This window comes from Burkholderia sp. SIMBA_051 (assembly GCF_046534915.1).
Classification (GTDB): Bacteria; Pseudomonadota; Gammaproteobacteria; order Burkholderiales; family Burkholderiaceae; genus Burkholderia; species Burkholderia ambifaria.
Genome location: NZ_JAWRXS010000001.1, coordinates 1 through 115,343, shown reverse-complemented (window position 1 = coordinate 115,343; position 115,343 = coordinate 1). Strand labels below are relative to the sequence as shown.

Genomic DNA, 115,343 nt, shown 5'->3' with positions numbered 1-115,343 from the left:
ATGAAAATCCGCCGGACAGGCGGCCTGTCCGGCGGAAAAAGCGATCGGGCTTCGCGTCGTCGGTGACAACTCCGTGCACGGCCCTCCAGCCAGCCCGTCGCTGCTTTTTTGTGTTTCGTTGTTGTTGTTGTTATCAGGTCCCCCCGAGCGTGCCCGTCGTTCGTTTTTCGTCCTTCGTCGTTCGTTGGTTACGGTCGGGCGGGATCGAAGACGATTCCGTCGAATTCGAGCGACAGCGTGCCGCTGCGCAGCAGCGCGGCCGGCGTCGCGGTGCGCTCGGCGCCGAGCACGTCGCCCACGTAGTTCGCGCAGAACCCGCGATGCGCGAGCAGGCTGAAGCGGCTGCCGAGCAGCGCGTCGATCCGCTGTTCGGCCAGCGCGTGCACGTGGCGCTGCGCGTCGGCGCTCGGGGCCGCGACGCGGCGAGCCAGCGCGACGCGTCCACCGTCGGCGCGGGCGATGAAGCGCGACAGCGGTGTGAGCTTCGTCCGCGCAAACGCGGGCTCGGCGATCAACGGTTCGTCGCCCGACGTATCGACGACGATGCCGAAGCGATCGGCCCACGCGCCTGCGTTGCCTGCCGCGTCGCGCGACGCGCCGGCCGGGACGCGGATGAACACGAGATCCCCGACGTGCGCGCCGGCGGCCAGTGTGCGCACCGTGGCGAGCGGCAGCGTGCGGTCCGTGTCGCGAGCGTCGCGCGGCGCGGCGGGATGCGGTTCGAAGGCGGTGGTGTCGGTTCGGGTGCTCATCGCGGCTCCGTGGGGCAGTGACAGGACGGAGCGGATTATGCGGACAAGTATCCAAAAGTGCTTGTGTGGATGCTTGAGTAGCCTAATATCCGACCTTGAGCACCATTTTTCGATACCAACATGACCGAGACCGCCCAACTCATCGAAACGCTGAAGCGCCAGTTGAAGGCGCAGGGAATGACCTATCGCGACGTCGCGCGCGCGCTCGACGTGTCCGAGACGAGCGTGAAGCGGCTGTTCGCGAGCGGCCGCTTCACGCTGGAGCGCGTCGCGGAGATCGCGCAACTGCTCGGCTATACGCTCGCCGAACTCGTGCAGGAGGCGTCGGCATCCGCGCCGCGCTTGCGCGTGCTGACCGAGCAGCAGGAGGCGCTGCTCGTGTCGGACGAAAAACTGCTGCTCGTCGCCGTTTGCGCGGTCAACTACTGGACCGTGCAGGACATCGTGTCGGCCTATTGCCTGACGCAGGCCGAGTGCGTGAAATACCTGCTGATGCTCGACCGGATGAACGTGATCGCGTTGCTGCCGGGCGACCGGATTCGCGTGCGCGTCGCACGCGATTTCGACTGGCTGCCGGGCGGGCCGATCCGCCGTTATTTCCATGCACACGTGCTCGACGACTTTCTCGGCAGCCGTTTCGACGGCCCGGGCGAGACGATGACGTTCTCGCAAGGGATGCTGACCGACGCGGCCGCCGCGGAGCTCGAGCAGGAACTGCGGCGGCTCGGCGCCAAGGCGGCGGCGCTGCACGCGGAGTCATCGTCCGCGCCGCTCGGGCAGAAGCGCGGCACGGGCCTGCTGATCGCCAAGCGGATCTGGGAGCCGACCGGATTCCACGCGCTACGGCGCCATGCGTGACACCGCGCCGAATGCTTGGGCCTTTCCGGAAAGTTATGCAAAATGGCACAACGTCATCACTTGCATAACCGCCCGTTATGAATAACCGTATCGCCGACGGCCGCGTCAAATTCCGGCACCTGCAGTGTTTTCTCGCGGTCGCGCAGCTGGGCGGCGTGCAGAAGGCAGCCGAAAGCCTGTCGATCACGCAGCCAGCCGTGTCGAAGACGATCGCCGAACTGGAGTCGATCCTCGGCGTGAAGCTGTTCGAGCGCGGCCGGCACGGCGCGCAGCCGACCCGCGAAGCGCAGCTGTTCCTCCCGCATGCGAACGCGTGCGTGCTGGCGCTGCGACAGGGTGTCGGGCTGCTCGCGCGCGAGGGCGGGGCCGCCGCGGCGACGCTCGAGATCGGCATGCTGCCGACCGTTGCGGCATCGCTCGCGCCCGCGCTGATGAAGGCGCTGGCCGCACGCTGGCCGCGCATCGTCGTGCGGATCGCGACGGCCGCGAACGCCGAGTTGCTGGAGCGGCTGAAGGCGGGCGCGATCGAATGCGCGATCGGGCGCCTGTCGGAGCCGGAGCGAATGATCGGGCTCGCGTTCGAGCAGCTGTACAACGAGCCACTCGTCGCGGTCGTGCGCGCCGGGCATCCGCTGCTGGTCAGCGCCGCACCGGCTGCCGAACTCGCGCGCTATCCGGTCGTGCTGCCGCCGTTCGGCACGCTGATCCGCCAGTCGGCCGAGCAGCTGCTCGGCGCATGCGGTGCGCCGCCGCTGGATTCGTTCATCGAGGTGCTGTCGGTGTCGGTCGCCCGCGCGCTCACGCTCGAGAACGACGCGGTCTGGTTCGTGCCGCTCTATGCGGCCGAATACGACCTGTCGGCCGGTGCGCTCGCGCGCCTGCCGCTGCCGTCCGCGGGCACCGACGAGCCGGTCGGGCTCGTGCTGCGCACCGATGCGCAACCGTCGCCCGTCGCGCGGACGCTGATCGACGCCGTGCGCGAAATCGCGCGCGCCCGGTTCGGCGATACGCGAGCGCATCGCGCGCCGCCCGGCGCACGCAAGCCGGCTCGCCGCGCACGTTGAGGCGCCGCCCCGGGCCGCGCCACGCGGCGCTCGGCTGCCGTTCCTTCCCCCTCATTCGTTAGCCGTTCGGTCAGTAGCGGGCTTCGTCGTGCTTGGCATATCGTATCGTTTTTGATACGCTTGATGGCACGACGATGGCGAGACAGCAGATTCAGATCACGCTCGGCGTGCGGTTCTTCCGCACGGCGCGCGGCAACGAGCCGGTGCGCGAATGGCTCAAGGCGCTCGGGCAGCTCGAGCGCAGGATGATCGGCGAAGAGATCAAGACCGTTCAACTGGGCTGGCCGCTCGGCATGCCGCTGGTCCGGAAGATGTCGAAGGATCTGTGGGAAATCCGCGTGATATTGCCGAGGCGAAGCGCGCGCGTGCTGTTTACGGTCGTCGGCGACACGATGGTGCTGCTGCACGCGTTCTTCAAGCAGTCGCAGGCCACGCCGTCCGACGATCTCGACGTGACCGTCGCGCGGCTGAAAGCGCTCACGCACGCCATCTGAATTTCCCGGTTGCGACGGCACGTGCGAGCGCCGCTGTGCCGGCCGGCAACGCCATGCATTGGAGTATCCATGACGACCACGAACAACCCGCATATCGGCAGCGATTTCGACACCTTCCTCGACGAGGACGGCCATCTCGAAGCGGCCACCGCCACCGCGATCAAGCGCGTGATCGCGTGGCAGATCGGCCAGGAGATGAAGGCGCAGCACATCACGAAAACCGCGATGGCCGCACGGATGAAAACCAGCCGCGCCGCGCTCAACCGGCTGCTCGACGAAACCGACACGAGCCTCACGCTCGCGACGCTCGCGAGCGCGGCCACCGCACTCGGCAAGCGGCTCAGCTTCGAGCTGGTGCCGGCCTGACGGGCATCACGAACCGGTGCGTGGCCGGTTCGCGGTGGGCCGGCGCATCGTGGCGAACGAGCGCAGGTTTGTCCGTGCGCCCTGATCGGCACACGATCATGCGCGCGGCCCGGCCATCCGTAGATACAGCAACGCACCGCCCGCGAGCAGCAGCGGGCACAAGATATACCATCCCGTCGTCAGAAACAGCCCGGCGACGGCGACCAGCGAAATCCACGCGCAGCGGTACGCGATGCCGCCACGCGGCAGCAATTTCAGCGCCGCGGCCGCGCCGAGCCCGTACACCATCACGAAGCAACCGGACGTGACGAGCACGAGCGGTTTCGGCCCGACGTCCGAGAGCGTCGTTGCCGCGAGCGCAACGGCCGCCAGCAGGGCGATCACGCCGAGACTGCGGCGCGGCACGCCGCCGACCTGGCTGCCTTGCGCGAGCCACGCGGGCAGCGCGCCGTCGCGCCCGAGCGCTGCGCCCAGTTTGGCCGCACCCGCGAAATAGGCGTTCATCGTGCCGAGCGTGAGCAGCACTGCGGCCGTGGCCGCCAGCACCCGCGCGTGACCGCCGATGCCGCCCGCGATCAGTTCCGCGAGCGGCGCGCCCGATGCGCCGGCCGACGGCCCGAGCACCGTCACGCTCGCGGCCGCGACCGACAGATACAGGAACCCGACGACCACGACCGCGATGGCGGCCGAGCGCGGCATGTCGTGCGCGGGCCGGCGGAATTCGGCGGCGAGGTGCGTGATCGCTTCCCAGCCCGCGAAGCTCCATACGAGCAGCGCCGCCGCCTGGCCGACCGCCAGCCAGCCGTGCGGCGCGAACGGATGCAGGTTGGCAGTGCGCGCATGCGGCGCGGACGCGAGCACCGCGGCCAGCAGCAGCGTGACGAGCAGCGCCGACAACACGAGCTGCATGCGGCCCGACACCGTCACGCCGAACGCATTCGCGGCCGATACCGTGGCGATCAATGCGGCGGCCGTGACGATCACTGTGGCATGCCCGCCGCCCGTGACGGCCGCGACATACGCGCCGCCGAACATCGCGGCGGCCGGCGCGCCGGCCGGCACCGCGAAATAGAAACACCAGCCGACGATCGCCGCGGCCTTCGGTCCGAATGCGCGTCGCGCGTAGGTCGATACGCCGCCCGCGTCCGGATAGCGCGCACCGAGTGCGGCGAAGGTGGCCGCGAGCGGCCCCGACAGCACGACGAGCGCGGCCCACGCGAGCAGCGATGCCGGGCCCGCGACCTCGGCGGCGAGCGCGGGCAACGCAATGACGCCGGTGCCGAGCACCGCGCCGATATACAGTGCGGCGCCCTGGAAAATCGTCAGCGAGCCCGCGTGATGAACGGCGGGCGAATCGGCATGCGAAGGCATGAAAGGCAGTCTCCGGAAGGCTTGTTCTGGGCGCGGTCCGCGCGGTGAATCGTGGGATGCTACCCGAACGGGCGCGGCGATGCGGCGCGGCGTTCAGTAGTCCGCGACGTGCCGCGTGTCAGCCGATGTCAGTAGCGGCGGGCGAGACGCAGGCGCGCATCCTCGCGCGCGGCAGGCGTCAGCTCGGGCGCGTAGTGGAACGTGCCCGCCACGAGCGACGCGACGGGCACGCCGTCGCGGAACAGCACGCGATTGCCGGTCAGCGCGGGCACCTTGTCGCCGGGCAGCAGCGTGCCGGCAAGGTTCAGCGGATCGGCGCCCGTCACGCACACATATTGGCCGTCGCCCGGTCGGCGACGCAGTTCGCGCAGGATCGGGATCGCCTCCGGCAGCGCGAATTGCTCGCCCGCGAGCCCGGCGACGAAGCGTCCGCCGCGAATCTCGCCGCGCGCTTCGAGCCGCTGCAGCACGCGCACGAGCTCGCGCCAGCTCGGCAGCCAGTCGGCTTCGCGTTCGAGCAGCCGCCAGAACACGACACCGTAGCGGCGCAGCAGCGTCCAGACGATGTGTTCGAGCGCGTCGGGATCGGTCGCGGGCGCACCGCGCTTCGGTGCCGAGGTTGGCGCGTCGTCGTTCGGTGGCGAAACGCGTTGCACGAGCGCCCAGCGGCCCGCATCGTCCATCCCGCCGATCAGTGCGCCGCCGCGCCGCGTGCGCGGCGCGTACGTCGCGCTGCGCTTGACCGCCGGCTTCAGCAATGCGCGCAGTCCGGCGAAGCTGTCCGCATTCACGAGGCCGGCCGACACGAGTTCGCCGAGTGCCTGTTCGAGTTCGACGGGCAGCATGTGCAGTTCGTCGAGCAGTGCATCGAAGAACATCGCGCCATGGGCGGCGAGCGCGTCCCGCACCTGCGTCGCGCGCGCGGACAGCGCCGGTTGCGCGTCCGGGTCGCGCAGCGCCTGCCATGCGCCGAGGTGGCGGCGGGGCAGCAGCACGACCGGCGTCGTTTTCACGGGCGTGCCGGCCGCGCGGGCCGGCGCGCCGATGCGGGTCCACACGAGCTTGCCCGAGCGGCATAGATCGTCGATGCCGCCGGCCGTATAGTCGGTCAGCCGTGCGGGCAGGAGGGCGTCCTCCCATGCGCTCGCCGCGGCTTCGTAGCCTTCGAGCTGCTCGACGACGGCCGCGAGCGCGTCGCGGCCCGTTCCACGCGTATCGGGCGTCAGGCGCTGCCAGTGGAACAGGAAGCGCATGAAATCGGCGCGCTCGACGGGCTCGATCTCGCGGCGCAGTCGTTTCACCGTATAGCGATGAATGCGCGCGAGCAGATGGCGTTCGCACCATTCGTCGGTCGTCGCGCCCGGCGTGAAGCGGCCGCGCATCACGTAGCCTTCGCGCTCCAGTGCGGCGAGCGCCGTCGCGATCGTCGCCGGCGGCAGGCCGAGCGGCCGTGCGATGGCGTCGAGCGTCAGCGGCCCGAATCCGGTGAGCCGCGCGCGGATCACGTCGACGAGCGCGGCGTCGGCGTCCCATGGCTGCGCGCATGCGGCCGGCACCTTCAGCGCGGGTGCGACACGTGCGTCGGGATGCAGCGCGCGCAGGCAGACCAGCCGTTCGACCGGCACCCACAGCGCGGCGCCATCCGGTGTGACGAGTTTCGTCGCACGACGGCGTTCGGCCAATTCCGCGAGCCGCTCGGGCCAGCCGTCGTGCGCCTGCGCTTCGCTGTCGGCGACGCATGCGAGCGTGAGCAGCGCGTCGTGCATTTCGTCGGCATCGCGCACGAGCGGCCACGCTTCGTCGCGCACTGCATCGATCGCGTCGGCGTCGAGTGCGCCGAGATCGTCGGCCGACTCGGGGTCGCTCCAGCGGCGCGACTGCACGGCCTGCGTGCGGCGCTCTTCGAGCGGCGCATCGTCGAGGAACGCATAGGGCTTCGCGTTCAGGATCTCGGCCGCGAGCGGCGACGGCGCGGGCAGGTCGCGCGCGATCAGTTCGATCGCGCCGCTCTCGATCCGGCGCAGCAGCGCGAGCCAGCCGTCGGTATCCATCGCGTCGTGCAGGCAATCGTCGAGCGTCTGGTCGACGAGCGGGTGGTGCGGAATCTCGCGTTCGCCGACGATATTTTCCAGGCACGCGACCTGTTCGGGAAACACGGTCGCGAGCAGGTCGTCGCTCTTCATCCGCTGCAATTGCGGCGCAGTGCGCCGGCCGCCGGTGAAGCGCGGCAGCGCGAGCGAGGTCGTCGCGTTCCAGCGCCAGCGCACGCCGAACATCGGCGCGTCGAGCAGCGCCTGGATCAGCACGTGTTCGGCGCTCGCCGAGCGCAGATAGCGCCACACTTCGTCGAGCGCGAAGCTGTGCGCGAGCGACAGCGACAGAACGATCGCGTCGTCGGTCGCGGCGGCCTGCAGCTCGAAGTCGAACGTGCGGCAAAAGCGCTTGCGCAGCGCGAGTCCCCAGGCGCGGTTGATGCGGCTGCCGTAGGGCGAATGGATCACCAGCTGCGTGCCGCCCGACTCGTCGAAGAAGCGCTCCATCACGAGCGTGTCCTGCGTGGGCAGCGCGCCGAGCGCCGCGCGCGTGCGTGCGAGGTAGTCGACGATCTGGCGGGCCGCGTCGGGCGACAGGTGCAGATCGTCGGCGAGCCAGCGCAGCGCCGGCGCGAGGCGGCTTTCGGCCGGGACGATCGCGGTGCCGTCGGCATCGCTTCGCGAATCGGCGATGGCCGGGGTTTCCGCGGCTCGTTTGGCTTTTCCGCGCGTGGTCGTCTTGCCGGCCGCATCACCGGCCGCGCCGCTCGCACCGCGCTTGCGCCCACCGGCATCCGTGTTTCGATCGCCTTCGGCGAACAGCGCGTCGAGCCGCGCGCGCAGCCGGCCGACCGCGGCCGACAGTTCGTCGCTGCGCCCGGGCGCCTCGCCGAGCCAGAACGGAATGCTCGGCGACTGGCCTTGCGCATCCTCGACGCGCACGCGGCCCGTTTCCACGCGAATGATCCGGTACGACTGGTTGCCGAGCTGGAACACGTCGCCGGCCAGGCTCTCGACCGCGAAATCCTCGTTGACGGTGCCGACCTGGATGCCCTGCGGTTCGAGCAACACCGCGTAGTCGGCCATGTCGGGAATCGTGCCGCCCGAGGTCGTCGCGGTCATCATCGCGTTGCGGCGTCCGCGCACCGTGCCGCCGACCACGTCGCGATGCAGATACGCGCCGCGCACGCCGCGGCGGCTCGTGAAGCCTTCGGCGAGCATCTTCATGACCTCGTCGAAGCGTTCGCGCGACAGGCGCGCGTACGGCGCCGCGCGCGTGAAGCTCGCGTACAGCGCATCCTCCTGCCATTCCGCGCAGGCGACTTCGGCGACGATCTGCTGCGCGAGCACGTCGAGCGGCGCCTCGGGAATCCGCAATGCGTCGAGCTCGCCGCGCTGCACGCAGTCGAGCAGCGCCGCGCATTCGACCAGCTCGTCGCGCGACAACGGGAACAGGCGGCCCTTCGGCACGCCGCCGACCTGGTGCCCGGAGCGGCCGACGCGCTGCAGGAACGGTGCGATCCCGCGCGGCGAACCGACCTGACACACGAGGTCGACGTCGCCGATGTCGATGCCGAGTTCGAGCGACGCGGTCGCGACGAGCAGCTTCAGCTCGCCGCGCTTGAGCCGCTGTTCCGCGTCGAGGCGATGTTCCTTCGCGAGACTGCCGTGGTGCGCGGCGATCGCGTCCTTGCCGAGGCGCTCGGCGAGATGGCGCGCCATGCGCTCCGCGGTGCGCCGCGTGTTCACGAACACGAGCGTCGTGCGATGCGCGGCCGCGAGCGCGGCGATGCGGTCGTACACCTGGTCCCACACGTCGGTCGCCATCACCGGCCCGAGCGGCACGTTCGGCAGTTCGAGCGCGAGGTCGCGTTCACGCGTGTGACCGGTATCGACGATCGTGCAGTCGCGCGGCGCATCGGCCGGGCCGCCGACCAGGAAGCGCGCGACCGCGTCGATCGGTTTCTGAGTGGCCGATAAGCCGATGCGCGGCAACGCGCGGCCCGTCAACGCATCGAGGCGTTCGAGCGACAGCGCGAGATGGCTGCCGCGCTTGGACGACGCGAGCGCGTGGATCTCGTCGACGATCACCGAACGCACGCTCGACAGCATCTGCCGTCCCGACGTCGACGACAGCAGCACGTACAGCGACTCGGGCGTCGTCACGAGGATGTGCGGCGCGCGTTTGCGCAGCGCCGCGCGTTCGGCCTGCGGGGTGTCGCCGGTGCGCACGGCGGTGCGGATCGCAGGCACCGGCAGGCCGAGCTGCGCGAGCGATTCGGCGATACCGGCGAGCGGCGCGTCGAGGTTCACGTGGATGTCGTTCGACAGCGCTTTCAGCGGCGACACGTAGACGACGAGCGTCGCGTCGGGCAGTGCCCCGTCGTGCGCGAGCGCATCGCGCACGAGATCGTCGAGCGCGCACAGGAACGCGGTGAGCGTCTTGCCGGAGCCGGTCGGCGCGGCCACGAGCGTCGAGCGGCCGGCCTTGATGTGCGGCCACGCGAGCGCCTGCACGCCGGTCGGCGCGGCGAACGTGCGGCGGAACCATGCGGCGACGGCCGGGTGGAACACGTCGAGCGCGTGGGCGGGGCGGGTGGCGGTGACGTCCATCGGAGCGTTGAAATAGGGTGCGAGCGCACGGGCGGCCGCGCGCGAATCGTCAGTGTGCCAGACGTCGCAGATGGGCGCCGGGCAACGCGGGCGGCGAGAATGCGCGCGCCTCGTGGATGCAGATGAGGCGCGGGTGCCGGCGTTTCAATAGGCGTGCGTGCGCAACGCCACCCGTTCGGTCACGGGTGCCGGATCAGCGACAGGGAGCGGTGCTTGCGTTCGGCGTGCGCGGCGGGTTACGTGCGCGGCCTCGTCCGCGATTACACGCGATGCAGCCAGCCGAGCCAGTGCTCGAGGAACGGTGCGCGCGTCCACAGTGACTGCGCGAGCCACAGCGTGCCGCCCCATGCAGCGGCGACGATGATCAGGTCGCAGTGTCCGCTGTTCCACAGATTCAGCGAGTGACGCCGCCAGATCCACGGCACGCCGAGCGGATTCGGCCAGTCCGCGAGCAGGTGCATCACGCCGCCGCACGCGAAGCCGAACAGCGGCGCGGCCCACAGCGGATGCGGATGATGCGTGAGCCCGTGCCAGCCGAGCGCGAGCAGCGCGATCCAGCCGATGCCCCAGTGCGTGACGGTGCGGTGCGTGATCCACAGGCGGCGCTTGCGGGTCCACCATGCGACTTCGAGCCAGTCGGGCGCGGTGCCGCCCGCGACGCCGGCCGCGAACGCGGCGAGCAGGCCAGTGTGCCAGGGGCCGGTCGCGCCGGTTTGCGCGACGAGGACGGCGGCGGCGACGCCGGCCGCGAAGCCGGACGCGTGATGCGCATTGTGTGATGCCATAGGGAACGAGACGAACGAACGTGAAGCGGCGTGCGAGCGAAAGCCTGAACGCAGCGCGAAAGCGGGGCGCTATCTTCTCAGATCGGCCGGCACAGCGGGCAGCTCTGGCGCCGTTTTTTTGCATGTGCGGCATGAGGGGACCGCGGTTTGCAACTTTCGGATTTTTGCATTGCAACGAGGATCGGCCGCGCAGGAAATTTCGACCGATGAGCACGCCCGTTTTACCGGGTAAGTGACCTCGCTGCCCACAATTTGCACGCGTGGATCGCGCGTCGCGTGTTCGACCCTTTTTGTCCCCCTATACTACGAAGCCGCAGGTGTCCGCCGGCGAACCAGCGGATACGCGCGGATCGGGCGCCTTTCCCGCCTGAAAGAAGATCCACATGGGGGACATGCAATGACTACGCTGAATCGCTTCAAAACATCCGCCGTCGTGCTCGCGACGGTGGCCGGCGTCGGTTTCCTGCCGAACGCGCCTGCCTATGCGAAGGGTCCGCAGCCGGCGGTCCTGACGAGTTCGGCGGTCGCGGTGGCCGACAAGTACAGCGCGGATGCCGCGGAGCGGATCTTCAAGGAAGGCGGCAACGCGATCGACGCGGCCGTCGCGATCGCGTTCACGCTTGCCGTCACGTATCCGGAGGCCGGCAACATCGGCGGCGGCGGCTTCATGACGATCTACAAGGACGGCAAGCCGTACTTCATCGACTACCGCGAGCGCGCGCCGCTCGCCGCGACGAAGGACATGTACCTCGACAAGGAGGGCAACGTCGTCAAGGGCATGAGCCTGTACGGCCCGCGCGCGGCCGGCGTGCCGGGCACGGTCGCGGGCATGTGGGAAGCGCAGAAGCGCTTCGGCAAGCTGAAGTGGAAGCAGGTGCTCGCGCCGGCGATCCACTATGCGCGCGACGGCTTCATGGTCGACGAGCAACTGGCGCAGCGCGGCGTCGACGCGTCGAAGGAGTTCGGCGGCAAGACCAACTTCGACAAGTACTTCTCCGGATTGAAGGCAGGCACGAACTTCAAGCAGCCCGATCTCGCCGACGTGCTCACGCGGATCGCGAACGGCGGCGCGGAAGGTTTCTACAAGGGCAAGACGGCCGAGCTGATCGCGGCTTCGATGAAGACCGGCGACGGCAACGGGCTGATCACGACCGAGGATCTCGCGCAATACCGCGCGGTGTGGCGCCAGCCGGTGCAGGCGAAGTGGAACGGCTATGACGTGATCACCGCGCCGCCTCCGAGTTCGGGCGGCATCGGCCTCGTGCAGTTGCTGAAGATGAAGGCCGATCTCAAGAAGGACTTCGACGGCGTAACGCTCAACTCGCCGCAGTACATCCATCTGGTCGCGGAAATCGAGAAACGCGTGTTCGCCGACCGCGCGCAATACCTCGGCGATCCCGATTTCTACAAGGTGCCGATCGCGCAGCTCACCGCCGACTCGTACATCGCGAAGCGTGCGGCCGAGGTCAATCCGAAGGAGCCGTCGGACACGAAGAGCGTGCAGCCGGGGCTCGGCACGTCGATGCCGGAGAAGGCCGAAACGACGCACTTCTCGGTCGTCGACAAGTGGGGCAACGCGGTATCGAACACGTACACGATCAACGGCTATTTCGGTTCGGGCGTGATCGCCGACGGCACCGGCATCGTGCTGAACGACGAGATGGACGACTTCTCCGCGAAGCCGGGCGTCGCGAACATGTTCGGCGTGGTCGGCAGCGATGCGAACGCGATCGAGCCGAAGAAGCGTCCGCTGTCGTCGATGTCGCCGACGATCATGACGAAGGACGGCAAGGTATCGCTCGTGATCGGCACGCCGGGCGGCTCGCGGATCTTCACGTCGATCTTCCAGGTGATCAACAACATCTACGACTTCAAGATGCCGTTGAAGGAGGCGGTCGGCGCGATGCGTTTCCACCACCAGCTGCTGCCGCCGAACACGATCTTCTGGGAGCCGTACCATCCGATCGAAGGCGAGCTCGCGAAGCAGATCGAGGCGCGGGGCTACACGCTGAAGGGGCAGGACTTCAGCGGCGACATCCAGGTGATCAAGATCGACGGCCGGACGCCGGAGGCGATGGCCGATCCGCGCGGGCGCGGCGTCACGCGGATCATTCGCTGACGAGGCAGGCCGCAGGTGCGACCGCCGTGGCGGTCGTGCCCGCGGCAATCGATGCCGGGCCCGAGTGCCCGGCATTTTTCATGGTGCCGGCGGGCGGCGCCCGTTTGGATCGCGTGGCGAGCGCCGGCGCGTGTCGCCTGGCGGTCGACGCCGGCCGGTCGCCCTAACCGGTCGCCCCCTTTTTCATCAATTTGACGCGCGACGCTGGGATAATGGCGGAGTATGGCTGCGTCAATTGAAGCAAGGAGGCCCCATGGAAGATAACGATACCCGCACCGAGACCGACGACGTCACCGATATGGCATCGGGCGAGTCGCGTCGGCACCATTTCGAGGAAGACCTCGTCGACGCGTACGACGAAGAACTCGAAATGGAGCTTGACGACCGCCGTTTCGATAGCGGCGAGGATCTGCTGTTCTCGCCGGAGCGCCGCGAAGCGCGCAAGCAGTATTTCCGCGAGTTGTTCCGGCTGCAGGGCGAACTCGTGAAGCTGCAGGACTGGGTCGTGAGCACCGGGCATCGCCTCGTGGTGATTTTCGAGGGGCGCGACGCGGCAGGCAAGGGCGGCGCGATCAAGCGCATCACGCAGCGCCTGAACCCGCGCGTGTGCCGCGTGGCGGCGCTGCCCGCGCCGAACAACCGCGAGCGTACGCAATGGTATTTCCAGCGCTATGTCGCGCATCTGCCGGCCGGCGGCGAAATCGTGCTGTTCGATCGCAGCTGGTACAACCGCGCGGGCGTCGAGCGCGTGATGAATTTCTGTACCGATGACGAGTACGAGGAATTTTTCCGTTCCGTACCCGAATTCGAGAAGATGCTGGTGCGCAGCGGGATCCAGATCGTCAAGTACTGGTTCTCGATCACGGATCGCGAGCAGGAAGTGCGCTTCCAGAACCGGATCCAGGATCCGCTGAAGCAGTGGAAGCTGAGCCCGATGGACCTGGAGAGCCGCCGCCGCTGGGAAGCCTATACGGCCGCCAAGGAAGAAATGCTGCAGCGCACGCATATTCCCGAAGCCCCGTGGTGGGTCGTGCAGGCGGTCGACAAGAAGCGCGCGCGCCTGAACTGCATCAGCCATCTGCTGACCCAGGTGCCGTATCACGAGGTGCCGCGCCCGACGATCGATCTGCCGCAGCGCGAGCATCACGAGGACTACATTCGTCGTCCGGTGCCGGACAGCATGATCGTCCCGGACGTTTATTGAGCGGTGCAGGTCGGCTGGATCGATCGCCGGGACGCGCCGTGCAACGCGGCGCGTGTTATTCCCGGATCAGGAACGCGGCACGGTCGCGGCCGGCGATCCACGCGGGTTCGCGACCGCGGCCGCTCCACGTGGCGCCCGTCGCCGGATCGCGATATTTCGCGCCGATCGTGAACAGCTTCGCGCGATCGCTGTAGCCCTGCCCGAAGATTTCCCGCGCGGTCAGCGCATAGTCCTTCACGAGCTGGCGCACCTGCACCAGTGCCGCATCGCGTTCGCGGCGACGTGCCGTCTGGATGCGTCGATCGAGTTCCGCGAGTTGGGCTTGCAGTTCTTGCAGTTGCATGCGTCCGATATCCCCTGACTGAATTCTGATTGTCGGCGACGCGCGAGGTGCGGCGTGCCCCATGCCCGGCCAGCGTTTTCGCAACGCCGTACCGGGAATGCAGGGAGATTAAATTTGGGTGCGCGGTTTTTCTATGGGACTTATCTGAATTTTCGCGGGGATCGTCATGAAGCCGGTGCGCGGAGGCTGCGCGGCCGGCAGCGCGTCACAGGTCAGGGAAGCCCGAGCGCCCCTGCGTCAGGTCGAACAGCTCGGCTTTCGCCGTCGCTTCGGCCGTTTCCGGCAGCTTGATCACGAGCTTCACCGTCATCCCGTACGCACTGTCCGCCAGTTCATAACCCGCCTGCTCGATCCAGCGGCGCACGCGCGCTTCGTCCGGATAGCCGATTTCGATCGCGAACCGCGTGTGGCGAATGCGTTCGATGCGCTCGGCGTCGAGCAGCGCGGAGGCGATCGCGTCCGTATAGGCGCGCACCAGGCCGCCTGCGCCGAGCTTCACGCCGCCGTAATAGCGGACGACCGCGCCGAGCACGCCGTCGAGATCGTGATGGCGCAGCACCTCGAGGATCGGCCGGCCGGCAGTGCCCGAGGGCTCGCCGTCGTCCGACATGCCGGACTGGCCGCCGGCGAGCAGCGCCCAGCAGACGTGGGTGGCCGCGGGGTGCGCGTCACGCAGGCGCTGCAGCGCCTGCATCGCGGCGTCGCGGTCGTCGACGGGGATCGCGTGCGCGATGAAGCGGCTCTTGCGGATTTCGAGCTCGCGGGTGTATTCGGTGGCGAGCGAATAACTCATTGAACGGGGAAAAGGAGATTCGGAATCGCGCCCATTATGAGCCATTTGGGTGCAGGATCGGTACAAAGTACGTGGGACGACGGATTGTCGGGATAACCGACGATGCACAACTTTCCGGGAAATTAATAAATAGTTAAATATTGGAGAAGTCGCACGCTGTAACGTTGATCTTTTGTAACAGTCCTGTTACAGTTCCGCCGCACCGAGATGCCGGTCACTCGGCATGGAAAGCGGAGCGCAACGGCCCGATACGCGGCGGCGCTATATAAAAACACTCAAGAGAAGTCACCTCAACGAGAACAACAATGGCCGATTTGCATTGGACCATGCCAATCGCCAGATGGACGTCGATTTCGACCGCGGGGGTGCCGGGCGTCGAAGCCCTCGATCCGATGGTGCGTCGCCGCTTGAGCCGGCTGTCGCGTCTCGCGCTTCAGGCTGCGTATGACTGCGCCGGAGCGGAAAATCCGTTACGAATGGTATTCGCGTCGCGTCATGGCGAACTGACGCGCACCACCGGCATTCTCTCCGACATCGGCGCCGCAGAACCCGTCTCTCCGACGGCCTTCAGTCTCTCCGTTCTCAATGCGGTCACGGGCATATTCGGGATCGCAAGGCGCGACCGATCGCCCGCGACCGCGATCGCGGCCGGCCATGAAACCCTCGGCTACGCGCTGCTCGAAGCATTTTCCCAATACGATACGTCGCCGGCATCGCCGGTGTTGCTCGTCCATGCGCACGAGCCGGCCGACCCTGTATACGGCGATGTCGATGACGACCCGGAGAGCGTCGGGCTTGCCGTGCTACTTGACGCCGATGAGCCGGTCGGTTATCTGACCTGCGAAATGGCGGTCGACGGCGCGAGCGACACGCACGTTGCCGACGACGCGGCGAATACGCAAAGCGCGGCGGTGCTGCGCTGCCTGTCGGCGCGCACGACGGCGTCATGGCGTGGCGAACACGCATTCTGGCGATGGAGCTGGCATGATCGCGCGGCTTGACTACGGCTGGCGCCTGTTCGCGACCGGCATGAGCCTGGCATTTTTTGCGTTGTGCGGATCGGTGTTCTCGGTGCTGGCGATCGTCGTCGGCGCGCTGTGGCCGCATCGGCGCTCGCGCCAGCGTTGCGTGACGCTCGTGATCCACTATTTCTTTCGTGTGCTGGTCGCGCTGCTGCAGCGCATGGGCGTGATGAAGCTCGAGTTGAGCGGCGTCGAGCGTCTCGCCAACGGCGGCCCCGCAATCGTCGTCGCCAATCATCCGACCTGGCTCGACGTCATGGTGCTGCTGTCGCTGACGCCGAAGGCCTGCTGCGTCGTCAAGCGCGGCCACTGGGGCAACCCGTGTTTCTGGGGCGTCGTCCGCGCAGCCGAGTACGTGAGTAATGCCGATGCCGTCGGTCTCGTCGAGGCCGGGGCACGGCAACTGGCGGCGGGCTACACGATGATCGTCTTCCCGGAAGGCACGCGCAGCCCGGGCGGCAATCGTCTGCATGCGTTCTCGCGCGGCTTCGCGCATATGGCGCTGCAGTCGCGCAGCCGGATTCAGCCGGTGCTGATCGATTGCGATCCGCCGGTATTCACCAAGACCCTGCAGTGGTATCACGTGCCGTCTCGTGCGTTTCGCATGCGCATCGACGTGCTGGATCCGATGGATCCGAACCGGCTGGCGTCGGATGTGACGTCGCCGTCGATTGCCGCTCGCAGTATTGCCCGCGAGGTGGAAGTGCACATTACTCAAAGCCTGTTTCAGCATGGATACTTTAAAACTGCAAATTAAGCAGCTTCTGATCGAGATGCTCGATCTCAGCGACATGACGGTGGACGATATCGATGACGATGCGCCGCTGTTCTCGACCGACGGAATCGGCCTCGATTCCGTCGATGCGCTCGAAGTCGGCATCATGCTGCGCAAGAAGTTTCAATTGACGATCGCCGCGAACGACGAGCGCACGAAAGCGCATTTTCGGTCGATCAACACACTGGCGGCGTTCATTGCCGAGCAGCAGTCGCATCAGGCATCGCAAGAAGCCGTGCTGGAAAAGGGGAATCACTCGTGACCGACGCAGAAATCCTGGAGCGCATCCGCGCCATTTTTCACGAGAATTTCGCGATCGAGCCGGAGCGCGTGACACCTGAAACGCACCTGTTCGAAGAGCTCGACCTGGACAGCATCGACGCGGTGGATCTGGCCATCAAGCTTCAGGAAATGACGGGAAAGCGCATCAAGCCCGAGGAATTCAAGTCGGTGCGCACCGTCGGCGATGTCATCGCCGCGGTTCACGCGTTGCTCGCGCGCGCATGACGATGGCGATGACGGGCACGCGGGCGACGACCGGCACCGGCTTGCCACGGTGGGCAAGCGTGGCGGCCAGGGCGGTGCTGTTTGTCGCGTATCCGCTCGTCATCCTGTTCGCGTGGCAAAGCATGTCGCCGCGCTACGTCGGTTGCCTGCTCTTCGCATTGCTGTGGCTTCAGCGCACGGTCGGCAAGGGCACGCTCGCGAAGGCGCTGCGACGGCTCACGACGCTCGACTGGTGCGTGGCCGGTGCATTGACGGCGTTGTCCGTCGCGATTGCCGTGACGGACAGCGAACGTCTTCTTCATCTCTATCCTGCATGTGTGAGTGCCGGCTTGCTGGTCGCGTTCGGCGCGACGCTGCGGCGCGGTCCGACAATGATCGAAAAATTCGCACGATCGACCTATCCCGAGCCGAGTCCGGAAATCGTCCGCTACACGCGGCGCGTCACACAGGTGTGGTGCGCATTCTTCATCGTGAACGGCGGCTTTTCGGTCTACACGGCGTTGTACTGGAGCCGTGCATCATGGGCCCTTTACAACGGGTTCGTCGCGTACCTGCTGATCGGTGCGTTGCTTGCGGGCGAGTGGCTGTGGCGCAGCGTTGTCATTGCCGCCAGACGAAAGCGCACGGGTGTCGCATGATCGCGCTGCACGAGATGCTGTGTGCCGCGGCGGATAGCGAAACGACAGTCTGCCGCGACGGCGCCGACGCGCTGACGCTCGGCGATTGGCGTGCGCGCGTGGACGTCATCGCCCGGACGCTCGACGCGAGCGGCGCGCGACGGGTCGCGATCTGCACGGACGATCCGTACGACTTCGCGTGCGCGTTCTTCGCGGTCGCGGCGGTGCACGGCGAAATCGTGATTCCGGCCAGCAACGCGCCCGGCTATCTCGGCGATCTGGCCCATGCATACGACCTGGTGCTGGATGCGCCGGCATTGGCCGCGTGCGGGCACGACACGGAGCGCGAATCTGCCATCTCCGTCCGCCCGATCGACGCGACCGCCGCGGTGACGCTTTATACGTCCGGCAGCAGCGGCATCGCGAAGCCGGTGCGGAAGTCGCTCGCGCAGCTCGATGCCGAAGTGCGCACGCTGCAGCGCGAATGGGCCGACCGGATCGGCGCGGCAGTGACGCTGTCGAGCGTGCCGCATCACCATATCTACGGACTGCTGTTCAGGATCCTGTGGCCGTTGGCGGCGGGCCGCGCGTTCGACCGGACAGCGGTGCTCGAGCCGTTGCAGCTGCAGCAGCGGCTTGTCGAATACGGCGGCGGTGTCGTGGTCTCGACGCCGTCGCAACTAATGCGCTGGCCCGCGTTGTCCGGTTTTCCGATGCAAGCGCCCGCGCCGTGCGCGTTCTTCTCGTCGGGCGGCCCGCTGCCGGCCGATGCGGCAGCGGCCTATGCGAACGCGTTCGGCGCGGCGCCGCTCGAGATCTTCGGCAGCACCGAAACCGGCGGCATCGCATGGCGGCGTCAGGACGTCTCTCTCGCATGGCAGCCGTTGAAGGGCGTCGACGTGCGCTGCGACGACGAAGGCGTCCTGTGCGTTCGCTCCGCACATCTCGGTCACGATCGCTGGCACCGCACCGACGACACCGCGCGATTCGACGCGCAGGGCCGCTTCGCGCTCGCGGGACGGCGCGATCGGGTGATCAAGCTCGACGGCAAGCGCGTTTCGTTGCCGGAGCTCGAGGCGCGGATAGTCGCGCATGAGTATGTCGAGCAGGCGGCCGCGGTGGTCGTCGACGGCGCGACGCGGCCACACGTGGGCGTCGTCGCGGTGTTGAGCGCGGCGGGGCGAGACGCGCTGGCGGAGCACGGGCGGATTGCCGTTGCCACGACGCTGCGACATGCGCTCGGTGCCTATTTCGATGCGGCCGCATTGCCGCGCTACTGGCGATTCCGGCACGTGATGCCGTTCGATGTGCGCGGGAAGCTGCCGGCCGCCGCGCTGGCGGCGGCCTTTACGGCCACGCCGGAGGGTTTCGAGCTGCTCGCGTCGTGGCGCAGCGACGACGCGTTGCATTACGAGCTGCGCGTGCCGCCCACGCTCGCGCATTTCGACGGGCATTTCCCAGGCCTGCCCATCCTGCCCGGGGTCGTGCAGATCGACTGGGCCGCGCGCCTTGCCAGCCGCGAGATGCCGGCCGTGCGGGAAGTCCGTTCGATCGAACACCTGAAGTTCAAGGCACCCGTGCCGCCCGGCGCCGTGCTGGCGCTGCGTCTCGCGCATGATCCGGTATGCGGCCGCACGCGCTTTGCGTTCCGGTGCGGCGGCCGGGAATGCACGTCGGGCGTGCTCGTATACGGCGCGGCGGCGGCATGAGCGACACCTGCATCGTCATCCCGATCTACAACCATCGCGATGCGATCGGGGGCACGCTGGCGCGTCTGGTCGTGCACGGCCTGCCGATTCTGGTGGTCGACGATGGCAGCGATGAGCCGACCCGGCAGGTGCTGGCCGCGCTTGCCGCGCAGTACGCCGGTTCCGTGACACTGCTGCGGTTGCCCGTCAACGGGGGAAAGGGTGCGGCCGTCATGGCCGGCATGCGTGCCGCGCGCACACGGGGATACCGGCATGCGATCCAGATCGATGCCGATGGCCAGCACGATGCCGACGACGTGCCGAAGTTCGTCGCGGCCGCCCAGGCCGAGCCGGATGCCGTGATTCTCGGGCGGCCACGTTTCGACGACAGCGTGCCGAAGGCGCGCCTGTACGGCCGCTACCTCACGCACGTGTGGGTGTGGATCGAAACGCTGTCGCTGGACATTCCCGATGCGATGTGCGGGTTTCGTCTGTATCCGGTCGATGCCGTCTGCGAACTGATCGACACGGTATCGATGCCGACGCGGATGGCTTTCGACAGCGAAATCCTGGTCAGGCTGCACTGGCGAGGCCTGGCGTTCAGGACGATCGCGACGCGCGTCGTCTACCCGGCCGACGGCGTGTCGCATTTCGACGTCTGGCGCGATAACGTGCGCATCAGCGCGAGCCACACGCGGCTCGTCGCCGGGATGCTCGTGCGCGCGCCGATGCTGCTGACGCGCCGGCTCATCGGTTGGCGCGCCGCGCCGCCGACCGCGCGCACGCGCGCATGGTGGCGCATGCCGGAACGCGGCAGCCGGCTCGGCATGGCGTTGCTGGCCCTGAGCTGCCGCTGGTTCGGCAAGGGCTTCACGTCGTTCTGGCTGCATCCGATCGTCGGCTATTTCGTGCTGACGAACCGCACGGCGCGCACCGCATCGCATGCGTACATCGCGCGCCTGCGCGACGCGCAAGCGGCGGCCGTGCCGAAGCCGGGATGGCGCAGTGCGTATCGACACATGCTTGCCTTTGCGCAGGCGGGATTCGACAAGTTCGTCGCATGGTCCGGCCGTCTCGACGAACTCGACGTGCGCTTCGACGATTCGTCTGCATTCGATGCGCTCGCCGCGAGCGGGCGCGGTGCGCTCGTGATCGGCGCGCATCTGGGCAACCTCGAGATGACACGCGCGCTTGCGCTGCGCGATGCGCACACGAAGGTGACGGCGATCGTCTATACCGAACACGCGAAGCGCTTTACCGGTGTGCTGGCCGGCGCGAACCAGGCATTCGGCAAGCAACTGGTCGAGGTATCGGACTTCGGGCCGGATACGGCGATGATGATGCAGTCGCGGATCGATGCGGGCGAGCTGCTCGTGATCGTCGGCGATCGCGTGCCGCCGCATGATTCGGGGAAAACGGTCGACGCACGTTTTCTCGACGCGCAGGCTCCGTTCGCGCAGGGGCCGTACATCCTCGCCCATGCACTCGGCTGTCCGGTCTACCTGTTCTTCTGCCTGAAGGAGCAGCGCGGCTACCGGCTCTATTTCGAGTCGTTCGCAGACCGAATCGAACTGCCGCGCCGCGAGCGCGCGAGTCACGTCGCGCAATGGGCGCAGCGCTATGCCGCGCGGCTCGAACACTATTGCCGCAAGGCTCCCTATCAATGGTTCAACTTCTTCGATTTCTGGGCGCGGCCCGATGGAGGTCCGCGTGGCCGAGCATGACATGAAGAACGTCCCGGCCACCGCCGCGGCGGATGCGAGCCGGCCGGCCGTCGTGATCGGCGACCGGCATCTGACGATCGAGGACGTCGTCGCGATCGCCCGCGATGGTGCGCCGGTCGCGTTGAATGCGGCGAGCGCGTGGCGCTCGCGGATCGAGCGCGGTGCAACCTGGCTGCGCGCCTATCTCGCGAACGGCGGCACCCTGTACGGTGTCACGACCGGATATGGCGACGCGTGCGTGGTCGAGGTACCGCCTTCGCTCGTCGAAGCGCTGCCGCTGCAACTGACCCGTTATCACGGATGCGGGATGGGCGACTGGTTCGACGCGACGCAGACGTTGTCCATCATCGTCGCACGGCTCAATTCGCTCGCGTTCGGTTACTCGGGCGTGCGGTTCACGTTGCTCGAGCGGCTGGCCGATCTGGTGAATCACCGGATCCTGCCGCGCATTCCGTCGGAAGGCTCGGTCGGCGCGAGCGGCGACCTGACGCCGCTGTCCTACGTCGCCGCGGCGCTGGTCGGCGAGCGAACCGTATCGTTCGCCGGCCACGAGCGCGACGCGCGGGACGTATGGCGCGCGATCGATCGTGCGCCGCTCACGCTGGCACCGAAGGAAGGGCTGGCGCTGATGAACGGCACGGCGGTCATGACGGGGTTGGCTTGTCTCGCGTTCGCGCGTGCCGAGCACCTGACGTCGATGGCTGCCCGCCTGACGGCATTGACGACGGTCGCGCTCGACGGACGGGCGGGGCACTTCGATGCGCGCTTGTTCGACGCGAAGCCGCATGCGGGGCAGGCCGAGGCGGCCGCATGGATACGCGCCGACCTGGCCGGGCGCGACGAATTGCCGGGCCGGCGCCTGCAGGATCGCTATTCGGTCCGGTGCGCGCCGCACGTGATCGGCGTGGCGCGCGACGCGTTGTCGTGGATGCGTCGCGATATCGAGAACGAACTGAACAGCGCGAACGACAATCCGCTGATCGATCCGGACGAAGGGTGCGTGCTGCACGGCGGCAATTTCTACGGCGGCCATATCGCGTTCGCGATGGATGCGCTGAAGACTGCGGTGGCGAACCTCGCGGACCTGATGGATCGCCAGCTCGCGCTGCTGGTCGACGACAAGTTCAGCAACGGACTGCCGCGCAACCTGACGGGGGCGACCGGAGAACGGGCCGCGATCAACCACGGGTTCAAGGCCGTGCAGATCTCGTCTTCCGCATGGACGGCGGAGGCGCTGAAGCACACGATGCCGGCCAGCGTGTTCTCGCGCTCGACGGAGTCGCACAACCAGGACAAGGTCAGCATGGGAACGATCGCCGCGCGCGATTGCCTGCGCGTGCTGGCGCTGACGGAGCAGGTCGCCGCGGCGCACGTGCTTGCGACCGTGCAGGCTGTCCGTCTGCGGCTGCGCGACGACCCGCGCACGCAGCTTTCGCCCGCGCTGCGCGCGTTCATCGACGATGTGGGTCGCCAGTCGCCGCTGGTGGTCGAGGACCGGTCGCTCGAAGCGGAGCTGCGCGCGCTGACCGCGCGCCTGGCAGCCTGCGAGCCGATTGGCGAGCCGATCGGCGGATCGTTCGGCGCATGCCGGCGCGGGGAGGCGGCATGAACGAGAACCGTCCGCCGCTCACCGCGACCGCACGCGTCGAGGTGCTGTTCCACGATGTCGACGCAATGAACGTCTGCTGGCACGGGCATTACCTGAAGTACTTCGAAAGCAGCCGCGCCGCACTGCTGCGGATGATCGACTACGACTATCCGGCGATGCTGGCGTCGGGCTATGTGTGGCCCGTGGTGGAGGCGCATCTGAAATACGTTCGCCCCGCCCATTACAGTCAGCAGCTCGACGTGCGCGCGACGCTGGTCGAATTCGAGAACCGGCTGAAGATCGGTTACGAAATCGTCGACGCGGCCTCGGGCGAGCGTTTGACGAAGGGCTACACGGTGCAACTGGCGATCGATGCGACGACGCGCGAACTGCAGTTCGTGTCGCCGCCGGCCTTGACCGAAAGGGTGCGTGCGCAATGGGCCTGACGCAGCGCTACCGACGGCTCGCGGCGACGATGTTCGGCGCATGGATGATGCTCGCCGGCGGCGAGCTGGCGGCCGCTCCGGCGCCGGCCGCGGCCGCAGCGGGGGCTCGCCCGGCGAACGCCGCGCTCGTTGCCGATGTCGCGACGCGGCTGGCAAGAGTGGGTGCGATTCGCGCGGATTTTCGGCAGACACAGACGCTGTCGGCGATGAAGCAACCGCTCGTCAGCACGGGATCGATGTTGTTCGATCGCAGGTCGGGTGTCGTCTGGCGCATCGACACACCGTACAAGGCCACCTATGTGATCACCGACGCCGGCATGCGTGAGGTCGGGGCAGACGGACGCCTCGTCGCGCCGGGCGGCGGTGGCCGCGGCGTCGCGCAAGTGTCGCGCATGATGCGCGACATGCTCGGCGGCGACCTGTCGGCGCTGTATGCGCAATTCGACGTCGAAGCGAGCGGCACGCCGGAGCGATGGCGGATGGTGTTGCGGCCGAACCAGCCGCAGCTCGCACAGGCGATCCGCGTGCTCGAAATGAGCGGCGGTGCCTATCTCGGCAAGCTCGACATGACGTTTGCGAACGGCAATGTGACCGTGCTCGAGTTCGTGCGACCGACGCCGGTCGACGCGCCCGCGCCCATCGAGCGCGGTTGGCTGGAGGCACGATGATGAATACGGCGCGGGACGCGATCGACGCATCGGGCGAGCGCGGCCGGCGACGCGTGCTGTGCGCCGCATGGCTGACCGTCGCGCTAGTTGCGATCGCGTTCATCGTGTGGCGCTTCAGCGGCCCCGCACCATTGCAGACGAACCTGCTTGCATTGCTGCCGGCCACCGAAGCGAATCCGGTTGCCGAACGAGCCGTCGACGTGCTCGGCGATGCGCTCGGCAATCGCACTGTCTATCTGGTCACCGATCGGGACGCCGACCGCGCGAAGGCCGCCGCGAAGCAGTTTGGCGCGCGGCTCGCGGCGAGCGGGGCATTTCGTTCGGTGACGGTCGAAGTGCCGCCGTTCGACCTGTCGCAGATCGCGGCGACCTACCTGCCGTCCCGTTTCGGTCTACTGACGGACGCGGATCGCCGGTCGCTCGAACAAGGCGACGCCGCGCTCGGCGAACGGCTTGTCCGGCGGCTCTACGCGCCGCCCGTCGACGGTCTGCAGACTGCGGTGGCGGACGATCCGTTTGGCTGGCTGCAGCACTGGCTCGGCGAGTTGCCGCTCGCGGCATCGAACCTGTCGCTCGAAGACGGCATGCTGGTGTCGCATCGCGGCGACGCCACGGGCGTGCTCGTGATGACGTCGCTGGCAGGGTCGGCCTATGAATCCAGTGTCCAGCACGCGGTACGTGTCGCGACTGCCGATGCGGAACGCGCTCTCGCGGCCGAGTTCGGCGGCGTTCGCGTCGACCGGGCCGGCGCCGTCTTCTATGCGGAAGCGGCGCGCGCCAGTGCTGAGCGCGACGTGCACGTGATCGGCGCGGTGTCGCTGGCCGGCATCGCGCTGCTGCTGATGAGCGTATTCCGGTCGCCGCGCCTGCTGGTGCTCGCGTTTGCGTCGACGGCATTCGGCATCGTGTGTGCGCTGGCCACGACGCTGTTGGTATTCGGCAAGCTGCACCTGCTGACGCTGGTGTTCGGCGTGAGCCTGATCGGCGAGGCCGTCGACTATTCGATCCAGTATTTCGTCGCCTACCTTTCCGCCGGGCGGCAATGGGATGCGCGGCGCGGCGCGGCGGCGGTCAGGCCGGCGCTCGCGGTGGCGCTGGCGACCAGCCTGCTGGGTTACGCGATCCTGATGTGGGTGCCGTTTCCGGCACTCAAGCAGATCGCATGCTTTGCGATCGTCGGGATCCTCAGCGCGTTCGCGGCGGTTACCGGCTTTTTGCCGCTCATGCTGATTCAGCCGCCGCGCAGCGCGCCGTCCCGCGTGTTCTCGTGCGCGGCGCGCTTGCTGAGCGGTTGGCAGTCGCTGCTGGCAGGGCGGCGCGCGGTGGCCGCCGCCGTGCTGGTCGCGCTGGTTGCGATTCCGGGGTGGGTCATCCTGAAGAGTGACGACGACATTCATCTGCTGATCCAGCGGGATGCGGGCCTCGCTCGACAGGAAAGCAACATCCGCGCGGCGGTCGGGCTGGCAAACACCGCGCAGTTCTTCGTCGTCCAGGGCGCGTCTCAGGAAGAGGTGCTCGAGCGTTCCGAGGTGCTGCTCGGGGCGCTCGATCAGCAGCGGGTCGGCCGCGTCCAGTCGATCGCGACGTTCGTGCCGTCGGCGAAGCAGCAGGCACGCAATCGCGCGGTGCTGGGCACGCACGTGTTCGCCGATGCCACCGCACTGCGTGCGACGCTGGCGCACGCGGGCTTCCGCGACGAGGTCGCCGACGCGTGGCTTCGCGCGTATTCGGTCGATGCGCCGGCGACGCTGTCCGTCGATACGTGGCTGGCCGCACGCTGGTCGGCCCCGTTCCGGCATCTGTGGCTGGGGCGGGTCGATGGCGCCACCGGCCCCGTCGATGCGGCACTGGCGATTCCGGAACGGGTCGACGCAGCGAACGCGGCGACGTTCGCGGCGCTGGCGCGCACACTGCCGGGCGTGTCGTGGGTCGACAAGGCCGCGAGCGTGTCGAGCCTGTTCGGCGCCTATCGGGTCGACAGCGGCCTGTGGCTGGCCGGGGCGCTGATCGTGGTCGCCGCGCTGCTGATGTGGCGATACGGCATGCGCGGCGGCATCGCGACGACGTTGCCGGTCGTGTTCGCCATCGCGTTGACGCTCGCGGCGTTCGGCTATGCGGGCGTGCCGCTCACGCTGTTCAATTGGCTCGCGCTGATGCTGGTGCTCGGCGTGGGCGCGAACTACGCGGTGTTCCTCCGGGAAGGTTGCATGCGGGACGCGGCCGGTCTCGGCGCGGTATGGACCGGCGTGCTGCTGTCGGCGGCCACGACGTTGCTGTCGTTCGGGATGCTCGGCGCGAGCGCGATGCCCGCGTTGCGCGGCTTCGGCACGACCCTCGCGATGGGCATCGTTTTTTCGGTGCTGTTCGCGCCGCTCGCCACGCCGTCCACGAAGGAGGGGCGCGCATGAATGCCAGACTGACGCCGGTCTATCTGTCCGCGCCCGGCATGATCAACGCGCTCGGCGCAACCACCGACGAAATCGTCGACGCATTGCACGCCGGCGTCGCGCCGGGCATGGCGCCGCGTACCGATGGCGTTGCCGGCGGCTGGATCGGGAGCGTGCGCGCCACGCTCGAGGTTGCGCCGCCCACCTCGCTCGCGCATTTCGAGTGCAGGAACAACCGGCTGTTGCTCGCCGCGCTGGCGCAGATCGGATCCTTCGTCGACGCGGCGATCGCGCGTTACGGTCCGCGCCGGATCGGTGTCGTGATCGGCACGAGCACGTCCGGCATCCAGGCGGCGGAGCACGCGCTTGCGCAGCGTGCCGCGACGGGCACGATGCCTGCCGCGTTCGATTATCGACAGATGGAAATCGGCACGGCGGCGCCGTTCGTACGCGCGGTGCTCGGTGTGGCCGGGCCCGCCTATACGTTGTCGACGGCATGCACATCGAGTGCCAAGGCGTTCGCGGCCGCGCGCCGCCTGCTGCGGCTAAAGCTGTGCGACGCGGTCGTCGTCGGCGGCGCGGATTCGCTGTGCGAGCTGACGCTGCAGGGCTTCGCATCGCTCGAATCGGTCAGCCCGGGTCGGACCAACCCGATGAGCCGAAACCGGAACGGCATCAATATCGGCGAAGGCGCCGCGCTGTTCGTGATGAGTCGCGATGAAGCGGCGGTCCGGCTGGCTGGCGTCGGCGAGTCGAGCGATGCGCACCACATTTCGGCGCCGGATCCGGCGGGCTGCGGCGCGGAGGACGCGCTGCGCGCCGCGCTCGCGGACGCCGGCGTCGCATCGTCCGCTGTCGGCTACGTGAACCTGCACGCGACGGCGACGCGGCTGAACGACGAGATGGAAGCGAACCTGATGGCACGGGTGTTTCCGCACGGCGTACCGGCGAGCGGGACCAAGCCGCTGACAGGACACATGCTCGGCGCGGCGGGCGCGACCGAGCTTGGATTCGGCTGGCTGACGTTGGCGCGCGGGATCGCGCTGCCGACGCACGTCTGGGACGGCGAGCGCGACCCGGCGCTGCCGGGGCTCGACCTGGTCGACCGCGAGCATCGTCTGGCCGGCGCTGCAACAGGACGCTACGTGATGAGCAATTCGTTCGCATTCGGCGGCAGTAATGCTAGCCTGATTCTTGGAGGCTGACATGGATGCCGCACCATTGATCGACGCGCTGCATGGCGGCGCGGATATTCCCGTCGGCGACGTGCGGGACGTGTTGCCGCATCGCGGCACGATGCTGCTGCTCGACGCGATCGAGCGCTGTTCGGAAACCGGCATCGAGGTCAGCGCGCTCGCGCGCCGCGATGCGTGGTATGTCGACGGCAATGGCGCGATGCCGGCATGGATCGGCATCGAGCTGATGGCGCAGGCGATCGCCGCGCATGTCGGCCTGCTCGCCGCGCATGCGGGCGGCCGCGCGAAACCGGGCGTGTTGCTCGGCGCCAACCGCTATCTCGCGCATCGCACGGCGTTCGGCGCCGACACGACGCTGCGCATCGTCGCGCGGGAACTGCTGCGCGGCGACGAGGGGCATGGCGCGTACGAATGCGCGATCCATGCCGACGGCGAGTGTTGCGCGGAAGCCGTCGTCAAGGTGTACCAACCAAACGATTTTCAATCCTTTATCGAAGGGAGCTTCAATTCATGACTCGGCGAGTTCTCGTGACAGGGGCGAGTCGCGGCATCGGCCGCGCCGTGGCGCTGCGCGCGGCGTCGGACGGTTTCGCCGTGACCGTGCATTGCCGCACCGGCCGCGATGACGCGGAAGCGGTGGCCGCGACGATTCGCGCGCAGGGCGGCACGGCAAGCGTGCTGCAGTTCGACGTGCGCGACCGTGCGGCGTGCCGGCAGGAACTGGAGGCCGATGTCGAAACGAACGGCGCGTACTACGGGATCGTCTGCTGCGCGGGCGTGACGCGGGATGGCGCGTTTCCGGCGCTGTCCGAAGAGGACTGGGACATCGTGATCGAAACCGGGCTGGACGCGTTCTACAACGTCGTGCATCCGCTGACCATGCCGATGGTGCGCCTGCGCGGCGGCGGCCGCATCGTGACGATCGCGTCCGTGTCGGGCGTGATGGGCAATCGCGGCCAGGTCAACTACAGCGCCGCGAAGGCCGGGCTGATCGGCGCGACCAAGGCGCTGGCGATCGAGCTGGCGTCGCGCAAGATCACCGTCAATTGCGTGGCGCCCGGGCTGGTCGACACCGGCATGCTCGACGATGTGCCGCTGGAGCACGCATTGAAGACCGTGCCGATGGGCCGCGTCGGCCAGCCCGACGAGGTCGCGGCAGTGGTCGGTTTCCTGATGTCGGATGCGGCGAGCTACGTCACCCGGCAAGTGATCGGCGTCAACGGCGGGATGGTGTGATGAAGCGCGTGGTCGTGACGGGAATGGGCGGTGTGACCGCGTTTGGTCAACGCTGGCCGGAGATCGAAGCGCGCTTGCGCGACGGACGCAACGCGGTGCGGCGCATGCCGGAATGGGACTGCTTCGAGGCGCTGCATACGCGGCTTGCGTGTCCGTTGCCGGCGTTCGAGCTGCCGCCCACGTATCCGCGCAAGAAGACGCGTTCGATGGGGCCCGTGTCGATGTACGCGGTGCGCGCGAGCGAACTGGCGCTGGAGGATGCGGGGTTGTCCGACGATGCATCGATCCGTGACGGCCGGATGGGTGTCGCATACGGATCGTCGTCGGGATCGGTCGAGCCGATCCGGGCATTCGGCACGATGCTCGAAACGGGCTCGATGCAGGACGTCACGTCGAACAGCTACGTGCAGATGATGCCGCATACCACGGCCGTCAACGTCAGCCTGTTCTGGGATCTGAAAGGCCGGATCGTGCCGACGTCGTCCGCATGCGCGTCCGGCAGCCAGGCGATCGGCTACGCGTACGAAGCGATTGCGACGGGCAAGCAAGCGCTGATGCTGGCGGGCGGTGCGGAAGAATTGTCGGGCCCGGCGGTGGCCGTGTTCGATACCCTGTACGCAACCAGTACGCGCAACGATGCCGCGCACCTGACGCCACGCCCGTTCGACGCCGATCGCGACGGCCTGGTGGTCGGCGAGGGCGCGGCGACGCTGGTGCTCGAGGAGTATGAGCACGCGGTCGCGCGCGGCGCGACGATCCATGCGGAGATCGTCGGCTTCGGCTGCAATTCCGACGGTGCGCACATTACCCAGCCGACCGCCGAGACGATGGCGGTCGCCATGCGTCTCGCGCTGAGCGATGCGACGCTCGACGCCGACGCGATCGGCTACGTGAACGCGCACGGTACGTCGACCGATCGCGGCGACGTAGCGGAGAGTCATGCGACGGCGTCGGTGTTCGGCGAACGCATGCCGATCAGTTCGCTGAAAAGCTATGTCGGCCACACGCTCGGCGCGTGCGGCGCACTCGAGGCATGGTGGACGATCGAAATGATGAAGCGCAACTGGTATGCGCCGACGCTCAATCTCACCACGGTCGATCCGGCGTGCGCGCCGCTCGACTACATCATCGGCGACGCACGCCGGATCGATGCGGAATTCGTGATGAGCAACAACTTCGCGTTCGGCGGGATCAACACGTCGTTGATCTTCCGCCGGATCGGTGCATGACGGCGGGCGGCAGCGCGGCGACGCGCGTCGTGGTCACGGGGCTCGGCATCGTGTCGTGCCTCGGCAATTCGCTAACCGAAGTATCGGACGCGTTGCGCACCGGCCGCTCTGGGGTAAGCCGCGTCGACGCGTGGCGCGAGCGCGGTTTCCGCAGTCAGGTCGCCGGGGTCGCGAGCGTCGCGTTGGCGGCGCGATTCGCGCGCAAGCACGACCGCTTCATGGGCGATACCGCGCGTTTCGCCGCGCATGCGGCCGCGTCGGCACTCGACGATGCAGGGCTCGACGCCGGGATGCTGCGTTCGCCGCGCGCGGGCGCGATCGTGGGGTCGGGTATCGGATCGATCGCCGACTACGACGACGCGATGGAGATCGCGCGGCATCGCGGTATCGAGAAGACGCCGCCTTATGTCGTGCCGAAAGCGATGAGCAGCACGGCGTCGGCATGCGTCGCGCAATTGTTCGGCATCGAAGGCGTGTCGTACTCGCCGTCGTCCGCCTGCACGAGCGCCGCGCTGGCGATCGGGCAGGCGGCGCACTGGATTCGCTCCGGGTACCAGGACATCGTGCTGGCCGGTGGAAGCGAGGCACTGCACGACAACATGACGCTGATGTTCGACGCGATGGGCGCGTTGTCGAGCGGTTTCAACGATACGCCGGAGCGCGCATCGCGCCCGTATGCGCTCGGCCGCGACGGCTTCGTGATCGCGTCCGGCGCGGGCATTCTCGTGCTCGAATCGCTCGAGCATGCGCGTGCGCGCGGCGCGCGAATTTACGCGGAAATCAGCGGGTTCGGTCAAGCCACGGACAACGCCGGCATGGCGGCGCCTCATGCACCGGGGATCGCACGCGCGATGCGTGGCGCGCTCGACGGCGGCGGGCGGCGTCCGGACTACGTCAACACGCATGCGCCGTCGACGCCGCTCGGCGACACCGAGGAACTCGACGCGCTGCGCGACGTTTTCGGTGGCGACGTGCCGGCCTTCTCGTCGACGAAAGGGCTGACCGGACATCCGCTCGGCGCGAGCGGTGCGCACGAAGCGATCTACACGATCCTGATGATGCGCGACGGTTTTGTCGCGGGCACCGCGGTTGGCTCCGAGCCCGATCCGGCGGTGGCCGGCATGCCGCTCGTGCGCACCGCGCGCGAATGCGCGATCGAACGCGCGCTGTCGGTGTCGTTCGGATTCGGCGGCAGTTGCGCAAGTGTGTTGTTGGACGCCTGGAAGGGCGATTGAAGTGAACTTACTGAGCTGAGAGGACGATAACAATGAAGCACAAAGGACATCTGGCCGGCATGTTGGTGGCCGCGTCGTTGCTGACGGGGTGCGGTACCGTGGTGCGTTCGCTGCCGCTGCCGGCGGCGGCAACGACGCCGGACACGAGCGGCGTCGCGATCTATTTCGGCACGCAGCCGCATCCGGACGTGAAGACCAGCATCGGTCCGCGTTCGGAATCGGTACGTGTGGCGCGCGGGACTCAAGCCGAACAGCCGACGTGCGATCAGGCGCTGGCCGAAGCGTTGAACCGTCTTCGCATCTATGCGAAGAATCATGGCGGGAATGCGGTCGTCAACGTGACGACGCGCTTTCATGAAAAGCGTTCGGAGTCGACGTCCGAATATACGTGCGGCGTGAGCGGCAGCGCCGGCGCGATCGCCGTGTCGGGCGACGTCGTGCAGCTGAACGCGCAATAACGGGAGCACACGTGAAATATCGCATCGCACTGGCGCTGCTCGGCGCGACGTTCGTCGCGTCGGCCGCGCACGCACGGGACACGATCCGAGACTATCCGATCGAGAGCGCGTTGAAGAGCGAGGAAGGAAAGCTCGACGACGGCGTCGCGCTCTATTTCGGCGATCAGTCGCATCCTCGCGTGCTCAAGTCGTACGGCACGTTCGCGACGAACAAAAAGACCAACGCGTTCGGCAAGAGCGACGAGGCGGCGTGCCAGCATGTGTTCCTGTCGGCTGTCATCGAACTGCAGGCGCGCGCGCGAAAGGAGGGCGGCAATGCCGTCGTCGGCATCAAGAGCAATTACCGCAACGTGTTGCGCTCGAGCACGACGGAGTTCACGTGCGGGGCCGGCGCGGTCGTGGCGGGTGCGGCGCTCACCGGCGAAATCGTGACGCTGAAGCGTTAGCCGGCGCGTGTCGGGACGGGGCCGCCGAACGGCGGCCTCCGACACTCAGGCGGGCTTGCGCGCGGCGACGTTCACGAGCGTCTCGCGGCGCTTGCCCGGCTTCGGTGCGTACAGGCCGATGCGTTCGAGGAGTCCGAAGTCTTTCGCGCGGCTCCACCACAGGTACGGGAACGACACATTGCGGGCGTCGAACGTGAACCCGCCGTCGCGCAGCATCGCAAGGTAGCCGTCGGCACTTTTCTGAACGTCCATCGGATGACGGAACAGCAGCCGGATCACCCACGACTTGATGTACGCGTCGGTCGATTCGGCGAACAGCAGCAGCCCGCCGGGTTTCAGTACGCGGCGAAAGTCGGCCAGTGCATGCTCCTGGTGGACGAGATGATGAAAGGTCTGATGGCAGAACACGATGTCGACGCTCGAATCGGCGAGCGGGATCTGTGTGCAGTCCGCACGATGCAGTTCGACGGGCATGGCGCAGCGACGCGCGGCCTCCGACGCATGCGTGAGCGAGTCGTCGTGACAATCGATGCCGATGATTTTGCCGGGCGCGAACGCTTCGCCGAGCAGGCGGAACGACTTGCCCTGGCCGCATCCCGCATCGAGGATGACGGGGGCCGTAGGCAGGGGCGCGCCGATGAGCTGCTTGAGGTCGTCGATGGCCACCCTAAGCACGTGATGCTCCCAGGTATGCGTGCGAAGAAACCAGATGCCGAAGCGGGTTTCTGGAACATAGGCGGGAGCGTGCGTGCGGCAGGACGTCATGGGTCTCTCGTCGGAATGTTGGATTTGTTGACCGCCTATTGTAGTTTGCAACGCCAGATCGTGGCGTGAGAAACGTAAGATATCCAATCCATCGAAATGGAACGGCAAGCATGAGTGAAATGAAATCGAATTCCGTCGACGTCGCGATCATCGGCGCGGGGCCGTCCGGCGCGGTCGCGGCCGCGTTGTTGCGCAGGGCGGGCCGTTCCGTGCTGGTGCTCGAGCGCCAGCATTTTCCGCGCTTTTCGATCGGCGAGAGTCTGCTGCCTCAAAGCATGCAGTATCTCGAAGAGGCCGGTATGTTGCAGGCTGTCGTCGAGGCCGGCTTCCAGTTCAAGAACGGCGCCTATTTCGTGTATCGCGACAGGATGTCGTCGTTCGATTTCCGGGAAAAATTCTCCGACGGCTGGGGGACGGCCTATCAGGTCGAACGCGCCGCCTTCGACGATCTGCTGATCCGTTGTGCGGCGGACCAGGGCGCGGACGTGCGGTTCGGTCATACCGTGCAGGCGTTCCATCCTGGCGATATGCAACGGCTCGAGGTCGTCGACGAAGCGGGGTGCGAATATTCCGTTCATGCGTCGTTCGTGCTCGACGCCAGCGGATTCGCGCGCGTGCTGCCGCGCCTGCTCGATCTCGAGGCGCCGACCGGCATGCCGACGCGCGCGGCAATCTTTTCGCATGTCGAAGACAGTCTGCCGGCCGGCTCGACCGATCGCGACAAGATCTGCATTGCCGTCCATCCGGAGCGTCGCGACGTGTGGTTCTGGATGATCCCGCTGACGAACGGGCGCTCGTCGGTCGGCTGCGTGGCCGACGCCGGTTTTCTCGACGTGCCGCAAGCGGAACAGGAATCGTTGCTGCGGGAATTGCTGCAGAGCGAGCCGACGTTGTCGCGGCTCGTCGGCAGCAAGCCGTTCGTGATGCCGGTGCGTCGCATCGCGGGCTATGCGTCGAATGTCGAGCACCTGCACGGGCGCGGCTATGCGTTGCTCGGCAACGCGGGCGAATTCCTCGACCCGATCTTTTCGTCCGGCGTGACGATCGCGATGCGCTCCGCGCAGCTGGCGGTCGCCGTGCTCGAACGTCAGTTGCGCGGCGAGGCGGTCGATTGGACACGCGATTACGACATCGCGCTGCGCAAGGGCATCGACACGTTCCGCGCGTTCGTCGAGCGCTGGTACTCAGGCGCGCTTCAGGACATCGTGTTTCATGAAGACAAGGCGTCCGACGTGAAGCGCATGGTCTGCTCGATTCTGGCCGGCTATGCGTGGGACGAGTCGAATCCGTTCGTGCGGGAACCGGCGCGCGGCCTCGACGTGCTCGCCGAATTCTGCCGTGCCGGCGGCCTCGGGTGATTCGATGAATCGAGGCGGGCGCCGAGCGATGTTTCGTCCGGCGCCCGCCATTGCATCACCGTCGCTCAGCTACCCTGCAGCCGGATATCGCGCGACGACGCGCCGACATACACGGTCCCGCCCGGCACGAACTTCCAGCCGTTTCGCGACGTATCCCACACGCTCTGCATCCGCGGTGAAACGGTCACGCGCACATGCCGTGCCTCGCCCGGGTTCAGCCGGATCTTCTCCCAGCCGACCAGCCGCTTCGGCGGTTCATCCTTGTACGGCACGCCGAGATAGACCTGCGGCGTTTCCGCGCCTGCGACGCGGCCGTCATTGCGCACGGTGAACGCGACGCTCAGCGAGCCGTCCCGTTGCCGCGACACCGACAGCCCCGAATACGCGAAGTGCGTGTACGACAGCCCGTAGCCGAATTCATACATCGGCTTGATGTTGCGCGCGTCGTACCAGCGATACCCCATGTTCAGCTTCTCCGCGTAGACGGGATCGTTCTCGAACGCGCCGCCTTGCCGCCACGCCGGCGAATCCTCGTCGCGCGCCGGGAACGTGACGGGCAGCTTGCCGGACGGATTGACCGCGCCGAACAGCACGTTCGCGATCGCCTTGCCGCCGCCTTCGCCCGGATACCACGCCTCGACGATCGCCGACACGCGATCCTTCCACGGCATCAGCACCGGATTGCCGCTCTGCACGACGACGATCGTGTGCGGGTTCGCACGCGCGACCGCTTCGACGAGCGCGTCCTGGTTCGACGGGTTCGCGAGGCTCAGGCTCTGCAATTCGCCGAAATCCTCGCCGGCCGCCTGCGCGACCACGACGATCGCGACGTCCGAGCGCCCGGCGAGCGCCGCGGCCTGGTCGATTTCCTGCTGCGTGTACGCGCGGAACGGCGACTGCTGATCGCTGTTGCCCGCGAACGTGACCTGCGCCGTCGGCGCGAGCGCGCGGATCGCCGCGACGATCGGCACGTCGACCTTCAGCCACGGATTGCGCCACCAGCTGCAGCCTGTCGACGAACCGAAGGTCAGGCCGCCGCAGCCCGCGAACGAACCGGTGACCGGATCGCGCGTGTTGCCTGAGCCGCCGCCCGACAGCACGGCCGCATCGGCGTGGCCGCCGATCACGGCGATCCGCGACAGCGCGGACGCGACGAGCGGCAACTGGTTGCCGTCGTTCTTCAGCAGAACGATCGACTGCTCGGCGACGCCCTGCGCGAACCGGTTCGCGGCCGCGAAATCGATCGTGCCGCCGGCCTTGGCCGGATCGTCCATCACGCCGACGCGGATCATCACGGCCAGCTTGCGGCGCACCATGTCGTCGAGGCGTGCGGTCGACACCGAGCCGTTCGAGATCGCCTGCTTGACGGCGGCCGGCGTCAGGTAGACGCTCGGCCCGACGTCCTCTTCCTCGTCGAGCCCGGCGTTGATCGAGGCGGCCGTGCTGTGCGCGGCGCCCCAGTCGGACTGCACCTGGCCCTGGAAGCCCCATTCGTTCTTCAGCACGTCGTTCAGCAGGTGATTGTTCTCGCACGCGTACGTGCCGTTCAGGCGGTTGTAGCTGCACATCACGCTGCCGGGCTGCCCGCGCTTCGCGGCGATCTCGAACGGCAGCAGGTAGAGCTCGCGCAACGTGCGTTCGTCGATCTGCGTGTTGCCGCCCATCCGGCCGTGCTCCTGTTCATTGCCGGCATAGTGCTTGATGGTCGCGATGACTTTCTGCCGCTGCGTGGCGAGCGTGCGCTCCGCGAGCAGGTCGCCGGCGAGCAGCGGATCCTCGCCGAGATACTCGAACAGCCGGCCGCCGCGCGGCTCGCGCGCGAGGTTGGTGCCGCCGGCAAGGCCCATGCCGAATCCTTGCGCACGCAACTGGATCGCGACCTGCTTGCCGTAGTCATACGACAGGCGGCGATCCCAGCTCGCGGCGACGGCGATCGTCGCAGGAAAGGTCGTGCTCGCGAGCGACGTGCTGCCGGAGCCGGTCGCCGAGTCGACCATGTTGAGATCGGGAATGCCGAGCCGCGGCACGCCCTGGATGTAGCCGGCGCCACCGCCCGGCACCTTGGACATTTCGTATTGCGAATGAATGAACTGCAGTTTCTCGTCGAGCGTCATCTTGCGCACGAGGAGGTCGGCGCGTCGCTGCGCGGCGGACGACGCGAATGCGTCGGCGGCGTCGCCCGGTGAGTTGAAATCGGCGTTGCCCGCATAGACGCTGGTGCAGAGGGTCGCCGCCAGGACGGCGGCCGGCCAGAGTGTGTCCCGCATGTTGCTCTCCATGATCGTATTGCCGGTTGTTGTTCGGATGATGTCTGGAGCTGCGTACGTCCGATGGATTCGCATCGAACGCATTCGGCTGGCGATGCAGCGTGATTGCGCGTCGGCATGCCAGCCAGGCGGGGAATCGTTACGGCCGGTTGGGCCCGATCGGAGCATGTGGACGGCGACGCGGACCGCCCGACACTGCCGAATCGGATGTAGCGATTCTCTGCAGCGACCAATCGTACGAATGTAGTATGACTACAGCATCGGTGTTTCTACCGATACGTATGATCTTTTTTCGATGCGATTGCTCGATGCGGGCGAAAGACGGTCATCGTTCCCGATGAGGTGTCTGCGGCGGAGTAAGAAGTACCTGCGCGATGCGCTTTGTTGTGCGCGCATCGAAGGGAGCGTCATCGGATTCCGGCCGCTGCGAGGAAATCGCGCAGCACGGCCGATGCGCTAGCTGCGTCGAGCGACAGCGCTGCCAAGCAGCGGAATCCCGGCGCGATAGACGACGGTCGCGAGCGCCGCGGCAACCGCGGCCTCGGCCGTCAGCACGGCGGCGGCCGCGCCCAGTTCCGCGAAGTACTTCGCGAGCACGGGCACCAGCACGATGTTCAGAATGCCCGACGACATCAGGATCCGCGTGAACGCCGATTTCATCCCGAGCGGCAGCATCGTCTGCACACCGAACAAGTCGGTCATCCCGGCCATGAATGGAATGAACGCCATCCAGCGCAGCACCTGGACCGTCGGTTCGTACGAAGGGCCATACAGGAGGCGCACGGCAAGCGGCGCGCCGAAGAAGATGGCGAGCGAGATGCCGAGCACCATCACGACCTGCACGACGAACAGCTTGCGCAGGAACGAGAACGCGTCGTTGCGTGCGTGCCGCATCAGGTAGCTGATGCGTGGATAGGTGGCGGCCTTCAGCGGCTGGAGCATGCTGAGCGCCGCGCGGATCAGCTTGTCGCCGGCGGCGAAATAGCCGGCCGCGACGTTGCCCGACACGAAGCCGAGCAGCACGGTGTTGGTCGACGCATAGAACGCGATCGACGTCGACGCGAGGAACACCTGCCAGCCGCCTTTCAGCGATTCGGCGATGTCGGCGACGCCGACGCGCACGAAATCGATTTCCCGCTGGAAATACAGATAGGCGGCGAGCACGATCGCGGACAGCGTCGGCACGGCGGCGTTGACGATCATCGCGCGATCGATGTCCGCCGGGCTGTGCACGAGCGCGAACATCGCGGGCAGGCTCAGGATGCGGCCGACGAACAGGATCACGCTCAGCGCGCGCAGCTTCTCCATGCCCTGGAAGTACCAGCCCGGCGTGAACGCCACGCCGGCCACCATCCCGAAACCGATCAGCAGCAGGTCGCGGTCCTCGCCGAAGCGCTCGACCAGAAAGGTCAGCGCGATCAGCACGACGAAGCAGATCACGGCGATGCCGATCTGCGCGTACAGCGTCGCCCAGAAGATGCGAGAGCGTTCGGCGCGGTCGTCGCGGGCGAGCGCGATGCGCGGCGTCGCGGTCAGGTCGAAGCTGTAGCTCGTACAGTTGGTGAGGTAGGCGATGACCGCGAGCGAGAACGCGAGCTGCCCGTAACCCTCCGGCCCGAGCGCGTGCGTCAGCAGCGGCGCGATCAGCAGCGGCACCGCGTACATCGAAATCTGCAACGTCAGTAGCAGCAGGAAGTTCTTCTTGATGTTTGACATTCGCTCGGTCGGCGCCGTGAGTGGCGCATGGCGGCGGAGTGCGGGCCGCCGTGCGCGCGCGGCCGGCCGGCGCTGGCCCGGCTGCGTGGGTTCGCGGCCCGTTTCCGGCGGGCGCCGGTTTCGTCCGGCGATGCCGGACACGGCCACATCGTATGGCGGTCATGATACGGGCCGCGCGAGACATCTGTGTTCGCGAGCCTACCGTTCGCGGATTCCGTGCGCGCGTGCGGCGCGAATCGCGCTGTGGCGCGCATCGTTGTATCGCCGCAGTGACGAATGCATTTGTAAGCTGGCGCACCGAAGGACGCTCGGGCCCGGTGCTCTAATCAAGCGCACTGTTTTGGTTCAGCGCGCAAAGGGCTTGACGACGACTCGGGCCGACAACCGTCGTCCCCGGGCGACGCGAACACGACGACGCATGGCGAAGGGCGAGCGGGGCGCGCAGGGGCGCGACGGCAGTCCGTTACCCGAAGGCCGTGCGTTCGTCGGCCGGTCGAACGATCGCGGCATGGCCGATCCCGGCGGAGCCGCCGGCGCGGGTGTCCGCACCCGATAACAAATACCGATCCGAGGAGTACCGATTGAAGCCGATTACGTTCGGCAGCTGCGTGGGATGGCTGCACGAAGGACAGACGACACAAGGCGTGATCCTGTGCGAATCGCTGGGGCACGAGGCCTCGTGGACGCACAAGTTGATGCGGGCGATCGCGGAGCGGCTGGCGCGCGACGGCGTGACGGTATTGCGATTCAACTATCCGTGCACCGGCGACTCGGCGGGCGACGATCGTGACGCCGGTCGGCATGCCGCGTGCATCGACAGCATTCACGACGCGATCGACCTGTTGCGTGATCAGGCCGGCGTCACCGCGCTGACGCTCGTCGGGATTCGCGCGGGCGCGCTGTTCGCGATGCTGGCCGCCGCGGGCATGGGCTCGCGCCCGTCGCCGCGCGTCGATGCGCTGGTGGCGCTCGCACCGGTCGTGCGTGGCCGCGCCTATCTGCGCGAGCTGTCGTTCGTGCATCGCCAGTGGCTCGACACCACGTCGCCGGCAATCCGCGCCGCGCATCGCGACGAACCGTGCATGAACGTGCTCGGCCACCGCTTTCCCGCCGATTTCGTCGATGCGCTGAAGGCGCTCGATCTGTGCGACGTCGTGCGCGATGCGCCGACATTGCCCGGCGCGATGCTGCTGATCCAGCCCGATCAGGGCGACGGGCCGGCATTGCGCGACGCGTTGCTCGCGCGCGGCGTGGACGTGACGAGCGATCCGTTCCGCGAATGGCCGACGACGATGCTGGACGGTACGCGTTCGCGCTTGCCGCTCGCGGCGATCGACACGCTCGCGAACTGGATCACCGAACGCGCACCGCATGAGGCGGCCAGCGGCGACACCACGTCGCGAGCGGACCCGGCATGGAATGGCGAGTCGGCCGTCGCGCTCGACATGAATGACATGACCGAGCAGGTCGTCGCGGTCGGTCCGGACCGGCTGGTGGGCATGCTGTGTCGGCCCGCCGATACGCGGCCGGCGAAGCCGGTCGGCCCGGCGGTCGTGATCGCGAACACGTCGACGAATCCGCGCAGCGGCGAAGGGCGCTTCAGCGTACGGCTCGCCCGCACGCTGGCGCGCGCCGGCGTGACGACGCTGCGAATCGACGTGCAGGGCGTCGGCGACAGCGGGCCCGCCGTGACCGACGATCAGTCGGGCGTCGTGTATTCGACGCAGTCGAGCGACGACGTGGCCGCCGCCGCGGACTGGCTGCGTGCGCTCGGTCATCCCGAGGTGGTCGCGGCCGGCATTTGTTCCGGCGCCTACGCGGCGTTGCATGCGGCATTGAAGACGCCGGCGCTCGGCGGCGTGATTGCGGTCAATCTCGCGCGCTTCGTGTGGCCGGCCGGGCTCACGCTCGAAGCCGTGCAGAAGCAGCGGAACAACTCGGTGCGCGGCTACTGGCTGTCGTTGCGCGACTGGCAGAAGTGGAAGCGCCTCGTGCGGGAGCGCCGCGACCTGCGTCCGATCGTGCGGGCCGTGGCCGCGAATGCGATCGCGCGGGTCAGCGTGCCGGCAAAGGCGCTCGCCGCGCGCGTCGGGTGGAAGCCGCGCAGCGGCACGCCGCGCGGCGTGATGCATGAACTTGCGCAGCGCAACGTCCGGACGACGCTGGTGTACGGCGCGCTCGATCCCGGCATCGACGATGTCCGGCGTCACTTCGGCGCGATCGAGCACGCGTTCCGGCGCTCGCGTCACGTGCGCCTGTATCTCGAGCCGGAGGTCGACCACGCGGTGTACGGCGCGGCGGGCACGGACATCGTGATCGACCTGTGCATGCAGGCGCTGGGCCGCGACTCGGCCCGGCCGGTCGCGCGCGTCGTCGATCCGGCCACGCAGGAGGCGGCCGCGCGATCGTACGCGAACGTGTCGGTCGGCAGATCGTGATGCGTGCCGTGCCCCTTGCGTCGACGCTTAGGGGTGCGATCGCGTTTGGATTGAAGATCGGCGTTCGGTGGGCTCGCTCACAGACGCGCCGTCCGCCGTGGTGTCCAATCCCGTATCGGCACGTGCGCGGCGGGATGCGTCAGTCCGGATCGTCCGGCTGCGCGTAGGGCGACTTCTCGTAAGGCGACGTGTACAGCGTGCCGGTGCGCCAGGGATCTTCGGTGGGCGCATCGGCCACTTGCGGGCGATGCGGCCGCGTCGGCACGAGCGGCCGGCGCAGTGCGCCGCGGCCGCGCGATTCAGGCGCTGCGGCGGTGCTTGCGGCGGGAAGCGCGGCAGGAAGCGCAGCGGTAGGTGACGCGACATCGGATGCCGCCGTGGCCGGCTCCGCGGCCGCGCCGGTTATCGCGGTTATCGCGGTTTGGGCGGAACGCTGGAGCGGCACCGGCGCGAGCGGCGTCGACGACGCGAAGCCCCGCGCGTCGGCCTGCGCGGCGGGCAAAGTCTGCGCGCCGGCGGCACAGGCAACGCTGGCCGAGACGATGCAGACGAGTGACGAAAGCGATGCAGAGCAGTTCATGACGAATCGTACGGAGTACGTGCGGTGAAGAGGGAGGCGCGGCACCGCCATGCGAGCCGCGCCGCCAAGCGTAATGCCGGAATTCGCCGCGTTCGGCGGGTTACCGCACAGTTTTGGAAGGACACGATGTCAATCATCACGCAACCGGAATCGATGCTCGGGACGCCGCGGTCACCCACCGCAGGCATCCGGCGCGCGCCGTGGCTGTCGCGCATGGCGATCGTGGCGACCGCGTGCGCGCTGAGCGCATGTGCGTTGTCGCCGGGCATGAGCTACCGGGCGCCTGCCGCGCGCGACGCGAATGCGCGCGTGAGCGCCGACGCATCGGGCGCGGGCGGCCTCGACGGCGTGCAGAACGTGTCGAACGAGGATCTGATCGAAATCACGCCGGCGTTTGTCGCGCAGCATGCGGGCCAGCGCGCCGACGTCGACGCGGAGATCCGCCAGTTGTTCGGCAAGCCGAAGCCGTACGCGATCGGCCCGGGCGACGTGCTCGGCATCGTCGTGTGGGACCACCCCGAATTGAACCTGCCGACGACGCAGACGACGGGCGGCGGCGACGGCGTCGGCGCCAGCTCGGTCGCGACGGGCTACACGGTCGATGCGAACGGGAACGTGCAGTTCGCGTATGCGGGCCTCGCGCATGTCGCGGGATTGACCGAGGCGCAGGCGCGCGCGCTGCTGACGAAGCGGCTCGGCGAATACGTGCGCAAGCCGCAGATCGCGCTGCGCGTGCAGACCTACCGCAGCAAGCGCGTCTATCTCGATGGCGAAGTGCGCACGCCGGGTCTGCAGATCGTCAACGACATGCCGATGACGCTGCCCGAGGCGATCGACCGCGCCGGCGGCTTCACCCCGACGGCCGACCGCTCGCAGGTATCGGTGACGCGCGGCGACCGGACCGTGAACGTGAGCCTGCCCGCGCTGATCGCCGCCGGCGTGAACCCGTCGAACATCCTGCTGCACGACGGCGATCTCGTGCGCGTGCGCGCGGCGAGCGACGCAAAGGTGTTCGTGCTCGGCGAGGTGTCGCGACCGGCGACGCTGACGCTGACCGACGGCCGGATGAGCCTCGGCGAAGCACTTGGCGACACGGGCGGCGTGAGCCAGTACACGTCGGACGCGCGCCAGGTGTTCGTCGTGCGCCGCGGCCCGGACAACCGCCCGCGGGTGTACCACCTCGACGGCAGTTCGCCCGCGTCGTTCGCACTCGCCGACCAGTTTCCGCTCCAGCGCCGCGACGTGGTGTTCGTCGATGCGTCGTCGCTGGTGCGCTGGAGCCGCGTCGTCAACCTGCTGATTCCGTCGTCCGCGCAGGGTGCGCTGACGGCCAGAGCCATCTCGCCGTGACGCTCGTGGCGGATTTCGTGACCGCGACCGCGCGTCGCGCCATACGGGACTGATGCTGAATGACTTCTTCGACCCTGCCTGACCCGCACAGCGGGCCCGCCCTGCGGCCGTCCTATCCGGTGCGCCGCTATTGGGGCATGCTGTACGGCGGCCGGCGCCTGATTCTTTGCACGGCGCTCGCGGGCGCGCTCGTCGGCGCCGTGTATGCGCTGTGCGCGGCGCCCGTCTACCGGACCGACATCCTGTTCCAGGTCGAGCAAAGCCCGACCGACTCAAAACAGACGTCGCCGCCCGGCGATCCGTCGGCGGTGTTCGACCTGAAGACCGACGCGTCGACCGAGATCGAGGTGCTGAAATCCCGCGCCGTGCTCGACCGCGCGATCGACAGTACCAACCTGGCCGTCGACGCGCGGCCGCATTACCTGCCGCTGATCGGCTGGCGGTTCGTGAACGCGGCCGACGGGTTATCTTCGCCGCTGCCGGGCGGCTACGTGTACGGCACCGAGCGCATCGACGTGCCGACCTTCGACGTGCCGAAGCGCCTGCTCGGCAAACGCTTCGCGCTGACGCTCGGCGACGACGGCGTCTATACGCTGCAGCGTACGGGCTGGTTCGGCCGGAAGGGGCCGGTATGGCAGGGCCGTATCGGGCAGCCGCTGCATGTCGACACACCGCAGGGGCCGCTCGACATCTTCGTGCGCGACGTGGCCGGCAAGCCCGGCGCACGCTTCGACCTGACGCGCTACAGCGACGAGGAAGCGACGGTCTGGCTGCAGAAGAATGCGCTGATCTCGGAGCGCGGCAAGCAGTCGAACATGATCGGCGTGACGCTCGACGGCATCGATCCCGTGCACGACAGCCGCGTGCTGAACGCGATCGGCGACGCGTACCTCGCGCAGAACACGCAGCGCAAGTCCGAGGCGGCCGACAAGCTGATCCGCTTCATGGATACCCAGCTGCCGCAGCTGAAGGCGCAACTGGAACTGGCGGAAAACCGCTTCAACGCATTCCGTGCGTCGCACGGCACCGTCAATACGAGTGACGAGGCGCTGGCATTGCGCCAGCAGTCGGTCGACATCGAGACGCGCGTGCAGACGCTGCAGCAGCGGCGCGAGGAATTGCTGACGCGCTTCATGCCGAAGCATCCGGCGTTGGTGGCCGTCGATGCGCAGCTGGCCGACGCGCAGCATTCGCTCGACACGACACGCAAGCAGATCCAGCAGTTGCCGACCGTCGAGCAGGGCGTGCTGCAGCTGCAGCGCGATGTGGCCGTCGATACCGCGCTGTACACGAACCTGCTCAACACGCGCCAGCAGATGATCCTCGCGCGGGCCAGCAAGACCGGCACCGTGCGGATCGTCGACACGGCGAAGGTTGCCGAGGAGCCGATCGGCCCGCATCGCGGCGTCGCGGTGATCGCGCTGCTGATGCTGGGGCTGCTGGCGGGCGCGGCGATCGTGATCGTCCGGCAGCGTGTCGTCGGCACGATCGGCGACGCCGAGGAAATCGAATGGACGACGGGGCTGCCCGTGTTCGCGACCGTGCCGCATAGCGCGGTCGCGGTGCAAGCGGAATCGCGACCGAAGGCCGGATGGCGCGGCACGCGCGCGCCGATGCCGCCGATCGACGCACGGGATGCGCACGACGCCGCGCTCGAAGGCCTGCGCAATTTCCGCGCGGCGCTGCAATTGTCGATGCCGGACGCGTCGAATCCCGTCGTGCTGATTTCCGGGCCGACGACGGGCGTCGGCAAGTCGTTCGTCGCCGCGAATATTGCGTCGCTCGTCGGCGCGGCGAAACGGCGGGTCCTGTTGATCGATGCCGACCTGCGCAAGGGTTCGCAGCACGATCGGTTCCGCCACAGCCGCGCGCCGGGCCTGTCGGACGTGGTGGCAGGCACGCACGGGCTCGCCGAGACGATCCGGCGCGGGGTCGCGCCGGGCCTCGATTTCATCGCGATGGGCAGCATCGTGCCGGACCCGGGCGAACTGCTGCTGCAGCCCGCGCTCGCCGCACTGATCGAGCAGGTCGCCGCGCGCTACGACATGGTCGTGATCGACGGCCCGCCGTTGCTGCCGGTGGCCGACGCGCTGGTGCTCGGCCGTCTTGCGGGAACCGTGTTCCTCGTCGCGCGCAGCGGCGTGACGACGCTGACCGAACTCGAAGAAAGCGCGCGACGGCTCGAACACGCGCATATCGACGTATGCGGCGTAGTCCTGAACGATTACCAGGGCGCGCCGGGGCGGTACGACTACGGCTACAAGGATGCGAACACGCATCAGGCCGCGTCCGGATATACGGAAGGAATCGCGTCGCGGCAACGGGTGGAACGGGCGTCATGAGCCGGCGAGCGGGCGGGGCCGGGTACGGGCCGCGACGGCGCGCTGCGACGATGCGCACGGCGGCGCGCGTGCGCGGCGCCGCGGGTTTTTACATGGGTGGTTACACGGGCTATTGGTGGGAAGATCCGGCACGGCTCGTGCTGATGTTCATCCTGCCGTTGTACGGCATGCTGTCGCTCAGCCTGCTGGGCGACCCGAAGGCAATCGCGCGCGTCTATTTCGACGGCTACTACGCGTTCGTCGGCGCGCTGTTCCTGATGGTGGTGATGGCGGCCGCATGGCTCGCGACGGCCGAAGCGCGCACGCGACGCGGGCCGCCGCCTGCAGCGGTCGAGCTGTCGCCTCGTGTGCTCGATTTCGTGTTCGCGCTCGCGCTGTTCGGCTATGTGCTATTGCTGAGCGGCATCCTCACGCATCCGGCACTGCTCGTCGCGTTCGTGCGCGGCGAGGCGAATGCCTACGACATGCTGGAACTGAAGGGGCGCATCACGGGCCTCAGCACCTTCACGCAGGCGACCGCACCGTTCGTCGTGCTGTATTTCTATGTGTTCAGGACACCTGTAAAGGGACTGAATCGCTACAAGATCTACTTCGCCGTGCTTGCCGTGCTGACGCTGATGCGCAGCTTCATCTTCGCCGAACGGCTTGCGCTGATCGAGATGGTGATGCCGCTCGCGCTGATGGTCGTGCGGTTCCGGCTCGGAGGCCGGTATTCGCGGCTGTTGACGCTCGGCCCGTATGCGGCGATCCCGTTGCTGTTCGGCCTGTTCATCGCGAACGAGTACAACCGGTCGTGGGAAGCCTATTACGTCAACATCTACGACAACCTGTTCGATTTCGCGCTCGAACGTCTCGGCTTGTACTACTCGACGTCGTTGAACAACGGCGCCGGAATACTGAGCGTGCTGGGCTGGGACCACGGTCACCCGATGTTTACGTTCGACTGGCTGCTGCGCTTCCCGGTCATCGGCGCGCCGTTGCAGCCGTGGCTGGACTCGGGCGACAGCATCAACCTGTTCCTGAACGGCTACGCCGACCCGGAGTTCAACAACCCGTCGGGCATCTTCGTCCACTTCTACGAGTGGGGCTGGTTCGGTTTGCTCGATGCGCTCGCGCTCGGCTGGGCGGTCGGTCGCAGTTATGCGGGCTGGCGGAGCGGCAACGGGTTCTGGTGCTGCATCCATGCGGTGCTTTACGTGTCGGTCATGGAAGTCATGCGAACGCCGAACCTGTTCAGCGGACGCAATTTCGTGCCGGTCGTATTGCTGATCGCGATCTTCCATTGGTTCGCCAAGGCGCCGGCACGTGCGGCGCCTGCCGCCGGCGGCGGAGCCGGTCGAGACGGAAACCGGCGCGGCGTTGCGCGTGGCAATCGGGCCGCGGATGTCGATCCGGTGGTGTCGCGATAAGGCGATGGCCGACGCATTACTCATCATGGCGACTCACAAGCAGAAGTTTGAAATTCTGGACGGGTTGCGCGGCATTGCGGCGATCAGCGTGATGCTCATGCATTTCCTTCAGGATCTGCCGATTCCCGTACTGCAGAGTGCTTATCTTTCGGTGGACGTGTTCTTCATGCTGAGTGGCTTCATCCTCACGTACTCCTACGGAGAAAAATTGCGTCAGGCGTCGTGGCGGCGCGAGTATGTGAAGCGACGGGTGATTCGTCTTTATCCGATGATATGCATCGGGCTGACGATCGGGTTCGTGAGCCTCGTCGTCATGCGCGTCAACGCGTCAGCGGCGTTTTCGTTCGGCAACCTGGCCGCAGCCACCGGCCAGAATTATTTTCTCGTTCCGTATTTGGGGCGTTTTTCGGTGTCGGGCTTTGTCGGTGCTACGAATCACGGCTTGCAGGCGGTCGACGATCCCGGGGTGTTTCCTCTGAATCCGCCTGCGTGGTCGCTGTTCTTCGAGTTGTTCGCGAGCGTTGTGCTGATCGCGGCCGTCAGGATGAAAGAGCAGAGCCTGCTGAGACTCGCCTATGCATGTCTCGGTGCGTTCGTCGCGTATGGATGGCTCGTGGGCCTCGACCACGACAAAGTGACTGTCATCCTGAATCAGGGCTGGGCGGCCGACAATTTCTTCGGCGGATTCTTCAGGGTCGGCTACGGGTTCCTGCTGGGCGTGGCAATCGCGAAGATGCACGACGCCGGTCTCCCCGCGAGGCCGCACTGGTTAGCGGCCGGGCTCGTCAGGAACGACTGGATGCTGTTTGCCGTGTTCCTGCTGGTCGTCCTGTTTCCGACGTCGATCAAGGGAATTTACGCGTTGGCCGTGCTGTTGTTCGTCGCCCCCGCGCTGGTTTATCGCGGCGCCATGCTCGCGCCGAGCGGCCACGCGGTGGCACGGATCAGCGCGTTCCTCGGCTGGATTTCGTACCCGCTCTACTGCGTGCATTACCCGATCGGAAGGCTCGTGTTCGCGTATGCGCCGCAGGGTGATATTCACGTCGTCAGAACGGCAATGCTTGCCGCGTGCCTGTCGATCGTGTCGGCCGCGTTCCTCGCGAAATTCGTCGAGGAACCGATCAGGTCGTATCTCGGCAAGCGCCTGTTCGGCAATCAACCGGCCGCGACCGGCAGCACCGTCAACGTCGCGTAATCGCGCCGATTCGGTCGCCTGCCGCTCGCGCTACAGCGTCTCGAAGATCGCCTTCATCATCTCGGCACTGCGGCTCCAGCGATATTGCTCCGCATGCGCGATGCCCTTGCGTTTGAGCTCGGCCCTGAGCTCTGGGGAATCGAGCAGGCTACGCAATTTCCGCGCGATGTCGTCCTGCGAATACGGATCGCAGTACAGCGCCGCATCGGCACAGACTTCCGGCAGCGCGGCCGATTTTCCGACCAGTGCGGGGCAGCCGTAGCGCATCGCCTCGAGCGGCGGAATGCCGAAGCCTTCGTAGATCGACGGATAGAGAAAGCACGCCGCGTTCTGATACAGCGCCTTCAGTTGTTCGTCGCTGATGTAGCCGACGTACTTGATGTTCGGCTCCGACGCGCCCACCGCGTCGTGCTTGCCGAACACGGTGGTGTTCTGCATCCCGACGATGACGAGATCGACCGACGGATCGCCGATCTGCCGGAATGCGGCGATCAGCCGGCCGAAGTTCTTGGTGGGATTCATGCTGCTGACCGCGAGCACGAACCGATCCGGCGTCAGCGCATGTTTGTCGAGGACGCTCGTGTCCGGTTCCAGTGCGTCGAGATGATCGGCACCGAGCGGCACGACGCGGATCTTGTCCGCGGAAACGCCGCAGTGATGGGCGAGGCGATCGCGCGAGAAACGGGAGTTGGTCAGCACGCACACCGAGGTTCGCGCCAGGATCCAGAACATGATCCGGTACCACACGCGGAACGGCCGGGAGAAATGCGCGGGCGTGTCGAATACCGCCGCATCGTGCATGTAGATGATCTGGTTGCCGAGGAAGATGGATGCCGAATTGCCGAGATTGACGATGCGGCCGCGGCGCGCGAACAGCGGGAGGATCAGCTGCTCCCACACCACGCCCTTGTAAAAGCCGACCACGACTGTCTTCGCGCCGCTCACCGCGACGCCGGGCCGTGGCGGCACCAGCACGGTCACCGGATCCTGCGGCTGAAACTTGATCAATGCGGCGATCAGCTCGCGCGCGACGCGTTGCACGCCGGTCGTCTTCTGCGTCGTGAATCGGCCGTTGTAGACGAGTTGCTTCGATTTGCTGGCGATCATGTCGATAAGGAGGTGTCGAAATCGGGATCAGGCTTCGACGTGATCCGGTGCAACCGGCTCGAAGTCGCGCGTGTCGGCACGCGGCTCGTCGGCGCCGAGTCCGTAGAGGGCATTCCACTGGCGGAAGATCGCGTTGATCGAAAACCGCTGGATCGCGCGTTGCCGAGCAGCGGCGCCCATTTGCTCGCGCAGCTGCCGATCGTCGCGGAGCGCGGCCACGTAGGCGGACATCTCGTCGGCGTTCGACGCGACGTAGCCGGTCACGCCGTGGATCACCACGTCGCGATTGCCGACGACGTCCGTCACCACGGCCGGTATGCCGGCAACCTGCGCTTCGATCAGCGCGACCGGCATGCCTTCCCAGCGGGAGGTCTGCACGTAGATGTCCAGTTCGGACGTGAGCGCCAGCGCCCGGGCGCGGGTCACCCAGCCGCTGCAGACGACGGCACCGCGCTGGCCGGGGTCCGCGATTTCGGCCGCGTTGCCGCCGATCCACAGAAACTCGACGTCGGAGCCGTGCAGCGTATTGGCGAGCCGCACGAATGCTTCATGATTTTTCTGGTACGACGCGCGGCCGCTCATCCCGATGACGACCTTGCGATCGTCGCGTATTCGACGCGGCGGGATCTCCGCGACATGGACGCCGTTTTCCACCAGGACCGCCGATTTCGGCCGGACCTTTCTTCTGATCTCGCCGAGCTCGCTGCCCGAGCAGGCGACGACGGTGCCGCCGATGCGCGCCGCGATGCGTTCGAAGCTCAGATACGCGAACTGCTTCAGGCGCGACACGTCGCAGCGCAGGAACGAAAGCCCGTGCGGCGAGTAGAGGACCGTCGCATTCGGCGCGGCGATGCGGGCGGCGACCCGCCCCAGCACGCCGGCCTTCGACGAATGCAGATGGATTGCGGTCGGCTGGCAGTCGCGCAGGTTGCGGATCAGCGCGCGCAAGCTCCGCAGGTCATGTGTGACGCTGACCTCGCGCACCATGTCGACATGGACGAGCTTCACGTCGGGCCGGAATAGCGTTGCAAAATCGGCCGGCGTTTCCGCTCGGACCGAGTGCAGTACCGTGACGTCGGCGCCGGTTGCCGCGGCATGGTTGGCGAGATGCGTCAGCATCGAAAGCACGCCGCCACCAAACGCTTCGGCAATATGAACGATCTTTTCTTTGGTCATCTTTGGGTCCAGCGATCCGATCGCGCCGGTCATCGCCCATCGCGCCGATGGGCAGCCGGTGAATCGTGTGGTCGCGTCGTCCGGTTCTTTGAACTATGCATTCCTAATTGATAAATGCTTGCGGGTCGTGGCCATTGAATCCCGCTGCGCGGCTCGCGTGTGCTATGCGGATGAAGCGGTCGGTCGAATTGCGCTAAACGCGATGCAGCGCAATAAATCGATGCCGCGTTCGACTACGGCGACTGGGGACGATGAAACGGCGAAGTCCGGTCAGTGCGCGTGAATCCACTGGTCCGGATCATTGTGCAGCGCATGCGCGATCCACTGGGTGCGATGGCTTACCGAAGAAGCGATTACGCGGTGGACGTTACGGCCCGACGACGCTATCGTGTGCCGACGCGCTGCCCGGATGACTTGCGCACGCGCGCAAGCGGATTGGAGATATAGCGAATCGCACGGTTGCTGAGCGTCGACGACGGCAGCAGGCACGCGAGTGACAGCCCGGCGACCGCCACCTTCTTCGCCGGACGCCAGAACGGATTGCGCAGCACGGTATGCCAGTAGCGCCCGGATTCGCACAGGAACCAGCGCCAGCGCCGCACGAGCGGCGCGTGATACAGCGTGCTCGCGAAGCGGGCCTTCTCGATCGCGAAGTCGAGCGGCGCGATCGGCAACGCTTCGTGCAGCCGCGTGCCGGCGAGCATGCGCAGCGTCGCCCATCGGCGTTCGGCCTTCAGCGCGCCCGTGGCGGCGTCTTCCGAATTGGTGAGTGCAAGGGCCGGCGTGTTGCCGGCTGCGTCTCCGGCCGGGCGTATGTCCGGCTGCTGATGCACGCGATAGCCGCCGAGTGTTGCGTCGATCATATGCACGGCGCCGAGCAATGCGATGCCGTAGATCGCATAGAAATCCGCGCCATGCAGGTTGTCGGGCGTGACGGGCACCGGAAAGATGCGCTTGAGCGCGTCGACCCGGTACGCGTTGCCGGACGCGGGCGGCGACGGATACAGCCAGCCCGCGCGCAACAGGCGGCCGCAATCGGTGTCGACGGCCGACTGCGGCACGCTCGCGCCGGTCATCGCACCGTCACGCGCGATCACGTCGAGCCGGAAGTGGACCTTCACGAAGTCGCCGGACGCGAACGCGGCCAGCACGCGGGCCGCGGCGTCCGCATAGAGGAGGTCGTCCGCGTCGAGCAGGATCACGTAGCGCGTCGCGACATGCTCGAGCGCGCGGTTGTACGCGGCGACCTGACCGCGATTTTCCTGGAACACCGCCGTCACGCGCTCGCCAAATGAGCGAATGATGTCGCGCGAATCGTCGGTGGAACCGTCGTCGACGACCAGCACGCGTACACCGTGCACCGTCTGCGCGAGCGCCGAATCGATCGCGTCGCGCAGGTACGCGCCGTGGTTGTAGTTGCAGATGGCGATGGTCAGGTCGGTCATGAACGGGTTCTGGACGAGCGAAGAGCGGACGGTCCGGACGCCCGGCGCCTTGCGGCGACGCCGAAGCGCGGCCGTGTCGTATGGTGGCCATGATACGGATTGCCGATCGGCGCTCGGTTCGCGAGCCTACCGTTCGGCGATGCGCTGCGTTGAAGTGCGCCGTATCGTCGACCGGCGCGCGGGAGCGCGTCGTGAAGGCGGGGCGCATCGGTCTGTTGACGCACCGACACCCGGCCGGATCGAATGATTCAATGGAGCATATCGCGTCGTCCGCTGCGACCAGGGTGTCGCGGTCGGGCAATTCGGCCGGCCCGCGATGATTCGCCTGTGCAGGCCGACGCACGTGATGTCATTCCAGAGGAAACGATTCGATATGCGTAGATCGCAATGCTCGTTCCGCGCCTGCGCGTTGATTGCCGGCATGTGCATGGCAGGCGCACTGTCCTTGCCGGATGGTGCCGCGGCAGCATCCGGCGCGCTTCATGCGAATGTGCCGGATGCCTACGTGCGTCCCGCCGCGGACGCGGGCGACCAAGCCGACATGCTGCAACATGCGCTCGACGCGTTGCAGCCGGGCCAGCGCCTGGTATTCGCACCGGGGCGGTACGTGGTCGGCCGTTCGCTGGTCGTGCGGCAGCCGAATGTCGTGGTGTCGGGCTACGGCGCGACGCTGATCGCGACCACCGCGGACGACCAGACGGTCGAGATGCGCGGCGACGGTACGACGCTCGTCGGCTTTCGCCTTGCAGGTACCGGCACGACGCGCCTGACGACACCGGAATCAACGAAGGTCGAGGTCACTGGGCGCGGCGTGCAGGTGCTCGACAACGTGATCGACGGCGGCGCCGGCGCCGGCATCTTCGTGTTCGGCGGCGCGGAGGTCGCGATCGTCGGCAACGAGGTGCTGTCGACGCTGGCCGACGGCATTCACATGACGCACGGCTCGCACGACGTGCTCGTGCGCGGCAATGTCGTGCGCGGCACCGGCGACGACATGATCGCCGTGGTGAGTTACCAGGCGGAAGGCGTGCTCACGCGCAACGTGCTGATTACCGGCAATTCGCTGGAAGGCAACCCGTGGGGCCGGGGCATCACGGTGGTGGGCGGCGCGAATGTCACCATCTCGAACAACATCGTGCGCAACGTGCAGGTGAGCGCGGGGATTCTCGTCGCGCAGGAAGACAGCAACCGGACTTACGGTGCGTCCGATGTCCGCATCGAGAACAACGTGATCGCGGACATCCAGACGGCGACGGGCCGCACCGATCCGCGCCCGATCACGCAGCAGGCGGCGATCGAGGTCAGCACGTGGTCGGGTTCGGTGTCGCGTGTGACCGTGATCGGCAACCGCGTGTCGAATGCGCGCTTCGACGGCATTCGCCTGTGGGGGAACGTGTCCGGTGTGCGGCTCGCGGACAACCAGCTGTCGGGAATCGGCGGCATGGCGATGCGGGTCGGCCCCGGCAAGGCGTGCGCGAGCGAGGGGCCGTCGCGGCCCGCGGCGAGCCCGGTGAAAGGGGCGGCGTGTGCGACGGCGCGTCAGTCGACGGCGACGGGTGCGGACGCGCTCGGCGCGGATCCATCGTCGCTGCCGCGCGTGCGCGAGGCCGTCAGGCAAGCGCGCTGGTCGCAGCGAAGCGTCGATTGACCGCGCTCGGCGCGATCCGCACGCGCCGATCGAACGCGCTTATCGAACGGCGTCCCGTTCCGCCGCTTCCTCCTCCGGCTCGTCCGGTTCGCACGATGAACGTGGCGCCGGCTGCGCGGTACCGACGACCGGCCGTCCATACCGATCGTCGAACCGCACGATATCGTCTTCGCCGAGATAGTCGCCCGACTGCACCTCGATGATCTCGAGCGGGATCCGGCCGGGATTCTCGAGCCGATGGACCTCGCCGACGGCAATGTAGGTCGATTCGTTTTCGCTGAGCAGGAACGTGTCGCTGCCGCGCGTGACCTTCGCGGTGCCGCGCACGACGATCCAGTGCTCGGCGCGGTGATAGTGCATTTGCAGCGACAGTTGCTTGCCGGGCTCGACGACGATCCGCTTCACCTGGAATCGCTCGCCGAGGTCGATCGAATCGTAGTGTCCCCACGGCCGCTGCACCTTGCGGTGCTCGCTCGCCTGCGGGCGCTGCTCGGTCTTCAGGCGCGCGACGATGTTCTTCACGCGCTGCACGTCGTGCTTGTTCGCGACCAGCACCGCATCGGGCGTCTCGATCACGACGACGTCCTTCATCCCGACGCATGCAATCAGCCGGCCTTCCGAGCGCACGAAACTGTCCTGCGTGTCCTCGAACACGATCGGCCCGCGGGCGACGTTGCCCTGATCGTCCTTCGGCATGATTTCCCAGATCGCATCCCAGGTGCCGACGTCCGACCAGCCAGCCGAAAGCGGCACGACGATGCCTTCGATGCCGAGGTCGGGGCTCTCCGCGAGGCGCTCCATGACCGCGTAGTCGATCGAGTCGGCCGGGCACGCGTCGAAGGCCGCGGCGTCGATCCGGAAGAACGGATCCTCCGCGATGCCCGCACGCCATGCCGCGTCGCAGGTCGCATGGATGTCGGGCGCGAGCGCCCGGATCGCCTTCAGCCAGATCGATGCGCGCGTGACGAAAATGCCGCTGTTCCACCAGTAGTCGCCGGAATGCAGGTAGCGCTCGGCGAGCGCGGCGTTCGGCTTTTCGACGAAGCGCCCGATCGTGTAGCCGCCTTGTCCGCCGAGCCGGCCGGCGCGCGGTTCGCCGACCTGGATGTAGCCGTAGCCGGTTTCCGCGCGGCGCGGCAGCACGCCGAGCGTGACGATCGCGCCTTCCTGCGCGTAGCGCGCCGCGCGCCCGATCGCTTCATGGAACGCGCCGACGTCGCCGATCACGTGATCGGCCGGCATGACCGCGAGCACGGGATCGTCCGCGAGCACGCTGGCGTCGAGCGCCGCGAGCGTCAGCGCGGGTGCCGTGTTGCGCGCGGCCGGCTCGAGCAGGATGCGTGCGGGCGCGGCGCGTCCGAGCACCTGCGCGGCGCTCATGATGCGATGCTGTTCGCCGCATACCAGCAGCAGCGTGTCGCCGAGCGACGCGTTCGCGATGCCGTTCAGGCGGCGCGCGGTCGCCGACAGCGGAGATTCGTTCGAGGTCAGCTCGATCAGTTGCTTCGGATACTGCTCGCGCGACAGCGGCCAGAGCCGCGTGCCCGAACCGCCGGCGAGAATGACGGGCAGGATGCGGGGCAGCTCGGGTTCGGGAACCGGGCGAAGGGTGGCGGTCATCGATTGGCTCCGGTATCGGCGGGCAGCCGGTTGTGCGTGCGGCCGTCGGCGCGCGCGTCGTCGTTTCGCGAGCGCGGCGCCGGGGCGGCCCGCGACAGCAGCTTGCGCAGCGCGCCGGCGGCACGGTCGGCCGGCCGGACGAGGCCGACGAACGGCGCGCCCTGTTCGAGATACGGGCCGTAGGCCTTGCGGAATCCGAAGCGTTTGTAGAACGCCTGGCGCGGAGCGGGAACGTGCGTGCGTACCGCCACGTCGGGCCACGCGGCCTGCGCGGCCGTCAGCGCGCGCTGCATCAGCTGCTCGAGGGTGGCGTCATCGCGACATGCCTCGCTTGTCAGCACCTTGTCGATTACGACGTCCGGATCGACTTCGTCGCCGGGCAGCACGCGCGCGTACGCGACGACTTCGATCATGTCGCCCGTGTGCATGCGCGCGAACACGTGCAGCGCGTGCGCATCCTTGCCGTCGATGTCGAGATGCGTGTGCGCGTCCTCGACCACCAGCACCGCGTTACGCGAGCGCAGGATTGCATAGAGATCGACGGCGCTCAGATGTTCGAATTCACAACAATGCCATTCCATGATGCGGTCCTCGTGTGAAGCCTTCAGCACGCCGTACGCACGAACGCGTTCATGCGGTACGGCGCGGCGATGCCCATGATGCGGATGCGGCGTGCACCGGTCTGTTCGACAGCCTACTCACCCACCCGTTTGACGAGGGTAGGAGCGGGCCGTGCGGCGCGCCCGCGTGGCGCGAGCGGAGCAATGTGCGGTAGCACACACTGGCCGAGCGGAGGCTTTTCCATAATTAGGCTGTCGCGACGGTCCGCTGCCAAGCACGCAGCACGGGCCGTCGGCATCGAACATGATTGAATAAACCGGGGCCGTACTTGAACATTGCGATTGCTCACGACCGGCGGGTCGCACATCGCCGCGCCGGGCGCATACGATCGACTACCGAATGCGGGCCAACGTCTGCCGCTTCATCGATTTCCTCGCGCGGCGCAGGTCCGTCATTCGGACACCGCCGTTTCGGCGCACCAGCACGACGCGTGCATACTTGCTACTGCGCGTCGCCGGTCGCGTCGGCTCGGCGGGAGCGACAGGGCGCGCGCTGTGCATGGCGAGCATGCTGCGTTGCGCAATGAAGCAGACGACAAGGCAGGTTGCGCCGCGGCGATGCACCGTCGCTTCATTACGACGTTGTAACGACCGCGCGCGGTTCGCCGGTATTCGATGTGACATTCCGGTGTCGCGCGACGCAGGCGATTACCGATGCCTGAAAAACACTGCGCGGTTCTTACACGCGATTTCATTCAGAATCGTAGGCAATGAGCAGTACCCATCTTGCAGAAAAGTGGTATTTGCCACTGATTGACGCGAATGGTCGTAGATAATCAAATCCGAGTCGCTAAATGCGGCGGGGCTGGCGGGGCGGCGGCGTAACCGGCTGAATCGATGTTTATCGTTTGGTAACAAGCCGTCTCGGTACGGGGTGTAAATTCGGGAGTAAATGAAATGAGGCAGCCATTCCGAAAGCGGGCTGGCGGCCGTCCAGTTCAGCATCGAGCGCGACTGTCGTGTACGACGCGACGCAAATGCGGACGGGATTCCCGTTTGCCGACGTGCTCCGCCTGACAGCGCGTGGCATCAAAGCCGGAACGCCGTGGCTCCCACGGCCGCGCGTTCCCTTCGAGTTCGATGACAATGAGGCCGGATGAAATCCGGCTCGACCTCCGGGGGCTCTCGCCGTGTGCAGTTTCGATCTTCGCCAAGGCTGCGGAAACGCAGCACGGACCGGCGGCCATGCGCCGCCGCCCGCAGCGCACGCGAACGGTTCGCGGAGTGGAGAAAGTGATGGTTCGCTATGAATATGCCAATAACGCGCGATAAGAGCGCCGGCGCGGGGAGGACTTCCGGGCAGCGTCCTCTGATTTACTGGACGCAGTCGCCTTCCGTCATGCTTCGCAAGGAACTCGCGCGACGCGACTGGAAAGTGACGATCGTCGCGCACGCGAGCGAGCTGCGCGACACCTCGGGCGAAATCACCTGCGGCATCCTCGACCTGAGCGGCGGCCACGCCGACGCGATCGGCAGCATCGCGTCCACCTGCGCGTCGATGCGCGATGTCGTGTGGGTCGCACTGGTCGAGACCGGTCAGACCGCGTCGCCGAACGTGCGCGCGCTGTTGCGCGACTATTGCTTCGACTACATCACGTTGCCCGCGTCGCATCAGCGGATCGCCGACACGGTCGGCCATGCGTACGGAATGGAATGCCTGTTCGCGCGCGATCGCGAACGCCTCGAATCGCAGGAGAACGGCATCGTCGGCACCTGCAGCGCGATGCTGCGGCTGTTCGATACGGTGCGGCGTTTCGCGCGCACGGACGCACCGGTGTTCGTGTTCGGCGAGACGGGGACCGGCAAGGAACTGACGGCCGTCGCGATCCATCGTCATTCGGAACGGCGCAACGGCCCGTTCGTCGCGGTCAACTGCGGCGCGATCCCGCCGCATCTATTGCAATCGGAACTGTTCGGCTACGAGCGCGGCGCGTTTACCGGCGCGAACGCGCGCAAGGCCGGCTATGTCGAAGCCGCGAACGGCGGCACGCTGCTGCTCGATGAAATCGGCGATCTGCCGCACGAGAGCCAGGCGAGCCTGCTGCGCTTCCTGCAGGAGCGCGCGATTCATCGCCTCGGCGGCAGCGATCCAGTGCCGGTCGACGTGCGGATCGTTTCCGCGACGCACGTCGATCTGCGCGAGGCGATGGAAGAAGGGCGCTTTCGCGCGGATCTGTTCCACCGCCTGTGCGTGATGCGCATCGACCAGCCGCCGCTGCGTGCGCGCGGCAAGGACATCGAACTGCTCGCGCATCACATGCTCGAACGCTTTCGCGGCGACGCGCGCCATCGCGTGCGCGGCTTCTCGACGGATGCGATCACGGCGCTCTACAAGCACGACTGGCCGGGCAATGTCCGCGAACTGATCAACCGTGTGCGGCGCGCGGTCGTGATGACGGAAGGACGCCTGATTACCGCGCAGGATCTCGAGCTCGAATACTGTCTCGACGCGGCTTCGCCGTCCGTCGCCGACATTCGCAAGTCGATCGAGCGCGAAGCGATCGAAACCGCGCTGCTGCGCACGCGCGGCCGCGTCGCTGCTTCCGCGCGCGAGCTCGGCGTGTCGCGCGCGACGCTCTATCGCTGGATGGAAGCGTACGGCATCGAGCGGCCGCGCGGCACGGGGTCGTCGGACTGACGCGCGCGGCGCGGCCGCGCAAACCGTATGGGCGACCCGGGCCGAGTCAGCCGGCCGGCGCGGCGCGCACGGTGCGTGCGGCGTTGACCGCGCGGATATCGACGGTCGGCGGCGCGCCGGTGGCCGCTCGGTCCTCCGTGTCGTCGAGCGGCACGAGCGCGACGCGTGCCGGCGTGCCGGGTGCGAGATCGAACCAGTCGTCGCGCGGCACGAAGCCCGGCGCGTCGATCTGCACGTGACGGGCGACGTGGCGCGTGTCGATGTCGACATACCACGTATCGCCGATGCGCGACACGCATGCGTCGATCCCGGGCTCGCGGCGTGCGAACACCGCAGGATGCGTACGGGACGGGAAGTAGAACGCCTGCGACAGCAGCGTGCCGTCGTCCGCACGCAGCGTCGCGACGACAGTGTCGTGCTCGCACGGGCCGAAGCGATACGCGTAGGTCCAGTCGAAGAAGCGGCCGAGCAATTCGGCCGAACCGAGCCGCACCGTGTCGTGCGCGGCGATCCGGACCGGCCGGCCGGCCCGCGCGACCGGTGTGCGGCCGTCGCGCAGCGCGACCAGCTCGACGATCGCCGACAGCGGCGCCGGCCGTTCGTTGATCACGTGCACATCGAGGCCGTTCAACCCTTCGTCAACGAGCAGAATCTGCACCGGCTGAAGCACCTGGCGTAGCGCATACCACGCCGATTTCGGCCGATGCGTCGCATCGATCAAGCCCCATCCGGCGCCCGGCATCACGTCCTGGAACTGCCAGACGAGCGCTCCCGCGCAGCGCGAGCCGGTGCGCCGCCATTCGGCGAAGGTGTCGCGCATCAGGTCCGCGATCGCCGCGCGCGACAGCTCGAAGTAGCGCGACGGATCCTCGCGTCGGAGGCGGTCGGGCGTCACGTCGTACAGCGTCTGTAGATAGTGATCGCGAATATCGTCGAAATCCCACGACGTGCCGGGGTCGCGCGGCACCGCAGCCTTCCAGCGCGGCTCATGCACACCGGGCCAGCCGAGGCTCGCGAGCATCGCGTCACTTGGCACGTTCGCGAACGCGAGGCATTCGCTCGCGAAGCGCACGTCGGCGCGGCGGGCGTCGTCGAGCGGGCGCAGGTACGCGCCGACGCCGTAGTAGTGCGACACGCGCTCGCGCGGCTGGAACGGCAGTGCGCCGCCGTCCGGCGAGTCGGGGACGTAAAGCACGTCGGGCCGCCGTGCCGCCGCATGGCCGGCGAGGCGCTCGGCCGTCAGTTCCAGGAAGCGCTGCTTCGGCGCGAGCCCCGACATCGCGGCCTGCTGTGCGATCTCGCTGCCGCCGCACAGCACCGCGAGCGACGGCGACGCGCGGTGGCGCGTGAGGAATTGCTCGGCTTCGCGATCGACGGCGTCGGCGAACGCGCGGTCGTCGAGCGCATAGTCGAAGTTCGCGAACATGAAGTCCTGCCACACCAGCAGCCCGAGCCGGTCGCACCACGCATGGAATGCGTCGGCCTCGTAGGTCATCGTGCCGCCGACGCGAATCATGTTGAAGCCGGCGTCACGCGCGTACCCGAGCAAACGGGCATAAGTCGCGTCGTCTGCGTGCAGCGCGAGCGGGGCGGCGCTGCTCCAGCATGCGCCGCGCGCGAACACGCGCACGCCGTTCACGCGCAGCCCGAACCCGTTGCCGTCGTCGCCGGCGTCCGGTTCGATCGTGCGGAAACCCGTCGCATCGAGCGGTCGCCGTTCGGCGCCGATGTGCAGCGCGACGTCGTAGAGCACCGGTTCGCCATGCGTGTGCGGCCACCAGCGGCGCACGTTCGGCACCGCGACGCTCGCGCGCAGCCGGTCGGCGCCAATGCGTTCGAGCGTCGCGTGGTGCTCGCCGCACGACAGCCGGGCCGCGAACGCATCGGGCAGCGGAGCGGCGAACGTGAACTCCGCATCGAGCCAGCCGGTGTCGCCGTCGAGGCGCGCATGCAGGTCGCACTGGACGAGAACCGGGCCGTCGGCCGGGTCGAGCACGTCGACGGGCCGCCACGGTCCGGTCGGCACGCAGCGCGGAAACCAGCCGGGCATGTGTCCGAGCAGCGACGTGCGAACGGTGCGCAGCGTCGCCGGTTCAGCCAGCCGCGTGCGCCAGCGTGCACGGCGCGATGCGCGCGCGTCGCGCAGGTGCGGCGCCAGGGCGCGGAAGCAGACGGTGAGCCGGTGCGTGCCGTCGAGCGACACGCGCACGTCGTGCGCGACGAACATGCTGTCCGAGCGCAGGATCGGCGTGTCGTCGAGCCATGCGTCGGCGAGCGTCGCGAGGCCGTGAAAGCGCAGCACGCGCGGCCCGTGTCCGCGCAGTTCGACGCGATACCAGTGATCGCGCTCGTCGAGCGATGCCACATCGTCATGCTGGCCGGCAAGCGCGAGCGCTTGCGCGACCGTGCCGGGGACGGCGGCGGCGATCCAGCCGTCGGCGGGGAGGTCGAGCGGCCCGCGCACGGCGCCCGCGGCCGTTGCGAGCATCGACCACGCGGGCGCGGCGTGCGCGGCACGCGTGCGCGTCACCGCATCACCGGCACGGGCGCCGCGTCGACGCGAACGGGCAGCGCATGCCGCAGCGGCGGGGCGATCTGCCGCGCACACTCGATCAGGTCGGTGTAAGCCGCTTCGATCGCGTCGAGCGTCGCGTCGCCGCGTTCTTCCTTGCCGCGCGCGCAGGCTCGCGCGAGCCGGAATTCCAGCACCATCGCCTCCGATGCGATGCGGTCGCAGGCGGTGCGAATCTCCGCGAACGGCCCGACGCAGCCGCTTGCCTGCAGCCAGCGCGTGTAATGGCCGAACAGTTCGAAGTTCGCGCCGAGTTGCCGCACCGAATTGAACGAGTACGCGTGAAAGCGCTCGAGCGGCGAATCGGCGAGCGACTTCGTATCGATCTGCAACTGGCGCCGGAACGCCGTGATCGGATTGATCACCGGCAGGCGGCGCAAGTGCCGCTGCAGCGACGCGAGCGAGACTTCGCACAGCACGCGCTCGTCCAGCGGCGCAAAGCGCCGCTTCGCGCATTCGACGTAAGGCGGCAGTGGCATCGGCGAGCTGCCGCCGACGAGGCCGTTGTAGTCGAAATCCTCGGCCACGTAATAGCCGCTGTTGTGGAAGTAGCCGATCTGGCGATGCGTGCGGTCGATCGCGTCGATGCCGATCGTCGTTTTCGTATGCTGCGCGCGGTAGCTGCTGCCGCGCGTGTCGGGCAGGAACCACGCGTCGACCTCGACGATCATCAGGTGGCCGCGCGCGACCTGCGTCTCGATGTGCTGATCGAGCGGCTCGTAGATCGAGTGCTCCTGCACGACGATCCCGTAGAGCCGCTCCAGTTCGTCGTGCGGAAACTTGAAGAACGTGAACTGATCGCCCTCGAAATCGAGCGCGATCGTAAACGGCAGCGCCGCGTACGGATTCAGTCCCCACCACCGGAGCACCTCGAGCCACATGTCGACGTAGCAGTTGGTCTGTTTCCAGACCATCTCCTGGCTGTGCAGCGGGTGCGGCCGGTAGTGGCGTGCGCGATGGCGCACGTCCTCGAACGACGCGTCCTCGCCGTCGCGGGACACGAATTTCATCGCGTGCCCCACAGCACGTCGCGCACTTCCTGCGGCCATGCGTCGAGATCGAAACCGTGATGACGGAACAGTGCGAGCGTCAGGCGCTCGAGGCCGAAGCCGACGCAGCCCGTGTGCGCGACGTCGCCCGTCGCGGTACGGATGTCCCACAGCAGCCCGAAGTGATCCATGTGGTAGTTGAAGCTCAGGCACGCGGTCTGGCGGTCGTCGTGTTCGATCGGGATCAGCAGCTCGAACTTCAGGTTCTGCTCGCGCTGGCTGTTTGCGACGATCTTGCCGCCGCGCCCGAAGAACGGATCGTTCGCGAGATCGATCGCGTTCGGCAGGCGCAGCGCGTCGATCATCCGCGTGCCGCGCTCCATCCACGTCTCGCGGAACGCGACGATCTGCTCGGGCGTGCCGATCCGTACGTATTCGCGCATCCGGAACAGCTGCATGCGGGTCGGGTCGAACGACGGCTCGTGGCGAAAGCAGTACGAGAATACGTCGACGATGCGGCCCTCGCCGGGCAGCGCACCCGCGCGCGCGACGACCGGATAGACCGGGTAGCACGCGGCCGGCGTCATCACGACGTAGGTCGGCTTCTGGCTTTCGGTCCAGTCCTCGCCGCGATCGAGGCACTGCAGCACACGCTGGTGCCGCTGTTCGTCGCCGCAGAACGCATGCACGCTGCCCGCGAGTTGTGGGAAGCTCTTCATGTATTCGCTGCGCTCGAATTCGGTGCGGCTCATCGCCGGCGGGAAGCGCAGCACTTCGGCCTGCTGGTCGGCACCCAGGCGCGTGACGAACGCGTCGAGCGCTTCGACGACGCGCTCGAACCGCTCGCTGCGGCCGAACAGGCCCTGGATCCCGGTCGACACGAGCAGGCCCGCATCGATCAGCGCGTCGCGCAGCGGATTGACGCCCGCACGATCGAGCGGCGCGTCGGACGCGCTGGCGGCGGAAGCGGCGGAGGGTACGACGAGGCGATCGTTCACGAATGTTTCTCCAGCGTCGCGGGACGCAGTGCGAGCAGCAGGCTCGAGGTATTGGCGGCGATGCGGTCGTTGCTGATCATCAGCGGCGCCGCGTGCAGGTCGCGCAGGTGACGGCCGATGCTGAACGGCGTGCCGTGCTTGTAGCCGGCCATTCCGCAGATCATCATGGCCTGCTGGACGACCTCGAGCGCCGTCGACGACACATAGGTCTTCAGCGTGTTGATCTCCGCGGCCCACGCCATGCCGGCCGACCACGAGCGCGCGGACGCGCTCGAATGGAGGCGCAGCACGTTGTCGACGCGCGCCTGCATCGCCTGCATCAGCGCCAGCGATTCGGCGATGCGCCGCGACGCGGGCGACGGCGCGCCGTCGGTCTGGCGCGCCTGCGCGCGGAAGAACTGGTGCGCGCGGTGGAACGCGTCGCCGGCCACGCCGATCCATACCGCCGCCCACAGGATGTGCGAAACCGGCACCATCGTCTGTTCGGCGATCTGCGCGAACGGCACGGGCAGGCATTGCACGGTCGCACCGCGGGCGTCGAGCACGAAGCCGTTGCTGCAGGTGCCGCGCATGCCGAGCGTGTCCCATTCGCCGCGGCGCGTGAGCGTATAGCCGTCGCGCAGCAGCGTGACGAGCACCTGCTCGGACGCCGGCGCGTCGGCATCGCGCCGTGCGGTCGCGAGGATGCCGTCCGCGTAGTCGCCGTACGAGATCGTCGGCGCGGATTTGTGCAGCCGGAATTCGCCGCCGTGGGTCTCGAGTGCGCACTGGCTCGCGCGCAGGTTGCCGCCGACGCCGTCTTCCGACGTTGCCGACGCGAGCAGCCACTGATGGCGCACGAGCTGCTGCAGGAACAGCTTGTGCCAGCCCTGGTCGGCCGCGTGGTTGACGATGCACGCGACCTGGATCTGGTGCATCGCGAACACCATCGCCGACGATGCGCAGGCCTGGCCGAGGATCGAGCATGCCGATGCGATGTCGGCCAGCGACGCGCCCATGCCGCCGAGCGAGGTCGGGACCATCGCGCTCAACAGGCGGCGCGCGCGCATGGCCTCGATCGCCTCGACGGGGCAGCGCGCGTCGCGATCGACGGTATCCGCGTGCTGCGCGGCGATGTGTGCGACCGCATGCGCGGCGTCGTCGAGCCGGCGCGCTTCGTCGTCGGCCGCGAGCTCGGGAAGCAGCGCGCTCATGCGGAATGCTCGGAGCGTTGCAGGGTCGCGATCGTGTCCGCGAGCGCGTCGATGCTGCGGAACAGGTTGCGGTTGAGCATCTCGTCGGGAATCTCGATGTTGAACTGCTTTTCGATCGCGAGCATCAGCTGGATCGTGTCGAGCGAGGAGAGGCCCGCTTCGTAGAGGTCGTCCCCGTCACCGATCGAATCGATCGCGGCTTCGAGGTGGGCGACGTGCTTGAGGATGGTTCTGATGTCTTTTTTCACGTGCTGCTCCGGCGTGCGTGGTGTCGTCCGCTCGGGCGGACGCGCGCAGCGCGCTGACATCCCCCCGGCAGCCCGGCATCAGTAGACCATTCGCACGCACGGCGTTCTGTTCGCCACCCTACAATCGGCTGACCCGGCGCGCCCGCGAACGCCGACCTGCCGTGCGCGTCACGCGCGCGCCGCGGCGCTCACGCCCGAGTCGGCCGACAGGATGCGCTTCATCTCGTCGCGCACGATCGCGCGGCAGCCGCACGACAGTTTCTCGAGGCCGACCAGATCGGCGAGCACGATCGAGCTGCGGTACTGGCGGATCAGGCCGAGCCGCTGGATCTCGCCGGCTGCGTCCGTGACCGTCTCGCGCCGCACGCCGAGCATCTGCGCCAGCATGCTGTGGGTGACCTGGATCTCGATGCTGCGCGAGCGGTCGTACGCGAGCAGGAACCATCTGCATAACTGATGTTTGAGGACGTGATGGCGGCTGCAGAACGTGATCTGCGCGACCTGGGCCATCAGCAGCCGCACGCACACGAACACGAGATGGCGAATCACCGGCGACGCATCGAACGCGGCGGCGAAGATGCGCCGGTCGAGCCGGTAGACGAAGCCATCGCGGCATGCGACGGCGCGGCACGGCATCCGGCCGCTGCCGCCGATCACGTCGTCGCACACGACGCTCTCGCTGCCGATCTGCGCAACTTCCAGCGTCATGCCGCCGGTCGACACGTACTGCAGTGAAATCGCCGTCGTGACGGGCAAGTAGACCGCGGTGAGCATTTCGCCGGGTTCGCACAGCACCTGGCCCGATTTCAGGTGCACGAGCTGAAGGTTGGCAATCAGCGTCGCGCGTTCGTCGCGGTCGACGGCGGCGAGGAACCGGTTTGCGTCGAAGCTGTGGGAAAGCTCGATCATGCCGCTCGCGGGGGCGACGGCGTCATTGGCCTGGTGAGTCACGGCGCATCCTCGTTGGGGCAATAGCGGATCGCGCGGCGCCACCCACGAGGGATTTAGCACGCGCGTGCGAATTTGTGTTCGTCGGAATTCGAATGCCGATAGTGGGAAAAGGCTAGCACGCCATTGAATTCGATAAATTACGCATTACGTCATTTCACAAAGTTTGACGTTTAGATGTATATGCAACTGTTATATGGATTTGAAGTTCATGTTTTCGTGAGTTAATCGCCTCGAAGTGGATCGATGGATAAGTGGTGAATTCAGTGCCGATCGTGAATCAATCGGACGACGATGCAAATCGTACAGCGGAAATTATTCGGAGTCTCTTGAACATTATTTGACAATCGATATTCGTCCATCATTTTGTTCAATTGAATCATTGGCTTGGTGTGGATGTGTGCGTTGGCTTACAAAGCCGAGAATTAGTGGATCGATTCAAATTTGAGACAGTTTCAAACGGTCATTTGAGGCCCGGTCTGCCGCTCCGGTGTCGTGCGAGACATCACGGAAACAATTGAAAACGGCCCGTAAGTATTTGAACGATAAGCATCGCGCGCCGCTCCGGGCGCCACCGTGCGGGGCGTGAGCATTGATCAGTCGAATCGCATGCTGTGTCGGCGACGGCGGAGGGTGTCCGGAAATGAGACGCTTTTTGCGGTTTTCCGGCGGCTATTCGGGCGCTCTCAATCACGTGTCATTTATATATTAAGGATGAAGCGGGTATTGGCACGTAAATCGCTTATTCGGGCAGGCGTGTCGAAACGGACTGCCGATTCGATCCGGCGGCGTGAAGCCGAAGGTCGATTCGGTCGAGGGTTGTGGCCGCAACCCGCGTCGTCGTCCGGGCGCGCATCGCGATAACGAGTTCCGCTGACGCAGCTGCATGCGGCGCGGACAATAAAGGGATACAGCCATGCTTCATCTTTACTCGAGCTACTCGGCGAATGCCATTCTCGGCGCTCTCCCCGAGGACAGCATCCGTGCCATTGCACCGCATCTCGAGCTGGTCAGGATCAAGGCCGGCATGCTCGACCGGGTCGGTGAGCCGATGCGCCACCTGCATTTCCCGACCACCGCCATGATGTCCGTCCAGCACCTGATGGAGGACGGGGCGATGGTCGAGGTCGCGATGGTCGGCCGCGAAGGCACGGTCGGCCTGGCGACGCTGCTCGGCGGCACCGCGGTGTCGAACCGCATCGAAGTCCGCATCGGCGGGATGGCCTATCGCGTGCCGACCTGCATCATGCGCTCGGAATTCGAACGTTCGCCGGACACGTACCGCCTGCTGCTGAACTACTGTCAGGCGATCATGGCGCAGGTGTCGCGCAGCGCGCTGTGCAACCGGCACCACTCGGTCAGCGAGCAATTGAGCCGCTGGCTCCTGCTCGCGCACGACCGGATCGACGGCGACGAACTGGCCGTCACGCAGCAGACGATCGCGAACATGCTCGGCGTGCGTCGCGAAGGCGTGACGGAAGCAGCCGGCAATCTGCAGGAGGCCGGGCTGATCCGGCAGCGGCGCGGGCGCATCACCGTGCTCGATCGCGACGGTCTCGAGCGCCAGGCATGCGAGTGCTACGAGCTGATTCGTGCGGACTATCGCCGGCTGCTCGGCGCGCGAGCCGGTGCGCGATCGCTGCCGGTGCGACAGCGCATGCAGGACATGCACGGCGGATTCCCCGCGCACGGTGCGTGACGATGCACGCGCTGGCGGGTGGAACGAATGCGATGCGGCGTGCCGCGGTCGCAGCGGCCGACGTCGCGCTCGTGCTGGCGGGAACCCTCGCCGCGCAGGCCGCGATGGGGCTCGCGTGGCGTGATCTGTCGGATGCGCAGCGCGGCGCGATTGCATTGCTGTGCGTGCTGACCGTCGCGCTGTTGCCGCGCACCGTGCGCGTGTCGCGCGGTGGGGCGCCGACGCATGGCGGCGGTATCGTGCTGACGCGCACGGTGGTCGCCGTCGTGTGCGCGGGTGCGCTGACGGTGGTCGGCACGATATGGATCATGAACCGTGGCGGGACGGTCACGACGCGCTGGATCGCGCGGACGGTGCTGTCCGGCGACGCGGCGCTGCTGCTCGGCAGGCTGGCGCTATGCGCGCTGGCGATGCAGCGCGGTGACGCGCGCGCGCGGCAGCGGCGCGTCGCGATCGTCGGCGCGACCGCTTACGGACGCGTGGCGATCGAGCGCATGCAGCTCGAGCCGGCCGGACCGTTCGCGGCGGCCTGCGTGTTCGACGACGATGCGCCGGCCGCCTCGGCGGACGGGATCGGCGGTGTGCCGGTGATCGACGACTGGGTCGCGCTGCGGCGCATGATCCGCGCCGGCGAGATCGACGAAGTGTGGCTCACGCTGCCGATGTCGCACGAGTCGCGCATCCGGCGCATCGTGCGCGAACTGCGTGACGAGTTCGTCGAGCTGCGGTTGTTGCCGGACGTGCGGCAGATGGCGGTCGTCGAGCGTTCCGCGACCGATGTGCTCGGCATGCCGGCGATCAACCTCGCGACCACGCCGCGTTCCGCACCGGAACTGTGGGCGAAGTTCGCGTTCGACCGGCTGTTCGCGGTCGCCGTGCTGATTCCGCTGCTGCCGCTGCTCGCGGTGCTGGCGATCGCGGTGAAGCTGTCGTCGCCGGGGCCCGTGTTGTTCCGGCAGCGCCGCAAGGGCGCCGACGGACGGGAGTTCCATATCCTCAAGTTCAGGACGATGCGCGCGCATCGCGCGCAGCCGGGCGTCGTGCGGCAGGCGTCGCGCAACGACGCGCGCATCACGCCGGTCGGCGCGTTCCTGAGGCGCACGTCGCTCGACGAGCTGCCGCAGTTCTTCAACGTGCTGTCCGGCCAGATGTCGGTGGTCGGCCCGCGTCCGCATGCGATCGAACACGACGACTTCTACCGGCAACTGATCGACTGCTACATGTATCGCTATCGCGTGCGGCCGGGGATCACGGGATGGGCGCAGGTGAACGGCTATCGCGGTGAGACGCGCAAGGTCGAGGCGATGGCTGCGCGCGTGAAGCTCGACCTGTTCTACATGCAGAACTGGAGTTTCTGGTTCGACATGAAGATCATCCTGATGACGGTCGTGCGCGGTTTCGTCGGACGCAATGCGTTCTGATGAAGAGGATTGCGAAGTATTTCGGGTGAGAGACGACGTCTCGATGAGACGTGCACCGCAACCGCAACCGCGGACCCTAAACCGAAGCCGCGTTCAACTATCCGCCGGCGGTTGTCCACCCGTCGGCAAGGCAGCGGGCAAGACGGCAGGCGAAGCGGTCGGTTGAGCGTCGGGCGCGGCTTGCGCGCTCGACGGCTGGATGGCGTGCTGAATCGTCGGCACGACCATCGTCGGGAACAGGGCCGCAAGGGCCACCCAGATGACGACGCCGAATACCATGACGTTCTCCCGGAAAGCCGCGGATTCGCCGCGCATGTTTTCAATCTACGACGCAACTTTGTACAGGGGATTGATCGATCTCAACGGCCGCTGCGTCGGACGAATGCGCTCGCGCGGGTGTTCAGGTCCGTCCCCGGTTTTCGGGCGCGCGGTGCGGCCGCTGACGCCGGTCAACACATGCGTGTGCATTGGGTTTATGCTGCGTCGAATGCGTCCGGCCCATCGTGCGGCCGGGCGCGGATCCGGACACGGCGGGCGACGCATGCCTGCCCGCCGTGCACCGGCGCGACAACCGCGCGCCGCATGCGTCATTGCGCGGAAACCGGGAAAAGGAGAGACGGCGATGGCGCTCGACCGAGAACAACGGCAGACGCTGCAGCGGCGGCTGACCGACAGCGAGCAGACGTTGCGGGCGGATATCCGGACGACCGAGGACCAGCGCGCGTCGGAGTCCTATGCGGAACTCGCCGGCGCGGCGCCGGACGAGGGCGACGAGGCGAATGCCGATCTGTTCGTCGACATGGATCACGCATTGATCGGCATGAAGCTGGCCGAGTTGCGCGCGATCGGGCGTGCGCAGCAGCGCATGCGCGACGGCAGCTACGGCGAGTGCATCGACTGCGATGCGCCGGTCGGCTACGAGCGTTTGCTCGCGCGGCCGAGCGCCGAGCGCTGCACGCATTGCCAGTCGGTGTACGAGCGTCGCTACGCGACGACGCCACGCGCATCGCTCTGATGTCTTCGCCGCGGCCGCGCCGGTAGCGCGCCCCGCGCGACGCGACACGGGCAACCGGCGCAGGATGACCAACGGGCGCCCGCCGCCGTCGACATGCGGCGCCGGGCGGGCAAGCGCCGACGCGCCAGCGCACGGCGCCATCCACGTGGAAGGGAGCCACGCCGATCATGCCGATCCACAATGCCGAGTGCGCGGCCGTATTCGCCGAAATCGCCGACATGCTCGAGATCCAGGGCGCGAATCCGTTCCGGGTGCGCGCCTATCGCAACGCGGCCCGTACGATTGCCGAGTACGGGCGCGACATTCCGGCGATGATCGCGAACGGTAGCGATCTCGGCCAGATTCCCTCGATCGGCGCCGACCTCGCGGCGAAGCTGCGCGAAATCGCCGCGACCGGCACCTGCGAACTGCAGCAAACGCTGCGCCATGCGTTGCCGGGCGCGATCGTCGAACTGCTCGACGTGCCGGGGCTCGGCGCGAAACGCGTGAAGGCGCTGCATGATGCATTGCACGTCGACTCGCTCGAACAGTTGCGCGCCGAAGCGAAGAGCGGGCACGTGCGCGCGCTGCCGGGCTTCGGCGCGAAGACCGAAGCGCATCTGCTCGACGCGATCGATGAACGTCTGCAGCGCGAGCCGCAGCGCTTCCTGCTGCCCGATGCCGCGCAATCGCTGCGGCCGATGCTCGAGCGGCTGCGGCAAGTGGCCGGCGTCGGCGAAGCGGTGCCGGCCGGCAGTTTTCGGCGCTGCCGCGAGACGGTCGGCGATCTCGACATCCTCGTGAGCGCACAAGATGCGGCCGCGGTGGCCGACGCGTTCGTCAGCTGCGGGGACGTCGCGCGCGTGCTCGCGAACGGCAAGACGCGTTCGAGCGTGATGCTCGGCAACGGGCTGCAGGTCGACCTGCGCGTCGTCGACGCCGACGCGTTCGGCGCGGCGCTCGTCTATTTCACCGGGTCGAAGGCGCACAACATCGCGCTGCGCCGGATCGCGCAGGCCGGCGGCCTGAAGATCAACGAATACGGCGTGTTCCGCGGCGACGAACGGATCGCGGGCGCGACGGAGGCCTCCGTCTACGAGGCGATCGGCCTTCACTGGGTGCCGCCCGAATTGCGCGAGGGCCGTGGCGAGATCGACGCGTCGCGCGCCGGCACGCTGCCGGCGCTGGTCGAGCGCAGGCATCTTCATGGCGATCTGCACGCGCATACCGACGCGTCGGCCGGGCGCGACAGCCTGCGTGCGATGGCGGACGCGGCCCGCGCGCGCGGGCTTGCGTATCTGGCCGTCACCGATCGCATGCCGGATGTCGGTGGCGGCCGTACCGATTGCGACTGGCTCGTGCGGCAGATCGACGAGATCGACCGCCTCAACGCGTCGTTCGACGACTTCGTGCTGTTGAAGGGCGTCGAGGCCGGCATTCGCGAGGACGGCAGCCTCGATGTGCCCGACGACGTGCTCGGCCGGCTCGACCTCGTCGTCGGCGCGGTGCGCGACGGCTTTGACCTGCCGGGCGACAGGCAGACCGAGCGGATCCTGCGCGCGATCGATCATCCGTATTTCACGATCCTCGCGCATCCGACGGGCCGGCTGCTGGGCGAACGCGACGCCTGCGAACTCGACGTGCCGCGCGTGCTCGCCGCGGCCGCCGCGCGCCGCTGCTTCGTCGAGCTCGACGGCGACCCGCGGCGGCTCGATCTGCCGGACCTGTGGTGCCGCGAGGCGGCGAAGGCCGGCGTCGCGGTGGCGATCGGCTCGGACGCCCGCTGCGCGGACGATCTCGACAACCTCGGATACGGTATCGGCCACGCGCGGCGCGGCTGGCTCACGCGGCACGACGTGCTCAACACGCGCACGCTCGCGCAACTGCGGCCGCTGCTGGCGCGCACGATGGGCGGTGCGGGCAGCGCGAGCGGCGCGTCGAAGCGCGACCGCCCGAAGGGTGCGTGACGGCGCGCGGGGCTCAGGCCAGCACGTCTTCCGCAGGGACGTACGGCAGGCCGAGCGCGAGCGCGACGGCCTCGTACGTGACGTGGCCATCGCACACGTTCAGGCCCGCGCGCAGATGCGGGTCGTCGGTCATCGCGCGTTTCCAGCCTTTGTCGGCGAGCGCGAGCGCATGGCCGAGCGTCGCATTGTTCAGCGCGAATGTCGACGTGCGCGCGACCGCGCCCGGCATGTTCGCGACGCAATAGTGCACGACGCCGTCGACGACGAAGGTCGGCTGCGCATGCGTCGTGGCGTGCGAGGTCTCGAAGCAGCCGCCCTGGTCGATCGCGACGTCGACGACGACGGCGCCCGTGCGCATCGTCGCGATCATGTCGCGCGTGACGAGCCGCGGCGCCGACGCGCCCGGCACGAGCACCGCGCCGATCACGACGTCGGCTTCGCGCACGGCTTCGTCGATCGTGTGCGCGTTCGAGCAGACGGTCGAGATCCGGTTCGCGAAGATCAGGTCGAGCTGGCGCAGCCGGCCCACGTTGGTGTCGAGCACGGTGACGCGTGCGCCGAGGCCGACCGCCATCTGCAGCGCACCGGTGCCCACCACGCCCGCGCCGAGCACCACGACGTGCGCCGCCGGCACGCCGGGCACGCCGGCCATCAGCACGCCGCGGCCGCCGCGCGGGCTTTCGAGGTGTGTCGCCGCGACCTGGATCGACATGCGTCCCGCGACCTCGCTCATCGGCGCGAGCAGCGGCAGCCCGCCGCCGGGGCCCGTCACGGTTTCATACGCGATGCAGACCGCGCCGGACTTCACGAGCGCGGCAGCCTGCTCGGGATCGGGCGCGAGATGCAGGTACGTATAAAGAATTTGCCCGCGCCGCAGCATCGCGCATTCGGCGGCCTGCGGTTCCTTGACCTTGATGATCATGTCGGCGCGCGCGAAGAGCTCGCGCGCGTCGTCGCACAGCGCCGCACCGGCGGCCGTGTAGTCGTCGTCGAGCAGGCCGATCGCGGTGCCCGCGCCGCGCTGCACGAGCACGTGGTGGCCATGCCGCGTGAGTTCGCGCGTGCCGGCCGGCGTGAGGCCGACGCGGTATTCATGGTTCTTGATCTCTTTCGGCACACCGATCAGCATGAGTCGTCTCCTTGGGTATTCGTCATTGTTGTCGTGCCCGAGCGCGCTGCGATCGTCTGACCGTGCGTGCCGGCGAACGGCCCGTGTGCGACGTGGGCATGCACGGTCCGATGGCCGTATTGGAATAAAAGGGTAGTGGTGCCCGGAGGGAAGTCAAGCGGCGGCCCGCCGCGACGGTGCGCACACTGCAGTGCAACACGCGGCGTGGCGCATTGCGACCGGACGTCGCAATGCGCGCGGCACGGGGTTTGGGTATCGTCTTGTATGCCGCTGAGCGGGGCCGCGTGCCGGAGTCCATTCGGGTGGATCACGCGACACAACGACACGATGAAGCAAGGAACCTTACCGACATGACGAGCGCGTATTTCAGCGTGCCGACGCTTTGCGCGATCGCACTGGTTCACGTCTACTGGGCGTTCGGCGGAAGCCTCGGCAAGCGTGCGGCCATTCCGGAACAGGACGGGGTGCCGCTGCTGCGGCCGAGCGCGCGCGGCACGCTTGCCATCGCGGCGGCGTTGCTGGCCGGCGCAGGCGCGGTGGCGTCGCGCGCGGGCTGGCTGTGGCCGAACCTGTATCCCGGCGCGATCGCGTTCGCGGTCGTTGCGCTCGCATTGATCTTCGCGGTGCGCGCCATCGGCGATTTCCGCTACGTCGGCTTCTTCAAGCGGATCCGCGGGTCGCGTTTCGCGCGGATGGACAGCCTCTGTTACTCGCCGCTTTGCGCGGCGCTCGCGTTGTCGATCGCATCGATGCTGTGGCCGTGGTGAGTGCCGGGCCGATCAGGGCGGTCATCTTGCAGCGAGCGAAGCCGTAACGCACGTCGCGGTTTTCGACGAAAGCACCGACCGGGGCGCGCGGGTTATTCCTGAAAATGACCTGCACAGAGCGGGCGAAACCCGCGCCTGCGTCCGGTACCCCTCCGCATGCCACGACGTGATCGTGCTGCGGCTCTTGCCTATCCCGGTTCCCGCATTTTTCAATTGTTGCGATTTCCGATGCAATGAATTGCATCTAACCCTTTGGAAATGGAACCGGTTCCATCTATAATTCGCGGCACTCGTTGCCGGGCCCGAAATGAGGGTCGTGCACGTTGCGCTTGCCGTCGGCCGGCGCGGCGTCTAAGTTGAACCAGGCCCATGGCGATGGCGGGTAAATGACGTGAGAAGCCCGTTATTTGTCCGATGATAAGACCCGCGAAGAGGTCGACCCGCGCGGCGCGCCCGAACCGGCGCGCCCGCGGCTGCATGACGGCGCCGCCCGCCAATGCGCGGCCGGCGCCCGCATCGACAGTGTTTGCAATACAGCAAAAACAGGATCGCCGGCCGCGTGCGGCATGGCTACCGGTCGGGCATGGCGCATGCGGAATGCGCGTCCCCGAACCACGCTCCCCAACGATCAACATCCGACCATGTCCACGCCACCCGACAAACCCAATTCGCGCCGCCGTTTCCTGCGCACGTCGGTCGCGCTCGTGCCGATCGCGTCGGTCGCCGGTTGCGACCTGCGCTCGTCGTCGTCCGCGACCGCCGCCGGCAATGCGTCCACCGCGTTGGCCGGCGCCGAACGCGCGCCGTACAAGCCGACCTTCTTCGATGCGAAGGAGTGGGCGTTCGTCCAGGCCGCCGTCGACCGGCTGATCCCGGCCGACGCCGACGGCCCCGGCGCCCTCGACACCGGCGTGCCCGAATTCATCGACCGCCAGATGGAAACCCCGTACGCGCACGGCGCGACGTGGTACATGCAGGGGCCGTTCCAGCAGGGCGTGCCCGAACTCGGCTATCAGCTGAAGCTCGTGCCGCGCGACATCTACCGGCTCGGCATCGCAGCGGTCAACCGCTATTGCGAAAAGGCGCACGGCAAGACGTTCGCCGACCTCGACGCACCGACCCGCGACACCGTGCTCGGCGCGCTGGAGAAGGGCGGCGCGCAGATCGACGACGTGCCGTCCACCGTGTTCTTCGGCCAGTTGCTGCAGAACACGCGTGAAGGCTACTTCTGCGATCCGGTGCATGGCGGCAATCACGACATGGCCGCGTGGAAGATGATCGGTTTTCCGGGCGCGCGCGCCGACTTCATGGATTTCGTCAACCAGAACGGCAAGCCGTATCCGTACGGCCCGGTTTCGATCAACGGGGAGCGCAGCTGATGGCCGCGGAAAAGAAGCCGCACGTCGATGCGGTGATTGTCGGCTTCGGCTGGACCGGCGCGATTCTCGCGAAGGAACTGACCGAAGCGGGCCTGAACGTCGTCGCGCTCGAGCGCGGCGAGTATCGCGACACCTATCCGGACGGCGCGTATCCGAACACGATCGACGAGCTGACCTACAACGTTCGCAAGAAGCTGTTCCTCGATCTGTCGAAGACGACTGTGTCGATCCGCCACGGCGTGCAGGACACCGCACTGCCGTACCGGCAGCTCGCCGCGTTCCTGCCGGGCGAGGGCGTCGGCGGCGCGGGGCTGCACTGGTCGGGCGTGCACTTCCGGATCACGCCGGAGGAGCTGCGCCTGCGCAGCCACTACGAAGAGCGCTACGGCAAGAAGTTCATCCCGGAAGGCATGACGATCCAGGACACGGGCGTCAGCTACGACGAGCTCGAGCCATATTTCGACTTCGCGGAGAAAGTGTTCGGCACGTCGGGGCAGGCGTACAAGGTCGGTGGCAAGGTGGTCGGCGACGGCAACGTGTTCGAGGCGAACCGCAGCGACAACTTCCCGCTGCCCGCGCAGCTCAACACCTACTCGGCGCAGCGCTTCTCCGACGCGGCGAAATCGCTCGGGCTGCATCCGTACCGGCTGCCGTCGGCGAACACGTCGGGGCCGTACACGAACCCGTACGGCGTGCAGATGGGGCCGTGCAACTTCTGCGGCTACTGCAGCGGCTACGCGTGCTACATGTACTCGAAGGCGTCGCCGAACCTGAACATTCTGCCCGCGCTGAAGCAGGTGCCGAACTTCGAATTGCGCTCGAAGTGCCACGTGCTGCGCGTGGACCTGGACGACACGAAGAAGCGCGCGACGGGCGTCACCTACGTCGACCCGGCCGGCCGTGAAGTGCATCAGCCGGCCGATCTCGTGATCGTCGCTGCGTTCCAGTATCACAACGTGCACCTGCTGCTGCTGTCGGGCATCGGCAAGCCGTACGACCCGATCTCGGGCGAAGGCGTGGTCGGCCGCAATTTCGCGTACCAGAACCTGTCGACGATCAAGGCGTTCTTCGACAAGGACACCTACACGAATCCGTTCATCGGCGCGGGCGGCAACGGCGTCGCGGTGGACGACTTCAACGCGGACAACTTCGACCATGGCCCGCTCGGCTTCGTCGGCGGCTCGCCGCTGTGGGTGAACCAGGCGGGCGTGAAGCCGATCAGCGGCATCGCGACGCCGCCCGGCACGCCGCAGTGGGGCTCGGCGTGGAAGAAGGCGGTCAAGGACAACTACGCGCACACGATCTCGATGGACGCGCACGGCACGAACATGTCGTACCGCGACGTGTACCTCGACCTCGATCCGACCTATCGCGATTCGTACGGCCAGCCGCTGTTGCGGATGACCTTCGACTGGAAGGACAACGACATCAGGATGGCGCAGTACGTGACCGGGCAGATGAAGAAGATCGCGGAGGCGATGGGGCCGAAGGCGATCGGCGTGTCGACGCGCGAGTTCGGCAAGCATTTCGATTCGCGCGCGTACCAGACGACTCACCTGGTCGGCGGCGCGATCATGGGCACCGATCCGAAGACGAGCGTGCTGAACCGCTACCTGCAGTGCTGGGACGTGCACAACGTGTTCGTGATGGGCGCGTCGGCGCTGCCGCAGGGCATCGGCTACAACCCGACCGGGATCATCGCCGCGCTGGCCTACTGGTCGGCACGCGCGATCCGCGAGCAATACCTGAAAAATCCCGCCCCGCTGGTGACCGTATGAAGAGGACAGTGAACCATTACAACGCCGCGCGCGGCATGTCCCCGCTACGGCGCGCACTGGCGATCGGCACGGCCTGGGCGGCGCTCGGTCTCGCCGGCGGGTCGGCCTTCGCGCAACCGGCGGCGCCGGCTTCGGGCCCGGCAGCCGCACCGGCCGCACAGTCGGCCGACGCGGCCCTCGTCAAGCGTGGCGAATATCTGGCCCGCGCGGGCGACTGTATCGCGTGCCACACGGCGAGCGGCGGCAAGCCGTTCGCGGGCGGCCTGAAGTTCGACACGCCGATCGGCGCGATCTATTCGACCAACATCACGCCGGACCCGAAGACGGGCCTCGGCGGCTGGACGCTCGAGGACTTCACCCGCGCGGTGCGCGAGGGCGTCCGCAAGAACGGCGACACGATGTACCCGGCGATGCCGTTCCCGTCCTACGCGCGTCTGAGCGACGACGACGTGAAGGCGCTCTACGCGTACTTCATGCACGGCGTGGCGCCGGTCGAGCGCGAGAACCGCGCGGTCGACATCGTGTGGCCGCTGTCGATGCGCTGGCCGCTGACGTTCTGGCGCAAGCTGTTCGCGCCGACGCCGAAGCCGTTCGATGCGACGCCGTATACCAATCCGGTGATCGCGCGCGGCGCGTATCTCGTGGAGGGGCTCGGCCATTGCGGCGCGTGCCACACGCCGCGCGCGGTGACGATGCAGGAGCGCGCGCTGACCGATGCGGGCGGCCTCGACTTCCTGGCCGGCGGCGCGGCGATCGACGGCTGGGTGCCGACGAGCCTGCGCGGCGAGCCGCGCACCGGGCTCGGCGCGTGGACCGAAACCGAGATCGTGCAGTTCCTGAAGACCGGCCGCACGCTGCGCACGGCCGCGTTCGGCGGGATGACGGACGTGGTCGGCCACAGCATGCAGCACATGACCGACGACGACCTGACCGCGATCGCACGCTACCTGAAGACGCTGCCGCCACGCGTGCAGGGTGAGCAGCCGCACGTGTATGACGCGGCCGCCGCGAAGGCGCTGCAGGGCGGCGACGCGAGCAAGCCGGGCGCGGCCGTCTATCGCGACAACTGCATGGCCTGCCACCGCAGCGACGGCCACGGCTACACGCGTGTGTTCCCGGCGCTCGCCGGCAACCCGGTCGTGCAGGGCGAGGATCCGACGTCGCTGATCCACGTCGTGCTGGAAGGCAGCGCGCTCGCGGGCACGCGCACCGCGCCGTCGACCTTCACGATGCCGCCGTTCGGCTGGCGCCTGTCGGACCAGGAAGTCGCGGACGTGTCGAACTTCGTGCGCACGAGCTGGGGCAATACGGGTGCGGCGATCACGGCCGCGCAGGTTGCGAAGGTGCGCAAGAGCGTGCCGTCGACGCGACCGGAGCCGCCGCCGGGCGCGCGGTTCCCCCAGGCATCCCGCTGACGCGGGGGGCGGGGCGGCTGCCTCGCCCGATCGCGCCTCTCGTGGACTCGCGGCGCGTGGGACACGTTCTGTCCGACCGGGGTAGTACCCCGCAATGGGGCGCCGCCGCGTGAAAATTTCGCGGCGGCGCGCCATTTTTTCGCCTCATCCCTTATCCTTTGCCTCTTGAACCTTACTAAATCGTTACAAGAGCCTGGGAGGGGGGATGCCTCATGACGTCAGCCTGATTGCGTTGCTCGCGGCCGGTTTCGGTCTCGCGATGATCTTCGGTTACCTCGCGTCGCTGCTGAAAATGCCGCCGCTCGTCGGCTATCTGCTCGCCGGTATCGTGATCGGCCCCGGCACGCCCGGTTTCGTCGGCGACCTGTCGCTCGCGCAGCAGCTTGCCGAAGTCGGCGTGATGCTGCTGATGTTCGGCGTCGGCCTGCATTTCTCGCTCGGCGATCTGCTCGCGGTGCGCAAGATCGCGCTGCCGGGGGCAGTCGTCCAGATTACCGTCGCGACGCTGCTCGGCGGCGGGCTTGCGCTCACGTGGGGCTGGAGCGTCGGCGCGGCGCTCGTGTTCGGGCTTGCGCTGTCGGTCGCGAGCACGGTCGTGCTGTTGCGCGCGCTCGAGGGGCGCGGGCTCGTCGAGACGGTCAACGGACGCATCGCGGTCGGCTGGCTCGTCGTCGAGGATCTCGTGATGGTGCTCGTGCTCGTGCTGCTGCCGCCCGTCGCCGGGTTGCTCGGCGGCACGCCGCCCGGCGACGCGCACGCAGCCGGCGGCAGCGTGTGGGGCACGCTCGGCGTCACGATGCTGAAGGTCGCCGCGTTCATCGTGCTGATGCTGGTGGTCGGCAAGCGCGTGTTCCCGCGCATCCTGTGGCTCGTCGCGCGTACCGGTTCGCGCGAGCTGTTCACGCTGTGCATGATCGCGGCAGCGGTCGGCATCGCGTTCGGCGCGGCGAAGCTGTTCGACGTGTCGTTCGCGCTCGGCGCGTTTTTCGCCGGGATGATGATGCGCGAGTCGGAGTTCAGCCGGCGCGCGGCCGACGAGACGCTGCCGCTGCGCGACGCGTTCTCGGTGCTGTTCTTCATTTCGGTCGGGATGCTGTTCGACCCGACAGTGCTGCTCACCGAGCCGCTGCACGTGATCGAGGTCGCGGCGATCGTGCTGATCGGCAAGACGCTCGCGGCGGTCGCGCTCGTGATTGCGTTCCGTTACCCGCTGAACACCGCGCTGACGGTCGGCGCGGGCCTCGCGCAGATCGGCGAGTTCTCGTTCATCCTCGCGGGTCTCGGCCGGGCGCTCGGTTTGCTGTCGGCCGAGGGGCAGAGCCTGATTCTCGCGGTTGCGCTGATTTCGATCGCGATGAACACGCTGCTGTTCGCGATGATCGATCCGGCGCTCGCCTGGATTCGCAAGCATTCGGCGTTCGCGCGCAAGCTCGAGGCGCGCGACGATCCGCTCGCCGCGCTGCCGATGTCGACGCCGCAGACGCACCTGACCGGTCAGGTCGTGATCGTCGGCTACGGCAAGGTCGGCACGCGCATCGCGCATGCGCTGGACGAGCGCGGGATCGCCTATGTCGTCGTCGAGCAGAACCGCGAGCTCGTCGAGAAGCTGCGCGCGGACGGCGTCGCGGCCGTATCGGGCGACGCGATCGAGCCGGTCGTGCTCGTGCAGGCGCATATCGCCCGTGCCGGGATGCTGGTTGTGACGCTGCCAGACGTGTTCGACGTGCGGCAGATCGTCGAGATCTCGCGCACGCTGAACCCGACGCTGGAGGTCGTGCTGTGCACGAACAGCGGCGACGAGGCCGACTTGCTGGCGAGCGAGGGCGTCGGCACCGTGTTCATGGGCGAGAGCGAACTCGCGCGCGGGATGACCGAGCATGTGCTCGGGAGGATGGTGAAGCCGGTGGCGGCCGCGCATTGACGGTTGCGCATGCGCGTATTCGACGGCCCTGTCACACGCCCGGCCGCGTTCGCGCGGGTAGCGGGATCGCGCCGGCGGTCGGGACCGCGCCGGCTGGACTGCGCCGGGTGTCGGGGTTGCGCCGGGTGTCGGGGTTGCGCCGGGTGTCGGGGTTGCGCCGGGTGTCGGGGTTGCGCCGGGTGTCGGGATTGCGCCGGCTGTCGGGACTGCGCCGGCTGTCGGGACTGCGCCGGCCGTCGGGATCGCGCCGGTCGTCGGGACGGCGACAGAGCGCGTGAGCGGCGTTCGACGCGGCGAATAGCCGACGCATTCGCCGGCCGCCGCGCCCGGTCTTACCCGGCGGGTTTCAGCCCGCCGCCTTCACCTGTACGGTCGCGCCGGATTGCGCGGCCGTCTTCACCGGCGTCGCCGCCTTCTGCGCGGCCGCCGTCTTCGGCTGCGCCGCTGCCTTCGGCGCCGCGCCCGGCTTCTGCGGGGCCGCGCCCCTGGCCGGCGCGTTCGGCGTCGGCTCGACCGGTGCATCGGGCGGCACGCCGAGCAACTGCAGCGCGCCGCTCGTGACCGACGAAAACACCGGGCCGGCCACCGTGCCGCCGTAATAGCCCTTGCCGCGCGGCTCGTCGATCATCACTGCGACGATCAGGCGCGGGTTGCTCATCGGCGCCATCCCCGCGAACAGTGCGCGGTACTTGCCCTTCGCATAGGTCGCGCCGACCTGCTTGCGCGCCGTGCCCGTCTTGCCGCCGATCCGGTAGCCGTCGACGCGCGCGCGGCGCCCCGTGCCGCCTTCGCCGACCGCCGACTCGAGCATCGCGCGGATCGCCGCCGCGGTTTGCGGCGACGTCACGCGGTGCCCGCGACGGGAATCCATCGTCAGCGGATCGGTGCCGCTCTTCAGCAGCGACACCGGGTGCAGCGTGCCGTCGCCCGCATAGGCGGTGTAGGTCTGCGCGATCTGCAGCAGCGACATCGACAGCCCGTAGCCGTACGCCATCGTCGCCTGCTCGATCGGCCGCCAGCGCTTGTAGCCGCGCAGGCGGCCCGACGCGACGCCCGGGAACGTCAGCTCCGGCGCGCGGCCGATCCCGTATTCCTGGTACTTGTTCCAGATCGTTTCGGCGGGCAGGTTCAGCGCCAGCTTGGCGAGCGCGACGTTGCTCGACTTCTGCAGCGCCTCCGACACGGTCAGCGAGCCGTGGTTCGACGTGTCGTGGATCACGGCCGGGCCGATCTTGTAGGTGCCCGGCGACGTGTTGATGATCGTGTTCGGCGTGACCTTGCGCTCGTCGATCGACAGCGCGACGACGAGCGGCTTGATCGTCGAGCCGGGCTCGAACGTGTCGATCACCGCGCGGTTGCGCAACTGCTGGCCGGTCAGCCGGAAGCGATCATTCGGATCGAAGGTCGGGTAGTTCGAGAGCGCGAGGATTTCGCCGTTCTGCGCGTCGAGCACGACGACGCTGCCGGCCACCGCGTTGTTCTCGAGCACCGCGGCCTTGAGCTGGCTGAACGCGAGCTGCTGGATGCGCCGGTCGATCGTCAGTTCGATCGTCGCGCCGTGCTGCGCGGGGACGAGCGGACGCGTGTCGGACACGATGCGTCCGAGCCGGTCGCGGATCACCTCGCGCTGCCCGGACGTACCCGACAGCCGCGCGTTCGCCGCGAGTTCGACGCCTTCCTGGCCCTTGTCCTCGACGTTGGTGAAGCCGACCACGTGCGCGGCCGACTCGCCTTCCGGATAGAAGCGCTTCGAATCGGCGATCTGCGTGATGCCGTCGATCGCGAGCTTGTCGAGCCGGCCCGCGGTATCGGCGTCGACCTGCCGCTTCAGCAGCACGAACGTACGGTCGTTGCGCAGGCGGCGTTTTATTTCCGCGAGCGGCATGTCGAGCAGCTTCGCGAGCTGCGGATAGTCGATGTCGGCAACCTGTTTCGGGTTCGCCCAGATTTCATAGGTCGACAGGCTGACCGCGAGCATCGCGCCGTTGCGATCGACGATGCGTCCGCGCATTGCGTCGAGCTCGATCGTGCGCTGGTAGCGCTTCTGGCCTTGCCCGACATAGAAATCCTGGTTCGCGACCTGCACCCAGAACGCGCGTCCGATCAGCGCGGCGAATCCGAGGGACACCATGATCACGACCAGTTTCGAGCGCCACATCGGCAGGCGCGACGCGAGCATCGGATGCTTGGTGGCGGCGGCGTACGGATCGGCGGGGTGGGTCTTCTTTTTCACGCTCATGCAAGGGCCGGGTCGGGCCGCCGGGCGGCGGCAAGTCAGTCTGAATAATGCGATTGTAATAAATGAGTAAACATTGTGTGGGGAAAGTGTGTTTCGGCCCCGTAAAAGAGGCGCGGCCTGGAGCGGGGACTGGGAGGAAAGCGGGAGGAAGTCCAGGAGGGCGGCGCGGCGCCAACCGGGAAAAATCGACGGCGCTCGTTTCGATTATCCGACCCCGATTAATTTCGAGACGACAAAATAAAAATCGCCTCGAAGCGAGGCGACTTTATTTCTGAATATCGAAATGAATATCGCGGAAACCGGAATAAACCCGAAAACCGCAGAGGATTGCCGTCGGAAATACCTAGCGCGCGACGGAAGTAAATTCGTGGTTTTCCGAGTCCACCTTGGAGCGATCGACCGCCTGCAGGCGCCACGCGCCTTCCGGATGCGCCCCGGCGAGCACCGCGGGCCCCTGCTCGCGCTGCGTCGCACTGGAGGACAGGCCCTTCAACTGGCACACGGCCTTCCCGCCGTCCGCCGGGCAGAGGGCCATGGCACCCTCCACGTCCCGAACCTTGCCCCAGGTCGGAAGATCGATGCCCTGGTGTGCCTCGCGCGACCACAGCCCCTCGTCGGTATCGACCCACAGCACCGCGAACGCGTGTCGGGTTGCCGATTCGCTGCCATTAATGCGAATAGTGAGGCGCATTGGATCGTCTCCTGAAGAAAAAGACACATTTGACCGTTTGGGTTTGACCAGTCTAGATAGACTGTGGTGAAACGCAAGTGATTATCCTCAATAAATCCCGATTAATTTTATTGGCGTTTGCAGATGGAACGACGTCTGACGATTCGTCGCGATCCGACGCCGCGTGCAAACGGGGGCGGCAGCGCGAACCGCGCGCCGTGACCGGCCGACGGCGTACCGCGGACATGCGATGACTCGGGGGAAGTCCCGGTCGAGGCCGCGCACGCCGAAGCGAGGGCCGACGGGCGCCCCGGGGCAACCGGCCGTGCACGCGCCGCGAATGCCGACCGACCGGACGTTTGAACGATCCGGCGGCCAGCCGGCACGACACACTCCGACATTCGCGTACAAATCCACACACTTTCACGAAACTTTCGGGACAGACTTGCGGGCGATCGGGCCCCACACTGCGAGTTTCCCGATCCTGCGCCGTGGACGCCCGTCCGTGGTGAGCTGCCGAGACGCGATCGACGCGATCGCGGGCCGCAGCGCGATCGGGACTGCCGGGGCGAGCGTCGGCCCCGGTCCGGCCGAGCGCCGCGCGCGACCTCGCCATCCGGGGCAGCCGCGCCGTCCGGCCGATTCTTCGAAGGAGACTATCGTGCTGATCTGGAAAACCGCGTTGTCGCTCAACTGGCGCACGAGCCTCGTGTCGCCGGCCAGCGCACCGGTCGCGGCGGCCAACGTCGGACACCTGGTGCTCACCGGCGCCACCGGCTTCATCGGCAGCACCGTGCTGACGGCGCTCGTCAATGCAGGATTGCTCGAACGGATCGTGTGCGTCGTGCGCGCCGAGAATCGCGGCCATGCGGTCGCGCGTCTGCGCGAAGCGGCGCTACGCGCGGGGCTCGCGCCGTACTGGGCGTCGCGTCTGGGCGACGCGAACGTGGTCGTCGGCGCGCTCGGCGACGTCTGGCAGGGCGCCGACGCGCCGCGTCTCGCCGGCGCGACGCACGTGATCCACTGCGCGGGCCATGCATCGCCGGCCGACGGCGCGCACCTGCAGGCGGACATCGCCGACTCGCTGGGCTTCGCCGCTCGCTTCGCGCACACGCTGCGGCTGCAGCGTTTCGTATATGTCGGCACCGCGTATGCGCATGCGGGCCGCGGCGGGATCGTGCATGAGGACGCGACGGGCCTGGCGGCGAGCGGCGCGGTGCAGGGCGGCGACGGGCTGCCCGGCGCGGTGCTCGCGGCGGACTACCTGCACGCGAAGGCGCAAACGGAACAGCGCCTGCGCGAACTCGGGCTGCCGCTCGTCGTCGTGCGTCCGTCGCACGTCGTCGGTCACACGGTGCTCGGCACGCGTCCCGCGCCGAATTCGTTCTGGATGTTCCGCGTCGCGCACGCGGCGCGCCGCTTCACCGCGCGGCCGATGACGCGCATCGACATCGTGTCGGTCGACGACGTCGCGCGTGCGACGATGCTGCTGGCCGTGAAACCGACGCTGATGCACGACGTGTACCACGTGTCGGCCGGCGACGAGGCGCCGCAGGTCGCGCAGATCGTGCGCGCGATGGACGAAGCGGCGGGCATGACGGGCGCGCCGCGCTACGCCGCTTGCGCGCCGGCCGAACTGCCGCTCGTGGTGCGTGACGTGCTCGGACGATCCGATCCAGCGCTCGAGCGCGTGATCGGCCGGGCGTTGCAGCGTTGCGCGGAATTCGCGACGGTCGATCGCGTATTCGACAACCGCCGCGTGCGCGACGAAATCGATTTCGAGCCGCTGCCGTTCATCGATTACGTCGAGGAATGCATGCGCACGTCGCGCGGCGTCGCGGTGACCGAGCTGATGCGCGGCGCGCTGCACTGACCGCGCGCGATCCCCGGCCTGCCGGTTCGGTTCGCCGCCGCTCGCCGCGGCCCGGTGACGGCAGGTCCTACGACGCGTTGCCGAGCTCGATCAGCCGATCGAGCGCACGGTAGACGTCGTCGAGGCCGTCCTGGCCGAAACGCGCTTCGAGCTGACGATACTGCTCGTCGATGCGCGGACCGATTTCGGTCACCAGTTTCCTGCTTTGCGGCGTCAGGCTCACCAGCAGCCGGCGCTGATCCTCCTGCGCACGCGTGCGCGTAATCAGGCCGTCGCGTTCCATCCGTTCCAGCACGCCCGTCAGACTCGGGCTCAGGATGCAGCAGCGGCGCGCGATCTGTCCCGCTTCGAGCGCATGCGCCGGCTCGCCGTCGAGCACGCGGATGATCCGCCATTGCTGTTCGGTCAGCGCGAATTCCTTGAGAATGGGGCGGAACAGGCCCATCAGCGTTTCGCGGGCCTCGAGCAGCAGCATGGCCAGGTTGCGATGGTCGAGCGTACGGTTCATCGGGGTGGGGAATGGACGGGGACGCATCAATCTTAACAGCCGATGGTGACGAATTTCGTGAATCAGGGTAATCGAGGTTGTCAGCGCACGATTGTTTACTTAAGATGTTAAGTATTGACGATGCGCCGCGACGCGCGGCAGGGGAATGACGCATGGAGCTGTCTTGCAGGACCGCCGCGGCGCCGCCGCTGCCGGTCGCCATCGGTACCGTCTACGGCGCGCTGCTCAACGAGCGCGCGGCACTCGACGCGCTCGGCGACGCCGTGCACGCGCCGCCTTACGGCCGCCCGCCCCAGGCGCCGATCCTGTATATCAAGCCGGCCAACACGCACGCGGCGGACGGCGCGGCCGTCGTGGTGCCGGCCGGCGTCGATGCGCTGGAGATCGGCGCGTCGGTGGCCGTCGTGTTCTCGCGGCGCGCGACGCGCGTGCCGGCCGCGCAGGCGCTCGACTACGTGCACGGGTTCACGCTTGCGAGCGACGTGTCGGTGCCGCATCCCGATTACTATCGTCCCGCCGTGCGCTTCAAGTGCCGCGACGGCTTTTGCCCGCTGGGTCCGGCGATCGCGCCGGCGGCGGCGCTTGCCGACGTCGACGCGATTGGCCTGACCGTGCGGATCGACGGCGACACCGCGGTGTCCGCGTCGACGGCCACGCTGATTCGCCCGGTGCGCGAACTGATCGCCGACGTGACGGCCTTCATGTCGTTCGACGCGGGCGACGTGCTGCTGCTCGGCGTCGCGGGCGGCGCACCGCGCGCCCGCGCGGGCAGCACGATCGAGATTACGGCCGCCGGCATCGGCACGTTGCGGCATACGCTGATTGCGGAGGACGCACGATGAAGACGGCACGCGTGATCTACAACGGCGCACTGCATGCGGCCGAGCCGGCCGGAGACGGCGCGATCCGGCTCGACACGGGGCGCGTGCTGGCCGAGCACGACGTGACGTGGCTGCCGCCCGTTGCGCCGCGCACGACGTTCGCGCTCGGTCTGAACTACGCGGACCACGCGAAGGAACTCGCGTTCAAGGCTCCGAGCGAGCCGTTGATCTTCCTGAAGGGGCCGAACACATTCATCGGTCACCGGTCGCGCACCGTGCGCCCGACCGGTGCGACGCACATGCACTACGAGTGCGAGCTGGCCGTCGTGATCGGCCGTCCGGCGCGCAACGTGAGCCGTGCGCGGGCGCTCGACCACGTCGCCGGCTACACGGTCGCGAACGACTACGCGATCCGCGACTATCTCGAGAACTACTACCGCCCGAACCTGCGCGTGAAGAACCGCGACACCTGCACGCCGCTCGGGCCGTGGTTCGTCAGCCGCGACGAGATCGGCGATGCGGGCGACCTGATGCTGCGCACGACGGTCAACGGCCAGGAGACGCAGCGCGGCAGCACGCGCGACATGATTTTCGACGTGCCCGCGCTGATCGAGCACATCAGCGGCTTCATGACGCTCTCGCCGGGCGACCTGATCCTGACCGGCACGCCGGAAGGGCTCGCGGACACGCAGCCGGGCGACGAGGTCGTGACCGAAATCGAAGGGATCGGCCGGCTCGTGAACATGATCGTCGGCGAAGCAGACTACTATCGCGCCGGGTGAGCCCGTCGCCCAAGGAGAGCAGATGACCATCAAGCACTGGATCGACGGCCGCGAAGTCGAGAGCCGCGAGACCTTCACGACGCTGAACCCCGCGACGGGCGACGTGATCACCGACGTCGCGTCGGCCGGCGAGGCTGAAGTCGACGCGGCCGTGCGCGCGGCGAAGGCGGCGTTTCCCAAGTGGGCGAACACGCCCGCGAAGGAGCGCGCGAAGCTGATGCGCAAGCTCGGCGAGCTGATCGAGAAGAACGTGCCGATGCTCGCCGCGCTCGAGACGCAGGACACCGGCCTGCCGATCGCGCAGACGAGCAAGCAGCTGATTCCGCGCGCGTCCGAGAACTTCAACTTCTTCGCGGAAGTGTGCGTACAGATGAACGGCCGTACCTATCCGGTCGACGACCAGATGCTGAACTACACGCTGTACCAGCCGGTCGGTGTGTGCGCGCTGGTGTCGCCGTGGAACGTGCCGTTCATGACCGCGACGTGGAAGACGGCACCGTGTCTCGCGCTCGGCAACACGGCCGTGCTGAAGATGTCTGAGCTGTCGCCGTTGACGGCCGACCAGCTCGGCCGGCTCGCGCTCGAAGCCGGCATTCCACCGGGCGTACTGAACGTCGTGCAGGGTTACGGCGCGACCGCCGGCGATGCGCTGGTGCGCCATCCGGACGTGCGCGCGGTGTCATTCACGGGCGGCACGGTCACGGGCAAGCGCATCATGGAACGCGCGGGCCTGAAGAAGTATTCGATGGAGCTCGGCGGCAAGTCGCCGGTACTGATCTTCGACGATGCCGATTTCGACCGCGCGCTCGACGCGTCGCTGTTCACGATCTTCTCGATCAACGGCGAGCGTTGTACCGCCGGCTCGCGGATCTTCGTACAGCGAACGATCTACGATCGCTTCGTGCAGGAATTCGCGCGTCGCGCGAACAACCTGGTGGTCGGCGATCCGTCCGATCCGGGCACGCAGCTCGGCGCGATGATCACGCGCCAGCACTGGGAGAAGGTGACCGGCTACATCCGGATCGGCGAGCAGGAGGGCGCGCGCGTGGTCGCGGGCGGCGCGGACAAGCCGGCGGGCCTCGCGAGCCATCTGCGCAACGGCAACTTCGTGCGGCCGACCGTGTTCGCAGACGTCGACAACCGGATGCGCATCGCGCAGGAAGAGATCTTCGGGCCGGTCGCGTGCCTGATCCCGTTCGACGACGAGGAAGAAGGGCTGCGGCTCGCGAACGAGACCGCCTATGGGCTCGCGTCGTACATCTGGACCCAGGACGTCGGCAAGGTGCATCGGCTCGCGCGCGGCATCGAGGCCGGGATGGTGTTCGTGAACAGCCAGAACGTGCGCGACCTGCGCCAGCCGTTCGGCGGCGTGAAGGAGTCGGGCACCGGACGCGAGGGCGGCGAGTACAGCTTCGAGGTGTTCGCCGAAATCAAGAACGTATGCATCTCGATGGGTTCGCATCACATTCCCCGCTGGGGCGTGTAACGGCGCGGGTCGTTGCGCCGCAAGAACGAACGATACGGAGACTCAACGATGGGCAAACTGTCCCTCGCCGCGAAGGTCACGCACGTGCCGTCGATGTACCTGTCGGAACTGCCCGGCAAACATCACGGCTGCCGCGACGCGGCGATCCGCGGTCATCGGCTGATCGGCGAGCGCTGCCGCGCGCTCGGCGTCGACACGATCGTCGTGTCGGACGTGCACTGGCTCGTCAACGCCGGCTACCACGTGAACTGCAATGCGAAGTTCGCCGGCACCTATACCAGCAACGAGCTGCCGCATTTCATCCGCGACATGCAGTACGCGTATCCGGGTAACCCGGCGCTCGGCCGGTTGATCGCCGAGACGGCCAGCGCGCGCGGGATCGCGACGCGTGCGCACGAGATCGACAGCCTCGAACTCGAATACGGCACGCTCGTGCCGATGCGCTACATGAACGCCGACCAGCACTTCAAGGTTGTGTCGATCGCCGGCTGGTGCATGTGGCATCAGCTCGACGAGAGCCGCCGCTTCGGCGAGGCGCTGCTCGAAGCGATCGAGAAGAGCGATTCGAACGTCGCGTTCCTCGCGAGCGGCTCGTTGTCGCATCGCTTCAACGACAACGGCAGCCCCGAGGAATCGATCCATCAGATCAGCCGCGAATTCTTCCGGCAGGTCGACCTGCGCGTGGTCGAGCTGTGGAAGCAGGGCGACTTCAAGACCTTCTGCGCGATGCTGCCCGAGTACAACGTGCATTGCCACGGCGAAGGCGGCATGCACGACACGGCGATGCTGCTCGGCCTGCTCGGCTGGGATCGCTACGACAAGCCCGTCGAGATCGTCACCGACTATTTCGCGAGCTCGGGCACCGGGCAGATCAACGCGATCTTCCCGCTCGCCTGAGCGCCGCATCACCTGACCGGAGCGTTGCCATGCCACACATCGTCGTCGAATACACCGCGAACATCCGCGACGACGCGCGCATCCCCGCGCTGCTGCGCACGATCAACGCAACGCTGATCGCGCAGGGCGGCGTGTTCCCGACGGGCGGCATCCGCTCGCGCGCGATCGAGCTGCAGGATTACTGCGTCGCCGACGGCACCGCGGACGACGCGTTCGTCCACGTGACGCTGAAGATCGGCTCGGGCCGCAGCGACGAGACCAAGAAGGCCGCGTGCGACGCGCTGTTCGACGCGATCAAGGCGCATTTCGCGGAGCTGTACGCGAAGCGCTATCTGGCGCTGTCGATGGAGCTGACCGAGTTCAGCGAAAGCGGCTCGTACAAGCACAACAACATTCACGCCCGCTACAAGCGGGCCGACTGAACCCAATCCCGATCCGACCATGCTCGAACCCGCCCTCATCGACCAGCTCGCACGGCGTCTGAACGACGCGGAGCGCGAGCGCACGCAGATCCGCCAGATCTCGCTCGACCATCCCGACATCACGATCGACGACGCGTATGCGATCCAGCGCGCGTGGGTGGCCTTGAAGCTCGCGGAAGGCCGCACGCTCAAGGGGCACAAGATCGGCCTCACGTCGAAGGCGATGCAGAACACGTCGCAGATCGACGAGCCCGATTACGGCGCGCTGCTCGACGACATGTTCTTCGACGACGGCGGCACGATCCCGACCGCGCGCTTCATCGTGCCGCGCGTCGAAGTCGAGCTCGCGTTCGTGCTCGGCAAGCGGCTCACGGGCCCGAACTGCACGATCTTCGACGTGTATGACGCGGTCGATTACGTGGTGCCCGCGCTCGAGATCATCGATGCGCGCAGCCAGTCGATCGATCCCGATACGAAGCGGCCGCGCAAGGTGTTCGACACGATCGCCGACAACGCGGCGAACGCGGGCGTCGTGATCGGCGGGCGGCCCGTGCGGCCGCGGGACGTCGACCTGCGCTGGGTCGCGGCGATCATGTCGCGCAACGGCGTGGTCGAGGAAACGGGCGTCGCGGCCGGCGTGCTGAATCATCCGGCCAATGGCGTCGCGTGGCTGGCGAACCGGCTGTCGCGATTCGACGTCGCGCTGGAACCGGGACAGATCGTGCTCGGCGGCTCGTTCACGCGACCGTGCGCGGCGCGCCAGGGCGACACGTTCAGCGTCGACTACGGCCCGCTCGGAACGATCCAGTGCTACTTCGAGTGAGGTGAGCGAGCGATGCAGATGCCGTCCAATGTCTTCAAGGCCGCGCTCGCCCGCGGCGACGTGCAGCTCGGACTGTGGCTCGGCCTTGCGAATCCGTACAGCGCCGAAGTTGTCGCGGGCGCCGGTTTCGACTGGTTGCTGATCGACGGCGAACATGCGCCGAACACGGTGCCGACGATCCTCGCGCAGTTGCAGGCGATCGCGCCGTATCCGTCGCATCCGGTCGTGCGCGTGCCGTGGAACGATCCGGTGATCGTCAAGCAGGTGCTCGATCTCGGCGCGCAGACGCTGCTCGTGCCGATGGTGCAGAGCGCGGCCGAAGCGCGCGCGGCGGTGGCCGCGACGCGTTATCCGCCGCACGGGATTCGCGGGGTCGGCAGTGCGCTCGCGCGCGCGTCGCGGTGGAATCGCGTCGGCGATTACCTGCACCGCGCGAACGACGAGATGGCCGTGCTCGTGCAGGTCGAGACGCGCGCGGGGCTCGAAGCGATCGATGCGATTGCGCGGGTCGACGGCGTGGACGGCGTGTTCATCGGGCCGGCCGACCTGGCGGCCGATCTCGGGCATCTCGGCAATCCGGGGCACCCGGACGTGCAGGCCGCGATCGACGGCGCGATCCGCACGATCAAGGCGGCCGGCAACGCGCCGGGCATTCTGAGCGCGGATGAGTCGGCGGCGCGGCGGTATCTGGAAGCGGGGGCGCTGTTCGTCGCGGTCGGTGTGGATACGACGCTGCTGGCGAGAAGTGCGCAGGCGCTGGCGGCGCGGTTCAAGGAGAAGGGTGAGGCCGGGAAGATGGGCGACGGGACGTATTGACGAAGCAGCGGCGAGCTGACCGACGCGATGCTCGACGCCGCGCGTTACTTGCAATGAGCGCGGCGCGCGCCGCCTCGCACGAGAACGGCAGGTCGTCGCATGACTGATACGTGCACGCGGCGTGCTTCATTCAAGCATGGCGTCCCTTAACCCGCTCGCCGTCCCGCTTCCATATACTTTCCCGGCGTCGTTCCCATCGCCCGCCGGAACATGTCGATGAACGCGCTCACGTTGTCGTAGCCGAGATCGAGCGCGATCGTCGTGACCGGCACGCCGTCGGCGATTTTCTCCAGCGCCCGCAGTAGCCTTGCCTGCTGACGCCATTGCGCGAACGTCAGCCCCGTCTCGGCGACGAAGCGCCGGCTCATCGTCCGCGCGCCAATGCCGGCCCAGTCGGCCCATTCCTCCAGCCGTCGGTTGTCCGCGAGATCCATGGCAAGCGCATCGGTGATCTTCATCAGCCGCGGATCCTGCGGGCGAACCAGTCCCAGCGCTTCGGCCTTCGACGACACGATTTCATCGAGGATCACGTCGGCGATCCGCGTCTGCGCGGCATCCAGTTCCGAATCGCCCCAACTCGCCGCGCGCTGCACGGCCTCGCGCAACAGCGGCGTCGTGCGGATCGCGCGCGGCGTGTCGGGCAATGCCGCGCAGCGCGCTTCGGCGACGAACGCCGACCAGCCGGAAATAGGCCCGAACGAGTGCAGCGAATGCCGGCAATACGGCGGAATCCAGATTGCGTGGATCGCCGGCACGACCCACTCCTGATCGTCGAGGCCGATCGTCACCAGCCCGCTCTGCGCGCCGACCAACTGACCACGCGCATGCGCGTGCGGTGGGGTCACGCGCGGGTCGCGCTGCGTCAGCACGGCGGCGACGACGAACGGGCCGTCGTCGGACGTGACGAGGTGGGCAGGCAGCAGGGGATCGGACATGGCGGGATTTCCGTATCGAATGGCTTTTATACCGGAGATCGGCCCGTATTGCACGCCTACACTGCCTCCATCGACCACCACTGGAGGACTGCACGATGCGAGCCGAACACCTTCTCCCCGACCACGCCGACCGAATCGAGGCCGGCGGAACGACGATCCGCAAGGGCACCGTCGGCGCGTTCCTGGCGAACGCTCGGGTGCTGACCGATCCGCACGCGGCGCCCGCCGACCGCTCGCAAGCGGAAGCCGACACGATCGACGCGTTGCCCGCGCTGCGCGCGCTCGGCCTGTTCGACGTGCTGGACGTGCGCGATCCCGCGCTGCGTGCGTGGCTCGCCGCGCAATGACGCCCGCTCGAACAGTCGATCGAGCACGCCGTTTCAAGGAGACAGCATGAAAGCAGCAGTCGTGACGGGCGCGGGCGAAAGCCCGGTCTATATGGAGTTCGAAGTACCGCACGCGATGCCGGGCCACCGTGCGGTCGCCATGACGGCATCCGCGTTGAGCCGGCTCGCGCAGGGGCGCGCGTCGGGCACGCATTATTCGTCGGGAAGCGGCTATCCGTTCGTCGTCGGCGTCGACGGCGTGGGGCGGCTCGACGACGGGCAGCGCGTCTATATTTTCGGCGCCCCCGCGCCGTTCGGCACGATGGCCGAGCGCACGATCGTGCCCGACGCCCAGTGCGTGCCGCTGCCGGACGGGCTCGACGACATCACGGCCGCGGCGATCGCGATTCCCGGGATGTCGTCGTGGGCGGCGCTGATCGAACGCGCGCGCTTCGCGGCGGGCGAGACGGTGCTCGTCAACGGTGCGACGGGAACGTCGGGCCGGCTCGCGGTGCGGATCGCCAGGCATCTCGGCGCGGCGAAAGTGATTGCGACGGGCCGCAACGCGGTTGCGCTGGAGGCATTACTGAGTGACGGCGCGGACGCCGTCGTGTCGCTGCAGCAGGACGATGCGGATCTGGCGCGTGCGCTCGAACCGCATTTCCGCGCCGGAGTGGACGTCGTGCTCGACTATCTGTGGGGCGCCAGCGCGCACGCGTTGCTGATCGCGGCGGCGAGGTCGGCGCCCGATGGCCGGCGGCTGCGCTTCGTGCAGATCGGCTCGATCGGTGGTGCGGACGTGCTGTTGCCGGGGGCCGTGCTGCGGGCGACGGCGATCGAACTGATGGGCAGCGGCCTCGGGAGCGTGTCGCCGGCGGGGTTGCTGGCCGCCGTGCGCGGCGTGTTCGCCGCGGCCGGGCCGGCACGGCTGACGATCGACACGCGTGCGGTGCCGCTGTCGGCGGTCGGCGAACACTGGAACGATACGAACAGTCTCGTGCGCACGGTGTTCACGATGCGCGACGGTGCGTGATCGGCATCGTCTCGCATCGCAGGGCGGAGGCGGGTGGCGATGCCTGCCTCCGCCCGCGCCGTCAGAACCGCTGCTGAATCCCCGCCGTCACACCCACCTGCGTGGTGCCATACCCGGCGAAATCGCGCGACACGCCGACCTTCTGCCCATGCTGCGCGATCGCGAACGCGCCGGCCGCATACAGCACCGTGCGCTTCGACAGTGCATAGTTCGCCCGCACCGACACCAGCGTCGGATCCGCATCCGTGCCGCCCTTGATGTTCTGGTGATAGACGGCCGCGATCAGCGAGAACGTCGGCGTGAACTGGTACGACCCGCCGACCCAATACATGTCGCTCAGCTGGTTCGCGGCGCTCGTGTGATACGTACGCCGATAGTTGCGATAGCCGGCCATCGTCTTCAGGTCGCCGAAGTCGTAGCTCAGGCCCGCGTGGATGCCCTGGATGTAGTTGACGGTATCGGCCGGCGTGACGCTGTCGGCCGCGCCGTTCTGCCGGTCGAACGTGACCACCGCCGCGAACGGGCCGGCCTCGTAGCCGAGCGCGAAGTCGTACTTCGAGCTGGTCTTCACGCTGCCCGGCACGTTGCCGAAGCCGTACAGCGCGCCGAACTTGAAGCCGCCGAATTCGCCGTCGTAGCGCACGGCGTTCGATGAACGCGTGAAGAGGCCGTCCTTGCGGCCGCCGGTCGCCATCGACGACGTCGCCCACGAGTAGTTCTGCGCGTAGCCCATCGGGTCGAACGGCAGCATGTAGTCGTACGTGACGGTGAAGTTGCGGCCGAGCGACACTTCGCCCCACTTGCCTTTCAGGCCGACCGTCGCGCGGCGCGCGAAGATCGAGTCGGGGCCGTCGTCGGACGCGCCGTTCGCGAGATCGATTCCGCTTTCGAGGCGGAACACGGCCTTCAGCCCGCCGCCGAGATCCTCGGTGCCGCGCAAGCCCCAGCGCGACGTGTTCTTGTTGCCGGATTTCAGCTTGAACGAATTGCCGCCGTCCGGCGCCGCATGGTTCGCGTATTCGATGCCGGCATCCATGATCCCGTACATCGTGACCGACGACTGCGCGTGCGCGGCGCCTGCTGCGAGGCCGGCGACGGCAGCCGAGCCGGTAACGATAGCAGTGCGAATCGAACGTTCTGCGCGTGACTTCATTGACGGTGTCTCCTTGTTTGTTGTGGGTTGGGTGAAACGGATTGGGGTGAAACGGATTCGCAGGGATACGCGGCGCGCGACACGCCACGGCGGACGCCGCGAAGCGTCCGTCGATCCTGGGTCGAAACGGGATGCGCGCTGGAATGCCGGCGCGGCGGCGCGAAGGCCGTCGCGCCCCGGGGTCAGCCCGCTTTCGCGAACGCCCAGCAGTCGTTGGCCGGGAATTCGATCCAGTGCGTGCCGGCCGCGCGCGGCACGTGGCCGAATGCGCGCAAGCGCATCTCGCCGCAATGGAACAGGTATTCCCAGCGGTCGCCGAGATACATCGACGTGACGAGGTCGGCCTGCAGCCGGTTCGCGCCCGGGCCGTCGGCGACCTGCACGCGTTCGAGGCGGATCACGGCCTGCGCGTCCTGGCCCGGTGTGAACGTATCGCGGGCGAGCGCCTGCAGCTCCCAGCCGTCGCCGGCGAGCGTCACGCGTTCGCCGTCGACGGCCGCCACGCGTGCGTCGATGCGGTTGTTGCTGCCCATGAATTCGGCCGTGTACAGCGAGCGTGGCGCGCCGTACAGCTCGGCCGGCGTGCCTTCCTGCTCGATGCGGCCGTTGCGCAGCAGCAGGATGCGGTCGGACATCGCCATCGCTTCGGTCTGGTCGTGCGTCACGCAGAGCGCCGACAGCCCGAGCGACACGATCAGCTCGCGCAGCCATGCACGCGCTTCCTCGCGCAGCTTCGCATCGAGGTTCGACAGCGGTTCGTCGAGCAGGATCACCGGCGGGTTGTAGACGAGCGCGCGCGCAATCGCGACACGCTGCTGCTGGCCGCCCGACAACTGGTGCGGAAAGCGTTCGGCGAGATGGCCGAGACCGAGCTGGTCGAGCGCGGCCTGCACGCGGCGCTTCTGCTCGGCCGGCGCCACGCGGCGCAGCTTGAGCCCGTAGCCGACGTTGTCGGCGACGGTGCGGTGCGGCCACAGCGCGTACGACTGGAACACGAGGCCGAGCGAACGCTGTTCGACCGGCAGATCGACGCGCCGCGCGCCGTCGAAGAACACGCGGTCGTCGAGCTGGATGCGCCCGTCGGACGGCTGTTCGAGGCCGGCCACCGCACGCAGCAGCGTGGTCTTGCCGCTGCCCGACGCGCCGAGCAGGCACACGACTTCGCCGGCGTTCAGTTCGAACGACACGCCCTTGAGGATCGGGTTGGCGCCGTAGCTGAGATGCAGATCGTCGACGATGAGCTTATCCATGAAGTTTCACTCCGAAGCGCAGGGCCACGCCGAGACCGGCGCCGACCATCGCGATGTTGATGACAGAGAGCGCGGCGACCTGGTCGACGGCGCCGGTCGCCCACAGCGACACGAGCAGCGCGCCGATCACTTCGGTGCCGGGCGACAGCAGATAGACGGCGGTCGAGTATTCGCGCTCGAAGATCATGAAGATCAGGAGCCACGCGGCGAGCAGGCCGAAGCGCACGAGCGGCAGCGTCACGTCGAGCGACACGCGGCTGCGCGTCGCGCCGACGCTGCGGCCGGCTTCCTCGAGCTCCGGGCCGACCTGCAGCAGCGCGCTCTGGATGAGCCGCATGCCGTACGCGAGCCACACGACCGTGTACGCGATCCAGATGCTCCACATCGAGTTCTTCAGCTCGCGCAGGCCCGGGACGAACAGGAAGATCCACAGGAATGCGAGACCGGCGAGCAGGCCCGGCACCGCGCGCGGCAGCAGCACGAGGTAGTCGAGCAGCTTCGTCGCCCAGTCGTTGCGGCGATGGCCGGCGAACGCGACGAGCGAGTAGAAGCCGATCGCGAGCGCGCCGCCGATCACGCCGATGCCGAGTGTGTTGAGCATGGCGCGCACGAGGTTGTCCTGTTCGAACAGCTCGATGAAGTTCGCCAGCGTCAGCACTTCGGCGAGCGCGACGCCTTCGCCCCAGTTGGTCACGAACGCGCGCAGCACGATGCCCGAGATCGGCACGATCACGGTCAGCATCAGCCACAGCGCGACGATCGCGAGCGCGACCCAGCGCCACACGCCGAGCGGCAGCACCGTCGAGCGGCCGGCCTTGCCCTTCACGGTGACGAAGCGGTTCGCCGTCTTCAGCAGGCGGCGCTGCAGCAGCACGAGCGGGAACGTGATCGCGACGATGCATACCGCGACCGCGGCCATCAGGTGATACGACGGCACGCCGAGCTTGTTGGTCAGCTTGTACAGGTAGGTCGCGAGCACGAGGTGGCCTTCCGGATCGCCGAGCACCAGCGGCAGCCCGAACACCTCGAATCCGAGGAAGAACACGAGCACGCCGGCGAACAGCAGCGCGGGCATCGTCATCGGCAGGCTCACGTCGAGCGCGACGCGGAACGGGCGGGCACCCGACACGCGCGCCGCTTCCTCGACGTCCGAGCCGAGGTTGCGCAGCGCGGCCGACGAGTACAGGTACACGTGCGGCACGTGCGTGAGGCCGACGATCACCGTGATCGCGAAGATCGAATAGATGTTCCAGGGCACGTTCTGCACCCCGAACAGTTCCTTGAACCACACCGAGTAGAAGCCGACCGGGCCGGCGGCGACCACGTAGCCGAACGCGAGCACCATCGGCGACACGAACACCGGCGTGAGCAGCAGCGGTTCGAGCCAGCGGCGGCCGGGCAGGTCGGTGCGGACCATCAGGAACGCGAGGATGCCGCCGAGCGGGATCGAGATGAACAGCATGCCGCCGGCGATGATGAACGAGTTCTTCACGGCCAACCAGAAGTCCGGGTCGGTGAAGATGAAGCGGAAGCCTTCGACGCCAAGCGTCTTGTTCGCGTCGAAGAACGGCGCGGACAGCAGGCTCTGGAACAGGATGAAGCCGAGCGGCAGCGCGACCGCGACGGTCAGCACCGCAACGACGATCCAGCGCAGCATGCCGGCGAGCGGCTGCAGGCCGCTGGCCCGCAGCGCGGGAATCGCATCGTCCTGGCCGGTGGAGGGCGGAACGGCCGGCGCCGGTCCGCGTGTGCTGGTTGAAAGCATGAGTTCACCCCTGCGGCCATCCGGATGGCCGCCTCTAGGAAGTCGGTAAGGGGAAGGGGCCGCCCGCGCGCGGTGCGGCGGGCGGCCCGAGGTCAGCGGATCAGCGCTTGATCGCCTGCTGCCATTGCTTCAGGAACGCGAGCCGCTTCGACTGGTCGAGGTAGACGAGCAGGCCGGTGCCGATCTGGATCGGCTTCAGCGAATCGCCGAGTTCCTTCGTGAGGCTCGCGGCCGACGTTTCGCCGCTCACGTCGGTGCGGATCGCGTACAGGTCGACCTGGTTCGCGATCACCGTCTGGCCGCGCTTGGACAGCAGGTAGTCGACCCAGAGCTTCGCGGCGTTCGGGTTCTTCGCCTTCTTCGAGATCGTGGCCAGGCGGCTCACGACCTGTGTGTAGTCCTTCGGAAACACGTAGCCGATCGACTTGTCCTTCTTCGCCTTCGAGTACGCGTACGAGCCGATGATGTTGTAGCCGATCAGGTTCTCGCCCGACGAAATCCGCTCCATCATCGCGCCGGTGCTCGACTGCAGTTTCGGGCCGGTCGCGCCGATCGCCTTCACGAGCTCCCACGTGACCTTCTCGTTCACGTGCGCGTCCTGCGTCAGGTAGTTGAAGCCGACCCCCGACTTCTCGATGTCGTAGGTCGTGACCTTGCCCTTGAACTTGTCGGCTTGCGTGGTGAGCAGCTTGATGAGGTCGGCGCGCGTCTTCGGCACCTCGTTCTCGGGGATCAGGCGCTTGTTGTAGACGATCGCGAGCGGCTCGAACGTCGTGCCGTATGCCTGCTTCTGGTATTGCGCCCATTGCGGCACGTTCGGGCTTTCGGGCGAATCGTACGACGCCATCAGGCCGTCGTTGACGAGCTTGACCTGCAGGTCCATCGCGGAGCTCCACAGCACGTCGGCGCTGGTGCTGCTGGCCGCGTTCTCGCTGATGTAGCGGTTATACAGCTCGGTGCTGTTCATGTCGTTGTACTCGACCTTCACGCCGTACAGGCTTTCGAAGTCCTTGATCAGCGGGCGCACGAGGCCCGTGTCGGTCGTCGAGTAGACGATCAGTTTTCCTTCCTTCTTCGCGGCGTCGACGACGCCCTGGTAGTTACCCGGATATCCGGCCGGAACCTGTGCGACGGCAGCGCCGGCGGCGGTGCCCAGGACGATCGCCAGCGCGGCGGCGAGCTGTTTCGGTGCAAACGGCATGTCTTCCTCCAGTTGTGCGTGTGTATTGTTCGAGTGACGCGGATGTTAAGTGCGACGCACTTTCAGCCCGCTTTCATTTCGGTTCACAATAGCGTCCTTTGTGTTATGGATTTCCCGAGGTCCCCATGCGTATGCTGCTCGTCGAAGACAACCCGAACCTGGCCCAGTCGCTGAACGACGCGCTGACCGCCGCGCGCTTCGCGGTCGATCACATGGCGGACGGCGAGGCGGCGGATCACGTGCTGCGCACGCAGGACTACGCGCTGGTGATCCTCGATCTCGGCCTGCCGAAGCTCGACGGGCTTGAGGTGCTGCGGCGGCTGCGCGCGCGCCGCAACCCGGTGCCGGTGCTGATCCTCACCGCGCACGGCTCGGTCGAGGACCGCGTGAAGGGGCTCGATCTCGGGGCCGACGATTATCTGGCGAAACCGTTCGAGCTGACCGAGCTGGAAGCACGCGCCCGCGCGCTGATCCGTCGCAGCCTCGGCCACGAGCATTCGCGGGTCGAATGCGGGCCGCTTTCGTATGACAGTATCGACCGCAGCTTCCACCTCGGCGGCGAACCGCTGTCGCTCACGCCGCGCGAGCGCTCGGTGCTGGAAGTGCTGATCCTGCGCAACGGCCGCGCGATCAACAAGGAGACGCTGTCGGAGAAGATCTTCGGGCTCGACGAGTCGGTGAACGCGGATGCGATCGAGATCTACGTGTACCGGCTGCGCAAGAAGCTGGAGAACACCGGCGTCGCGATCGTCACGCTGCGCGGGCTCGGGTATTTGCTCGAAGCGAAGGCCGTGGAATGATCCGCCCGAACCTGCGCACGCAGGTCGCGCTGTGGCTGCTGCTGCCGCTGCTCGGGCTGCTCGCGCTCGACTCGTGGCTCACGTACCAGCGCGCGATGAGCGCCGCGCACGTCGCGTTCGACCGCACGCTGTCGTCGTCGCTGAAATTGATCCGCGAAGGCGTGCGCCTCCATGAAGGCGAGATCGAGGTCGACCTGCCGTATCTCGCGCTCGAGATGTTCGAGTCGGGCGACGGCGGCAAGATCTACTACCTGATCCGCGCGGACAACGGCCACACGATTACCGGCTATCCGGACCTGCCGCTGCCGCAGGGCGACGGCGCGCTGTTCGTCACGCGCTACTACGACGTCGTGTATCGCGGCGACCAGTTGCGCATGGCCGCGCTGCGCGTGCCGGTGCACGACGTGCCGACCGCGCAGACGCGCATCGTCTGGGTGATGGTCGGCGAGACGATCGAGGCGCGCCAGGCGCTCGCGCGCGAGATCCTGGTGGGCTCGCTGCTGCAGGAGGGGCTGCTCGTCGTGCTCGCGCTCGGGATCGTGTGGCTCGGCGTCGGGCGCGGGCTGCGGCCGCTGAACCGGCTGTCGGCTACGGTCGCCGCGCGCAGCGACGGCGATCCGACGCCGCTCGACACCGGCGGCATGCCGAGCGAACTCGCGCCGCTCGTCGAGTCGATCAACCAGTACATCGGCCGCACGCAGCGGATGCAGGTCGCGCGGCGGCGCTTCTTCGCGGACGCGGCCCATCAGTTGAAGACGCCGCTCGCGGCCGTGCAGGCGGGCGTCGAGCTGGCGTTGCGACCGGCCGAGCAGCCGCGCGTGAACGTGCATCTGCGGCGCGTGAACGGCGCGGTGCGGCAGGCCGTGAAGATCGTCCAGCAACTGCTGTCGCTGTCGCGGCTCGATTCGGACAGCGGCCAGGCGGTCGCGCACCAGCCGGTCGCGCTGCATCGGCTCGCGCGCAGCGTGACGCTCGACTGGTCGCCCGTCGCGCGCTCGCGCGACATCGACCTCGGTTTCGAGCACGAGGCCGATGTCGACGTGCTCGGCCAACCGGACCTGCTCGGCGAAATGATCGGCAACCTGATCGACAACGCGATCCGCTATTCGGGCGACCGCGCGGTGATCACGGTGCGCGTGTCGCGCGACGGCGAGCATGCGCGGCTCGACGTGATCGACAACGGGCCGGGCATTCCGGCCAGCGAGCGCGACGCGGTGTTCGAACGCTTCCATCGCGGCAGCAAGACGCAGACGGTCGAGGGCACGGGGCTCGGGTTGTCGATCGTGCGGGAGATCGCGCGCGTGCATCAGGGCAGCGTGACGCTGGCCGATGCGCACGGCGGCGGGTTGGTGGTCACGGTGCGGCTGCCTGCGGCGGGCCATCGGTAGAGACGGTGTCAAGCCGAGTCGTGGCCGTTCCGTTCCAGCCGAGTGGCGGGGCGCCCGGCTTACGGCTTCAGCAGCAGCTTGCCGATGGACTTGCGGCTTTCCATGTCGGCATGCGCGTGCGCCGCGTCCGCCAGCGGGTATTCGCCGCCAATCCGGACCTTGAGCCGAGCTTCCGCGATCCAGTCGAACAACTGCGCCGTGTGCGCGCGGAGCAGTTCGGGCGTGTGGATATGATCGAAGAAGGTCGCATAGCCGATCTTGATGCTCCTCGGCAGGCTCATGAGGTCGATCGGCTCCGGCCCGCCGAGCACCGGACCGTACCAGCAGAAGGTTCCCGAGCGGCGCAGCACGTCGAGCGATCCCTGAAAGGTCTTCGGCCCGGAGCCGTCGTAGACGACGTGCACGCCTTCGCCCTTGGTCAGTCGCAATGCCTTCGCGGCGAACCGGCCCCCGGTATCGACGATCACATGATCCGCGCCCGCTTCCGTGGCCGCGGCGACCTTGTCTTCGGACGAAACGCGACCGATTACCCGGCCGCCTCGCAGCTTGATGATCTGCGTCAACAGCAGGCCCAGGCCGCCGGCAGCCGCGTGGACGAAAGCGACGTCGCCCGGCTGCACGGGATAGAAATCGGTCGCGAAATGGCTGGCGGTGAGACCCTGCATCATCACGGCGGCGGCCGTGCGATCGTCGATCGTGTCCGGAACCGGCACCAGCGACGTGGCGGGGATCGCGATCTGCTCCGCATAGCTGCCGGGCGCGTAGACCCACGCGACGCGCTGGCCGGGTTCGATGCCCTCGACGTCGTCGCCGATCGCCAGGACCCGGCCTACGCCTTCGACGCCAAGAATCTTCGGGTTGGGCCACCCGGTCCAGGCCATGCCCTGTCGCACGCCGATGTCCATGAAGTTGACGCCTGCGAACGCGATCTCGACCAGCGCCTCGCCCGTACGCGCCACCGGGGCGGGCCGCTCGACCTGCTCAAGCATGTCGCGGCCGCCGATGCCGTTCATCACAATGGCTTTCATGATTTACCTCGTTATTGAATGATCGTTCATTAATTTGCCAAAAAAAATCTACCGCAGCGCCCGCAGCGTCATGTCGGCCAACGCGGTCAGGCTCGCGTGGTCGGCGCCGCCGCGACCGGCCACGCGGATGCCGGTGATGTTCGCGATCAGGAACTGGGCGGTCGCTTCGGGGACGAGGCCGGCGGCCACGTCGCCTTCGCGCTGCGCATCGCGTACCCGGGCCGCGATCGCGGCGATCAAGCTGTGGGCCAGCACCGCATGGATCTCCGCGAGCTCGGGGCGGGACGCGCCGAATTCGTAGATCGAAATCGTTCCAAGACAGGGCTGGGCGGCCGTTTCGACCACGCGGCGAAGCAACGCGTCGATCCCGTCGATCGCGCGTGCGCCGCTGCGCAGCGCGTCGAAGTGCGCAGCGCATTCGCCCATCCCGTAGCGGCGCACGGCCGCCAGGTAAAGCTGCCATTTGTCGCCAAAGGCCGCATAGAGGCTCTGCCGCCCGATGCCCATCGCGCTGACGAGCATCTGGGCCGAGCTGCCCTCGAACCCATGCTCGCTGAAAACGGCGATCGCGCCATCCAGCGCTGCGTCCGTGTCGAATTCCCTTGGTCTTGCCATGAGCGGACTATATCAATTCAGGAACAATCGTTCAATAAAATTGTGGATGGAGCGCCGAAGGCTTGATCTGCCGGAGCATGTGCCCGCATGTCCGGCAGTCGTCGTGGCGGGTCGCTCAGTCGCCGAACCCGATCTCCGCTTCGACCGATTGCCCGACCTCGAGCCATGCGCCCGCGCCTTCGACGACGATCGCGTTGATGCCGAACGTCAGCGCGTTGTCGTAGTTGGGGTTCGCGCGATAGGTCTGCATCGTGTCGGTCGGCTCGTGCGGCCATTCCGGGTTCGGCGCCCCGGTCACCTGGTCGATCGTCGGCACCGGGCAGCGCGTGCACAGCTTCACGAGCCGCAGCCGCACGGGCGTCTCGCCGTCGGCGTCGAGATGCTCGAGGAAATCCTCTTCATACGCGTCGAGCTCCGACACAACGATGTTCGGGCGGAAGCGGTTCATCGGGATCGCCGGCACGCCTTTCGCGACGAGCTTCGCGTTCAGGTCGTCGAGCGACGACTGGCCGATCACGAGCAGCGGATAGCCGTCCGCGAACTGCGTGTGCGTATCGACGTCGCCGGTCCATTTGCGGTTGCAGCCGCGGCGCGCATCCGCGCCGAAGCGCGCGAGCTTCAACGGCACGCCGAGGAATTCGGTGAGCCATGCAGCCGTTTCGGCGCCCGTGTCGATCGCATCGACGGTGTCGCGCCAGACGGTCGCGGCCATCTTCGGGGTGGCGGGCGTCGCGTCGCCGTCGAGCGGCGTGCGGATCTCCGGCATGCCCGGCGCGTTCAGCACGAGCGCATCGCTGTCGAGCGCGGTGCGGATCAGCGCGAGGCGCGGATGCGTGCGCTGCGTGATCATCATCCCGTCGGGGGTGGTGATCAGCCAATGGCGATCGTAGGCGAGGCCCGTTTCGAGCAGTTGCGCGCGCGGCAGCGCGATACCGGCGCAGGACTTGATCGGGTAGACGAAGAGTTCGGAGATGGCTGGCATGACGCTGGCTGACGAAGGCGGGATGATCGAACCGCGATTGTGCCAGATCGTGCGGAAACCGTTCGGGCGGTTGTCCGCCGCCGCGAGGTCGGTTACGCGAGCGCAAAGCCGAGGTCGAAGGTCGTGCGCACGTCGAGCGGCTGGCGCAGCAGCCCGGCCTTCAGGTAGAAGTCGGCCGTGCGCTGTTGTCCGGCGATCACCGTCGCGTCGATCGGCTGCCAGCGCGTGTTGCGGCGCTCGAACTGCAGCTTCGCGGCTGCCGGCGGGATGCCGATGATGCGCGCGAGCGCCGCGGAATACGCGTCGACGTGCCGGTACGACCAGACCTGCGCGCGCACGACACGTTGCAGGAAGTCGCGCAGCACGTCGCGCTTCGACGCGATCGCAGCCTCAGTCGCCGCGACGTAGCTGAGGCCCGACCACAGGCCCCGGCCGCTAACGAGCACGCGCGCGCGGCCACTCGTTTCGGCGAGCGCCGTATAGGGCTCCCAGGTCGCCCACGCGTCGATCGATCCGGTTGCGAGCGCAAGCATCGTGTCGGCCGGCGGCAGGAAGCGGAACGATACGGCGTCCGGTGGCAAGCCGGCCGCGTCGAGTGCCTTCAGCGTGACGAAATGACCGATCGAGCCGCGCGTGGTGCCGATGCGCTTGCCTTTCAGGTCGGCGGCGGCTTTCAGCGTGGCGTCGGGCCGCACGAGCACGGCGGTGCCGTACGGGTCGGAGCGGTTCGCGGCGATCACCTTGATGCGGGCGCCCGACGCGAGCGCGAAGATCACCGGCGCGTCGCCGATCGGCCCGCAGTCGACGGCCCCCGCGTTCAGCGCTTCGGCCAGCGGCGCGGCGGCCGGGAATTCGGTCCACGCGATGTCGTACGCGAGGCCGTTCAGCTCGCCGGCCGCTTCGAGCAGCGCGCGCAGCCCGCCTTTCTGGTCGCCGGCCCGCAGCAGCGGCCGCGCACCCGATTGCGCATGGAGCGCGGCCGGCGCGACGGTGAAGGTGGTGGCGAGGGCGCTTGCTTGCGCGAGGAAGTGACGTCGGGTCGGATTCATCTTGAGTTCTGTCGAGCAGGGAAACGTTTCGGGAATTCAGTGCGGAAGCCCGGCCTGCACGTCGCCCACGGGTTCGGCATCGACGCGCAACAGCAGTGCGGTCAGCGGATCGACGCTCGCGCCGGCTGCCGGCGCGCGTGCGGGGGCATCCGCGCGGCACAGCAGGTCGGATGCCGACCAGCCGGTGCTGCCTGGCAATGCGCGCGCGCGCAGCCAGCCGCGCCGGTCGGCGAGCAGTTGCGTGCCGCTGAACGCATCGGGCGGCACGCCCGCGATCGTCGCGAACGCCTGCCACGCATCGGGCGTCGATGCGACACAGTTCGCGCGCATGCCGGTGGCCGGCGGTGCGGGCGTGTCGCCGGCGATGACGAGCAGCGTCTGCCAGCGCGGGTCTTCCGGCGGCGGCGTGCCGGCCGGCGCGAGCGCGACGATGCGCACGCGCTGGCCTTCGCGCCAGCGCGCGAGCGGTTGCGGCGCGGCGCTGCCGCAGCGAACGTCGAGCGCCGGCAGCGGGACGGGCACGGGCCACGCACCTTCCGCCTGCGCGCCGCTGCCGGCCGACAGCGCTTTCAGGTAATCGAGCACGGCCCACGTGTCGGCCGGGCCGAGCGTCGCGGCAAACCCCGGCATCGACGCCGCGCCGCGTGCGTCGTGCGTACCGTGCCGCACGCGCCAGTACAGTTCGCCGTCGAGCCGGCGGGCGAGCAGCGCGCCCGCGAAGGTCGGCGGCCCGTGCGCGAGCGTCGCCGCGAGCGGCCCTTCGCCGCGGCCGTCGGCGCCGTGGCAGGCCGCGCAATGCTGCGCATACAGATGCTGGCCGCGCATCACGTTCGCGATGGAAAACGGCGCGGGATTGCGCTGGAAACTGGTCGGCACCGCCGGCGCGAGCCACAGCGATGCCGGCGGCCACGGTGCGAACCATGCAACGGCCAGCGCGGCGAATGCCGATGCCGCACGCCATTTGCGCGATGCGATCGCGACGCAGCCCAGCGCCGCGGCAAGCACGGTCGCCCCACCCGCGGACGCGAGCTGGCGCGTGAGCGCCGCGTCGATGCGCAGCGTTTCGAGCGCGATCCGGTGCGCCCAGGGCCATGCGGCCTGTCCGTCGGCTTCGCCGGTCAGCCCGGCCGCATGCAGCACGCGCGCGAATGCGACCTGCGCGCGATACAGCAGTTGCAGGAACAGCAGCGCCCAGTCGGAAAACGGCGGTGCACTCATCGGCGCGGCCTTTGCCGCGCACCGGCATTCCTGCGAACGGCACCGCGCATCTACCAGCTCGCATCGAGACCGAGATGCCGCAGCGCCTCATGGCGTAGCGCGGCGAGACGCGGGTCGCCGCGATGGCGCGGATAGGGCAGGTCGACGCGCAGTTCCGCGACGATGCGTGCGGGACGCGGCCCGAACACGATCACGCGTTGCGCGAGAAACAGCGCTTCCTCGACATCGTGCGTGACGAGTAGCGCGGAGAATCCGTCGCGTTGCCACAGCGCGGTCAGCTCGGCCTGCATCGTCAAGCGCGTCAGCGAGTCGAGCTTGCCGAGCGGCTCGTCGAGGATCAGGAGACGCGGATCGTTGACGAGCGCGCGGGCGAGCGCGACGCGCTGCGCCATCCCGCCCGACAGCTGATGCGGAAACACGTTCGAGAATTCCTGTAGCCCGACGCGTGCGAGCGCATCGTCGACGCGATGCTGCGCGGTGCGCGCCACGCCGCGCGCTTCGAGACCGAGCGCGACGTTCGCGCGCACCCGGCGCCACGGGTAGAGCGTCGGATCCTGGAACACGACGATGCGCGACGGATCGGGCCGTTCGATCGGCGCGCCGTCCTGCGCGATCGTGCCTTGCCGAGCGGCGTCGAGGCCCGCGACGAGCCGCAGCAGCGTCGATTTCCCGCAGCCGCTCGGGCCGAGCAGCGCAACGAATTCGCCGGCCGCGACCGACAGCGTGACGTCGTCGAGCACCGGCAGCGGGCCGCCGGGGCCGTCGAACGCATGGCTCACGCGGCGAATGTCGATGCGCGCGCCGCGCGGCGCCGTGACAACGGAGGGTTCGAGAACGGCGGCGCTTACCATTTGACGGTTCCTTTCTGCCACGCGAGCACACGGTCGCGCACCGCGAACAGCAGCGCGATCAGCCCGGAAAACAGCAGCGCCATCACGATCAGCGCCGCATACATGTTCACGTACGATGCCCAGCCCTGCGCCCAGCTCAGGTACCAGCCGAGCCCCGACTTGACGCCCATCATCTCGGCGACGACGAGCACCGTGAACGACGCGCTCAGCCCCATGAAGATGCCGACGAACACGTGCGGCAGTGCGGCCGGAATCGCGACGCGCAACACCAGGAAGCGCGCGTTCGCGCCGAGCGTGCGCGCGACGTCGTAGTACTGCCGGTTCACGCTCGCGACGCCCGACCACGTCAGCACCGCGACCGGAAAGCCGGTCGACAGCGCGATCAGGAACGCGGCGGCCGAATAGCTCGTCGGAAAGAAGTAGAACGTGAGCGGCAGCAGCGCGGTGGCCGGCACCGGGCCGAGCACGCGCAGCACCGGATGCACCCAGTAGCCGATGCGGCGCGACCAGCCGATCGACACGCCCACCGCGAACCCGACCGCGACGCCGTAGGCAAACCCGAGCGCGAGCAGCTTCAGCGTATTGCCGGCGCTGCCGGCGAGGCGCGGCCAGTCGTCGACGTAGACCTCGATCAGCGCTTGCGGCGGCGCGAAGAACGGCGTGGGCAGCCAGCCGGTTTTCGCGGTGACGATTTCCCACGCGGCGAGCACGAGCGGCAGCGCGACGAGCCACGGCCCGGCCGGGCGCACGCGGGCGAGCCGCGCGCGCGTGGCCGGCACGCGATGGCCGAGCGTCGCCGCGATCAGCAGCAACGCGGCGATCGTCCATGCGGCGGTGCCGAACGTATCGGTGTACGCCCAGTCGGTGAAGCCGACGACGCGGTTCGGCCACAGTTGCGTGAGCGCGCCGAGCACGGCCCAGGCGACCGCCGCGACGATGCCGGCCGGCCAGATGCGCGCACGACGGGCTTCGGCCGCGAGCGTCGCGTCGCAGGCCGTGCACGCGGCACGGGACGTGGCGGCGGCCGGGGCAGCGGCGGGGGCCGACGCGGTGCGGGCGGTGGACGTGTGTTCGATCGTCGACATCGCGTCACCCCAGCACGTTCGCATAGACCTGCTGCGCGAAGCGCTGCGGGTCGGTGCTCTTCTTCAGCACGTTGATCCGGCGGAAATCGTCCGCATAGAACGCGATTTCCTGCTGCAAATCGACGTTGGTCGGGTGGTGCGTGTAGGTGAGCGTCGCGTACAGCTTGCGCAGGTCGTCGGGATTGATCTTCGGCGAATACTTCGCGAACGCCTTCGCGGCTTCGTTCGGATTGTCGTGCGTGTACTCGGTGGCCTGCACGATCGAGCGCGCGAGCGCGGCGGCCGCCGGCCGGTCGTTGCGTACGAGATCGCCGCGCGCGCCGATCACGCAGCACACCTTGCGCGCGTATTCGCCGGACAGGTTCGTCGCGAGTTCGGCATACGCGCCGTTGCTGCGTTTCTCGAGCAGGTAGAGATTCGGATCGCCGTCGGCGATCGCCTGGATCTCGCCCTTGTCGACCGCGACGCCGAGCAGGTCGGCCGGATACTGCCGCCACGTGATGTCGCGCTCGGGATCGATGCCGTTCTTCGCGAGCAGGATCGAGAAGAAGTGCTTGCCGGGCGCGGCGAGATCGCTGACGCCGACCGTCTTGCCCTTCAGCGCCTGCAGTGTCGTGACGCCGGCCGTCTTCGACCCGAGCAGCCGCACGCAGCCGCCGTGCGAGCTGCCGATGATCTTCACGTCGAAGCCGGCTTCGAGCGGCTTCAGCCAGCGGTGGATCATCCCGACCGCCGCGTCGGCCTTGCCGGTCGCGATCGATTCGAGCAGCTGGTCGGTCGACCCGCTGTAGTTGATCAGCTCGACCTTCAGGCCGTTCTTCTCGAAGAAGCCGTGCTCCTGCGCGACGACGATCGGCGTCAGGCAGAACGCGTTCTGGTTCCACGCAAACGTGAGCTTCTTCAGCGGCGGCGCGGACCAGGCCTTGCGGCCGAGCGTGATCGCCGGTGCGGCGAGCGCGGCGGCGCCGGCCGCGCGCAGCAGCCGGCGGCGCTTGTCGTCATGGGCGCCGGCCGGCGCGGGTGCGGTGGTATCGGTCATGGTGTGGTTTTTGGGTTCCGGTCTTGCGGCAGGCGCTCAGTCGAGCAGGTCGGGTTCGTCGGCGACGACACGCGCGAACAGGCTGTCGAACGCATGCAATGCGCCATCGGGTCCGCCGATCTGGCCGTGCGTGTGCCGCGCGGTCGCGTGATCGATCGGTTGCGGCGTGCCGGCCGCTTCGGCCAGCAGCTGCGTGTGCGCGGCATTGTCGAGCGCGATGTACCACCACGCGGCGGCCTCGACCGTCGGGCCGGCCGTCAGGATTCCGTGGTTCTTCAGGATCACGCCCTTGTGCGTGCCGCCGTCGGGCTTCACGAGCGCGGCCGCGATCCGCGCGCCTTCGCTCGTGTCGACGACCATGCCCGTGAAGTCGTCGAACAGCGCGTGATCCTCGTAGAACACGCACGCGTCCTGCGTCAGCGGGTCGAGCGCGCGGCCGAGCGTCGACCACGCCTTGCCGTAGGTCGAATGCGTATGCGCGGCCGCGACGAGGTGCGGATGCGCGTCGTGAATCGCCGCATGGATGGCGAACGCGGCCTTGTTCAGCGGCCGGTTGCCGATCGTGGTTTCGCCGCGCGCGTTGACGAGCAGCAGGTCCGACACCTTGATTTGCGAGAAATGCACGCCGAGCGGATTCACCCAGAAGTGGTCGGGCAGTTCCGGATCGCGCGCGGTGATGTGGCCGGCGAGGCCCGACGCGAAGCCGAAGCGCGCGAACAGGCGGAACGCGGCCGCGAGCCGCTCCTGCCGGTGGCGGCGCTCGGCGGCGACGTCGACGCGCGGCGCGGGCGGATCGAACCAGAAATGCTGGCGCGGGGTGTCGGCGAGGACGAGGCCCGACGCGGTGCGCGCGGACGACGAAGAAGACAGGACGGCGGACATGGCGGGCGGCTCCGTTTGCGTCAGGCGGCGCGGCGCGCCGCGTCGCGGGCCGCGACGGCGCTGCGTACGCGCGGAATCAGCTCGCGGCCGTAGTCGATCGCGTCGTCGAGCGGGTCGAAGCCGCGGATCAGGAACGTCGTCACGCCGAGGTCGTAGTAGTCGAGCAGCGCGTCGGCGACCTGTTCGGGCGTGCCGACCAGCGCGGTCGAATTCGAGCGCGCGCCGGTGAGCTTCGCGATCTCGGTCCACAGCCGCTTGTCGACCCGCGAGCCGCGTTCGGCCGCGGCGAGCAGGCGCCGCGCGCCTTCGCTCTGTTGCGGGCCGCCGGTGCCGAGGCCGGCCACTTCGCGCAGCCGGCGCGTTTCGTCGAGGATCCGGTGCGCGCGCGCCCACGCGTCGTCTTCGGTCGCCGCGAGGATCGGCCGGAACGACACGGAAAAGCGCACCTGCCGGCCGTGCTTCGCGGCTTCGGCGCGCACGCGGGTCGTCAGGTCGCGCACCTGGTCGAGCGATTCGCCCCACAGCGCATAGACGTCCGCGTGCTTGCCGGCGACTTCGAGCGCCGCCTCCGATGCGCCGCCGAAGTAGATCGGCACGTGCGGCTGCTGGAACGGCTTCACTTCCGAAAAGCCCTGCGTGAAGCGGTAGTGCGCGCCGTCGTGATCGAACGGCTGCGTTTCGGTCCAGATGCGTCGCAGGATGCCGAGGTATTCGTCGGTGCGCGCATAGCGCGCGTCGTGATCGAGGAAATCGCCGTCGCGCTGCTGTTCGCTGTCCGAGCCGCCGGAGATGAAGTGCACGGCGAGCCGGCCGCGGCTGAACTGGTCGAGCGTCGCGATCTGCCGCGCGGCGAGCGTCGGCGCGGTGAAGCCCGGACGATGCGCGAGCATGAAATGGATGCGCTCGGTCGCCGCGGCGGCGAACGCGATCGTCAGGGTCGCCGACGGGCCGGTCGAGTGATGCGGGACGAGGATCCGGTCGAAGCCGGCCGTTTCGTGTGCACGCGCGAAGTCGCGCACGTAGTCGGGGTCGACGACGGGGCCGGTAGGCGGATGGATTTCCGACTGCTTCTGGCTCTGGATCATGCCGATGAATTCGACGCTCATCTGGGTCTCCGATGCAAGGACGGCCCGCGCGGCCAGCGACGGCCGGCCACGGCGGGGAATGGAGCGCAGATTACCGCCGGGATCATGCGGAATGGAAATAATCAATCCGGATTTGAATATCAGATTTGCATGGTTTGGGCGCGTGTGCGCTGCGCATACGCTGTGGGCTCGCGATTAAATCGAAAGGGCGCCGGCCGCCTGTCGTGCGGGGCTTCGGTTGTCGCCCGATCGGTGCCGGTCGCCATCGGCTTCACGAGCCGCCGCGCCGCGTGCCGATCGATCTCCGCCGTCACCGCCTTTACGTTGCTTGGCTACCCGCTACCCAGTCACCGATGGAATCCGTACCGATGTCCGCCAGCCTTGCCGCTTCCTCGCCGCCAGCGTCACCACAGTCGTCGCTGCGCCATCTGCCCGCCGACGATGCGCGCGTCGCCGCGCTGCTCGAGCGTCTCGCGCCCGAACTCGCGGCCGACGCCGCCCGCAACGATGTCGACGGCCGCTTCCCGCACGAGAACTTCGCGCGGCTGCATCGCGCCGGGCTGATCGCGCAGGTCGTGCCGCGCGAGCATGGCGGCGCGGGCGCGACGCTCGCACAGGCGAGCCGCATCGTGGCCGCGGTCGCGCGCGCCGATCCCGCGACCGCGCTGGTGCTGACGATGACGTATCTGCAGCATCGCGCGCTCGGCCGCGCGGACCACCGCTGGCCCGCGCGCCTGCGGCATGCGGTGTTCGACAGTGCGGTCGACGAAGGCGCGCTGATCAACGCGCTGCGCGTCGAGCCGGCGCTCGGGTCGCCGTCGCGCGGCGGCCTGCCCGAAACGGTTGCGCGTCGCGACGGCGACGGCTGGCGGCTGTCCGGCCACAAGCTGTACTGCACCGGCATTCCGGCGCTGCGCTGGCTGGCCGTATGGGCGCGCACCGACGAGCCCGAGCCGCGTGTCGGCGTGTTCCTCGTGCCGCGCGAGCGCCACGCTGGGGACGATCCGCGCATCCGCGTGATCGAAAGCTGGAATCACCTGGGCCTGCGCGCATCGGGCAGCCACGAGGTCGTGTTCGACGATGTGCGGCTGCCCGCCGATCATGCGGTGGACGTGCGCGCGCCCGATGCGTGGGCCGTGTCGGCCGCGAGTCATGCGGACGTCGACGCGCAGGCCGACCAGCAGGCGTGGATGGTCGCGCTGCTCGGTAGTCTCTACGATGCGGTGGCGCGTGCGTCGCGCGACTGGCTGCTGGAATTCGCGACGACGCGCGCGCCGAGCGGGCTCGGTGCGCCGCTCGCGACGCTGCCGCGCGTGCAGGAGGCCGTCGGCGAGATGGAAGGGTGGCTGCACACGAACCGCGTGCTGCTCGACGCGCACATCGCACGCACCGATGCCGGCGATGCACCGCCGGTGACGACGAGCGGCCTCGTCAAGCGAACCGTGACGGAGCAGGCGATCCGTACCGTCGAGCACGCGTTGAAGCTGTCGGGCAATCACGGGCTGAGCCGCGGCAATCCGCTCGAACGTCACTATCGCGACGTGCTGTGCAGCCGCGTGCATACGCCGCAGGACGACGCGATCGCGGTCGCCGCCGGACGTACGGCGCTCGAGGCGGCGGCGCGAAGCGCGACGCCGAACCCGGACGCGGGCGGGACGTCACGCAGCGCGCCGGCATCCGCTCGACACGATGCGTGAGCGCGGCGGCATGGCGGTCAGCGGAAACGAGACGACGCCGTGCTGGCGTCGTCGGTCCTGGTCAAGCGGCCTCGTCGTGCGCGGCGGCATCCGCGGGCAACGCGAACGCCGTGCGTGCATGCGCGGCCACGGCCGCGAGCGGCGCCGCGAAGCGCGCGGCGTCCTGCCGGTGCAGCAGCCACAGATCGATCTGCGGCTTGAAATCGGCGAGCGGCACGATGTCGAGCGCGTCGCGCAGCGGGCTGCCGTCGAGCAGCGGCAGCGGCATCAACCCGATGCCGAAGCCGTTCGCGACGCTCTGCAACTGCAGATCGCGGCCATAAGTGTCGAGCGTGACCGGCATCGGCAGCCCCTGCGCGTCGAGCGCCCGGCGCAGGCCCGCGCGAAAGCCGCAGCCGTCGGGATTGAGCACCCAGCCGCGCGCATGGCAGTCGGCAAGCCGGTAGCCGCGGCGCGGCCAGTCGCCCTTGCGGCCGACCGCGACGAGCCGCGTGGCCAGCAGCCGTTCGCCCGCGACCTGCGGCGGCAGCACCATCTCGCGGGCCAGAAACACCAGCGCCGCATCGAGCTCGCGGCGCGCGACGCGTTCGACGAGCGCGCCGCCCCAGGCGGTCGTGACCTGCGTGGCGAGCGCCGGCCATTGCCCGGCCAGCCGCGCGATCAGGCCGGGCAGCATCAGCTCGCCGAGCCCCTGCGTGAGGCCGACGCGGAATTCGCCGGCGGGCGGCCGTTGGCCGGCCGTCAGTTCGCGCAGTGCATCGACTTCGCGCAGGATCGCGCGACACTGCTCGAACACCTGGCGGCCGATGTCGGTCGGGCGCGGCGGCTTCGTGTTGCGGTCGAGCAGCGTCACGCCGAGCGCTTCCTCGAGGTTCTGGACGCGCCGCGTGATCGCGGGCTGCGTCATCCCGAGTTCGGTCGCGGCCTGGCTCAGCGTCTGGCAGCGGACGACCGCTGCAAAAGCGTCGATATCGCTAATTTTCATGTTTGTTCTGCATGGTCTTTCAGGTGCATCATGACGATCCATCATGTTCGGCATCATATTCGAGGAGCTGGCCGATGAGTACGCTTTCGTTGCGGCAGACGCCGCTGCATCCGTTCGTCGACGGGCTGGGCGCGCTGCTCGCGTCCGGCGCGAACGAGGCGCGCATTCTCGACGAGGGCGGCGCGTTGCTCGCCGCGCTCGTTGCGCACGACGACTGGCTGCCCGACGCGTTCGCGCAGCCCGATCCCGAGCGCTATCGTCAGTACCTGCTGCATCTCGATCCCGACGAGCGGTTTTCCGTCGTCAGCTTCGTGTGGGGCCCCGGTCAGACGACGCCGATCCACAACCACACGGTGTGGGGGCTGATCGGGATGCTGCGCGGCGGCGAGTTTTCGCAGCCGTACCGGTTCGACGCAACCGGCAAGCCGGTGCCGGCGGGCGAGGCGGTGCGGTTGCAGCCGGGCGAGGTCGAGGCCGTGTCGCCGCGCATCGGTGACGTCCATCGCGTGACCAACGCGTTCGCGGATCAGGTATCGATCAGCATCCACGTGTACGGTGCGAACATCGGCAAGGTCGAACGCGCGGTGTTCCTCGATGACGGGACCGTGAAGCCGTTCGTGTCCGGCTATTCGAACGCGTGACGTCGCATGCCGCCCGCGCCAGCGCCCGCCCGCAGGCGCGAGATTCAACCGTTTTCCGTGTGCTTTCTTCATTGACTTCAACAGAATCCGACCGAGACATAGTGACGCAATCCGCTGATTCCACTTCCCGTTTCCCCGTCGCGTCGTACCAGGACGTACGCGCGCGCCTGCTGGCCCGCGACGAGCTCGCGCTGATCGACGTGCGCGAGGAGGATCCCTACGCGCAGGGACATCCGCTGTGGGCCGCCAACTTTCCGCTGTCGAAACTCGAGCTCGACGCGTGGACGCGCATTCCGCGCCGCGACACGCCGATCGTCGTGTTCGGCGAAGCCGGCGGCGAGGATCTCGCGCCGCGTGCGGCCGCGACGCTCGCGCGGCTCGGCTATACCGACGTGCGCCTGCTCGACGGCGGCCTCGCGGGCTGGCTCGCCGCGGGTGGCGAGCTGTTCATCGACGTGAACGTGCCGAGCAAGTCGTTCGGCGAATGGGTCGAGGCCGAGCGGCATACGCCATCGCTGTCCGCGCAGGAAGTGCAGGCGCTGATCGACGCGCAGGCCGACGTCGTGATCGTCGACGCGCGCCGCTTCGACGAATACCAGACGATGAACATCCCGACGTCGACGAGCGTGCCGGGTGCGGAACTCGTGCTGCGCGTGCGCGCGCTCGCGCCGAACCCGCAGACTCGGGTCGTGGTGAACTGCGCGGGCCGCACGCGCAGCATCATCGGCACGCAGTCGCTGATCAACGCCGGGCTGCCGAACCCGGTCGCCGCGCTGCGCAACGGCACGATCGGCTGGACGCTCGCCGGCCAGACGCTCGAGCGCGGCGCGTCGCGACGCTTTCCCGACGACGTCGATCCCGCGCAGCGCGACGAAGCCCGCCGCGCCGCACGCGCGGTGGCCGAGCGCGCGGGCGTGCCGCGCATCGCGCTCGCGGACGTCGCCGCGCTCGACGAACCGGGCCGCACGCTGTACCGCTTCGACGTGCGCACGCCGGAGGAATACGAGGCCGGCCACCTGCCGGGCTTTCTGAGCACGCCGGGCGGCCAGCTCGTGCAGGAGACCGACCATCACGCGGCCGTGCGCGGCGCGCGGATCGTGCTGGCCGACGACGACGGCGTGCGCGCGGACATGACCGCGTCGTGGCTCGCGCAGATGGGCTGGGACGTACGTGTGGTCGAGCCGGCCGGCACGGCCGCGTTCGTGGAGCGCGGCCAGCCGCCGCGCGACGTGCCGGCGACGCCGGAGGTCAGCGAAGTATCACCCGCGACGCTCGCGGGGTGGCTGAAGGAGGCGGCTGCGGGCGAGATCGCGCTCGTCGACGTGACGACCAGCGCGAACTACGTGAAGCGCCATATTCCCGGCGCGTGGTTCGTCGTGCGCGCGCAGTTGCGCGACGCGCTCGCCGCGATCCCGCCGGCGAAGCGCTACGTGTTCACGTGCGGATCGAGCCTGCTCGCGCGGTTCGCGGCGCACGACGCGCGTGCGTTGCTGCCGGCTTCCGCGGCCATCTCGGTGCTGACGGGCGGCACGGCAGCGTGGATCGACGCGGGGCTGCCGCTCGAGCACGGCGAAACGCATCTCGCGTCGCCGCGCGTCGACCGTTACCGGCGCCCGTACGAAGGCACCGACAACGCGGCCGCCGCGATGCAGGCGTATCTCGACTGGGAATACGGGCTGGTCGATCAGTTGAAGCGGGACGGCACGCATCATTTTCGCGTGATCTGATCGCGAAGCGGGAACCGGCGACCGGCAACCGGCAACCGGCAACCGGGAACCGGCGATCGGCGACTGGCAAGCGGCAAGCGGCAAGCGCCAACCGCCAACCGCCAACCGCCAACCGCCAACCGCCAACCGCCAACCGCCAACCGCCAACCGCCAACCGCCAAC

Annotated in this window: 98 protein-coding genes; 56 read left to right on the top strand and 42 right to left on the bottom strand. The window is 67.9% G+C overall.

Annotated elements, in window-relative coordinates:
• Positions 1–188 precede the first annotated feature (188 nt).
• The gene (locus SB771_RS00490; protein WP_175659397.1) at positions 189–752 is read right to left on the bottom strand and encodes a YiiX/YebB-like N1pC/P60 family cysteine hydrolase; all 564 of its coding nucleotides are present in this window, start codon (positions 750–752) and stop codon (positions 189–191) included.
• Between the two features lie 120 nt (positions 753–872).
• On the opposite strand from SB771_RS00490, the gene SB771_RS00485 reads away from it, so the two are divergent.
• From SB771_RS00485 to SB771_RS00470, 4 genes are all read left to right on the top strand, one after another.
• Positions 873–1,610 (top strand): helix-turn-helix domain-containing protein, encoded by a 738-nt coding sequence (locus SB771_RS00485; protein ID WP_006751195.1) that lies wholly within the window; start codon positions 873–875, stop codon positions 1,608–1,610.
• Between the two features lie 77 nt (positions 1,611–1,687).
• Positions 1,688–2,674 carry a pca operon transcription factor PcaQ gene (gene pcaQ, locus SB771_RS00480; protein ID WP_175659396.1) on the top strand — a complete coding sequence of 329 codons (987 nt, stop codon included), beginning with the start codon at positions 1,688–1,690 and terminating at the stop codon, positions 2,672–2,674.
• 134 nt (positions 2,675–2,808) lie between these two features.
• Positions 2,809–3,168: a type II toxin-antitoxin system RelE/ParE family toxin gene (locus SB771_RS00475; protein ID WP_175659395.1), complete on the top strand. Its 360-nt coding sequence runs from the start codon at positions 2,809–2,811 to the stop codon at positions 3,166–3,168.
• Between the two features lie 69 nt (positions 3,169–3,237).
• The gene (locus SB771_RS00470; RefSeq protein ID WP_012365874.1) at positions 3,238–3,534 is read left to right on the top strand and encodes an XRE family transcriptional regulator; all 297 of its coding nucleotides are present in this window, start codon (positions 3,238–3,240) and stop codon (positions 3,532–3,534) included.
• A gap of 96 nt (positions 3,535–3,630) precedes the next feature.
• On the opposite strand, the gene SB771_RS00465 is transcribed toward SB771_RS00470, so the two are convergent.
• From SB771_RS00465 to SB771_RS00455, 3 genes are all read right to left on the bottom strand, one after another.
• Complete coding sequence (locus tag SB771_RS00465) at positions 3,631–4,905, bottom strand: APC family permease (protein ID WP_175659394.1); 1,275 nt, start codon at positions 4,903–4,905, stop codon at positions 3,631–3,633.
• A gap of 128 nt (positions 4,906–5,033) precedes the next feature.
• Positions 5,034–9,551: a DEAD/DEAH box helicase gene (locus tag SB771_RS00460; protein WP_175659393.1), complete on the bottom strand. Its 4,518-nt coding sequence runs from the start codon at positions 9,549–9,551 to the stop codon at positions 5,034–5,036.
• Positions 9,552–9,811: 260 nt separating this feature from the next.
• Complete coding sequence (locus SB771_RS00455) at positions 9,812–10,336, bottom strand: metal-dependent hydrolase (protein ID WP_006758580.1); 525 nt, start codon at positions 10,334–10,336, stop codon at positions 9,812–9,814.
• Between the two features lie 397 nt (positions 10,337–10,733).
• Between SB771_RS00455 and ggt the strand changes: the two genes are divergently transcribed.
• Both ggt and ppk2 read left to right on the top strand, forming a co-directional pair.
• A complete protein-coding gene (gene ggt, locus SB771_RS00450; RefSeq protein ID WP_175659392.1) occupies positions 10,734–12,455 on the top strand; it encodes a gamma-glutamyltransferase in 1,722 nt (573 codons plus the stop codon).
• 253 nt (positions 12,456–12,708) lie between these two features.
• Positions 12,709–13,659 carry a polyphosphate kinase 2 gene (ppk2, locus tag SB771_RS00445; RefSeq protein WP_175659391.1) on the top strand — a complete coding sequence of 317 codons (951 nt, stop codon included), beginning with the start codon at positions 12,709–12,711 and terminating at the stop codon, positions 13,657–13,659.
• A 55-nt stretch (positions 13,660–13,714) separates the two neighbouring features.
• Here the strand turns inward: ppk2 and SB771_RS00440 are convergent, their stop codons facing one another.
• Together SB771_RS00440 and SB771_RS00435 are read right to left on the bottom strand one after the other, a co-directional pair.
• Positions 13,715–14,002, bottom strand: a complete 288-nt coding sequence (locus tag SB771_RS00440; RefSeq protein WP_011658615.1) for an H-NS family nucleoid-associated regulatory protein — start codon at positions 14,000–14,002, stop codon at positions 13,715–13,717.
• 205 nt (positions 14,003–14,207) lie between these two features.
• On the bottom strand, positions 14,208–14,795 hold the full coding sequence (locus tag SB771_RS00435; RefSeq protein ID WP_012365880.1) for an IMPACT family protein: 588 nt from the start codon (positions 14,793–14,795) through the stop codon (positions 14,208–14,210).
• Positions 14,796–15,100: 305 nt separating this feature from the next.
• On the opposite strand from SB771_RS00435, the gene SB771_RS00430 reads away from it, so the two are divergent.
• From SB771_RS00430 to SB771_RS00345, 18 genes are read left to right on the top strand one after another with little or no spacing between them, the layout of a single operon-like run.
• Entirely contained in the window at positions 15,101–15,796 is a 696-nt protein-coding gene (locus SB771_RS00430) for a beta-ketoacyl synthase chain length factor (RefSeq protein WP_175659390.1), read from the top strand.
• On the top strand, positions 15,780–16,574 hold the full coding sequence (locus SB771_RS00425; RefSeq protein WP_175659389.1) for a lysophospholipid acyltransferase family protein: 795 nt from the start codon (positions 15,780–15,782) through the stop codon (positions 16,572–16,574). The genes SB771_RS00430 and SB771_RS00425 overlap by 17 nt, the downstream gene beginning before the upstream one ends.
• Complete coding sequence (locus tag SB771_RS00420) at positions 16,549–16,854, top strand: phosphopantetheine-binding protein (RefSeq protein ID WP_012365883.1); 306 nt, start codon at positions 16,549–16,551, stop codon at positions 16,852–16,854. Before SB771_RS00425 ends, SB771_RS00420 begins: the two co-directional genes overlap by 26 nt.
• Positions 16,851–17,099 carry an acyl carrier protein gene (locus SB771_RS00415; protein WP_011658620.1) on the top strand — a complete coding sequence of 83 codons (249 nt, stop codon included), beginning with the start codon at positions 16,851–16,853 and terminating at the stop codon, positions 17,097–17,099. Before SB771_RS00420 ends, SB771_RS00415 begins: the two co-directional genes overlap by 4 nt.
• Entirely contained in the window at positions 17,096–17,737 is a 642-nt protein-coding gene (locus SB771_RS00410; protein ID WP_175659388.1) for a hypothetical protein, read from the top strand. The genes SB771_RS00415 and SB771_RS00410 overlap by 4 nt, the downstream gene beginning before the upstream one ends.
• On the top strand, positions 17,734–19,425 hold the full coding sequence (locus SB771_RS00405; RefSeq protein WP_175659387.1) for an AMP-binding protein: 1,692 nt from the start codon (positions 17,734–17,736) through the stop codon (positions 19,423–19,425). Before SB771_RS00410 ends, SB771_RS00405 begins: the two co-directional genes overlap by 4 nt.
• Positions 19,422–21,128 carry a glycosyltransferase family 2 protein gene (locus SB771_RS00400; RefSeq protein WP_175659386.1) on the top strand — a complete coding sequence of 569 codons (1,707 nt, stop codon included), beginning with the start codon at positions 19,422–19,424 and terminating at the stop codon, positions 21,126–21,128. The genes SB771_RS00405 and SB771_RS00400 overlap by 4 nt, the downstream gene beginning before the upstream one ends.
• Positions 21,115–22,737: a histidine ammonia-lyase gene (hutH, locus tag SB771_RS00395; protein WP_175659385.1), complete on the top strand. Its 1,623-nt coding sequence runs from the start codon at positions 21,115–21,117 to the stop codon at positions 22,735–22,737. The genes SB771_RS00400 and hutH overlap by 14 nt, the downstream gene beginning before the upstream one ends.
• Complete coding sequence (locus SB771_RS00390; protein ID WP_175659384.1) at positions 22,734–23,162, top strand: acyl-CoA thioesterase; 429 nt, start codon at positions 22,734–22,736, stop codon at positions 23,160–23,162. Before hutH ends, SB771_RS00390 begins: the two co-directional genes overlap by 4 nt.
• Entirely contained in the window at positions 23,153–23,830 is a 678-nt protein-coding gene (locus tag SB771_RS00385) for an outer membrane lipoprotein carrier protein LolA (RefSeq protein ID WP_175659383.1), read from the top strand. Before SB771_RS00390 ends, SB771_RS00385 begins: the two co-directional genes overlap by 10 nt.
• A complete protein-coding gene (locus tag SB771_RS00380; protein WP_175659382.1) occupies positions 23,827–26,238 on the top strand; it encodes an MMPL family transporter in 2,412 nt (803 codons plus the stop codon). Before SB771_RS00385 ends, SB771_RS00380 begins: the two co-directional genes overlap by 4 nt.
• Complete coding sequence (locus tag SB771_RS00375; protein ID WP_175659381.1) at positions 26,235–27,422, top strand: beta-ketoacyl-[acyl-carrier-protein] synthase family protein; 1,188 nt, start codon at positions 26,235–26,237, stop codon at positions 27,420–27,422. The genes SB771_RS00380 and SB771_RS00375 overlap by 4 nt, the downstream gene beginning before the upstream one ends.
• A gap of 1 nt (position 27,423) precedes the next feature.
• On the top strand, positions 27,424–27,927 hold the full coding sequence (locus SB771_RS00370; RefSeq protein WP_011658629.1) for a hotdog family protein: 504 nt from the start codon (positions 27,424–27,426) through the stop codon (positions 27,925–27,927).
• On the top strand, positions 27,924–28,649 hold the full coding sequence (locus SB771_RS00365; RefSeq protein ID WP_175659380.1) for a 3-ketoacyl-ACP reductase FabG2: 726 nt from the start codon (positions 27,924–27,926) through the stop codon (positions 28,647–28,649). Before SB771_RS00370 ends, SB771_RS00365 begins: the two co-directional genes overlap by 4 nt.
• On the top strand, positions 28,649–29,878 hold the full coding sequence (locus SB771_RS00360) for a beta-ketoacyl-ACP synthase (protein ID WP_175659379.1): 1,230 nt from the start codon (positions 28,649–28,651) through the stop codon (positions 29,876–29,878). Before SB771_RS00365 ends, SB771_RS00360 begins: the two co-directional genes overlap by 1 nt.
• On the top strand, positions 29,875–31,113 hold the full coding sequence (locus SB771_RS00355) for a beta-ketoacyl synthase N-terminal-like domain-containing protein (RefSeq protein ID WP_175659378.1): 1,239 nt from the start codon (positions 29,875–29,877) through the stop codon (positions 31,111–31,113). The genes SB771_RS00360 and SB771_RS00355 overlap by 4 nt, the downstream gene beginning before the upstream one ends.
• A gap of 32 nt (positions 31,114–31,145) precedes the next feature.
• Entirely contained in the window at positions 31,146–31,571 is a 426-nt protein-coding gene (locus SB771_RS00350; RefSeq protein ID WP_175659377.1) for a signal peptidase, read from the top strand.
• A gap of 11 nt (positions 31,572–31,582) precedes the next feature.
• Positions 31,583–32,017: an excinuclease ABC subunit A gene (locus tag SB771_RS00345; RefSeq protein WP_175659376.1), complete on the top strand. Its 435-nt coding sequence runs from the start codon at positions 31,583–31,585 to the stop codon at positions 32,015–32,017.
• A gap of 45 nt (positions 32,018–32,062) precedes the next feature.
• Here SB771_RS00345 and SB771_RS00340 read toward each other — a convergent pair whose 3' ends face one another.
• Entirely contained in the window at positions 32,063–32,782 is a 720-nt protein-coding gene (locus tag SB771_RS00340; protein ID WP_175659759.1) for a class I SAM-dependent methyltransferase, read from the bottom strand.
• 110 nt (positions 32,783–32,892) lie between these two features.
• Between SB771_RS00340 and SB771_RS00335 the strand changes: the two genes are divergently transcribed.
• Positions 32,893–34,140 (top strand): NAD(P)/FAD-dependent oxidoreductase, encoded by a 1,248-nt coding sequence (locus SB771_RS00335; RefSeq protein ID WP_175659375.1) that lies wholly within the window; start codon positions 32,893–32,895, stop codon positions 34,138–34,140.
• Positions 34,141–34,205: 65 nt separating this feature from the next.
• On the opposite strand, the gene SB771_RS00330 is transcribed toward SB771_RS00335, so the two are convergent.
• Positions 34,206–36,407, bottom strand: a complete 2,202-nt coding sequence (locus tag SB771_RS00330) for a glycoside hydrolase family 3 C-terminal domain-containing protein (RefSeq protein ID WP_175659374.1) — start codon at positions 36,405–36,407, stop codon at positions 34,206–34,208.
• A gap of 456 nt (positions 36,408–36,863) precedes the next feature.
• Positions 36,864–38,123: an oligosaccharide flippase family protein gene (locus tag SB771_RS00325; RefSeq protein WP_105832831.1), complete on the bottom strand. Its 1,260-nt coding sequence runs from the start codon at positions 38,121–38,123 to the stop codon at positions 36,864–36,866.
• A 581-nt stretch (positions 38,124–38,704) separates the two neighbouring features.
• Here SB771_RS00325 and SB771_RS00320 point away from each other — a divergent pair.
• Positions 38,705–40,561, top strand: a complete 1,857-nt coding sequence (locus SB771_RS00320) for a serine aminopeptidase domain-containing protein (RefSeq protein WP_175659373.1) — start codon at positions 38,705–38,707, stop codon at positions 40,559–40,561.
• Between the two features lie 139 nt (positions 40,562–40,700).
• Here SB771_RS00320 and SB771_RS00315 read toward each other — a convergent pair whose 3' ends face one another.
• Complete coding sequence (locus SB771_RS00315; protein ID WP_175659372.1) at positions 40,701–41,192, bottom strand: hypothetical protein; 492 nt, start codon at positions 41,190–41,192, stop codon at positions 40,701–40,703.
• A 75-nt stretch (positions 41,193–41,267) separates the two neighbouring features.
• On the opposite strand from SB771_RS00315, the gene SB771_RS00310 reads away from it, so the two are divergent.
• From SB771_RS00310 to SB771_RS00295, 4 genes are read left to right on the top strand one after another with little or no spacing between them, the layout of a single operon-like run.
• Positions 41,268–42,491 (top strand): polysaccharide biosynthesis/export family protein, encoded by a 1,224-nt coding sequence (locus SB771_RS00310; RefSeq protein ID WP_175659371.1) that lies wholly within the window; start codon positions 41,268–41,270, stop codon positions 42,489–42,491.
• Between the two features lie 59 nt (positions 42,492–42,550).
• Entirely contained in the window at positions 42,551–44,833 is a 2,283-nt protein-coding gene (locus tag SB771_RS00305) for a polysaccharide biosynthesis tyrosine autokinase (RefSeq protein WP_175659370.1), read from the top strand.
• Positions 44,830–46,242: an oligosaccharide repeat unit polymerase gene (locus tag SB771_RS00300; protein ID WP_175659369.1), complete on the top strand. Its 1,413-nt coding sequence runs from the start codon at positions 44,830–44,832 to the stop codon at positions 46,240–46,242. The genes SB771_RS00305 and SB771_RS00300 overlap by 4 nt, the downstream gene beginning before the upstream one ends.
• Positions 46,139–47,437, top strand: coding sequence for an acyltransferase family protein (locus tag SB771_RS00295; protein ID WP_244096724.1), 1,299 nt, complete (start codon positions 46,139–46,141; stop codon positions 47,435–47,437). The genes SB771_RS00300 and SB771_RS00295 overlap by 104 nt, the downstream gene beginning before the upstream one ends.
• A gap of 30 nt (positions 47,438–47,467) precedes the next feature.
• Here SB771_RS00295 and SB771_RS00290 read toward each other — a convergent pair whose 3' ends face one another.
• The 3 genes from SB771_RS00290 to SB771_RS00280 form a co-directional block, all read right to left on the bottom strand.
• On the bottom strand, positions 47,468–48,544 hold the full coding sequence (locus SB771_RS00290) for a glycosyltransferase family 4 protein (RefSeq protein ID WP_175659368.1): 1,077 nt from the start codon (positions 48,542–48,544) through the stop codon (positions 47,468–47,470).
• A gap of 27 nt (positions 48,545–48,571) precedes the next feature.
• The gene (locus tag SB771_RS00285; RefSeq protein WP_175659367.1) at positions 48,572–49,720 is read right to left on the bottom strand and encodes a glycosyltransferase; all 1,149 of its coding nucleotides are present in this window, start codon (positions 49,718–49,720) and stop codon (positions 48,572–48,574) included.
• A 383-nt stretch (positions 49,721–50,103) separates the two neighbouring features.
• Positions 50,104–51,165 carry a glycosyltransferase family 2 protein gene (locus SB771_RS00280; RefSeq protein ID WP_175659366.1) on the bottom strand — a complete coding sequence of 354 codons (1,062 nt, stop codon included), beginning with the start codon at positions 51,163–51,165 and terminating at the stop codon, positions 50,104–50,106.
• Between the two features lie 373 nt (positions 51,166–51,538).
• Here SB771_RS00280 and SB771_RS00275 point away from each other — a divergent pair, with 373 nt between their 5' ends.
• The gene (locus tag SB771_RS00275) at positions 51,539–52,813 is read left to right on the top strand and encodes a right-handed parallel beta-helix repeat-containing protein (RefSeq protein WP_175659365.1); all 1,275 of its coding nucleotides are present in this window, start codon (positions 51,539–51,541) and stop codon (positions 52,811–52,813) included.
• A gap of 39 nt (positions 52,814–52,852) precedes the next feature.
• Here SB771_RS00275 and SB771_RS00270 read toward each other — a convergent pair whose 3' ends face one another.
• Together SB771_RS00270 and SB771_RS00265 are read right to left on the bottom strand one after the other, a co-directional pair.
• A complete protein-coding gene (locus SB771_RS00270) occupies positions 52,853–54,433 on the bottom strand; it encodes a mannose-1-phosphate guanylyltransferase/mannose-6-phosphate isomerase (protein WP_175659364.1) in 1,581 nt (526 codons plus the stop codon).
• Positions 54,430–55,014 (bottom strand): drug:proton antiporter, encoded by a 585-nt coding sequence (locus SB771_RS00265; RefSeq protein WP_165752974.1) that lies wholly within the window; start codon positions 55,012–55,014, stop codon positions 54,430–54,432. The genes SB771_RS00270 and SB771_RS00265 overlap by 4 nt, the downstream gene beginning before the upstream one ends.
• Before the next feature lie 1,285 nt (positions 55,015–56,299).
• On the opposite strand from SB771_RS00265, the gene SB771_RS00260 reads away from it, so the two are divergent.
• Positions 56,300–57,691, top strand: a complete 1,392-nt coding sequence (locus SB771_RS00260) for a sigma-54 dependent transcriptional regulator (protein WP_011658652.1) — start codon at positions 56,300–56,302, stop codon at positions 57,689–57,691.
• 46 nt (positions 57,692–57,737) lie between these two features.
• Here the strand turns inward: SB771_RS00260 and SB771_RS00255 are convergent, their stop codons facing one another.
• The 6 genes from SB771_RS00255 to SB771_RS00230 form a co-directional block, all read right to left on the bottom strand.
• Entirely contained in the window at positions 57,738–60,179 is a 2,442-nt protein-coding gene (locus SB771_RS00255; RefSeq protein ID WP_175659757.1) for a glycoside hydrolase family 2 protein, read from the bottom strand.
• A gap of 38 nt (positions 60,180–60,217) precedes the next feature.
• Positions 60,218–61,273: a DUF1839 family protein gene (locus SB771_RS00250; RefSeq protein ID WP_175659363.1), complete on the bottom strand. Its 1,056-nt coding sequence runs from the start codon at positions 61,271–61,273 to the stop codon at positions 60,218–60,220.
• The gene (locus SB771_RS00245) at positions 61,270–62,250 is read right to left on the bottom strand and encodes an amino acid--[acyl-carrier-protein] ligase (RefSeq protein WP_175659362.1); all 981 of its coding nucleotides are present in this window, start codon (positions 62,248–62,250) and stop codon (positions 61,270–61,272) included. Before SB771_RS00245 ends, SB771_RS00250 begins: the two co-directional genes overlap by 4 nt.
• Entirely contained in the window at positions 62,247–63,443 is a 1,197-nt protein-coding gene (locus SB771_RS00240; RefSeq protein WP_175659361.1) for an acyl-CoA dehydrogenase family protein, read from the bottom strand. Before SB771_RS00240 ends, SB771_RS00245 begins: the two co-directional genes overlap by 4 nt.
• Positions 63,440–63,691 carry an acyl carrier protein gene (locus SB771_RS00235; RefSeq protein ID WP_006753529.1) on the bottom strand — a complete coding sequence of 84 codons (252 nt, stop codon included), beginning with the start codon at positions 63,689–63,691 and terminating at the stop codon, positions 63,440–63,442. Before SB771_RS00235 ends, SB771_RS00240 begins: the two co-directional genes overlap by 4 nt.
• Positions 63,692–63,859: 168 nt before the next feature.
• Positions 63,860–64,642: a Crp/Fnr family transcriptional regulator gene (locus SB771_RS00230; RefSeq protein WP_175659360.1), complete on the bottom strand. Its 783-nt coding sequence runs from the start codon at positions 64,640–64,642 to the stop codon at positions 63,860–63,862.
• Positions 64,643–65,555: 913 nt separating this feature from the next.
• Here SB771_RS00230 and SB771_RS00225 point away from each other — a divergent pair.
• Both SB771_RS00225 and SB771_RS00220 read left to right on the top strand, forming a co-directional pair.
• Positions 65,556–66,338: a Crp/Fnr family transcriptional regulator gene (locus tag SB771_RS00225; protein WP_126225281.1), complete on the top strand. Its 783-nt coding sequence runs from the start codon at positions 65,556–65,558 to the stop codon at positions 66,336–66,338.
• Between the two features lie 32 nt (positions 66,339–66,370).
• Positions 66,371–67,759, top strand: a complete 1,389-nt coding sequence (locus SB771_RS00220) for an undecaprenyl-phosphate glucose phosphotransferase (protein ID WP_175659359.1) — start codon at positions 66,371–66,373, stop codon at positions 67,757–67,759.
• Between the two features lie 93 nt (positions 67,760–67,852).
• Here the strand turns inward: SB771_RS00220 and SB771_RS00215 are convergent, their stop codons facing one another.
• The gene (locus SB771_RS00215) at positions 67,853–68,038 is read right to left on the bottom strand and encodes a hypothetical protein (RefSeq protein ID WP_041491641.1); all 186 of its coding nucleotides are present in this window, start codon (positions 68,036–68,038) and stop codon (positions 67,853–67,855) included.
• A 343-nt stretch (positions 68,039–68,381) separates the two neighbouring features.
• Between SB771_RS00215 and SB771_RS00210 the strand changes: the two genes are divergently transcribed.
• On the top strand, positions 68,382–68,774 hold the full coding sequence (locus SB771_RS00210; RefSeq protein WP_006753534.1) for a TraR/DksA family transcriptional regulator: 393 nt from the start codon (positions 68,382–68,384) through the stop codon (positions 68,772–68,774).
• A gap of 167 nt (positions 68,775–68,941) precedes the next feature.
• The gene (gene polX / locus SB771_RS00205) at positions 68,942–70,720 is read left to right on the top strand and encodes a DNA polymerase/3'-5' exonuclease PolX (RefSeq protein WP_175659358.1); all 1,779 of its coding nucleotides are present in this window, start codon (positions 68,942–68,944) and stop codon (positions 70,718–70,720) included.
• Between the two features lie 13 nt (positions 70,721–70,733).
• Here polX and ald read toward each other — a convergent pair whose 3' ends face one another.
• Entirely contained in the window at positions 70,734–71,849 is a 1,116-nt protein-coding gene (ald, locus tag SB771_RS00200) for an alanine dehydrogenase (RefSeq protein ID WP_175659357.1), read from the bottom strand.
• A gap of 350 nt (positions 71,850–72,199) precedes the next feature.
• On the opposite strand from ald, the gene SB771_RS00195 reads away from it, so the two are divergent.
• From SB771_RS00195 to SB771_RS00175, 5 genes are all read left to right on the top strand, one after another.
• Positions 72,200–72,616: a DUF3995 domain-containing protein gene (locus SB771_RS00195; protein WP_175659356.1), complete on the top strand. Its 417-nt coding sequence runs from the start codon at positions 72,200–72,202 to the stop codon at positions 72,614–72,616.
• Positions 72,617–73,257: 641 nt separating this feature from the next.
• Positions 73,258–73,995 carry a gluconate 2-dehydrogenase subunit 3 family protein gene (locus SB771_RS00190; protein WP_175659355.1) on the top strand — a complete coding sequence of 246 codons (738 nt, stop codon included), beginning with the start codon at positions 73,258–73,260 and terminating at the stop codon, positions 73,993–73,995.
• On the top strand, positions 73,995–75,773 hold the full coding sequence (locus tag SB771_RS00185; protein WP_011658664.1) for a GMC family oxidoreductase: 1,779 nt from the start codon (positions 73,995–73,997) through the stop codon (positions 75,771–75,773). The genes SB771_RS00190 and SB771_RS00185 overlap by 1 nt, the downstream gene beginning before the upstream one ends.
• On the top strand, positions 75,770–77,188 hold the full coding sequence (locus tag SB771_RS00180) for a c-type cytochrome (protein WP_175659354.1): 1,419 nt from the start codon (positions 75,770–75,772) through the stop codon (positions 77,186–77,188). The genes SB771_RS00185 and SB771_RS00180 overlap by 4 nt, the downstream gene beginning before the upstream one ends.
• Positions 77,189–77,393: 205 nt before the next feature.
• Entirely contained in the window at positions 77,394–79,109 is a 1,716-nt protein-coding gene (locus tag SB771_RS00175) for a cation:proton antiporter (RefSeq protein ID WP_105832748.1), read from the top strand.
• A 346-nt stretch (positions 79,110–79,455) separates the two neighbouring features.
• Here SB771_RS00175 and SB771_RS00170 read toward each other — a convergent pair whose 3' ends face one another.
• Positions 79,456–81,348, bottom strand: coding sequence for a peptidoglycan D,D-transpeptidase FtsI family protein (locus SB771_RS00170; RefSeq protein WP_126225289.1), 1,893 nt, complete (start codon positions 81,346–81,348; stop codon positions 79,456–79,458).
• Between the two features lie 343 nt (positions 81,349–81,691).
• A complete protein-coding gene (locus SB771_RS00165) occupies positions 81,692–82,039 on the bottom strand; it encodes a DUF3564 family protein (protein WP_175659353.1) in 348 nt (115 codons plus the stop codon).
• Between the two features lie 640 nt (positions 82,040–82,679).
• On the opposite strand from SB771_RS00165, the gene SB771_RS00160 reads away from it, so the two are divergent.
• A complete protein-coding gene (locus SB771_RS00160) occupies positions 82,680–83,891 on the top strand; it encodes an SDR family oxidoreductase (RefSeq protein WP_175659352.1) in 1,212 nt (403 codons plus the stop codon).
• A gap of 67 nt (positions 83,892–83,958) precedes the next feature.
• On the opposite strand, the gene hpaR is transcribed toward SB771_RS00160, so the two are convergent.
• Positions 83,959–84,399 carry a homoprotocatechuate degradation operon regulator HpaR gene (hpaR, locus tag SB771_RS00155; RefSeq protein WP_006754041.1) on the bottom strand — a complete coding sequence of 147 codons (441 nt, stop codon included), beginning with the start codon at positions 84,397–84,399 and terminating at the stop codon, positions 83,959–83,961.
• Between the two features lie 152 nt (positions 84,400–84,551).
• Between hpaR and SB771_RS00150 the strand changes: the two genes are divergently transcribed.
• Genes SB771_RS00150 through hpaI form a run of 7 tightly spaced genes read left to right on the top strand, consistent with a single transcriptional unit; the run spans position 84,552 to position 90,446 of the window.
• Entirely contained in the window at positions 84,552–85,241 is a 690-nt protein-coding gene (locus tag SB771_RS00150) for a fumarylacetoacetate hydrolase family protein (protein WP_175659351.1), read from the top strand.
• A complete protein-coding gene (locus SB771_RS00145; protein WP_175659350.1) occupies positions 85,238–86,002 on the top strand; it encodes a fumarylacetoacetate hydrolase family protein in 765 nt (254 codons plus the stop codon). Before SB771_RS00150 ends, SB771_RS00145 begins: the two co-directional genes overlap by 4 nt.
• 22 nt (positions 86,003–86,024) lie before the next feature.
• Positions 86,025–87,488, top strand: a complete 1,464-nt coding sequence (gene hpaE / locus SB771_RS00140; RefSeq protein ID WP_175659349.1) for a 5-carboxymethyl-2-hydroxymuconate semialdehyde dehydrogenase — start codon at positions 86,025–86,027, stop codon at positions 87,486–87,488.
• Positions 87,489–87,536: 48 nt separating this feature from the next.
• Entirely contained in the window at positions 87,537–88,385 is an 849-nt protein-coding gene (gene hpaD, locus SB771_RS00135; protein WP_126225295.1) for a 3,4-dihydroxyphenylacetate 2,3-dioxygenase, read from the top strand.
• 29 nt (positions 88,386–88,414) lie between these two features.
• On the top strand, positions 88,415–88,807 hold the full coding sequence (locus SB771_RS00130; protein WP_175659348.1) for a 5-carboxymethyl-2-hydroxymuconate Delta-isomerase: 393 nt from the start codon (positions 88,415–88,417) through the stop codon (positions 88,805–88,807).
• A gap of 19 nt (positions 88,808–88,826) precedes the next feature.
• Positions 88,827–89,630, top strand: a complete 804-nt coding sequence (gene hpaH, locus SB771_RS00125) for a 2-oxo-hept-4-ene-1,7-dioate hydratase (RefSeq protein ID WP_175654888.1) — start codon at positions 88,827–88,829, stop codon at positions 89,628–89,630.
• 12 nt (positions 89,631–89,642) lie between these two features.
• The gene (gene hpaI, locus SB771_RS00120; protein WP_175659347.1) at positions 89,643–90,446 is read left to right on the top strand and encodes a 4-hydroxy-2-oxoheptanedioate aldolase; all 804 of its coding nucleotides are present in this window, start codon (positions 89,643–89,645) and stop codon (positions 90,444–90,446) included.
• A 146-nt stretch (positions 90,447–90,592) separates the two neighbouring features.
• Here the strand turns inward: hpaI and SB771_RS00115 are convergent, their stop codons facing one another.
• Positions 90,593–91,381, bottom strand: coding sequence for an AraC family transcriptional regulator (locus SB771_RS00115; protein ID WP_175659346.1), 789 nt, complete (start codon positions 91,379–91,381; stop codon positions 90,593–90,595).
• A 95-nt stretch (positions 91,382–91,476) separates the two neighbouring features.
• Here SB771_RS00115 and SB771_RS00110 point away from each other — a divergent pair, with 95 nt between their 5' ends.
• Positions 91,477–91,728, top strand: coding sequence for a hypothetical protein (locus SB771_RS00110; protein ID WP_175659345.1), 252 nt, complete (start codon positions 91,477–91,479; stop codon positions 91,726–91,728).
• A gap of 46 nt (positions 91,729–91,774) precedes the next feature.
• Entirely contained in the window at positions 91,775–92,740 is a 966-nt protein-coding gene (locus SB771_RS00105; RefSeq protein ID WP_175659344.1) for a zinc-binding alcohol dehydrogenase family protein, read from the top strand.
• A gap of 61 nt (positions 92,741–92,801) precedes the next feature.
• Here the strand turns inward: SB771_RS00105 and SB771_RS00100 are convergent, their stop codons facing one another.
• The 4 genes from SB771_RS00100 to SB771_RS00085 form a co-directional block, all read right to left on the bottom strand.
• A complete protein-coding gene (locus tag SB771_RS00100) occupies positions 92,802–93,893 on the bottom strand; it encodes a porin (protein WP_175659343.1) in 1,092 nt (363 codons plus the stop codon).
• 182 nt (positions 93,894–94,075) lie between these two features.
• Positions 94,076–95,143, bottom strand: a complete 1,068-nt coding sequence (locus tag SB771_RS00095) for an ABC transporter ATP-binding protein (RefSeq protein WP_011658682.1) — start codon at positions 95,141–95,143, stop codon at positions 94,076–94,078.
• Complete coding sequence (locus tag SB771_RS00090) at positions 95,136–96,908, bottom strand: ABC transporter permease (protein WP_175659342.1); 1,773 nt, start codon at positions 96,906–96,908, stop codon at positions 95,136–95,138. Before SB771_RS00090 ends, SB771_RS00095 begins: the two co-directional genes overlap by 8 nt.
• A gap of 100 nt (positions 96,909–97,008) precedes the next feature.
• A complete protein-coding gene (locus SB771_RS00085) occupies positions 97,009–98,109 on the bottom strand; it encodes an ABC transporter substrate-binding protein (RefSeq protein ID WP_105832762.1) in 1,101 nt (366 codons plus the stop codon).
• A 125-nt stretch (positions 98,110–98,234) separates the two neighbouring features.
• On the opposite strand from SB771_RS00085, the gene SB771_RS00080 reads away from it, so the two are divergent.
• On the top strand, positions 98,235–98,909 hold the full coding sequence (locus SB771_RS00080) for a response regulator (protein WP_175659341.1): 675 nt from the start codon (positions 98,235–98,237) through the stop codon (positions 98,907–98,909).
• A complete protein-coding gene (locus SB771_RS00075; RefSeq protein ID WP_175659340.1) occupies positions 98,906–100,297 on the top strand; it encodes a sensor histidine kinase in 1,392 nt (463 codons plus the stop codon). The genes SB771_RS00080 and SB771_RS00075 overlap by 4 nt, the downstream gene beginning before the upstream one ends.
• Before the next feature lie 59 nt (positions 100,298–100,356).
• Here SB771_RS00075 and SB771_RS00070 read toward each other — a convergent pair whose 3' ends face one another.
• From SB771_RS00070 to SB771_RS00025, 10 genes are all read right to left on the bottom strand, one after another.
• Positions 100,357–101,325, bottom strand: a complete 969-nt coding sequence (locus tag SB771_RS00070; RefSeq protein ID WP_175659339.1) for a quinone oxidoreductase family protein — start codon at positions 101,323–101,325, stop codon at positions 100,357–100,359.
• 48 nt (positions 101,326–101,373) lie between these two features.
• Complete coding sequence (locus SB771_RS00065) at positions 101,374–101,940, bottom strand: TetR/AcrR family transcriptional regulator (RefSeq protein WP_175659338.1); 567 nt, start codon at positions 101,938–101,940, stop codon at positions 101,374–101,376.
• A 115-nt stretch (positions 101,941–102,055) separates the two neighbouring features.
• Positions 102,056–102,922 (bottom strand): MOSC domain-containing protein, encoded by an 867-nt coding sequence (locus SB771_RS00060; protein WP_175659337.1) that lies wholly within the window; start codon positions 102,920–102,922, stop codon positions 102,056–102,058.
• 92 nt (positions 102,923–103,014) lie between these two features.
• Positions 103,015–103,971: an ABC transporter substrate-binding protein gene (locus SB771_RS00055; RefSeq protein ID WP_175659336.1), complete on the bottom strand. Its 957-nt coding sequence runs from the start codon at positions 103,969–103,971 to the stop codon at positions 103,015–103,017.
• A gap of 36 nt (positions 103,972–104,007) precedes the next feature.
• Entirely contained in the window at positions 104,008–105,189 is a 1,182-nt protein-coding gene (locus SB771_RS00050; RefSeq protein WP_175659335.1) for a c-type cytochrome, read from the bottom strand.
• 50 nt (positions 105,190–105,239) lie between these two features.
• A complete protein-coding gene (locus SB771_RS00045) occupies positions 105,240–106,040 on the bottom strand; it encodes an ABC transporter ATP-binding protein (RefSeq protein WP_105832770.1) in 801 nt (266 codons plus the stop codon).
• Positions 106,034–107,125, bottom strand: coding sequence for an ABC transporter permease (locus tag SB771_RS00040; protein WP_175659334.1), 1,092 nt, complete (start codon positions 107,123–107,125; stop codon positions 106,034–106,036). Before SB771_RS00040 ends, SB771_RS00045 begins: the two co-directional genes overlap by 7 nt.
• A 4-nt stretch (positions 107,126–107,129) precedes the next feature.
• Positions 107,130–108,164, bottom strand: a complete 1,035-nt coding sequence (locus SB771_RS00035; RefSeq protein WP_175659333.1) for an ABC transporter substrate-binding protein — start codon at positions 108,162–108,164, stop codon at positions 107,130–107,132.
• A 36-nt stretch (positions 108,165–108,200) separates the two neighbouring features.
• A complete protein-coding gene (locus tag SB771_RS00030) occupies positions 108,201–109,046 on the bottom strand; it encodes a class II aldolase/adducin family protein (RefSeq protein WP_175659332.1) in 846 nt (281 codons plus the stop codon).
• 20 nt (positions 109,047–109,066) lie between these two features.
• Entirely contained in the window at positions 109,067–110,152 is a 1,086-nt protein-coding gene (locus tag SB771_RS00025) for an LLM class flavin-dependent oxidoreductase (RefSeq protein WP_175659331.1), read from the bottom strand.
• Positions 110,153–110,499: 347 nt separating this feature from the next.
• Here SB771_RS00025 and SB771_RS00020 point away from each other — a divergent pair, with 347 nt between their 5' ends.
• The gene (locus SB771_RS00020; protein ID WP_175659330.1) at positions 110,500–111,828 is read left to right on the top strand and encodes an acyl-CoA dehydrogenase family protein; all 1,329 of its coding nucleotides are present in this window, start codon (positions 110,500–110,502) and stop codon (positions 111,826–111,828) included.
• Positions 111,829–111,889: 61 nt separating this feature from the next.
• Here SB771_RS00020 and SB771_RS00015 read toward each other — a convergent pair whose 3' ends face one another.
• Positions 111,890–112,813 carry a LysR family transcriptional regulator gene (locus SB771_RS00015; RefSeq protein WP_175659329.1) on the bottom strand — a complete coding sequence of 308 codons (924 nt, stop codon included), beginning with the start codon at positions 112,811–112,813 and terminating at the stop codon, positions 111,890–111,892.
• Positions 112,814–112,887: 74 nt separating this feature from the next.
• Here SB771_RS00015 and SB771_RS00010 point away from each other — a divergent pair, with 74 nt between their 5' ends.
• Both SB771_RS00010 and SB771_RS00005 read left to right on the top strand, forming a co-directional pair.
• Positions 112,888–113,454, top strand: a complete 567-nt coding sequence (locus SB771_RS00010) for a cysteine dioxygenase (RefSeq protein ID WP_175659328.1) — start codon at positions 112,888–112,890, stop codon at positions 113,452–113,454.
• 101 nt (positions 113,455–113,555) lie between these two features.
• Positions 113,556–115,181: a rhodanese-related sulfurtransferase gene (locus tag SB771_RS00005; protein WP_175659327.1), complete on the top strand. Its 1,626-nt coding sequence runs from the start codon at positions 113,556–113,558 to the stop codon at positions 115,179–115,181.
• Positions 115,182–115,343 lie beyond the last annotated feature (162 nt).

Bases quoted from the DNA above. Each gene is read 5' to 3' on its own strand.
- SB771_RS00490 (WP_175659397.1), bottom strand. From the start codon at position 752: ATGAGCACCCGAACCGACACCACCGCCTTCGAACCGCATCCCGCCGCG.
- SB771_RS00485 (WP_006751195.1), top strand. From the start codon at position 873: ATGACCGAGACCGCCCAACTCATCGAAACGCTGAAGCGCCAGTTGAAG.
- pcaQ (WP_175659396.1), top strand. From the start codon at position 1,688: ATGAATAACCGTATCGCCGACGGCCGCGTCAAATTCCGGCACCTGCAG.
- SB771_RS00475 (WP_175659395.1), top strand. From the start codon at position 2,809: ATGGCGAGACAGCAGATTCAGATCACGCTCGGCGTGCGGTTCTTCCGC.
- SB771_RS00470 (WP_012365874.1), top strand. From the start codon at position 3,238: ATGACGACCACGAACAACCCGCATATCGGCAGCGATTTCGACACCTTC.
- SB771_RS00465 (WP_175659394.1), bottom strand. From the start codon at position 4,905: ATGCCTTCGCATGCCGATTCGCCCGCCGTTCATCACGCGGGCTCGCTG.
- SB771_RS00460 (WP_175659393.1), bottom strand. From the start codon at position 9,551: ATGGACGTCACCGCCACCCGCCCCGCCCACGCGCTCGACGTGTTCCAC.
- SB771_RS00455 (WP_006758580.1), bottom strand. From the start codon at position 10,336: ATGGCATCACACAATGCGCATCACGCGTCCGGCTTCGCGGCCGGCGTC.
- ggt (WP_175659392.1), top strand. From the start codon at position 10,734: ATGACTACGCTGAATCGCTTCAAAACATCCGCCGTCGTGCTCGCGACG.
- ppk2 (WP_175659391.1), top strand. From the start codon at position 12,709: ATGGAAGATAACGATACCCGCACCGAGACCGACGACGTCACCGATATG.
- SB771_RS00440 (WP_011658615.1), bottom strand. From the start codon at position 14,002: ATGCAACTGCAAGAACTGCAAGCCCAACTCGCGGAACTCGATCGACGC.
- SB771_RS00435 (WP_012365880.1), bottom strand. From the start codon at position 14,795: ATGAGTTATTCGCTCGCCACCGAATACACCCGCGAGCTCGAAATCCGC.
- SB771_RS00430 (WP_175659390.1), top strand. From the start codon at position 15,101: ATGGCCGATTTGCATTGGACCATGCCAATCGCCAGATGGACGTCGATT.
- SB771_RS00425 (WP_175659389.1), top strand. From the start codon at position 15,780: ATGATCGCGCGGCTTGACTACGGCTGGCGCCTGTTCGCGACCGGCATG.
- SB771_RS00420 (WP_012365883.1), top strand. From the start codon at position 16,549: ATGGATACTTTAAAACTGCAAATTAAGCAGCTTCTGATCGAGATGCTC.
- SB771_RS00410 (WP_175659388.1), top strand. From the start codon at position 17,096: ATGACGATGGCGATGACGGGCACGCGGGCGACGACCGGCACCGGCTTG.
- SB771_RS00405 (WP_175659387.1), top strand. From the start codon at position 17,734: ATGATCGCGCTGCACGAGATGCTGTGTGCCGCGGCGGATAGCGAAACG.
- SB771_RS00400 (WP_175659386.1), top strand. From the start codon at position 19,422: ATGAGCGACACCTGCATCGTCATCCCGATCTACAACCATCGCGATGCG.
- SB771_RS00390 (WP_175659384.1), top strand. From the start codon at position 22,734: ATGAACGAGAACCGTCCGCCGCTCACCGCGACCGCACGCGTCGAGGTG.
- SB771_RS00385 (WP_175659383.1), top strand. From the start codon at position 23,153: ATGGGCCTGACGCAGCGCTACCGACGGCTCGCGGCGACGATGTTCGGC.
- SB771_RS00380 (WP_175659382.1), top strand. From the start codon at position 23,827: ATGATGAATACGGCGCGGGACGCGATCGACGCATCGGGCGAGCGCGGC.
- SB771_RS00375 (WP_175659381.1), top strand. From the start codon at position 26,235: ATGAATGCCAGACTGACGCCGGTCTATCTGTCCGCGCCCGGCATGATC.
- SB771_RS00370 (WP_011658629.1), top strand. From the start codon at position 27,424: ATGGATGCCGCACCATTGATCGACGCGCTGCATGGCGGCGCGGATATT.
- SB771_RS00365 (WP_175659380.1), top strand. From the start codon at position 27,924: ATGACTCGGCGAGTTCTCGTGACAGGGGCGAGTCGCGGCATCGGCCGC.
- SB771_RS00360 (WP_175659379.1), top strand. From the start codon at position 28,649: ATGAAGCGCGTGGTCGTGACGGGAATGGGCGGTGTGACCGCGTTTGGT.
- SB771_RS00355 (WP_175659378.1), top strand. From the start codon at position 29,875: ATGACGGCGGGCGGCAGCGCGGCGACGCGCGTCGTGGTCACGGGGCTC.
- SB771_RS00350 (WP_175659377.1), top strand. From the start codon at position 31,146: ATGAAGCACAAAGGACATCTGGCCGGCATGTTGGTGGCCGCGTCGTTG.
- SB771_RS00340 (WP_175659759.1), bottom strand. From the start codon at position 32,782: ATGACGTCCTGCCGCACGCACGCTCCCGCCTATGTTCCAGAAACCCGC.
- SB771_RS00335 (WP_175659375.1), top strand. From the start codon at position 32,893: ATGAGTGAAATGAAATCGAATTCCGTCGACGTCGCGATCATCGGCGCG.
- SB771_RS00330 (WP_175659374.1), bottom strand. From the start codon at position 36,407: ATGCGGGACACACTCTGGCCGGCCGCCGTCCTGGCGGCGACCCTCTGC.
- SB771_RS00325 (WP_105832831.1), bottom strand. From the start codon at position 38,123: ATGTCAAACATCAAGAAGAACTTCCTGCTGCTACTGACGTTGCAGATT.
- SB771_RS00315 (WP_175659372.1), bottom strand. From the start codon at position 41,192: ATGGCGGTGCCGCGCCTCCCTCTTCACCGCACGTACTCCGTACGATTC.
- SB771_RS00310 (WP_175659371.1), top strand. From the start codon at position 41,268: ATGTCAATCATCACGCAACCGGAATCGATGCTCGGGACGCCGCGGTCA.
- SB771_RS00305 (WP_175659370.1), top strand. From the start codon at position 42,551: ATGACTTCTTCGACCCTGCCTGACCCGCACAGCGGGCCCGCCCTGCGG.
- SB771_RS00300 (WP_175659369.1), top strand. From the start codon at position 44,830: ATGAGCCGGCGAGCGGGCGGGGCCGGGTACGGGCCGCGACGGCGCGCT.
- SB771_RS00290 (WP_175659368.1), bottom strand. From the start codon at position 48,544: ATGATCGCCAGCAAATCGAAGCAACTCGTCTACAACGGCCGATTCACG.
- SB771_RS00285 (WP_175659367.1), bottom strand. From the start codon at position 49,720: ATGACCAAAGAAAAGATCGTTCATATTGCCGAAGCGTTTGGTGGCGGC.
- SB771_RS00280 (WP_175659366.1), bottom strand. From the start codon at position 51,165: ATGACCGACCTGACCATCGCCATCTGCAACTACAACCACGGCGCGTAC.
- SB771_RS00275 (WP_175659365.1), top strand. From the start codon at position 51,539: ATGCGTAGATCGCAATGCTCGTTCCGCGCCTGCGCGTTGATTGCCGGC.
- SB771_RS00270 (WP_175659364.1), bottom strand. From the start codon at position 54,433: ATGACCGCCACCCTTCGCCCGGTTCCCGAACCCGAGCTGCCCCGCATC.
- SB771_RS00265 (WP_165752974.1), bottom strand. From the start codon at position 55,014: ATGGAATGGCATTGTTGTGAATTCGAACATCTGAGCGCCGTCGATCTC.
- SB771_RS00260 (WP_011658652.1), top strand. From the start codon at position 56,300: ATGAATATGCCAATAACGCGCGATAAGAGCGCCGGCGCGGGGAGGACT.
- SB771_RS00255 (WP_175659757.1), bottom strand. From the start codon at position 60,179: ATGCTCGCAACGGCCGCGGGCGCCGTGCGCGGGCCGCTCGACCTCCCC.
- SB771_RS00250 (WP_175659363.1), bottom strand. From the start codon at position 61,273: ATGAAATTCGTGTCCCGCGACGGCGAGGACGCGTCGTTCGAGGACGTG.
- SB771_RS00240 (WP_175659361.1), bottom strand. From the start codon at position 63,443: ATGAGCGCGCTGCTTCCCGAGCTCGCGGCCGACGACGAAGCGCGCCGG.
- SB771_RS00225 (WP_126225281.1), top strand. From the start codon at position 65,556: ATGCTTCATCTTTACTCGAGCTACTCGGCGAATGCCATTCTCGGCGCT.
- SB771_RS00220 (WP_175659359.1), top strand. From the start codon at position 66,371: ATGCGGCGTGCCGCGGTCGCAGCGGCCGACGTCGCGCTCGTGCTGGCG.
- SB771_RS00215 (WP_041491641.1), bottom strand. From the start codon at position 68,038: ATGGTATTCGGCGTCGTCATCTGGGTGGCCCTTGCGGCCCTGTTCCCG.
- SB771_RS00210 (WP_006753534.1), top strand. From the start codon at position 68,382: ATGGCGCTCGACCGAGAACAACGGCAGACGCTGCAGCGGCGGCTGACC.
- polX (WP_175659358.1), top strand. From the start codon at position 68,942: ATGCCGATCCACAATGCCGAGTGCGCGGCCGTATTCGCCGAAATCGCC.
- ald (WP_175659357.1), bottom strand. From the start codon at position 71,849: ATGCTGATCGGTGTGCCGAAAGAGATCAAGAACCATGAATACCGCGTC.
- SB771_RS00195 (WP_175659356.1), top strand. From the start codon at position 72,200: ATGACGAGCGCGTATTTCAGCGTGCCGACGCTTTGCGCGATCGCACTG.
- SB771_RS00190 (WP_175659355.1), top strand. From the start codon at position 73,258: ATGTCCACGCCACCCGACAAACCCAATTCGCGCCGCCGTTTCCTGCGC.
- SB771_RS00185 (WP_011658664.1), top strand. From the start codon at position 73,995: ATGGCCGCGGAAAAGAAGCCGCACGTCGATGCGGTGATTGTCGGCTTC.
- SB771_RS00180 (WP_175659354.1), top strand. From the start codon at position 75,770: ATGAAGAGGACAGTGAACCATTACAACGCCGCGCGCGGCATGTCCCCG.
- SB771_RS00175 (WP_105832748.1), top strand. From the start codon at position 77,394: ATGCCTCATGACGTCAGCCTGATTGCGTTGCTCGCGGCCGGTTTCGGT.
- SB771_RS00170 (WP_126225289.1), bottom strand. From the start codon at position 81,348: ATGAGCGTGAAAAAGAAGACCCACCCCGCCGATCCGTACGCCGCCGCC.
- SB771_RS00165 (WP_175659353.1), bottom strand. From the start codon at position 82,039: ATGCGCCTCACTATTCGCATTAATGGCAGCGAATCGGCAACCCGACAC.
- hpaR (WP_006754041.1), bottom strand. From the start codon at position 84,399: ATGAACCGTACGCTCGACCATCGCAACCTGGCCATGCTGCTGCTCGAG.
- SB771_RS00150 (WP_175659351.1), top strand. From the start codon at position 84,552: ATGGAGCTGTCTTGCAGGACCGCCGCGGCGCCGCCGCTGCCGGTCGCC.
- SB771_RS00145 (WP_175659350.1), top strand. From the start codon at position 85,238: ATGAAGACGGCACGCGTGATCTACAACGGCGCACTGCATGCGGCCGAG.
- hpaE (WP_175659349.1), top strand. From the start codon at position 86,025: ATGACCATCAAGCACTGGATCGACGGCCGCGAAGTCGAGAGCCGCGAG.
- hpaD (WP_126225295.1), top strand. From the start codon at position 87,537: ATGGGCAAACTGTCCCTCGCCGCGAAGGTCACGCACGTGCCGTCGATG.
- SB771_RS00130 (WP_175659348.1), top strand. From the start codon at position 88,415: ATGCCACACATCGTCGTCGAATACACCGCGAACATCCGCGACGACGCG.
- hpaH (WP_175654888.1), top strand. From the start codon at position 88,827: ATGCTCGAACCCGCCCTCATCGACCAGCTCGCACGGCGTCTGAACGAC.
- hpaI (WP_175659347.1), top strand. From the start codon at position 89,643: ATGCAGATGCCGTCCAATGTCTTCAAGGCCGCGCTCGCCCGCGGCGAC.
- SB771_RS00115 (WP_175659346.1), bottom strand. From the start codon at position 91,381: ATGTCCGATCCCCTGCTGCCTGCCCACCTCGTCACGTCCGACGACGGC.
- SB771_RS00110 (WP_175659345.1), top strand. From the start codon at position 91,477: ATGCGAGCCGAACACCTTCTCCCCGACCACGCCGACCGAATCGAGGCC.
- SB771_RS00105 (WP_175659344.1), top strand. From the start codon at position 91,775: ATGAAAGCAGCAGTCGTGACGGGCGCGGGCGAAAGCCCGGTCTATATG.
- SB771_RS00100 (WP_175659343.1), bottom strand. From the start codon at position 93,893: ATGAAGTCACGCGCAGAACGTTCGATTCGCACTGCTATCGTTACCGGC.
- SB771_RS00095 (WP_011658682.1), bottom strand. From the start codon at position 95,143: ATGGATAAGCTCATCGTCGACGATCTGCATCTCAGCTACGGCGCCAAC.
- SB771_RS00090 (WP_175659342.1), bottom strand. From the start codon at position 96,908: ATGCTTTCAACCAGCACACGCGGACCGGCGCCGGCCGTTCCGCCCTCC.
- SB771_RS00085 (WP_105832762.1), bottom strand. From the start codon at position 98,109: ATGCCGTTTGCACCGAAACAGCTCGCCGCCGCGCTGGCGATCGTCCTG.
- SB771_RS00080 (WP_175659341.1), top strand. From the start codon at position 98,235: ATGCGTATGCTGCTCGTCGAAGACAACCCGAACCTGGCCCAGTCGCTG.
- SB771_RS00075 (WP_175659340.1), top strand. From the start codon at position 98,906: ATGATCCGCCCGAACCTGCGCACGCAGGTCGCGCTGTGGCTGCTGCTG.
- SB771_RS00070 (WP_175659339.1), bottom strand. From the start codon at position 101,325: ATGAAAGCCATTGTGATGAACGGCATCGGCGGCCGCGACATGCTTGAG.
- SB771_RS00065 (WP_175659338.1), bottom strand. From the start codon at position 101,940: ATGGCAAGACCAAGGGAATTCGACACGGACGCAGCGCTGGATGGCGCG.
- SB771_RS00060 (WP_175659337.1), bottom strand. From the start codon at position 102,922: ATGCCAGCCATCTCCGAACTCTTCGTCTACCCGATCAAGTCCTGCGCC.
- SB771_RS00055 (WP_175659336.1), bottom strand. From the start codon at position 103,971: ATGAATCCGACCCGACGTCACTTCCTCGCGCAAGCAAGCGCCCTCGCC.
- SB771_RS00050 (WP_175659335.1), bottom strand. From the start codon at position 105,189: ATGAGTGCACCGCCGTTTTCCGACTGGGCGCTGCTGTTCCTGCAACTG.
- SB771_RS00045 (WP_105832770.1), bottom strand. From the start codon at position 106,040: ATGGTAAGCGCCGCCGTTCTCGAACCCTCCGTTGTCACGGCGCCGCGC.
- SB771_RS00040 (WP_175659334.1), bottom strand. From the start codon at position 107,125: ATGTCGACGATCGAACACACGTCCACCGCCCGCACCGCGTCGGCCCCC.
- SB771_RS00035 (WP_175659333.1), bottom strand. From the start codon at position 108,164: ATGACCGATACCACCGCACCCGCGCCGGCCGGCGCCCATGACGACAAG.
- SB771_RS00030 (WP_175659332.1), bottom strand. From the start codon at position 109,046: ATGTCCGCCGTCCTGTCTTCTTCGTCGTCCGCGCGCACCGCGTCGGGC.
- SB771_RS00025 (WP_175659331.1), bottom strand. From the start codon at position 110,152: ATGAGCGTCGAATTCATCGGCATGATCCAGAGCCAGAAGCAGTCGGAA.
- SB771_RS00020 (WP_175659330.1), top strand. From the start codon at position 110,500: ATGTCCGCCAGCCTTGCCGCTTCCTCGCCGCCAGCGTCACCACAGTCG.
- SB771_RS00015 (WP_175659329.1), bottom strand. From the start codon at position 112,813: ATGAAAATTAGCGATATCGACGCTTTTGCAGCGGTCGTCCGCTGCCAG.
- SB771_RS00010 (WP_175659328.1), top strand. From the start codon at position 112,888: ATGAGTACGCTTTCGTTGCGGCAGACGCCGCTGCATCCGTTCGTCGAC.